Origin of the sequence: Bradyrhizobium sp. HKCCYLS20291, from assembly GCF_051167715.1 — a bacterium.
Taxonomy (GTDB): Bacteria; Pseudomonadota; Alphaproteobacteria; order Rhizobiales; family Xanthobacteraceae; genus Bradyrhizobium.
In genome coordinates, this window is sequence record NZ_JBNPTO010000002.1 from 1 (window position 1) to 112,474 (window position 112,474).

109 protein-coding genes, 1 pseudogene and 1 riboswitch (1 of these 111 cut by a window edge) are annotated in these 112,474 nt (G+C 65.8%); of the genes and pseudogenes, 40 read left to right on the forward strand and 70 right to left on the reverse strand.

Annotation, left to right across the window (positions count from 1 at the left end):
• Positions 1-259 precede the first annotated feature (259 nt).
• The 7 genes from ACQR07_RS04030 to purC all read right to left on the reverse strand — a co-directional run bounded on the left by ACQR07_RS04030 (position 260) and on the right by purC (position 5,717).
• Complete coding sequence (locus ACQR07_RS04030) at positions 260-997, reverse strand: hypothetical protein (RefSeq protein WP_434901069.1); 738 nt, start codon at positions 995-997, stop codon at positions 260-262.
• A 245-nt stretch (positions 998-1,242) separates the two neighbouring features.
• Complete coding sequence (locus ACQR07_RS04035; protein WP_434901740.1) at positions 1,243-2,538, reverse strand: DUF1236 domain-containing protein; 1,296 nt, start codon at positions 2,536-2,538, stop codon at positions 1,243-1,245.
• Between the two features lie 245 nt (positions 2,539-2,783).
• The gene (locus tag ACQR07_RS04040; protein ID WP_434901070.1) at positions 2,784-3,365 is read right to left on the reverse strand and encodes a hypothetical protein; all 582 of its coding nucleotides are present in this window, start codon (positions 3,363-3,365) and stop codon (positions 2,784-2,786) included.
• A 111-nt stretch (positions 3,366-3,476) separates the two neighbouring features.
• Complete coding sequence (purQ, locus tag ACQR07_RS04045; protein ID WP_434901071.1) at positions 3,477-4,178, reverse strand: phosphoribosylformylglycinamidine synthase subunit PurQ; 702 nt, start codon at positions 4,176-4,178, stop codon at positions 3,477-3,479.
• Positions 4,179-4,190: 12 nt separating this feature from the next.
• A complete protein-coding gene (locus ACQR07_RS04050; RefSeq protein ID WP_434901072.1) occupies positions 4,191-4,673 on the reverse strand; it encodes a hypothetical protein in 483 nt (160 codons plus the stop codon).
• A 22-nt stretch (positions 4,674-4,695) separates the two neighbouring features.
• Positions 4,696-4,938, reverse strand: a complete 243-nt coding sequence (gene purS / locus ACQR07_RS04055) for a phosphoribosylformylglycinamidine synthase subunit PurS (protein ID WP_006614499.1) — start codon at positions 4,936-4,938, stop codon at positions 4,696-4,698.
• A gap of 11 nt (positions 4,939-4,949) precedes the next feature.
• A complete protein-coding gene (gene purC, locus ACQR07_RS04060; protein ID WP_008974302.1) occupies positions 4,950-5,717 on the reverse strand; it encodes a phosphoribosylaminoimidazolesuccinocarboxamide synthase in 768 nt (255 codons plus the stop codon).
• A 312-nt stretch (positions 5,718-6,029) separates the two neighbouring features.
• Between purC and ACQR07_RS04065 the strand changes: the two genes are divergently transcribed.
• Positions 6,030-6,347 carry a DUF1476 domain-containing protein gene (locus tag ACQR07_RS04065; RefSeq protein WP_434901073.1) on the forward strand — a complete coding sequence of 106 codons (318 nt, stop codon included), beginning with the start codon at positions 6,030-6,032 and terminating at the stop codon, positions 6,345-6,347.
• 84 nt (positions 6,348-6,431) lie between these two features.
• On the opposite strand, the gene cynS is transcribed toward ACQR07_RS04065, so the two are convergent.
• From cynS to ACQR07_RS04100, 7 genes are all read right to left on the reverse strand, one after another.
• Positions 6,432-6,920: a cyanase gene (gene cynS, locus ACQR07_RS04070; RefSeq protein WP_434901074.1), complete on the reverse strand. Its 489-nt coding sequence runs from the start codon at positions 6,918-6,920 to the stop codon at positions 6,432-6,434.
• A gap of 47 nt (positions 6,921-6,967) precedes the next feature.
• Entirely contained in the window at positions 6,968-7,873 is a 906-nt protein-coding gene (locus tag ACQR07_RS04075; protein ID WP_434901075.1) for an ABC transporter ATP-binding protein, read from the reverse strand.
• Positions 7,874-8,119: 246 nt separating this feature from the next.
• On the reverse strand, positions 8,120-8,959 hold the full coding sequence (gene ntrB, locus ACQR07_RS04080; protein WP_434901076.1) for a nitrate ABC transporter permease: 840 nt from the start codon (positions 8,957-8,959) through the stop codon (positions 8,120-8,122).
• A gap of 211 nt (positions 8,960-9,170) precedes the next feature.
• On the reverse strand, positions 9,171-10,556 hold the full coding sequence (locus tag ACQR07_RS04085) for a CmpA/NrtA family ABC transporter substrate-binding protein (protein ID WP_434901077.1): 1,386 nt from the start codon (positions 10,554-10,556) through the stop codon (positions 9,171-9,173).
• A gap of 108 nt (positions 10,557-10,664) precedes the next feature.
• A complete protein-coding gene (locus ACQR07_RS04090; RefSeq protein ID WP_434901078.1) occupies positions 10,665-11,540 on the reverse strand; it encodes a sulfurtransferase in 876 nt (291 codons plus the stop codon).
• 49 nt (positions 11,541-11,589) lie between these two features.
• On the reverse strand, positions 11,590-12,711 hold the full coding sequence (locus tag ACQR07_RS04095; RefSeq protein ID WP_434901079.1) for an acyl-CoA dehydrogenase family protein: 1,122 nt from the start codon (positions 12,709-12,711) through the stop codon (positions 11,590-11,592).
• 28 nt (positions 12,712-12,739) lie between these two features.
• On the reverse strand, positions 12,740-13,282 hold the full coding sequence (locus tag ACQR07_RS04100; RefSeq protein WP_434901080.1) for an OsmC family protein: 543 nt from the start codon (positions 13,280-13,282) through the stop codon (positions 12,740-12,742).
• A 247-nt stretch (positions 13,283-13,529) separates the two neighbouring features.
• Here ACQR07_RS04100 and ACQR07_RS04105 point away from each other — a divergent pair, with 247 nt between their 5' ends.
• Entirely contained in the window at positions 13,530-14,210 is a 681-nt protein-coding gene (locus ACQR07_RS04105; protein ID WP_434901081.1) for a TetR/AcrR family transcriptional regulator, read from the forward strand.
• Between the two features lie 252 nt (positions 14,211-14,462).
• Here ACQR07_RS04105 and ACQR07_RS04110 read toward each other — a convergent pair whose 3' ends face one another.
• From ACQR07_RS04110 to ACQR07_RS04135, 6 genes are all read right to left on the reverse strand, one after another.
• Entirely contained in the window at positions 14,463-14,678 is a 216-nt protein-coding gene (locus ACQR07_RS04110) for a hypothetical protein (RefSeq protein ID WP_434901082.1), read from the reverse strand.
• A gap of 38 nt (positions 14,679-14,716) precedes the next feature.
• Positions 14,717-15,826 (reverse strand): DUF2336 domain-containing protein, encoded by a 1,110-nt coding sequence (locus tag ACQR07_RS04115; protein WP_434901083.1) that lies wholly within the window; start codon positions 15,824-15,826, stop codon positions 14,717-14,719.
• 145 nt (positions 15,827-15,971) lie between these two features.
• A complete protein-coding gene (locus tag ACQR07_RS04120) occupies positions 15,972-17,390 on the reverse strand; it encodes an HlyD family type I secretion periplasmic adaptor subunit (RefSeq protein WP_434901084.1) in 1,419 nt (472 codons plus the stop codon).
• Between the two features lie 10 nt (positions 17,391-17,400).
• A complete protein-coding gene (locus ACQR07_RS04125; RefSeq protein WP_434901085.1) occupies positions 17,401-19,518 on the reverse strand; it encodes a type I secretion system permease/ATPase in 2,118 nt (705 codons plus the stop codon).
• Positions 19,519-19,707: 189 nt separating this feature from the next.
• Positions 19,708-21,426 carry a C2 family cysteine protease gene (locus ACQR07_RS04130; RefSeq protein WP_434901086.1) on the reverse strand — a complete coding sequence of 573 codons (1,719 nt, stop codon included), beginning with the start codon at positions 21,424-21,426 and terminating at the stop codon, positions 19,708-19,710.
• A gap of 219 nt (positions 21,427-21,645) precedes the next feature.
• Positions 21,646-22,845, reverse strand: coding sequence for a TrmJ/YjtD family RNA methyltransferase (locus ACQR07_RS04135; protein WP_434901087.1), 1,200 nt, complete (start codon positions 22,843-22,845; stop codon positions 21,646-21,648).
• A gap of 302 nt (positions 22,846-23,147) precedes the next feature.
• On the opposite strand from ACQR07_RS04135, the gene ACQR07_RS04140 reads away from it, so the two are divergent.
• The 4 genes from ACQR07_RS04140 to ACQR07_RS04155 all read left to right on the forward strand — a co-directional run bounded on the left by ACQR07_RS04140 (position 23,148) and on the right by ACQR07_RS04155 (position 26,881).
• Positions 23,148-24,362, forward strand: a complete 1,215-nt coding sequence (locus tag ACQR07_RS04140; RefSeq protein ID WP_434864931.1) for an NADP-dependent isocitrate dehydrogenase — start codon at positions 23,148-23,150, stop codon at positions 24,360-24,362.
• 96 nt (positions 24,363-24,458) lie between these two features.
• Positions 24,459-24,968: a DUF3455 domain-containing protein gene (locus ACQR07_RS04145; protein WP_434901088.1), complete on the forward strand. Its 510-nt coding sequence runs from the start codon at positions 24,459-24,461 to the stop codon at positions 24,966-24,968.
• Positions 24,969-24,998: 30 nt separating this feature from the next.
• Positions 24,999-25,790, forward strand: a complete 792-nt coding sequence (locus tag ACQR07_RS04150; protein ID WP_434901089.1) for a hypothetical protein — start codon at positions 24,999-25,001, stop codon at positions 25,788-25,790.
• A 311-nt stretch (positions 25,791-26,101) separates the two neighbouring features.
• On the forward strand, positions 26,102-26,881 hold the full coding sequence (locus ACQR07_RS04155; protein ID WP_434901090.1) for a hypothetical protein: 780 nt from the start codon (positions 26,102-26,104) through the stop codon (positions 26,879-26,881).
• 46 nt (positions 26,882-26,927) lie between these two features.
• Here ACQR07_RS04155 and ACQR07_RS04160 read toward each other — a convergent pair whose 3' ends face one another.
• The 4 genes from ACQR07_RS04160 to ACQR07_RS04175 are packed head-to-tail and all read right to left on the reverse strand — an operon-like array spanning position 26,928 to position 30,384.
• On the reverse strand, positions 26,928-28,220 hold the full coding sequence (locus tag ACQR07_RS04160; RefSeq protein WP_434901091.1) for an NAD(P)/FAD-dependent oxidoreductase: 1,293 nt from the start codon (positions 28,218-28,220) through the stop codon (positions 26,928-26,930).
• 16 nt (positions 28,221-28,236) lie between these two features.
• Entirely contained in the window at positions 28,237-28,968 is a 732-nt protein-coding gene (locus tag ACQR07_RS04165; protein ID WP_434901092.1) for an amino acid ABC transporter ATP-binding protein, read from the reverse strand.
• On the reverse strand, positions 28,965-29,618 hold the full coding sequence (locus ACQR07_RS04170; RefSeq protein WP_434901093.1) for an amino acid ABC transporter permease: 654 nt from the start codon (positions 29,616-29,618) through the stop codon (positions 28,965-28,967). The genes ACQR07_RS04165 and ACQR07_RS04170 overlap by 4 nt, the downstream gene beginning before the upstream one ends.
• 7 nt (positions 29,619-29,625) lie before the next feature.
• Positions 29,626-30,384 (reverse strand): ABC transporter substrate-binding protein, encoded by a 759-nt coding sequence (locus ACQR07_RS04175; RefSeq protein ID WP_434901094.1) that lies wholly within the window; start codon positions 30,382-30,384, stop codon positions 29,626-29,628.
• 165 nt (positions 30,385-30,549) lie between these two features.
• On the opposite strand from ACQR07_RS04175, the gene ACQR07_RS04180 reads away from it, so the two are divergent.
• Positions 30,550-31,209, forward strand: coding sequence for a helix-turn-helix domain-containing protein (locus ACQR07_RS04180; RefSeq protein ID WP_434901095.1), 660 nt, complete (start codon positions 30,550-30,552; stop codon positions 31,207-31,209).
• 67 nt (positions 31,210-31,276) lie between these two features.
• On the opposite strand, the gene ACQR07_RS04185 is transcribed toward ACQR07_RS04180, so the two are convergent.
• The 4 genes from ACQR07_RS04185 to ACQR07_RS04200 form a co-directional block, all read right to left on the reverse strand.
• Positions 31,277-31,954: an ATP-dependent Clp protease proteolytic subunit gene (locus ACQR07_RS04185; protein WP_434901096.1), complete on the reverse strand. Its 678-nt coding sequence runs from the start codon at positions 31,952-31,954 to the stop codon at positions 31,277-31,279.
• A 44-nt stretch (positions 31,955-31,998) separates the two neighbouring features.
• Positions 31,999-32,544: a hypothetical protein gene (locus ACQR07_RS04190; protein ID WP_434901097.1), complete on the reverse strand. Its 546-nt coding sequence runs from the start codon at positions 32,542-32,544 to the stop codon at positions 31,999-32,001.
• Between the two features lie 160 nt (positions 32,545-32,704).
• Positions 32,705-34,363: a copper resistance D family protein gene (locus tag ACQR07_RS04195; protein ID WP_434901098.1), complete on the reverse strand. Its 1,659-nt coding sequence runs from the start codon at positions 34,361-34,363 to the stop codon at positions 32,705-32,707.
• A 6-nt stretch (positions 34,364-34,369) separates the two neighbouring features.
• Positions 34,370-34,732, reverse strand: coding sequence for a copper resistance CopC family protein (locus ACQR07_RS04200; protein WP_434901099.1), 363 nt, complete (start codon positions 34,730-34,732; stop codon positions 34,370-34,372).
• 319 nt (positions 34,733-35,051) lie between these two features.
• Here ACQR07_RS04200 and ilvD point away from each other — a divergent pair, with 319 nt between their 5' ends.
• Positions 35,052-36,890, forward strand: a complete 1,839-nt coding sequence (ilvD, locus tag ACQR07_RS04205) for a dihydroxy-acid dehydratase (RefSeq protein ID WP_434901100.1) — start codon at positions 35,052-35,054, stop codon at positions 36,888-36,890.
• A 275-nt stretch (positions 36,891-37,165) separates the two neighbouring features.
• On the opposite strand, the gene ACQR07_RS04210 is transcribed toward ilvD, so the two are convergent.
• On the reverse strand, positions 37,166-38,077 hold the full coding sequence (locus ACQR07_RS04210; protein ID WP_434901101.1) for an amino acid ABC transporter substrate-binding protein: 912 nt from the start codon (positions 38,075-38,077) through the stop codon (positions 37,166-37,168).
• A 183-nt stretch (positions 38,078-38,260) separates the two neighbouring features.
• Here ACQR07_RS04210 and ACQR07_RS04215 point away from each other — a divergent pair, with 183 nt between their 5' ends.
• Complete coding sequence (locus ACQR07_RS04215) at positions 38,261-39,964, forward strand: caspase family protein (protein ID WP_434901102.1); 1,704 nt, start codon at positions 38,261-38,263, stop codon at positions 39,962-39,964.
• Between the two features lie 42 nt (positions 39,965-40,006).
• On the opposite strand, the gene ACQR07_RS04220 is transcribed toward ACQR07_RS04215, so the two are convergent.
• Positions 40,007-40,906 (reverse strand): DUF6778 family protein, encoded by a 900-nt coding sequence (locus ACQR07_RS04220; protein WP_434901103.1) that lies wholly within the window; start codon positions 40,904-40,906, stop codon positions 40,007-40,009.
• Between the two features lie 84 nt (positions 40,907-40,990).
• Here ACQR07_RS04220 and ACQR07_RS04225 point away from each other — a divergent pair, with 84 nt between their 5' ends.
• The 3 genes from ACQR07_RS04225 (at position 40,991) to ACQR07_RS04235 (ending at position 42,782) form a co-directional block, all read left to right on the forward strand.
• Positions 40,991-41,278 carry a DUF3303 domain-containing protein gene (locus tag ACQR07_RS04225; protein ID WP_434901104.1) on the forward strand — a complete coding sequence of 96 codons (288 nt, stop codon included), beginning with the start codon at positions 40,991-40,993 and terminating at the stop codon, positions 41,276-41,278.
• Between the two features lie 14 nt (positions 41,279-41,292).
• Entirely contained in the window at positions 41,293-41,685 is a 393-nt protein-coding gene (locus ACQR07_RS04230; protein ID WP_434901105.1) for a hypothetical protein, read from the forward strand.
• 89 nt (positions 41,686-41,774) lie between these two features.
• Complete coding sequence (locus tag ACQR07_RS04235; protein ID WP_434901106.1) at positions 41,775-42,782, forward strand: hypothetical protein; 1,008 nt, start codon at positions 41,775-41,777, stop codon at positions 42,780-42,782.
• Between the two features lie 194 nt (positions 42,783-42,976).
• Here the strand turns inward: ACQR07_RS04235 and ACQR07_RS04240 are convergent, their stop codons facing one another.
• The 5 genes from ACQR07_RS04240 to alaS form a co-directional block, all read right to left on the reverse strand.
• Positions 42,977-44,176 (reverse strand): adenylate/guanylate cyclase domain-containing protein, encoded by a 1,200-nt coding sequence (locus ACQR07_RS04240; protein ID WP_434901107.1) that lies wholly within the window; start codon positions 44,174-44,176, stop codon positions 42,977-42,979.
• A 145-nt stretch (positions 44,177-44,321) separates the two neighbouring features.
• The gene (locus ACQR07_RS04245) at positions 44,322-44,618 is read right to left on the reverse strand and encodes a type II toxin-antitoxin system RelE/ParE family toxin (protein WP_434901108.1); all 297 of its coding nucleotides are present in this window, start codon (positions 44,616-44,618) and stop codon (positions 44,322-44,324) included.
• Complete coding sequence (locus ACQR07_RS04250; RefSeq protein WP_434901109.1) at positions 44,611-44,817, reverse strand: hypothetical protein; 207 nt, start codon at positions 44,815-44,817, stop codon at positions 44,611-44,613. Before ACQR07_RS04250 ends, ACQR07_RS04245 begins: the two co-directional genes overlap by 8 nt.
• A gap of 1,113 nt (positions 44,818-45,930) precedes the next feature.
• Positions 45,931-47,160: a cyclic nucleotide-gated ion channel gene (locus ACQR07_RS04255; protein ID WP_434901110.1), complete on the reverse strand. Its 1,230-nt coding sequence runs from the start codon at positions 47,158-47,160 to the stop codon at positions 45,931-45,933.
• 2 nt (positions 47,161-47,162) lie between these two features.
• Complete coding sequence (gene alaS / locus ACQR07_RS04260; protein WP_434901741.1) at positions 47,163-49,838, reverse strand: alanine--tRNA ligase; 2,676 nt, start codon at positions 49,836-49,838, stop codon at positions 47,163-47,165.
• A gap of 181 nt (positions 49,839-50,019) precedes the next feature.
• A riboswitch (glycine riboswitch) is annotated at positions 50,020-50,131 on the forward strand.
• A gap of 142 nt (positions 50,132-50,273) precedes the next feature.
• On the opposite strand from alaS, the gene gcvT reads away from it, so the two are divergent.
• From gcvT to gcvP, 3 genes are all read left to right on the forward strand, one after another.
• A complete protein-coding gene (gcvT, locus tag ACQR07_RS04265) occupies positions 50,274-51,422 on the forward strand; it encodes a glycine cleavage system aminomethyltransferase GcvT (protein WP_434901111.1) in 1,149 nt (382 codons plus the stop codon).
• A 25-nt stretch (positions 51,423-51,447) separates the two neighbouring features.
• Positions 51,448-51,813: a glycine cleavage system protein GcvH gene (gene gcvH, locus ACQR07_RS04270; protein ID WP_434901112.1), complete on the forward strand. Its 366-nt coding sequence runs from the start codon at positions 51,448-51,450 to the stop codon at positions 51,811-51,813.
• 192 nt (positions 51,814-52,005) lie between these two features.
• Positions 52,006-54,879, forward strand: a complete 2,874-nt coding sequence (gcvP, locus tag ACQR07_RS04275) for an aminomethyl-transferring glycine dehydrogenase (protein ID WP_434901113.1) — start codon at positions 52,006-52,008, stop codon at positions 54,877-54,879.
• Between the two features lie 159 nt (positions 54,880-55,038).
• Here gcvP and recA read toward each other — a convergent pair whose 3' ends face one another.
• Positions 55,039-56,127, reverse strand: a complete 1,089-nt coding sequence (gene recA, locus ACQR07_RS04280; RefSeq protein WP_434864958.1) for a recombinase RecA — start codon at positions 56,125-56,127, stop codon at positions 55,039-55,041.
• A gap of 472 nt (positions 56,128-56,599) precedes the next feature.
• Here recA and ACQR07_RS04285 point away from each other — a divergent pair, with 472 nt between their 5' ends.
• The 3 genes from ACQR07_RS04285 to ACQR07_RS04295 all read left to right on the forward strand — a co-directional run bounded on the left by ACQR07_RS04285 (position 56,600) and on the right by ACQR07_RS04295 (position 58,586).
• Complete coding sequence (locus tag ACQR07_RS04285; RefSeq protein ID WP_434901114.1) at positions 56,600-56,893, forward strand: hypothetical protein; 294 nt, start codon at positions 56,600-56,602, stop codon at positions 56,891-56,893.
• 1,132 nt (positions 56,894-58,025) lie between these two features.
• Positions 58,026-58,265, forward strand: a complete 240-nt coding sequence (locus ACQR07_RS04290; protein WP_015665825.1) for a DUF6894 family protein — start codon at positions 58,026-58,028, stop codon at positions 58,263-58,265.
• A gap of 51 nt (positions 58,266-58,316) precedes the next feature.
• A complete protein-coding gene (locus ACQR07_RS04295; RefSeq protein ID WP_434901115.1) occupies positions 58,317-58,586 on the forward strand; it encodes a hypothetical protein in 270 nt (89 codons plus the stop codon).
• A gap of 15 nt (positions 58,587-58,601) precedes the next feature.
• Here the strand turns inward: ACQR07_RS04295 and ACQR07_RS04300 are convergent, their stop codons facing one another.
• The gene (locus ACQR07_RS04300) at positions 58,602-58,832 is read right to left on the reverse strand and encodes a hypothetical protein (protein WP_434901116.1); all 231 of its coding nucleotides are present in this window, start codon (positions 58,830-58,832) and stop codon (positions 58,602-58,604) included.
• Between the two features lie 111 nt (positions 58,833-58,943).
• A complete protein-coding gene (locus tag ACQR07_RS04305; protein WP_434901117.1) occupies positions 58,944-59,240 on the reverse strand; it encodes a hypothetical protein in 297 nt (98 codons plus the stop codon).
• 288 nt (positions 59,241-59,528) lie between these two features.
• On the opposite strand from ACQR07_RS04305, the gene ACQR07_RS04310 reads away from it, so the two are divergent.
• On the forward strand, positions 59,529-59,969 hold the full coding sequence (locus ACQR07_RS04310; RefSeq protein ID WP_434901742.1) for a PaaI family thioesterase: 441 nt from the start codon (positions 59,529-59,531) through the stop codon (positions 59,967-59,969).
• Positions 59,970-60,113: 144 nt separating this feature from the next.
• On the forward strand, positions 60,114-60,365 hold the full coding sequence (locus ACQR07_RS04315) for a PilZ domain-containing protein (protein WP_434901118.1): 252 nt from the start codon (positions 60,114-60,116) through the stop codon (positions 60,363-60,365).
• Between the two features lie 15 nt (positions 60,366-60,380).
• Here ACQR07_RS04315 and ACQR07_RS04320 read toward each other — a convergent pair whose 3' ends face one another.
• Positions 60,381-62,408, reverse strand: a complete 2,028-nt coding sequence (locus ACQR07_RS04320; RefSeq protein ID WP_434901119.1) for a pyrroloquinoline quinone-dependent dehydrogenase — start codon at positions 62,406-62,408, stop codon at positions 60,381-60,383.
• Positions 62,409-62,624: 216 nt separating this feature from the next.
• On the reverse strand, positions 62,625-64,127 hold the full coding sequence (locus ACQR07_RS04325) for a caspase family protein (RefSeq protein ID WP_434901120.1): 1,503 nt from the start codon (positions 64,125-64,127) through the stop codon (positions 62,625-62,627).
• A gap of 263 nt (positions 64,128-64,390) precedes the next feature.
• On the opposite strand from ACQR07_RS04325, the gene ACQR07_RS04330 reads away from it, so the two are divergent.
• Both ACQR07_RS04330 and ACQR07_RS04335 read left to right on the forward strand, forming a co-directional pair.
• Complete coding sequence (locus ACQR07_RS04330; RefSeq protein WP_434901121.1) at positions 64,391-65,437, forward strand: HD-GYP domain-containing protein; 1,047 nt, start codon at positions 64,391-64,393, stop codon at positions 65,435-65,437.
• Between the two features lie 137 nt (positions 65,438-65,574).
• Complete coding sequence (locus ACQR07_RS04335) at positions 65,575-66,801, forward strand: GNAT family N-acetyltransferase (protein ID WP_434901743.1); 1,227 nt, start codon at positions 65,575-65,577, stop codon at positions 66,799-66,801.
• Here ACQR07_RS04335 and ACQR07_RS04340 read toward each other — a convergent pair.
• Positions 66,779-67,444, reverse strand: a complete 666-nt coding sequence (locus tag ACQR07_RS04340; RefSeq protein WP_434901122.1) for a DsbA family oxidoreductase — start codon at positions 67,442-67,444, stop codon at positions 66,779-66,781. The genes ACQR07_RS04335 and ACQR07_RS04340 overlap by 23 nt on opposite strands.
• A 68-nt stretch (positions 67,445-67,512) precedes the next feature.
• Complete coding sequence (locus tag ACQR07_RS04345; RefSeq protein WP_434901744.1) at positions 67,513-68,328, reverse strand: helix-turn-helix domain-containing protein; 816 nt, start codon at positions 68,326-68,328, stop codon at positions 67,513-67,515.
• A gap of 104 nt (positions 68,329-68,432) precedes the next feature.
• On the opposite strand from ACQR07_RS04345, the gene ACQR07_RS04350 reads away from it, so the two are divergent.
• The 3 genes from ACQR07_RS04350 (at position 68,433) to ACQR07_RS04360 (ending at position 69,829) form a co-directional block, all read left to right on the forward strand.
• Entirely contained in the window at positions 68,433-68,657 is a 225-nt protein-coding gene (locus ACQR07_RS04350) for a hypothetical protein (RefSeq protein WP_434901123.1), read from the forward strand.
• A 32-nt stretch (positions 68,658-68,689) separates the two neighbouring features.
• Complete coding sequence (locus ACQR07_RS04355; protein ID WP_434901124.1) at positions 68,690-69,088, forward strand: hypothetical protein; 399 nt, start codon at positions 68,690-68,692, stop codon at positions 69,086-69,088.
• A gap of 126 nt (positions 69,089-69,214) precedes the next feature.
• Positions 69,215-69,829, forward strand: a complete 615-nt coding sequence (locus tag ACQR07_RS04360) for a class I SAM-dependent methyltransferase (protein ID WP_434901125.1) — start codon at positions 69,215-69,217, stop codon at positions 69,827-69,829.
• Positions 69,830-69,843: 14 nt separating this feature from the next.
• Here the strand turns inward: ACQR07_RS04360 and ACQR07_RS04365 are convergent, their stop codons facing one another.
• Complete coding sequence (locus ACQR07_RS04365) at positions 69,844-70,533, reverse strand: SET domain-containing protein (RefSeq protein WP_434901126.1); 690 nt, start codon at positions 70,531-70,533, stop codon at positions 69,844-69,846.
• A gap of 142 nt (positions 70,534-70,675) precedes the next feature.
• Between ACQR07_RS04365 and ACQR07_RS04370 the strand changes: the two genes are divergently transcribed.
• Positions 70,676-71,290 carry a hypothetical protein gene (locus ACQR07_RS04370; RefSeq protein WP_434901127.1) on the forward strand — a complete coding sequence of 205 codons (615 nt, stop codon included), beginning with the start codon at positions 70,676-70,678 and terminating at the stop codon, positions 71,288-71,290.
• Here ACQR07_RS04370 and ACQR07_RS04375 read toward each other — a convergent pair.
• The gene (locus tag ACQR07_RS04375) at positions 71,287-71,973 is read right to left on the reverse strand and encodes a DUF6321 domain-containing protein (RefSeq protein WP_434901128.1); all 687 of its coding nucleotides are present in this window, start codon (positions 71,971-71,973) and stop codon (positions 71,287-71,289) included. The two genes, ACQR07_RS04370 and ACQR07_RS04375, sit on opposite strands and share 4 nt — an antisense overlap.
• Positions 71,974-72,018: 45 nt before the next feature.
• Positions 72,019-72,732, reverse strand: a complete 714-nt coding sequence (locus ACQR07_RS04380; protein WP_434901129.1) for a TetR/AcrR family transcriptional regulator — start codon at positions 72,730-72,732, stop codon at positions 72,019-72,021.
• A gap of 109 nt (positions 72,733-72,841) precedes the next feature.
• Between ACQR07_RS04380 and ACQR07_RS04385 the strand changes: the two genes are divergently transcribed.
• From ACQR07_RS04385 to ACQR07_RS04405, 5 genes are all read left to right on the forward strand, one after another.
• Complete coding sequence (locus tag ACQR07_RS04385) at positions 72,842-74,254, forward strand: carotenoid oxygenase family protein (RefSeq protein WP_434901130.1); 1,413 nt, start codon at positions 72,842-72,844, stop codon at positions 74,252-74,254.
• A 123-nt stretch (positions 74,255-74,377) separates the two neighbouring features.
• Complete coding sequence (locus ACQR07_RS04390; RefSeq protein ID WP_434901131.1) at positions 74,378-74,962, forward strand: hypothetical protein; 585 nt, start codon at positions 74,378-74,380, stop codon at positions 74,960-74,962.
• A gap of 24 nt (positions 74,963-74,986) precedes the next feature.
• The gene (locus tag ACQR07_RS04395) at positions 74,987-75,535 is read left to right on the forward strand and encodes an inner membrane-spanning protein YciB (RefSeq protein ID WP_434901132.1); all 549 of its coding nucleotides are present in this window, start codon (positions 74,987-74,989) and stop codon (positions 75,533-75,535) included.
• A gap of 103 nt (positions 75,536-75,638) precedes the next feature.
• A complete protein-coding gene (locus ACQR07_RS04400) occupies positions 75,639-75,935 on the forward strand; it encodes a hypothetical protein (RefSeq protein WP_434864980.1) in 297 nt (98 codons plus the stop codon).
• Positions 75,936-76,925: 990 nt separating this feature from the next.
• Positions 76,926-77,231, forward strand: a complete 306-nt coding sequence (locus tag ACQR07_RS04405) for a hypothetical protein (RefSeq protein ID WP_434901133.1) — start codon at positions 76,926-76,928, stop codon at positions 77,229-77,231.
• Positions 77,232-77,246: 15 nt separating this feature from the next.
• On the opposite strand, the gene ACQR07_RS04410 is transcribed toward ACQR07_RS04405, so the two are convergent.
• The 5 genes from ACQR07_RS04410 to ACQR07_RS04430 all read right to left on the reverse strand — a co-directional run bounded on the left by ACQR07_RS04410 (position 77,247) and on the right by ACQR07_RS04430 (position 82,931).
• Positions 77,247-77,927 carry a DUF429 domain-containing protein gene (locus ACQR07_RS04410; protein WP_434901134.1) on the reverse strand — a complete coding sequence of 227 codons (681 nt, stop codon included), beginning with the start codon at positions 77,925-77,927 and terminating at the stop codon, positions 77,247-77,249.
• Between the two features lie 314 nt (positions 77,928-78,241).
• Positions 78,242-79,897 (reverse strand): fumarate hydratase, encoded by a 1,656-nt coding sequence (locus ACQR07_RS04415; protein WP_434901135.1) that lies wholly within the window; start codon positions 79,895-79,897, stop codon positions 78,242-78,244.
• A gap of 157 nt (positions 79,898-80,054) precedes the next feature.
• A complete protein-coding gene (locus ACQR07_RS04420; RefSeq protein ID WP_434901136.1) occupies positions 80,055-82,295 on the reverse strand; it encodes a DNA/RNA non-specific endonuclease in 2,241 nt (746 codons plus the stop codon).
• 124 nt (positions 82,296-82,419) lie between these two features.
• Entirely contained in the window at positions 82,420-82,704 is a 285-nt protein-coding gene (locus ACQR07_RS04425) for a type II toxin-antitoxin system RelE/ParE family toxin (RefSeq protein WP_434901137.1), read from the reverse strand.
• Positions 82,701-82,931: a hypothetical protein gene (locus tag ACQR07_RS04430; RefSeq protein ID WP_434901138.1), complete on the reverse strand. Its 231-nt coding sequence runs from the start codon at positions 82,929-82,931 to the stop codon at positions 82,701-82,703. The genes ACQR07_RS04425 and ACQR07_RS04430 overlap by 4 nt, the downstream gene beginning before the upstream one ends.
• A gap of 156 nt (positions 82,932-83,087) precedes the next feature.
• On the opposite strand from ACQR07_RS04430, the gene ACQR07_RS04435 reads away from it, so the two are divergent.
• Both ACQR07_RS04435 and ACQR07_RS04440 read left to right on the forward strand, forming a co-directional pair.
• Complete coding sequence (locus ACQR07_RS04435) at positions 83,088-83,564, forward strand: hypothetical protein (protein WP_434901139.1); 477 nt, start codon at positions 83,088-83,090, stop codon at positions 83,562-83,564.
• Between the two features lie 143 nt (positions 83,565-83,707).
• Positions 83,708-83,932 (forward strand): hypothetical protein, encoded by a 225-nt coding sequence (locus tag ACQR07_RS04440; RefSeq protein WP_434901140.1) that lies wholly within the window; start codon positions 83,708-83,710, stop codon positions 83,930-83,932.
• 413 nt (positions 83,933-84,345) lie between these two features.
• On the opposite strand, the gene ACQR07_RS04445 is transcribed toward ACQR07_RS04440, so the two are convergent.
• The 10 genes from ACQR07_RS04445 to flgB form a co-directional block, all read right to left on the reverse strand.
• Positions 84,346-85,050 (reverse strand): glutathione S-transferase, encoded by a 705-nt coding sequence (locus ACQR07_RS04445; protein WP_434901141.1) that lies wholly within the window; start codon positions 85,048-85,050, stop codon positions 84,346-84,348.
• A 58-nt stretch (positions 85,051-85,108) separates the two neighbouring features.
• On the reverse strand, positions 85,109-85,795 hold the full coding sequence (locus ACQR07_RS04450) for a lectin (protein WP_434901142.1): 687 nt from the start codon (positions 85,793-85,795) through the stop codon (positions 85,109-85,111).
• 178 nt (positions 85,796-85,973) lie between these two features.
• Positions 85,974-86,936 carry a Tim44 domain-containing protein gene (locus tag ACQR07_RS04455; protein WP_434901143.1) on the reverse strand — a complete coding sequence of 321 codons (963 nt, stop codon included), beginning with the start codon at positions 86,934-86,936 and terminating at the stop codon, positions 85,974-85,976.
• A gap of 155 nt (positions 86,937-87,091) precedes the next feature.
• Positions 87,092-89,659 carry a cell cycle histidine kinase CckA gene (gene cckA, locus ACQR07_RS04460; protein ID WP_434901144.1) on the reverse strand — a complete coding sequence of 856 codons (2,568 nt, stop codon included), beginning with the start codon at positions 89,657-89,659 and terminating at the stop codon, positions 87,092-87,094.
• 155 nt (positions 89,660-89,814) lie between these two features.
• Positions 89,815-90,894 carry a flagellar biosynthesis protein FlhB gene (gene flhB, locus ACQR07_RS04465; RefSeq protein ID WP_434901145.1) on the reverse strand — a complete coding sequence of 360 codons (1,080 nt, stop codon included), beginning with the start codon at positions 90,892-90,894 and terminating at the stop codon, positions 89,815-89,817.
• Positions 90,895-90,908: 14 nt separating this feature from the next.
• Positions 90,909-91,676 (reverse strand): flagellar biosynthetic protein FliR, encoded by a 768-nt coding sequence (gene fliR, locus ACQR07_RS04470; RefSeq protein WP_434901146.1) that lies wholly within the window; start codon positions 91,674-91,676, stop codon positions 90,909-90,911.
• A 203-nt stretch (positions 91,677-91,879) separates the two neighbouring features.
• Positions 91,880-92,143: a flagellar biosynthesis protein FliQ gene (fliQ, locus tag ACQR07_RS04475; RefSeq protein ID WP_008965881.1), complete on the reverse strand. Its 264-nt coding sequence runs from the start codon at positions 92,141-92,143 to the stop codon at positions 91,880-91,882.
• A 136-nt stretch (positions 92,144-92,279) separates the two neighbouring features.
• Positions 92,280-92,636, reverse strand: coding sequence for a flagellar hook-basal body complex protein FliE (gene fliE, locus ACQR07_RS04480; protein ID WP_434864993.1), 357 nt, complete (start codon positions 92,634-92,636; stop codon positions 92,280-92,282).
• A gap of 16 nt (positions 92,637-92,652) precedes the next feature.
• Entirely contained in the window at positions 92,653-93,078 is a 426-nt protein-coding gene (gene flgC, locus ACQR07_RS04485; protein ID WP_434901147.1) for a flagellar basal body rod protein FlgC, read from the reverse strand.
• Positions 93,079-93,105: 27 nt separating this feature from the next.
• Positions 93,106-93,513: a flagellar basal body rod protein FlgB gene (flgB, locus tag ACQR07_RS04490; protein WP_434864995.1), complete on the reverse strand. Its 408-nt coding sequence runs from the start codon at positions 93,511-93,513 to the stop codon at positions 93,106-93,108.
• A 354-nt stretch (positions 93,514-93,867) separates the two neighbouring features.
• Between flgB and ACQR07_RS04495 the strand changes: the two genes are divergently transcribed.
• From ACQR07_RS04495 to ACQR07_RS04505, 3 genes are all read left to right on the forward strand, one after another.
• The gene (locus tag ACQR07_RS04495) at positions 93,868-94,953 is read left to right on the forward strand and encodes a flagellar biosynthetic protein FliO (RefSeq protein WP_434901745.1); all 1,086 of its coding nucleotides are present in this window, start codon (positions 93,868-93,870) and stop codon (positions 94,951-94,953) included.
• Positions 94,950-95,705 carry a flagellar type III secretion system pore protein FliP gene (gene fliP, locus ACQR07_RS04500; protein WP_434901148.1) on the forward strand — a complete coding sequence of 252 codons (756 nt, stop codon included), beginning with the start codon at positions 94,950-94,952 and terminating at the stop codon, positions 95,703-95,705. Before ACQR07_RS04495 ends, fliP begins: the two co-directional genes overlap by 4 nt.
• Before the next feature lie 129 nt (positions 95,706-95,834).
• The gene (locus tag ACQR07_RS04505; protein WP_434901149.1) at positions 95,835-97,979 is read left to right on the forward strand and encodes a PQQ-dependent dehydrogenase, methanol/ethanol family; all 2,145 of its coding nucleotides are present in this window, start codon (positions 95,835-95,837) and stop codon (positions 97,977-97,979) included.
• Between the two features lie 204 nt (positions 97,980-98,183).
• Here ACQR07_RS04505 and ACQR07_RS04510 read toward each other — a convergent pair whose 3' ends face one another.
• The 5 genes from ACQR07_RS04510 to fliL all read right to left on the reverse strand — a co-directional run bounded on the left by ACQR07_RS04510 (position 98,184) and on the right by fliL (position 105,203).
• Positions 98,184-102,143, reverse strand: a complete 3,960-nt coding sequence (locus ACQR07_RS04510; RefSeq protein ID WP_434901150.1) for a tetratricopeptide repeat protein — start codon at positions 102,141-102,143, stop codon at positions 98,184-98,186.
• A gap of 102 nt (positions 102,144-102,245) precedes the next feature.
• Positions 102,246-103,013 (reverse strand): MotE family protein, encoded by a 768-nt coding sequence (locus ACQR07_RS04515; protein WP_434901151.1) that lies wholly within the window; start codon positions 103,011-103,013, stop codon positions 102,246-102,248.
• Positions 103,010-103,489 carry a DUF6468 domain-containing protein gene (locus tag ACQR07_RS04520; RefSeq protein ID WP_434901152.1) on the reverse strand — a complete coding sequence of 160 codons (480 nt, stop codon included), beginning with the start codon at positions 103,487-103,489 and terminating at the stop codon, positions 103,010-103,012. Before ACQR07_RS04520 ends, ACQR07_RS04515 begins: the two co-directional genes overlap by 4 nt.
• Positions 103,486-104,688, reverse strand: a complete 1,203-nt coding sequence (fliM, locus tag ACQR07_RS04525; RefSeq protein WP_434901153.1) for a flagellar motor switch protein FliM — start codon at positions 104,686-104,688, stop codon at positions 103,486-103,488. The genes ACQR07_RS04520 and fliM overlap by 4 nt, the downstream gene beginning before the upstream one ends.
• A 20-nt stretch (positions 104,689-104,708) precedes the next feature.
• The gene (gene fliL / locus ACQR07_RS04530; RefSeq protein ID WP_434865002.1) at positions 104,709-105,203 is read right to left on the reverse strand and encodes a flagellar basal body-associated protein FliL; all 495 of its coding nucleotides are present in this window, start codon (positions 105,201-105,203) and stop codon (positions 104,709-104,711) included.
• 387 nt (positions 105,204-105,590) lie between these two features.
• On the opposite strand from fliL, the gene flgF reads away from it, so the two are divergent.
• The 4 genes from flgF to flgH are packed head-to-tail and all read left to right on the forward strand — an operon-like array spanning position 105,591 to position 109,041.
• Positions 105,591-106,355: a flagellar basal-body rod protein FlgF gene (gene flgF, locus ACQR07_RS04535; protein WP_434901154.1), complete on the forward strand. Its 765-nt coding sequence runs from the start codon at positions 105,591-105,593 to the stop codon at positions 106,353-106,355.
• Between the two features lie 25 nt (positions 106,356-106,380).
• Positions 106,381-107,169, forward strand: coding sequence for a flagellar basal-body rod protein FlgG (gene flgG / locus ACQR07_RS04540; RefSeq protein WP_434901155.1), 789 nt, complete (start codon positions 106,381-106,383; stop codon positions 107,167-107,169).
• A 19-nt stretch (positions 107,170-107,188) separates the two neighbouring features.
• Positions 107,189-108,256, forward strand: a complete 1,068-nt coding sequence (gene flgA, locus ACQR07_RS04545) for a flagellar basal body P-ring formation chaperone FlgA (RefSeq protein ID WP_434901156.1) — start codon at positions 107,189-107,191, stop codon at positions 108,254-108,256.
• Positions 108,257-108,261: 5 nt separating this feature from the next.
• Positions 108,262-109,041 (forward strand): flagellar basal body L-ring protein FlgH, encoded by a 780-nt coding sequence (gene flgH / locus ACQR07_RS04550; protein ID WP_434901157.1) that lies wholly within the window; start codon positions 108,262-108,264, stop codon positions 109,039-109,041.
• Between the two features lie 372 nt (positions 109,042-109,413).
• On the opposite strand, the gene ACQR07_RS04555 is transcribed toward flgH, so the two are convergent.
• The 5 genes and pseudogenes from ACQR07_RS04555 to ACQR07_RS04575 form a co-directional block, all read right to left on the reverse strand.
• Entirely contained in the window at positions 109,414-110,757 is a 1,344-nt protein-coding gene (locus ACQR07_RS04555; RefSeq protein WP_434901158.1) for a TadE/TadG family type IV pilus assembly protein, read from the reverse strand.
• Positions 110,758-110,767: 10 nt separating this feature from the next.
• Positions 110,768-111,319, reverse strand: coding sequence for a TadE/TadG family type IV pilus assembly protein (locus ACQR07_RS04560; protein WP_434901159.1), 552 nt, complete (start codon positions 111,317-111,319; stop codon positions 110,768-110,770).
• Positions 111,319-111,837 (reverse strand): TadE/TadG family type IV pilus assembly protein, encoded by a 519-nt coding sequence (locus ACQR07_RS04565; protein ID WP_434901160.1) that lies wholly within the window; start codon positions 111,835-111,837, stop codon positions 111,319-111,321. Before ACQR07_RS04565 ends, ACQR07_RS04560 begins: the two co-directional genes overlap by 1 nt.
• Before the next feature lie 338 nt (positions 111,838-112,175).
• Positions 112,176-112,292: pseudogene (locus tag ACQR07_RS04570) on the reverse strand (2-keto-4-pentenoate hydratase); the annotation flags it as partial.
• Between the two features lie 11 nt (positions 112,293-112,303).
• A protein-coding gene (locus ACQR07_RS04575) for a hypothetical protein (protein WP_434901161.1) crosses the window boundary here: on the reverse strand, positions 112,304-112,474 show its 3' portion. It continues 72 nt past the right edge of the window; the window shows 171 of its 243 coding nt (coding positions 73-243); the start codon falls outside the window, past its right edge; the stop codon is at positions 112,304-112,306.

Genomic DNA, 112,474 nt, shown 5'->3' on the forward strand with positions numbered 1-112,474 from the left:
GGCAGTCCCTCAAAGAGCTCGTCGTCAGCCATCATGATCTCCAGCAAATCGCTCCGCTCAGAGAATCATATTCGCACCACGGCTGGCATCAAAAGATTCACAGCCTCGTAGGGTGGGCAAAGGCGAACGCGCAACCTATCCTCGTGCGAACTCGCAGTGGCGCCGTGCCCACCGTCGCACGGCAGCGTTCGCTGTACGATGGTGGGCACGCTGCCGCCTTACGGCGGCCGCTTTGCCCACCCTACGACAGCTCAGTCTGTCACCCCGCGATCTGCTTCTCGGCGATCGATATCCACTCGGCCTGGGCCTTGCGGACGTGGCGGGGCGAGCGCTTCATCTGGATCAAGAGCTCGGTGAAGACCACCTTGGCCTCGTCGACGCGCCCGACCAGCTTGAGCAGCGTGCCGTAACGCGCCTTCGCCTCGCTGCTCGGCGCGTAGTCGAGCAAGGCCTGATACTCGTCTAGCGCCTCTCCGGTACGGCCGGCGTCCTGCAGTGCGCGCGCATAGAGCATATGCGCCTCGGCCGAATTGTAGTCCGGCCAGGTCTTCTGCAGCTCATCGAGCGTTACCAGCGCGTCGGCCGGCCGCCGGCGCGCGAATTGCGCCTTGGCCTTGCCGAGCGCGAACAGCGGTTCATGGCCGAGCGGCAGGCTGAGGATGTGGTCGTAGTGCTGCTCGGCCTCGTCGTAGCGGCCGACCGCAACGCATTCCTCGGCGAGCGCGGCACGGTTGGCGATGGTGTCCGTCACAGCGACGCGATCGGACAGCTCGCGATAGTATTTTTCGGGATCGAGCTTGTTGGCGACCCGCTTGCGTGCCTTCTGGACGTCATGGCTGCCGAGCCATTCGGGGATCAGCTCGACGACGATGTAGGCCAGCGCGCCGATCATCGGCACCATCAGGATGATGAAGGCCCATGGCTGCATGCGCCCGGTGCGCGAGGCATGATAGATCAGCGAAATGTCGAGCAGTAGAACGACAATTGCGACAGGCACGGCAGACCCCCAGTAACGCAGCCCGGACAACACACGCCGAAATTGATAGCGTGACCGGCAGGCGCCCACAATCCCATGCCGGCGCGAGGCTGAGTTGGCGTTGCCCGTTTGACGCACCGCTGCCACAGCGGGTTCAACGGCCGGCGTGGTGACGTTCGCTTGCCGTACGGCGGATGGTCGGCACGAACGGGCAAGGGCGGAAGCGCCGCGCGCTCCCGCCCCTCCGAGCCGAACCTGCAGCCGGATTACTGCTGCTGGTCGATGACTTGCACCACCTTTTGGTCGCGCGGGTCGATGAGCACGACCTGATCGCCGATCGCCAGATACTGGTAGTTGGCGAGCTCCGGATTGGCGCGGGCGAGTTCATCGGGCACGCGTCGAAGGCTGAGGCAGCTCGAGCCGGACGAGGTCGACGACGATGTCGTCGCGCCCACCGTGCCCGTCTCGGTGGCGGCGCGACGCAGGATCTGGCGCTGATCGTCCGACAGCACGATCCGCGTCGAGCTGACGCCGTAGCCGCCGCGATCGTAACCGCCGCGGTCGGCGCGCATGCCGTTCTGTGGAATGATGTCGACGATCTCGCGGCTGCGCGGATCGATGATCGCGATCTCGTCGTTCACCACCGTGTACTCGTAGCCACGATATTCCGGCACGATGGTCACGATCTCCGAGGGCAGCGTACGCGGGCGCACGCGGTCCGGCAGGCGCTCGCCGACATTGATGCGGATGTTGATGTCGGTGCGGGCGCGGTCGAAATCGTGATCGCGCTTGAGCTGATCGACCACGCGGGTCTTCTGCTGCTCGTTGACCTTGACCTGCGTGCTGGAGCGGTTGCCGTTGGGCTGAGCCTGATTGTTGGCCTGTCCGGTCTGATCACGCTGACCGGCGCCCGTTGCGCCGTTCTGCTGCGCCGTCGTGCTCTTGCTATCGGCATTATTCGGCTGGTTGGCCTGCTTGTTGCGGTCATTGTCCTGCTTGTCGCCGGCCTTGTCTGCAGCCTTGTCGGAGGTACCGCTCTTGCGCTCGTCCTGGCTCTGCCGGGTCTTGTCGTTGTTGCGCTCGTTGCGATCGGCCTCGCGATCGGACTTCCGCTCAGACGTGCCCGACTTGCTCTCGGCGGCGCGATCCTCGCTCTTGCGCGACTCGTCCGCACGACCCTGCTGCTGCTTGGACTCTGGCCTGGACTTGCTGTCCGGCTGCTTGTCGACCTGCTTGCTGTCGGCGGACGGTTTCGTCTCGGCGCTCTCCTTGGCATCGCGGCCGCGTTCGGCCGCACCCGCTCCGCGCTCGCTCTTGCTCTCGGCGCTTTGCTTGGCATCATGCCCCACGCGCTCCGAGGCGCGCTCCTGGGCTTGCTCGCGCCCGGCTGCCGTTGGCTCGGTGCGACGCTGCTCCTGCGCGCTCTGCTTCGTTTCGGACGCTCCGCGTTCCATCGACGCGGCACCGCTCTTGGCCTCTCCCTTGGCCTCTCCCTTGGCCTCGGCGGCGGGACGTGTCGCCTCACGCGCGGTCGAAGCAGCAGGACCACCCTCGCGCTTCATCTCGGATTGTGCCGATGCGACACCCGATGCGGTGCCGATCGCCAGGATGATTGCGGCCGTTCCCAGCCAGTGTTTCGTCGTCATGTGAGAACCTCCTCGGTTCCCTGCCCCATGCGCGGGCGGACAACGCGAGCAGCCGCCCGGCGTTGCGGGCCGGCGCGAGAAAAAACTGCGGAACGAATTGGATGAACGTCTCGGGCTAGAGCTCGACCCGCGTCAAGCACCGCCGAGAAGCGGCCAAGGCCTCAGCGCTGCGGGACCCCCAGCAGCACCAACACCGGGATCGCAAACTGCGCGAAATTGGTGGTGCTATTGGTCTCGCTGCTCGCCGAGCTGATCAGGCTGGCACTGCCCCTCGATCCGAACAGCATCCCGCTCACTTGATATTCCCGGGTGCCATCAGGGGCCACCTTGAGGCGCCGAACGCGAAAGACACGCGGCACGCCGGTGCCCTTGTCGCCCTCGACGCCGAGAATAGTGGTCGTCTGGCCCGGCACTCGCTCATCCAGGATCCGGATCGTCTGCTCCTGGGAGGCTCGGAACTGCTCGACCGTCATGGTCGCATCGGGCGCGTACAGCCGGTAGCTCACCTTCGAGCCCGGGCCACACTGGGCCTCCTGGCAGAGAAAAAAGGTGACGTCCGTGCCGTTCGGCCGCTGAGACTTCCAGCCGCCCACCGAGAACGGCAGAGACGGCGCAGCAGGCGACGGGTTGACCGGCGGAGCGGCCGAGGGGATCTCCGCGCGGGCAACATCAAATCCGATGCCGACACAGAGAATCAGCGCCAGCAGAAGGCGCGTCGACATCGAAACCAGGGCAGAGGTCATTTGCGGTCCGTGCGATGAAGCAAGTGCCCGACACTCCATCAGCAATCGGCCGTTTGTTGGCCCGGCCTCGATCGGACCCGGTCGAGGCATGGCACACGTGAGGAGCCGCGATCAGGCGGCGCGGTCGAGATGGGCGACGAGGCCGGCAAACAGGCCGCGGCCGTCGGTGCAGCCCATGATGTCCTCGACGTGATTCTCGGGATGCGGCATCATGCCGAGCACGTTCCCGCTCTCGTTGACGATGCCCGCGATCGAATGCGCCGCGCCGTTGATGTTGCTGAGGTCGCCGACCTCACCATCGGCCGAGCAGTAGCGATAGAGCACGCGCCCGTCGCCATTGAGCCGCTTCAGGGTCTCTTCGTCAGCGGCGTAGTTGCCCTCGCCATGGGCGACGGGCACGCGGATGACCTGGCCGGCATTGTAGCCGCGGGTAAACGGCGAATCCGAACGCTCGACGCGCAGATGCACGTCCTTGCAGATGAACTTCAGCCGGTCGTTGCGCATCAGAACGCCCGGGAGAAGTCCGGATTCGCACAGGATCTGGAAGCCGTTGCAGACGCCGAGCACGAGCCCGCCCTTGGCGGCGTGATCGCGCACCGCATCCATCACCGGCGCCCGCGCCGCGATCGCGCCACAGCGCAGATAGTCGCCATAGGAGAAGCCGCCGGGGACGACGACGAGGTCCGTGCCCTTGGGCAGCGACGTCTCGGCATGCCACACCATCGCCGGCTCATGGCCGGAGATCATGCGCAGCGCCCGCGCCATGTCGCGTTCGCGATTGATGCCGGGGAAGACGAGGACGGCGGATTTCATGGTTCTGGCCTATTACTTGGTTTTCTGCAGGGCACTCTCGAACCGATCGAGGTTTGCCCAGCTTGCGTTCCTGTCGCTGGATGAACTGGTCAAAACGAACGTTGATGTTGCATCATGGACGATGCTGGAAGTCCGATAAGTCGAGGTGCCGTCATCAGCCGTCTCGATCCAGTATGAGCGACCGATCAGGTTGAGATTGAGAGGCGGCGAGACCATTGCCGGCTTGTCACCCTCGCTGGCCACCGTCGCTGCGGTAGAGTCGTCCTTGCGCCTCGCCCAGGGAGGCACTGCCGCGTCAAGCGGTTCGGTACGGCAACTGACCCACGATCCGAACACGCAATCTGCACGCTGGCAGAGGAAAACATGGACATCGTCAGGCTCGGTCGAGTGGCGCCATCCGTCCAGCGAGATAGGCGCAGCCGCGTCAGCCATCGCCATCCCCGTCAAGAGACCAATCCCGATGAAAGCGATTCTTACTCGTTTTCGGGGGATCATGCCTCAACCTCCGTTGATCGCCCTACCCCAGCAGCTCCACCCGGTAATTCTCGATCACCGTGTTGGCGAGCAGCTTGTCGGCGGCGGCCTTGAGGGCCGCCTCCGCCTGGGCCTTGTCGGCGCCAGCGAGCTCGATGTCGAACACCTTGCCCTGGCGCACACTCGCGACGCCGTCGACGCCGAGCGATTTCAGGGCGCCCTCGATCGCCTTGCCCTGCGGATCGAGGATGCCGGTTTTCAGTGTCACCGTGACACGCGCTTTCACGTCTTTAACCCTCAGCTCTTGACCAGGACCGGGCCGGAGCCCGCCGGACGCTCGTTCTCCATCAGGATGCCGAGCCGCTTGGCGACCTCGGTATAGGCCTCCAGAAGGCCGCCAAGATCACGACGGAAGCGGTCCTTGTCGAGCTTCTCGTTCGACTTGATGTCCCACAGACGGCAGGAATCAGGGGAAATCTCGTCGGCGACGATGATCCGCATCATCTCGTTCTCGAACAGCCGGCCGCACTCCATCTTGAAGTCGACGAGGCGGATGCCGATGCCGAGGAAGAGGCCGGTCAGGAAGTCGTTGACGCGGATGGCGAGCGCCATGATGTCGTCGATCTCCTGGGGCGTGGCCCAGCCGAACGCAGTGATGTGCTCTTCCGACACCATGGGGTCGTTGAGCTGGTCGTTCTTGTAATAGAATTCGATGATCGAACGCGGCAGCTGGGTGCCTTCCTCGATGCCGAGGCGCTGCGACAGCGAGCCCGCCGCGACGTTGCGCACGACGACCTCGAGCGGCACGATCTCGACCTCGCGAATCAGCTGCTCGCGCATGTTGAGGCGGCGGATGAAGTGGGTCGGCACCCCGATGTCGTTGAGGTGCTGAAACAGGTACTCCGAGATCCGGTTGTTGAGGACGCCCTTGCCTTCGATCACCTGGTGCTTCTTGGCATTGAAGGCGGTAGCGTCGTCCTTGAAGTGCTGGATCAGGGTGCCCGGCTCCGGACCTTCGTAAAGGACCTTGGCCTTGCCTTCATAAATGCGACGCCGACGGCTCATTGGGATGTACCGTGTTTTGTTGAAATCCATGAAATGGTGGGCTCCGGATGACTTTGGACAGGACCACGACGGAGCTGCCGCGAGGGCCTGGATCTCTACGGAAACAGAACAAGAACCGGGCCTGTGGGAAACCTATCCCATTGGTGTGCCGAGCACAATCGATCCAGACCCGGGCGGCGGAGTTTTACCGCCCTTCCCTGCGGCCTCGTGCCCGTTGTATTGGCAAGATGTTCCAATTATTTAGGCGTGCGGATACCGCCCCGCAACCGCCTCCGCGGTTAACCCTCTTCGGCAACACTGGAAGTTCCGGCCATGACCACGTTCGACAAGCGCGAGGACGCGTTCGAGAAGCAATTCGCCCATGACGAGGAATTGAAGTTCAAGGCGGAAGCCCGCCGCAACAAGCTCCTCGGCCTCTGGGCGGCCGAGAAGCTCGGCAAGTCCGGCGCCGATGCCGACGCCTACGCCAAGGAAGTCGTCGCCGCCGATTTCGAGGAAGCCGGCGATGCCGACGTCGTGCGCAAGGTGCTGGGAGATCTCACCGCCAAGGGCGTCACCGAGGCCGAGATCAGAGCCAAGATGAGCGAGCTGCTCGCGACTGCGGTGGCGCAGGTCAAGGCGGGACAGTAACGATAGGCGAATAGCGAATGGCGAGTAGCGAATAGGGTCAGTTGACCCTCGTTCCCTACTCGCTACTCCCTATTCGCCCCTTCCCTACTCTTCCTTGAATCCATACTCCGGCACGTTGCCGCTGGCGCCGTAATATTTGTACGGCAGGAACTTGCCCGACATCGTGATCTTGACGCGGTCGCCCTTGGCGTTGGGCAGGCGCTCCATCACCATGTCGAAATCGATCGCCGACATGATGCCATCGCCGAACTCCTCCTGGATCAGCTCCTTCCAGGCAGGGCCATTGATCATCACCAGCTCGTAGAAGCGGTAGATCAGCGGATCGGTCGGCGGCATCTGCACGCCCTCGCCGCGCATCGGCGTCTCGTTCAGCATCGAGATCTCGCTCTTCGAGAGACCGAACAGCTCGCCGGCGTTGGCGGCCTGCGGCTTGGTCAGCTTCATCTGGCCGAGAACCGCGCCGACGATCAGCACCTCGGAATAGCCGCCGATCTTTTCGCAGATATATTTCCAGCTCCAGCCCTTCTCGCGCTTGATGTCGAGCAGCTTCTCGGTGAGGTCGGATCGCTTCATGCTTGGTCTCCCTTGATGGGTCTTCGTTGATGGGTTTCTTCTGAGCGTCAGCGTGCGACGGCCTGCGGCGCGTCGCTATCGGCCGGCTTGGACGCAACGATCGTCGGCTCGGTCCGGCCGATCTTGACCACCGGCACCTTACGCGGATCGTGATCCGGCGTCTCCGCGGTGAAGGTCTTGCTGCGGCTGACCAGGAAGTCGATGATATGGTTGCGCAGCGCGTAGTAAAGCGGGTGACGGTGCAGATCACCGCGCAGCCGGTCCTTCGGCAGCGGGTTCTCGACGATCTCGGCAAGCACGGCGCCGGAACCGTTGGTCATCAGCACGATCTTGTCGGCGAGATAGATCGCCTCGTCGACGTCATGGGTGATCATGAAGACGGTCTGGCCGGTCTCGACGCAGATGCGCCTAACCTCGTCCTGCAGGGTGCCGCGCGTCAACGCGTCGAGTGCCGAGAACGGCTCGTCCATCAGCATGATCTTGGGCGTGATCGACAGCGCGCGCGCAATGCCGACGCGCTGCTTCATTCCGCCGGAAAGCTCCGACGGACGCTTGTGCTCAGAGCCGGCGAGGCCGACGAGCTCGATGTATTTCAGCGCATGCGCCTTGACCCTGGCGCGGTCCCATTTGCGCCATTTCGACGAGACCGCATAGGCGACGTTGCCGAGCACCGTCCGCCACGGCAGCAGCGCATGGCTCTGGAAGATCACGGCACGGTCGAGGCTGGGACCCTCGATGGCTTGTCCATCGACGACCACCACACCCTCGCTCGGCTCGTCAAGGCCAGCGAGGATGTTGAGCACCGTGGTCTTGCCGCAGCCGGAATGCCCGATCACGCAAACGAACTCGCCGCGTCCCATCGCCAGCCAGAGGTTCTCGAAGATCGTGGTGCTGCGCGCGCCGTCATAGCGCTTGGCGATGCCCTCGATGGAGATGAATTTGTCGGGGGTCATCCGAGATCACTCCACGAATACGGTGCGCTCCCTCTCCCTGTTCTTACGGGGAGAGGGTCGGGGTGAGGGGCAGCCGCACGGGCGGTGCGAGCCTTTGGCGAAGATGACGGGCACGCGCGCGAGGTGCGTACGGGGTCAGACCTGTCCCCCCTCACCCGGATCGCCCGCTGACGCGCGCGATCCGACCTCTCCCCACAGGCGGGGAGAGGTAAGGACGCAGCGGCGCCTGTGATGAACATCATCACCCTACTCCGGAAATGTGACGAGCCGCGACACGCGGGCCAGGATCTGATCCAGCACCATGCCGACAAGGCCGATCAAGAGGATCGCGATGATCACGTTGGTGATCGACAGGTTGTTCCACTCGTTCCAGACGAAGTAGCCAATGCCGGTGCCGCCGACGAGCATCTCGGCGGCGACGATCACGAGCCAGGCGATGCCGATCGAGATCCGCATGCCTGTGAGGATCGTGGGTGCGGCGGCGGGAAGGATGACAGTGAAAGCGCGCCGGATGTTGCTCACTTCGAGCGTGCGGGCGACGTTGATCCACTCCTTGCGCACGCTGGCAACACCGAAGGCGGTGTTGATCAGCATCGGCCACACCGAGCAGATGAAGATCACGAAGATCGCCGACAGGCTGGAATCCTTGATGGTGTAGAGCGCTAAGGGCATCCAGGCGAGCGGCGAGATCGGCTTCATGATCTGGATGAACGGATCCAGCGCCTTGCTCATCAAGGGCGACATGCCGATCAGGAAGCCGAGCGGGATCGCGATCGCGACCGCGATCAGATAGCCGAGCATGACACGCCCGAGCGAGAAGGCGAGCTGGATGCCGAGCCCCTTGTCGTTCGGACCATTGTCGTAGAACGGCCGCCTGAGATGCTCCCACAGTTTGGCGCCGACATCGAGCGGGCCGGGCATCGCCGATTTGCCCTGGGTCGCGGTCATGCCCATCAGCTTGGCGTATTCCGGGCTCATGTTGGCCGCCGCGCCGGTGCTGCGCGTGGCGATATGCCAGGCGCCGAGGAACACGGCGAGCAGGACGATGGAGACGACGGCAGCACGAAGACGCAGTGAGGCGGTCATGCCATCGCTCCACCACCAGTGTCGTCCCTGCGAACGCAGGGACCCATAACCACAGGCGGACGTTGGTGGAAAAGATCGTCGCTACCAGCCCTGCCCCAAGCCAGGTCACGGCGTATGGGTCCCCGCGTTCGCGGGGACGACACCTTTGGTTTGGCCAGTGGCGGCGTGTTCCTCACCGGGGATGTGGCCGGCAGCGTGACCAACACTCCCATCACGACGCCTTCTTGATCTTGAAGCTCGCGACGTAATCGTCCGGCTTGGTCGGATCGAAGCTCTTGCCCATCACCGAGAACGACTTGTAGGAGTCCTTCGGCGGCGAGAGCCCCATCTCGGCCATGACCTTGCGGGTGTCGGTGGCGAGATAGATCTGCTCGGCCACCGCTTTGTAATCGACGTCGCCCTTGATCTGGCCCCAGCGCTTCATCTGGGTCAGCATCCACACCGCGAAGGACTGCCACGGGAACGGATCGAAATCGACGCGCTTCGGGTCGGTCTTCACGCCGCCGAGGCCGTCGGCATAGGTGCCGGTCAAGACCTGCTCCATGACCGTCACCGGCGCGTTGATGTAGTTCGCCGGCGCGATCGCCTCCGCGATCTGCTTGCGGTTCTCGGCCTTGGACGCGTATGCGGTAGCATCGACGATGGCGCGGGTCAGCGCGGCGAAGCTGTTCGGCGCCGTCGCAATGAACTCGCGGCTGGCGGCGAAGCTGCAGCAGGGATGGCCGTCCCAGATTTCCTTCGAGAGGATGTGCAGGAAACCGACGCCGTCGTAGATCGCACGCTGGCAGATGTTGTCGGGCGCCAGGAAGCCGTCGATGTTGTCGGCCCTGAGGTTGGCGACCATCTCCGGCGGCGGCACCGAGCGCAGCTGCACGTCGGTGTCGGGATCGATGCCGTGCTCCGCGAGGTAATAACGCAGCAGATAGTTGTGCATCGAATAGTCGAACGGGATGGCGAACTTCAGGCCCTTCCAGTCCTTCGGATCGCGCTTGTCCTTGTGCTTCATCGACAGCACGATGCCCTGCCCGTTGATGTTCTCGATCGCCGGCACGGTGAACGGGATCGGCTGCGCGCCGAGGCCCAGCGAGATCGCGATCGGCATCGGCGCCAGCATGTGCGCCGCGTCGTATTCCTTGTTGATGGTCTTGTCGCGGATCACGGCCCAGCCCGCGGTCTTGACGACTTCGACGTTCAGGCCGGCCTTGGCATAGAAGCCGAGCGGCGCGGCCATGATGATCGGCGTCGCGCAGGTGATCGGAATGAAGCCGACCTTGAGATCCTTCTTCTCGGGCGTGCCTGCCTCGGCAAATGCTTCGGTTGCGGTCTTGAGCGGGAAGAACTGCGAGACCGCGGCAAGCGCGGTGGCGGCACCGACGGATTTCAGGAACGCACGGCGCGTCGCGACTTCTGGAAAGACCGCGCGCAGCACCGCGGAGGCGACGACGTTCTCGTAACGCTTCTCGCGACTGTCAGCGACCGGCTCGCAGCGCAGCGCCAGCATGGCGTGCTCATGTTCGGCCGGGCTGCGATGCTGGCCGCAAATACAACCGGCATTCACGCTGGAATCGGCATCGAACGGATCATCGAAAATCGACATGTGCTGCGCCCCTTTGTCACACCTGTAGTCGGACTCGCGCTGTCAGCGCCTTCGAACTGCTCATCCGGCCGCGTTTTTCAGCGGCCGGATATGCTCATCATGCAGCTTTTATGCCGCTTTGCTGATCAGCGCCGGCATCGGGAGACCTTCCTCGATCGGCAGCGACGGGTCTCGCGACCACTCGTTCCACGAGCCGAAGTACATCCGCACATCCTTCACGCCGGCGTTCTTCAGCGCGAGGAAGGTGTTCGAGGCGCGCGCCCCCTTGAAGCAGTAGAGATAGACCGGTGTATCAACGGTGATGCGGACGGTGGCGCATTCGGCGAGGATCTCCTCCTTCGACTTGAAACGCGGGCCTTCGCCGGTCGGCTTCATCATGCGGTACCATTCGAGCCAGACGGCGCCGGGGATGCGGCCCTTGCGCGGGCAGAAATCCTTGCCGTAGGGCGAGGAGGAATCGCCGATCCACTCGTCGACATCGCGCACGTCGAGGATCGCGATCGCCGGATTGCCGACGGCGGCGAGCATCGCCTTGGCGTCGATCAGGATGCTCCCCGCCTCCGGCACGATCGCGAACGAAGCCTTGGTCGGCGACGGCACGTCGGTGCTGACGGGCATGCCGGCTGCGACCCAGGCGTCGTAGCCGCCGTGCAGGACCTTGACCTTGGGATAGCCGAGCATCGTCAGCAGGAAATAGCCGCGGCAGGACTGGCCGAAGCCGGAGTTCATCGACTGCTCGTAGACCACGGCGGTCTCGCTGCCCGACAGGCCGGCGGCGCCGAAGGCATCGGCGAACTTCGTCTTCAGCTCTGCGATGCCCTCCGGCGTCGATGTCGCGAGATAGGTGAAGATCTCGTGGACGTTCACGGCACCGGGCAGATGGCCCGCGCCGTAGGCATCGGGATTGCGCGTGTCGATGACGACACACGGTTCGGTCTTGATGAACTCGGCGAGTTCGCCGGCAGTAATCAGAACGTCCGTCATGGCAGGCCTCTCCTGGTCTAAACTTCGTTGTTTGCCGTTCTCGCCGGCGTCAGCCGTCGGCGAGCATCTTGCGGAGCTGCTTGGTCGCGGGGGTGACGATCGCGACGAAATACGCCTCGCGCAGGCGACGTTCGGCGCGATTGCCCTTGATGTAGCCGCGCGCTCCGCAATGGAGCATCGCGGCGTGAGCCGCGGCGACGCTGGCCTCGCCGGCCCGCAGGCGCAGCGCGACGACCTTGCGCCAATAGGTCTCGTCGGTGTTGTAGGGATCGCGGGCGAGTTCGGCGGTCTCCTTCGCGAGCTCATCGGCAAGCGCGCTGAAGTCGACCGGCTGTTGCGGCAGATAGCGGTTGACGTGGCCGAGCGGCGCCTCGACCTCCTGCATGATCTTGATGCAGTCCTTGATCAGGCCGAGCGCCATGCCGGCCTGCAGCAGGATGAATCCAGCTCGGATCTTCTTCACGAACGGACCGGCGGGATCAGCGAGGATCAGCTCGTCTGGCACGAACAGATCACGGAACTGGATGCCGTAGGTCCCGGTGCCATCCATCGCGAGGAAGGGCTGGCACGGCTGCAGCGTCACCGCCGCATCCGAGCAGTCGGCGATGAACATCACGATCTCGCCGGGCGCATCCTCGCGTTCGAAGATCGTGCCGAACATGTGCTCCGGCCCGAGATTGGAGACCCAGGGCAGCACGCCGCGCACGACATAGCCGCCCTCGACCTTCCGGCCCTTGAGCTTGAGCTTCTCGATGCCGAAGAAGCTCTTCATCGGGTTCGAGAGCCCGGTACCGCCGAGCAGCCGGCCGCTGGCGGCATCGTCGAGCAGGCGATCGACCAGCGCCTTGTTGGAAGAGTTCGCGATGTACCAGACCAGCGTGTTCTGGCACCACGCCATGAACGCCGAGGCACCGCACACCTCGCCGATCGCAGCGATCGCATCGATCGCGCAGTTGAGATCAGCAGCGCCATCCTCCGGCACGTGACTGCTCCACGCGCCGACCTCGCCGAAGCGGCGGAGCACGTCAGCCGGGTACACCGTGCCGGCGTCGATGCCAGAGGCCAGCGGCGCGAGCTCGTTGCGCGCGATCGCCGCCACCTGCTCCACGGTCGACGCCACGGGCATGACGCCCGCGCCATCGACCGCCAGATGCTGTCCGAGTGAACCCATGACGTCCTCCGCTACTCGCGACTACAGGTCAGATCCCGACCTCGAGATTGACCGGGCGGGTAAACGTGTTGGCGACCGGCGACCACTTCTTGACGTGATCGATCAGCGCCTGGATCTCGGCCTGCGGAATGCCCTCGCACTCCATGTCGACCTTGACGCGCACATCGGTGAAGCCGACCGGCTTTTCGCTGGTGTCGCCGGTGCCCCAGACCGCGGTGATGTTGAGATCACCCTCGAGCTCAAGCTCGAGCTTGTTGACGGTCCAGCCGCGATGCACCGCGTTGGCATGCAGGCCCACCGCGAGGCAGGAGCCGAGCGCGGCGAGCGAAGCCTCCGATGGATTGGGTGCGGTGTCGTCACCCAGCAGCCCCGGCGGCTCGTCGACGATGTACGGCGCGAGGTTGCGGATGTAATTGGCATGGCGGAATTTGCCCTCCGCCACGGTCTTGCACTTCAGGGTCTTGATGACCTTGGGGTTGGCCTTGCCGTTGACGATGAGCTGTTCGAGCCCACCTTTGTCGATGGGTGCGAGGCAGCCCGTGAGGGCCGTCTTCTGAACAACTGCGGTCATCTCATTTCTCTCCCTGGGATCGAGGATACCGAACGGTCTGTTTCCTGCACGAAGCGTGCCAGAGAGCCTGGATTTGAAAAGGCGGAGCGATCCTCGCGGCTTAGGGAAAGATGGCGGAATGCGGCCTGCCCCCGCCTGCTCAAGCGCGATGCAGAGTGCTGTGCGCCGCGATGAAAATGAGCGCAGCGCCGCATCATCACCATCACTGGTCTTGCTGACTCACGCGCACAGCGACTAAGCTTGCGACATGGGCAAGTCAGCTGCGCGCAAACCAACGGCCAGGAAGCAGGCGATCGCGCGAACGATCGCCGCAAGCGATGATGAATCGGCACGCGGCCGCCTGCTCGGCGCGGCGACGCGGCTGTTCTGCAAGAACGGCATCAACGCCACCGGCATCGACGCGATCATCAGCGAAGCCGGAACGGCAAAGACCACGCTCTACAAATTGTTCGGATCGAAGACCGCGCTGGTCACCGCCGTGCTCGAAAGCGAAGGCAAGCAGTGGCGGGAATGGTTCATCGCAGAGATGGAAACCGGCGGAGGCGATGCCGAGACCAAGCTCGCGCGCATCTTCCCGGCGCTGAAGAGCTGGTTCAGCGAAGAGCGCTTCTACGGCTGCCCCTTCATCAATGCTGTCGGCGAGCACGACAAGGACCAGAAGCAGTTTCGCACCATCGCGATGCGCCACAAGAAGGTGGTGCTGGCGCATATCGAGAAACTCGCCCGCGAGATGGGCGCGGCGGAGCCCGAGAGCTTCGCCCACCAGCTGGCGTTGTTGATCGACGGCGCGATCGTCGCCGCAATGGTGTCGCGCAATCCCGAGGTGGCGGATACGGCGGGGCTGGCCGCGAGCGCGTTGTTTGAGCCGGCAAAGGCGAAAGCGGGCAAGCGCGCAGGCCGGACCGACCCGCAGCTTGCGACGGTGTAAGCCAAGCCCATCTTAACCGTCACGTCACGCTTGTTGCCCGGCTACGAGCCTTTCGTTTGACGAGAGATGTTTCCGCCCGTCATTGCGAGCGCAGCGAAGCAATCCAGAGCTCCGCCCACCACCCTGGATTGCTTCGCTGCGCTCGCAATGACGAGGAGAGATTGTGCGTTGCTAGCGTGAACCGTGGGGCCCGCGCGCATGGCGAGCCAATAGCAGTCGTCCTGCCGCTGGCAGCGGATGACGGTCCGAGGCCTATCGAAAGTAGTCCGCGACAAGCTGCAGGTCGGCTGGCATTGCGGCCGCGCCATTGAGGCTGGCGTCGATGATGCGGCGGCACGCGGTGACCGTCGCCTCGTCACCGAGCTCATTGGCCGCTTCGAGCACGTGCCAAGCCGCGTCGGCGGCCGCACGATCCGCGGGCGCATCGCGCAGACCGAGCCCGGGCCCGCCATGAAGATGAAGTGCCATTCCGCTCATCCGCGATCACCTCGTCCTTTGCCACTGCATCAATGCACGAACGCCCGCGGCGCGCCGCTCCGGGCGGGCGCCTTGCGCGACTGATAGAATTCCAGCACGCTGCGTGACGCCCTCGCATCCAGCCGCGCGTAGTCGCGCTCCAGCTCCTGCAGCTCGCCCGCGGTGATGCGGTGATCGCGCGCACCGAGAAAGGCGAGCGCCATGGTCGTGTCCCAGCCGAAGTGCAGCGCCTTGGCCAGCATCAGCAGCATCTCGCGATTGCGGTCGAACAGCGCCCGCTCGACGACGTCGGCCGGCAGTCCCGACAGCAGCGCGAGGCCGATCGTCACCTCCTCGACCTTGTGGGCGACGGCATAGCCGGCGATGGTGCTCTCGTGCAGATTGCCCTCGCGGTACTGGATCGAGACGGTGCGCTTGGCGACGAAGTAGTTGCGCGTGCCGGGACCGAATTTGGACTGCAGATCGCCGGCGACATTGGCCACCGAGCTGTGGATCTCGCCCATCAGCTCCGGCCGCTCACCGGCCAGCCTCCGACCGACATCGTCGGAAGCCTTGGCGATCAGCTGCTGGAATAGATGCCTGGGAATGTCGAGCCGCCGTCCGAGATGCTCGGCGAGGATCGAGTCGTTTTCCGCCCGCTTCACCATGTGCAGGAAACCGTGGCCGGAGAACTGGGCGCCATGGTTTTGCGCCACGGCCGTTGCCACTGCGCGGTTACCACGGGTGGCCAGCACGTCGGTGATGGCCGGGCTCAACGTCTTGCGCTCGGCGATCGCCAGCAGATGCGCCTGGCTCTTGGTGCTGGCGTTCTCGACCAGCGTGGCGTCGTCGAGCCGCTCGGACTGGCGCAGGATCGGACCGGCGACGTCGATCTCGTCATCGAAGGCGAGCTTGCGAATGACGCTGGCCGGCGAATATTCGATCCTGGCCAGCCGATGGGCAAGCCTGGCCCGCGCCTCGGTTTCGATCTCGTCGGCAAGCCGGCCGATCACCTCGCCGAACGTCGCGATCTCCTCCTCGTAGTAGCGGCCCGCGATCAGCAGATCGGTCGCATGCCACAGCGCGCGTTCGCGGCTGTCGGCGGTCCCCCTCGCGATCGCCTCTTCGAGGTCCCGCAACATCGATCTGGTTTCGTCCATGATGAACAGCCGCAATGATGATCAGGCAATGCGGCAGCATACGATCCGGGACACCAGTGTTCCGTAACCCGGAGCATGCGGATTTGACCGGGCATTTTCGTTCAAATGCGCGGCCGCTCGTTAAGCATGCCGGACGGCCTTGGCCTCAGCGCTCGCGCATCGCGTCGTGGACGTGCTCGCGCAACGGCGCCAGCACGAAGTCGATGATGCGCCGCTTGCCGGTGAGAATCTCGGCCTTCACCGACATGCCCGGCACCAGCGCCGCCGCACGGCCGTCGATGTCGAGCGTGGCCCGGTCGAGCGCGATATGGACCATGTAGCGCAGCCGCTCGCTGGCCTCGACGCGGTCGGTCTGGTCGGCCTGGCGCTCGGCGCCCTGCACGCCGTTGGGGTTGACCGGCGCTGCCTCGGCGTCGCGGTCCACCGATGTCACCTTGCCGCCGAGCAGCCCGTAGCGCGTGAACGGGAAGGCATCGACCTTGAGCTCGACGCGCTGGCCGACCTCGACGAAGCCGACATCGCGGTTCTCGACCACCGCCTCGACCTCGATCCTGTCGTCGTCGGGAACGACGGACAATAGCTGCTGCGCCGGCGTCACCACGGCACCGGCGGCGGCGATGTGCATCTGCTGCACGGTGCCGTCGATCGGCGCGCGCAGGGTCTGCAGCTCGGACCGGCGCGTCGCCTTGGCGAGCGCCTCGCCGGCGGCGCGGGCCCGCTCGCGCGCGGTGGCGAGGTCGCGCATCGCCTTGTCGCGCATGTCGGCTTCGGTCGCCGCGATCTTCTGGTCCAGCCCGGCGATCGTGGCATCGAGGGCGATGATCTTGGCCTTGTTGATCTCCAGTTCGGAGCGGGTCTCGACCAGCAATTGCTGGCTCTCCAATCGCGCGATGATCGAGGCATTGCCGATCTCGCTGGCCTTGGTGCGGATGTCGGCGCGCTGCGCCACCATCGGCAAGGTCTGCTCGTATTTGGCCGCCGTCTGCTGCAGTGCCTCGCGCTCGGCGATGTGCTGAGCGCGCTCCTGCGCCAGCGCCGCCAATTGGCTGGCACGCGACGCCGCTTGCGCGGCGAGCTGGGACTGCGCGCGGGCCCGGTCCAGCGGCGCGGCACCGACGACGAGCTCGAACGGCGCCGCCGCAACACCGTCGAGAAATGCCGCGAGCCGGACCTCGTCGAGCAGCGCCGCGATCAGATCGCTGCGGGCACGATCGGCCTCCGCGGTGACCGCGGTCTTGTCGAGCTCGATCAGCGCATCGCCGGCCTGCACGCGCTGGCCGGGCTGCACCAGCACGGCCTTGACGCTCGCAGTCTCGAACGGCTGAACGACCTGCGTCCGGGTGTGCGAGATCACCTTGCCGCTGGCGACGGCGACGATATCGACCTTGCCGAGCACCGCCCAGCCGAGCGCGGCAAAGGTCACCGTGCACAGTGCCAGTGCCGTCAGACGACCAAGCGGATTGGGCGGCGTCTCCGTGATCTCCAGGGCCGCCGGCAGGAATTCGCGCTCCGAGGTCGCTTGGCCGAACGACATGCCGCGCAGAAGGCTTGCAGATTTGCTCATGACCTTCTCCTCAGCGGCCTGCGGACTGGATTCGGTGCAAGTTCGCATAGCGGCCACCGCCGGCCACCAGCTGCTCATGGGTGCCGTCCTCGACGATGACGCCGTTCTCGATCGTCAGGATCCGGTCGGCGTTGCGCACGGTCGACAGCCGGTGGGCGATGATCAGCACGGTGCGGCCGCGCACGATGTCACGCATGTTGGCCTGGATGATGCTCTCGGACTCGTAGTCGAGCGCTGAGGTGGCCTCGTCGAAAATGAGAATGCGAGGATCGCCGACCAGCGCGCGCGCGATCGCGATGCGCTGGCGCTGGCCGCCCGACAGCGATACGCCGCGCTCGCCGATCTTGCTGTCATAGCCCTGCGGCATGCGGCAGATGAACTCGTGCGCGCCGGCGAGCTTGGCGGCGTCGACGATCTTCTCCATCGGCAGCGCCGGATCCGCGAGCGCGATGTTCTCGCGCACCGAGCGGTTGAACAGCACGTTCTCCTGCAGCACCACGCCGATCTGCCGACGCAGCCAGGACGGATCGAGCACCGCGGTGTCGACGCCGTCGACCAGCACGCGGCCGGCTTCCGGCTGGTACAGCCGCTGCGCCAGCTTGGCGATCGTGCTCTTGCCGGATCCTGAGGGCCCGACGATGCCGACCACCTGACCCGCCCCGATTCTGAGCGAGACTTCGCGCAGCACCGGCTGGGTGTTGAGGCCATAGCGGAACGTCACGCGCTCGAACTCGATGGCGCCTTCGAGCGCCGGCTGGTTCTGCTCGGCGCCGCCGCTATGCGCCTCCACCGGGGTGTTGAGGATGTCGCCGAGCCGCTCGACCGACAGCCGCACCTGGTGGAAATCCTGCCAGACCTGGACGAGGCGCAGCACCGGGCCGGAGACCTGGTTGGCCAGCATGTTGAAGGCGACGAGCTCGCCGACGGTCATCCTGTTGGCGATCACGAGCCCGGCGCCGACGAACAGGGTCAGCGCGCCGACGCCCTTGTTGAGCAGGCTCGCCGACTGGCTCGCCCAGTTGCCGATCTGCGAAGCCGAGAACGAGGCACCGACATAGCTGGCGAGCTGCTCCTCCCAGCGCCGCTGCATCAGCGGCTCGACCGCCATCGCCTTGATGGTCTCGACGCCGGTGACGCTCTCGACCAGGAAGGCCTGGTTCTCGGCGCCGCGGCGGAATTTTTCATCGAGCCGAGTACGGAACGCCGGCGTCGTCGCGAGCGACAGCACCGCATAGACCGGCAGCGTCGCGCAGACGATCCAGGCGAGCGTCGAGCTGTAGAGGAACATCACGCCGATGAAGACCGCGGCGAAGGCGAGGTCGAGCACCAGGGTGATGGAGGACGAGGTGATGAACTGCCGGATGGTTTCCAGCTCGCGCACCCGCGCGACGCTGTCGCCGACGCGGCGGCTCTCGAAATAGGCCAGCGGCAGCCGCATCAGGTGCCGGAACAGCCGCGCGCCGAGCTCGACGTCGATGCGGTTCGAGGTGTGCGTGAACAGATAGGTCCGCAGGCCCGACAGCACGGCCTCGAACAGCGCGATCAGCACCAGGCCCGCGACCATCACTTCGAGCGTCGACAGGCCGCGATGCACCAGCACCTTGTCGATGACGACCTGGAAGATCATCGGCGTCGCCAGCCCGAACAGCTGGATCACGAACGACGCCAGCAGCACCTCGATCAGGATGCGCCGATACTTGCCGATCGCGGCGACGAACCAGCCAAAATTGAAGCGCCGCGCCGTGTCCGACAGCTCCGCGCGCTTGGCGATCAGGATCAGCTTGCCGGTCCAGACGGCCTGGAAGTCGGCATGAGACAGCAGCCGCGGTCCGCCATCCGCCATGCCCTGGATGAGAACACCGGTCTCCGTCACCTTGCCGATGACGACGAAGCCGCCGTCCTTCAGCAAGGCGAGTGTCGGCGTCGGCGTGGCCTTGAGCCGCGTCAGCTTCGACGTGACGAGCTTCGCCTTGACGGGAAAGCGCGCCGCGGCGCGCAGGAGATCATCGACCGACAGCGCATCGCTGCGGCCGGCCTCGTGCTGGATGCGGCCGGGATCGGCGACGATGCCGAGCAGATGCAAGGATAACCCCAGCGCCCATGCGCCCTGATCCGTACACGCCTGCATCGATTGATCCCGCCTCTTGGTCCAACGTCCCCGCCGACACCCTCCGAGGCCGGCGTTGGCATGGCGTTAAGTCGGATGCTTAACAGGTGACGCACGACCATGCGCCGCGCCGCCAACGCGCGGGCGACAGGTAAGACAAGACCGCCCAGGCAGGCCTGGGCGGTCCATTCTCGATCACCAAGCTTTCGGTCAGGCCGCCATCGGCATCGCCAGCGTCTGCTGCTGCGAGGCCAGGCTCTGCGTGAACGCGACGCTCGACGCGCCGCCGTCGGTCAGCGAGGCGATCGCCTGAACGAAGCCCGACGCCGGACCGGAGAGATCGTTGACGTCGGAGGTCAGCTTCAGGCCCGAGGACGTGGTGGTCGTCGTCGACGCCAGCTTCTTGGCATCGCCGACATTGTCGATGGTGATCGTATCGCCGGCCGCGAGCAAGGTCGCGAGGCTGACCTCGAAGGTGGTCTGCCAGTACTGGCCGGCCGCCGATCCCCAGGGGTTGCGGATCTGCAGCATGCCGTTGGTGTTGTTGTAGCCGTAGATCGACATCGCGTGGCTCGCCACCAGCGTGGTCTTGCCGGTCGCATCCTTGGCATTGGTGTAGGACGACAGGATGACGTCGTCGCCGGCCGCGAGACTGGCCGCGATCGTCGCCAGCACGCTGGACGTCGAATTCCCGGTCGTGTAGCCGGTCACGCCGAACGACGAATTGTAGACCACCTTGCCCCAGGATCCGCCCATCGCGCGATAGTCGGTGATCTGGGTGGCGCCGGTGATCGCTTCCAGCGCGATCTCGGGCGCGCCGCCGTTGCCGATCGTGGTGTACGAGTTGCCGTAGTTGATCGAGTTGCCGGTGTAGACGCCGCTGGCCTGCAGCTCGGCATAGGCCTTCTCGGCGAGGCTCGCCCAGATCGCGTTGCCGCCATTGTTGAAGATGGTGCCGCCATTGGCGAGCGAAGTGTTGACGGTGACGTAGCGCGCCGTGCCATTGACGTAGAAGCGCACGCCATAGGTGTTGTTGCCGTTGGCCGTGAACATCGACGAGATGACCGACTGCTCCTTGTAGGCGACCTCGGCCAGGCCGGCGAGCAGATAGCAGTCGCCCAGATAGCCCTGGTTGATGTCGCTCATGCTGGGGCCGGCGGCCGAGAACAGCGCCTTGGTCGAGTTCGCGTAGGACACCGAGAACTGGGTGCTGCCGAGGATGACCTTCGACGACGGCAGGTCGGTGCCGAGGAACCATTTGCCGATCAGTTCGGCGAACTGCAGCTCGGTCGAGCCGCTCGCGAGGTTGCCGAGCGCCACCGAGCTCGCGGCGCCGCCGGTCCAGGTCGCGTTCGCGGCGTTGCCGTTGACGAACGCCTGGGTGATGTAGGTCAGGTAGCTCGAGGTCGAGACGCCGTTGTTGAGGTTGGCGGCGATGGTCTTGAGGTCGGCGAACTGGCTGGCGCTCAGCTTGGTCTTGGTCGCAGCCAGCGAGGCGTCGATGTCGGTGAAGACCTTGAGCAGGCCGGCATAGGTGACGGTGCCGTTGACGATCGCGGACGTCATGTCGGCCTTGATCGCGGCGTTGCCGAGCGTGCTCACCCAGGACGGCACGGTGGTCTTGACCGTCGTGGTCGCGCCGACCGCGGCCGACGTCGTCACGGTGCTCTTCAGGGTGGTCGAGACCGTCACTGTGACCGCGACCGTCGCGCCGACGCTGCAGAAATTGCCATAGACCGCGGTGGCATCCGGCTGCGCCGGCGTCGAGGACGCCGCCCTCGCCTGTGCCGCGATCGCTGCCGCGACCTCGTTCAGCAACAAGGTCGGATTGGAGCCGGGCGTAAGCCAGCTGTCACTGCCGCCGAAGCCGGACTGGTTGCTGGCATCGTCGGTCTGCGTGTTACGTGCGCCCTGCGGCTTGATCGGCATTGGTCGAGACTCTCCGTGAACGATGTGGCGTCGTGATCGGCGTTGCGATCAGTTCCCCATCGTTCGCATCAGCCGTTGCGGCAAAGCTGCGCGATCCGTTCGAATTTTAGAAATTTGTCTCGATCAGCTGTATCCCGCGGCCGTCGGATCGGTAGGAGTTTACGGATCGGCAGCAAATGATACGGGCGCCGTATTTCTACGGACAGCCCCACGCGGCGTCTACTTCGCCTCCGCAATCAGCTCCTGCAGCCTCACAAGCTCCTGCTCCAGGTTGGCCTCGACATCCGCCGTCCTCACCTCGGTGACGCGATAATCCCTGCTTTCCAGCCAGGCCCGCCGTTGCGCGCGGTCGGCGACCACGCCCTCGCTCTCATCGTCGCCGACCAGCTCGATGGCGAGGCGGTGGATGAAGGAGACGAAGTCGGGGATGTGGCGGCCGACCGGGGTCTGGCGCTTGAACTGACCGGCGAAGCGGCGGTCGCGCGACAGCGCGTGCCACAGCGCGCGCTCGGCATCGGTCGGGTTGCGGCGGAGCAGCCGCGCCAGCCCGCGGAGCGAGCCGCGCGAATCCGGCAGGTTGGCGACCGTGCCCTGCTCGGCGATCAGGGCCCGCAGCCGGCTCGCCTGGGCGCTGTCGAGCACGCCGCCCTTGGCTGGCCCCTTGCGTCCCTCGGCGATCGCCATGACGACGCCGTGCAGGGTGTGCATGTCCTGCCTGCTCGGCTCCATGCGGAGGAAGATGTTGCGCAGATTGACCAGCATGGTCTCGCGCTTCTCGGCCGGGCGCAGGAATTCGACCCGGTCGAGCTCGCGGACCAGGTTCTCGAAGAACGCCTCCAGCTGCTCCTGGGTGGCGCGCTCGGAGCGCTCGGGCATCGTGAACGGCAGCGCGCCCGAGGTCACCAGCTTGAACCATTCATAGCCCATCAGCAGCACCGCCTGGGCGAGGTTCAGCGAGGCGAAGCCCGGATTGACCGGATAGGTGATGATGCGGTTGGCGCGCGCCACCTCCTCGTTGGTCAGCCCCGCCCGTTCGCGGCCGAACAGGATGCCGGCCCTGCCACCTGACGCGATCTGGCCCTGCATCTCCTTCGCCGCCGCCTCCGGCGCCATCACCGGCTTGGCCTGGTCGTGGGAGCGCGCCGTCGTTGCGAACACCAGATCGAGGTCGGCGATCGCCTCCGGCAGCGTCTCGAACAGCCGGACGTGATCGATGATGTGGTCGGCCCCGGCCGCCGCCCGGGTGGCTGCGATGTTCGGCCAACCGTCGCGCGGGTTGACGAGGCGCAGCTCCGACAACGCAAAATTGCCCATCGCGCGCGCGGCCATGCCGATGTTCTCGCCGAGCTGCGGCTCGACGAGGATCACCACCGGTCCCGCGATCTCCACACCCGTCTTGGTCTTGTCGGTGCCCGACACGATCGGCCCTCAACTTCCATGTCACCTGAAGGCGCGCCCGTGCACCCCTCGCCCGCTCCGTTGGCCCGGCTGGCGAGAATTCTCAAGCAAAATAATCGGCTTAAGCTCGAATTTTGCAGTTTGCGCGAAACTGCAGCCGACCGGCGGCGGGGCAATGCCCACCGCATGAGCGGGCTGCGAAAATCAGCACCGTGAGCCTACCGGGTGCGCTTCCGCACGCGGTGCAGCAGTGCTATGACGCGCTTGATTTCACAAGCGCTTTCCATTCCTGGCGCGCTGTTCCCAAGAAGGCCCCATCGATCATGGCAAAAATCAAGGTGACCAACCCGGTCGTCGAGCTCGACGGCGACGAGATGACCCGGATCATCTGGCAGTACATCAAGGACAAGCTGATCAACCCGTTCCTTGACATCGATCTGCAATATTTCGACCTGGGGATGGAGAGCCGCGACAAGACCAACGACCAGATCACGATCGATGCCGCCAACGCGATCAAGAAGGTCGGCGTCGGCGTGAAGTGCGCCACCATCACCCCCGACGAAGCCCGGGTGAAGGAGTTCGGCCTCAAGGAGATGTGGAAGTCGCCGAACGGCACCATCCGCAACATCCTCGGCGGCGTCGTGTTCCGCGAGCCGATCATCTGCAAGAACGTGCCGCGCCTTGTCCCCGGCTGGACCAAGCCGATCATCATCGGCCGCCACGCCTATGGCGACCAGTACCGCGCCACCGACTTCAAGTTCCCCGGCAAGGGCGTGCTGACGATGAAGTTCGTCGGCGACGACGGCACCGTGATCGAGAAGGAAGTCTTCAAGGCGCCCGGCCCGGGCATCGCCATGGAGATGTACAACCTCGACGAGTCGATCTACGACTTCGCCCGCGCCTCGCTCAACATGGGCCTCTCCAAGAACTATTCGGTCTATCTCTCGACCAAGAACACCATCCTCAAGGTCTATGACGGCCGCTTCAAGGACATCTTCCAGGAGGTGTACGAGAAGGAGTTCAAGGACAAGTTCGAAGCCAAGAAGATCACCTACGAGCACCGCCTGATCGACGACATGGTCGCCGCGGCGCTGAAGTGGTCGGGCGGCTACGTCTGGGCCTGTAAGAACTATGACGGCGACGTGCAGTCCGACACCGTGGCCCAGGGCTACGGCTCGCTCGGCCTGATGACCTCGGTCTTGATGACCCCGGACGGTCAGACCATGGAGGCCGAGGCCGCCCACGGCACGGTGACCCGCCACTTCCGCGAGCACCAGAAGGGCAAGGAGACCTCGACCAACTCGATCGCCTCGATCTTCGCCTGGACCCGCGGCCTGTCGCACCGCGCCAAGCTCGACAACAATGCCGAGCTGGCCAAGTTCGCCGCCGCCCTGGAGAAGGTCTGCGTCGACACCGTCGAGGCCGGCTACATGACCAAGGACCTCGCGCTCCTGGTCGGCGCCGACCAGCGCTGGCTGTCGACCACCGGCTTCCTCGACAAGATCGCCGAGAACCTGACCAAGGCGATGGCGGCGTAAGTTTCCCCACTTCCGCCTTTCGCATTCGTCACCTATCAACGGGCCACGCCACCAGCGTGGCCCGTTTTGTTTTCCGCTGTGACCGAGGACCTGACCATGCGCGTGATCTCGAGTTTGTCGCTGTTGCTGCTGCTGGGCGCCCTGACCATCCAAGCCGATGCCGCCGAAACCACTATCCCCGATGCCCTGGTGGCGGCCGGTGAGAAGCCGGTGCTGACGCTGCATGCCGAAGGTGCGCAGGTCTACGAGTGCAAGGCAGCCGCGGACGGCAAGCTCGCCTGGGCGTTCCGCGAGCCGATCGCAACCCTGTTCACGGACGGCAAGACCGTCGGCCGCCACTACGCCGGGCCGAACTGGGAGCACCAGGACGGCTCGATCGTCGGCGGCCGCGTGCAGGGCACGGCGATCGGCGCCACCGACAACGACATCCCCTGGCTGAAGCTTGCCGTCGTCTCCCACCGCGGCGGCCAGGGCGTGCTGTCCGACGTCACCACGGTGCAGCGGATCAACACCGCAGGCGGCAAGCTCGAGGGGGCATGCGAGACCGCGGGGCAGTTTCGCAGTGTGGCCTACGCGGCGGATTATGTGTTCCTGAAGAAGGAGTGACCTGGACAACCGGATACGAGGTGGCGAGGCATGGAGAACGAGCCGAACTCGCCCTTGGCAGACTGGCCGCGACCGCAATTCGCTGCCGGTGGCAACAATCCCTTCCTGTTTTATGTGCTCTTCGGCAGTGTCGATTTCGCGCAGCCGCTGTCTCGCACTGCCTACCGGACGGAAGGGATCCCCGAGGGAGTCGAGCTCATGGGCTACAGCCCGACCGTTCATCCTGAAGTCGTCAGCGGCTTTCGGAGCGGCTTCCTCTGGGACAGTTTAACAATCACAGACTCCGAGCTCGCGGCACAGATTGCGGCGCAGGATTCCTGTCTCGTCATTCGAGGCGAGGTCGACGATCCGCCGACGCTGAACTACTTCCGCGACGTCATTGGTCTGCTGACTTTCTGCCTGGATGCCGGTGGCGTCGCCATTTACGACCCACAGATGTTCAAATGGTGGCGTCCGTCGGAGTGGCGCGCGCGAGCGTTCGATGGCGGCCAGTCGGCGCTGCATGAGCACGTCGTCACGCTGGTCTCCGAGGATGCCGATGGCACCGAATGGCATCATACGCGCGGCCTGCGCAAGTTCGGACGCCCGGACATCAGCGTGCACCGGGTCCGCGCGGAGCATCGCACGTCCATTGTCGAGCTCATCAATCGCTTCATCGAGTTGCTCGCTTCTGGCGGACGGGTCCCTGACGGTCAGGAAATCCGGATGCACGCCTTGCCGGCCGGCACGACCTGCTGGCGCAAGGGCAGCAGCGACGATCCCGATTTCAACAACGAGCACATCGAGATCGTTTGGCCCGACAGCCAGGTCGGCCACCCCTGAGCCCATCCGCGCCGGTTGTGTCCGACGCCCAGATCATGCCGCAAAGCCGAAAGGCGCCGGCGGTCGTCTGAGAATCGAAATTGATCTCATTTCCGCCTTCGCTATCGCCAACGATCTGCGGGCTGCGCCATTGGCGTGGCCCGTTTTCGTTTTGCCGCCGTCGGAGAGCCAGCCGTGCGTCCGATCCCGATTCTGTCGCTGTTGTTGCCGGGCGCCCTGCCACGGGGCGGCCAGGCCGTCGCGCCCGCCAATCGAATCTGGATATTGCCAACCCGGGAGGCCGGGGCTCGGCAGGCGTCGGAGCCAGGCGGATGAACGCTCCCCTCCCCCTCATCGACTGGCCCCGCCCCTACTTCGCCGCCGGAGGCAGGAATCCCTGCCTGATGTATATCGTCTATGGCTGGGTGGACATCGATCGGCCGCTGTCCCGAAGCATCTATCGTTCGCGCGGCGTCCCTGAGGGCTTCGACCTGCTGGCCTTCGGGCCGGAAGCCAATCCCACGGTGGTCACGCGCTTCCGGACCGGCCATGCCTGGACCAGGCTCACCACCGAGGACCCCGATCTGGCGGCGGTCGTCGCGGCACAGGACTTCTGCCTCGTCATCAGAGGCGAGGTGAGCGATCCCCCGACATTGGGCTATCTTCGCGACATGGTTGGCCTGCTGACCTTCTGCCTCGATGCCGGCGGGGTCGCGATCTACGACCCGCTGATCCTGAAATGGTGGACGCCTGCGGAATGGCGCGCGCGCATTTTCAACGTCGGCCATTGCGCGCCACGGCAGCACGTCATCACCCTGATCTCACAGGACGCCGACGGCACCGAGTGGATCCATACCAGGGGTATGCGCAAGTTCGGCCGTCCGGACCTCAGCATCCACCGGGTCCGCGCCGAGCACCGGGACGCCGTCTTCGACCTCATCAACCGCTTCATCGACCTGCTTGCGTTGGGCGGATTGGTGCCGGATGGCCAGGACATCCGGATGAACACGCTGCCGGACGGCATGACCTGCTGGCGCAGAGGCGCCGACGACGATCCGAATTTCAACAACGAGCACATCGAGATCCTGTGGCCTGGCGCGCAGCCGGCCTGAGCCTGCCGCAGGCGGCCCCGCGGCATCGTCGCGGCTGGCGAAGCCGTCAGAGCCCCAGCCGGTCGCGCACCCGGCCGGCGATCACGGCGCTGGTCACGGCGACGGGCCAGAGGGCATGCAGCGGGATCGGCGTGATGCCGGTGACGGGCATGTCGATGTCAGCCTTCGTGCCGCCGATCAGACGACGCGCCAATTGCGGGCCCATTGCGGTCGACAGCGCCACACCGCGACCGTTGCAGCCGAGCGAGATCAGCACGCTTTCGGCCGGCTCATGGACATGCGGATAATGGTCCTTGGTGATGGCGAGCCGGCTGTTCCAGCCATGGGTCCAGGCCACGCCCTTGAGCTGCGGCCACAGCCGTTCGGCATAGCGCATCAGATAAGCGACATCGCCGGGTGAATTGATCCAGCGCATCGGGCCGCGGCCGCCCATCAGCAGGCGGTTGTTCTGGTCGATGCGGTAGTAGACGGTGATGTGGCTGCTCTCATAGAGCACCGAACGCGTCGGCATGATCGCGCGCGCGACCTCGTCCGGCAGCGGCGCGGTGGCTGCGATCGAGGAGAACACCGGGATCACGGTCTGGCGCAGCGCCGGCCAGAGATCGTCCGTGAAGCCGTTGGTGGCGATCAGTACCTTGTCGGCGTGGACGACGGCACGTGGTGTTTCGATGCGCCAGCGCAGCCCATCACGGCGCAGCGACAGCGCCGGGGTCTCGCCGTGAACGGCGGCGCCCGCCGAGATCGCGGCGCGCGCCAGCCCGCGCGCGTAGTTCAGCGGATGCAGGTCGCCGCCGCGTGCGTCGAACATGGCGCAGACATAGCGGTCGCTGCCGGTGACCTCGCGCAGCCTGTCGCGATCGTACAGCTCGACCGGCATGCCGCGGCGGATGCACTGCTCGGCGGTGCGCGCGATACCTGCGGCGCTGGCGGGATGATAGGCGGCGCGCAGCGTACCCTGCTGCCGCGCCTCGCACGGGATCTGGTAACGGCGGATCAGGTCGTGGGTGAAGTTCGTGGTGCCGTAGGCGAAGTCGATCATGCGGCGGCCGAGCTCGACGCCGAAATCGGCCTCGATCTGATCGGGGTCATGCTTCAGGCCGGGATTGGTGTGGCCGCCATTGTTGCCGGAGGCGCCCCAGCCCGGCTCCTGCGCCTCGAGCACCACGCAGTCGGTGCCCTGCTCCGCCAGATGCAGCGCCGTCGACAGGCCGGTGAAGCCGCCGCCGATGATCGCGACCGAGACGCTGCGGTCGGTGTCGAGCGGCGGGGTGGCCGCCGGCGCGACGGCCGTCACGGCGTAGACCGACGGCGGCAGCGGAAGGCGATCGGACGTGGTCATGGCGGTCTCGCTTGCATCACAGCGGATGCAGCACGCGGCGCAGGAAATCCTGCGTACGCGGGTGCTGCGGTTGATTGAGCACGGTCTTTGCGGGTCCCTGCTCGACGATGACGCCGCCATCGATGAACAGCACGCGGTCGGCGACCTCGCGGGCAAAGCCGATCTCGTGGGTGACGACGACCATCGTCATGCCGTCATCGGCGAGCTTGCGCATCACGCCGAGCACGTCGCCGACCAGCTCGGGATCGAGCGCCGAGGTCGGCTCGTCGAACAGGATCGCCTTGGGCTGCATCGCGAGCGCGCGCGCAATTGCGACGCGCTGCTGCTGGCCGCCCGAGAGCTGCGGCGGATGCACATCGGCCTTGTCGGAGAGCCCGACCTGGGCGAGCAGCGCGCGGCCACGCTCCAGCGCTGCCGTGCGCTGCTCCTTCTTCACGTAGAGCGGGCCTTCGACGACGTTGTCGAGCGCGGTGCGGTGCGGAAACAGGTTGAAGCGCTGGAACACCATCGAGACCTGGGTGCGGATCGACACGATCGACGGCGCATCGCGGTCGACGCGCAGGCCCTCGACGCTGATCGTGCCGCGATCGTAGCTCTCCAGCCCGTTGATACAGCGCAGGATCGTCGACTTGCCGGAGCCGGAGGGACCGATGATGCAGACCACCTCGCCCTTCTCGACCGACGCCGTGATGCCCTTGAGCACCTCGACCTTGCCAAAACTCTTGTGGACGTCCGACAGCTCGATCATCGCTTGGCCGCCCGCTTCTCGAAGTGGCGGACCAGGAGGATCAGCGGCACGCTCATGGTGAGATACATCAGCGCCACCAGCGTGAAGACGCTGGAGTTCTTGAAGGTCGACGACGCGATCAGCTTGCCCTGCAGCGCCAGCTCGGCGACCGTGATGGTCGAGGCCTGCGAGGAATCCTTCAGCATCATGATCATGACGTTGCCATAGGGCGGCAGCACGATGCGCACCGCCTGCGGCAGCACCACGCGGCGCATCGTCATCCACCAGCCCATGCCGATCGACTGCGCCGCCTCGATCTGGCCCTTGTCGATCGCCTCGATGCCGGCGCGGAAGTTCTCGGCCTGATAGGCCGAATAGGCGATGCCGAGCCCAAGAATGGCGGCCTGCAGCGCCGACAAGGTGACGCCGAGATCGGGCATCACGAAGTAGAGATAGAACAGCAGCACGATGATCGGAATGCCGCGGATCACGTTGATCAGGCCGGCGCTCGTGCTCGACAGGGCGCGGATGCCGGAGACCCGCATCATCGCCCAGACCAGCCCGAGCACGGTCGACAGCAGCAGTGATCCCAAGGTGACGACGATCGTCAGCACCACGCCGTTGAGCAGGATCGGAAAGAACTCGACGGCGTCGTTCCAGAACCTGCTCATCGCCCGGTCAGCCCTTCAGGCCCCATTTGTCGAGGATCTTGTCGACGGTGCCGTTCGTCTTCAGCTTGGCTAGCGATGCGTTGATCTTGCCGAGCAGCTCGGCCTCGCCCTTGCGCACGCCGATGCCGACCGAGCCGACGGTGACGGGCTTGTAGCTGCTGACGAGCCGTGCCTCCGGGAAGCTGCCTTGCTTGAGATTGTAGGCCAGGATCGGATAGTCGGCGAAGCCGGCCTTGAGGCGACCCGTGTTCACGTCGCGCAGGATGTCGGGAATGGTGTCGTAGGCCTTCACGTCCGAGAACAGGCCGGACTTCTTCAGCGCATCGACGAAGGCGGTGCCGACCTGGGCGCCGACCACCTCGCCCTTGAGATCCTCCTGCGAGGCATAGGCCTTGGTGTCGGTCTTGGGTACGATCAGGCCCTCACCATAGGTGTAGATCGGATCGGAGAAATCGACCACCTCCTTGCGCGGCGGAGTGATGAACATCGCCGCCGCGATGATGTCGATCTTGCTCGACGTCAAGGACGGGATCAGCGTCGAGAATTGCATCGGCTCGATCTGGACGTTGAAGCCGGCGTCCTTGCCGACCTCGGTGATGAGATCGACCATCACGCCCTGGATCTGGTTGGTCTTGGTGTCGAGGAAGGTGAAGGGAATGCCGGTCGGCGTCGAACCGACCTTGAGCACCTGCTGCGCCGACACCGGCGCGACGGCAGCCAGCGCGAGCGTCGCCACCGCGGCCTGGACAAAACGCTTCAACGACATCGCATCCCCCTGTTGGATTCGAGCTCTCGCGGCGCGTCTCGTCAGTCGCGATGGCAGCCGTTGCAGGCCGCGCCGTTTCAGCCTATTTTCACCAATATGAAATTTTGGACATACTTTGCCGGATCATGCAAGCGGTTTTCATGCACATGAAGGAAGCGGTCTGACGTGAGCGGCAGCAAGAGATTGCGCACACCCCGCGCATCCAAGCCTGCGGGGAAAGCCAAGGCGCCATCCCGCTCTGCCACCAAGGCGGCCGAGCCGCCGGTGGATGTCGCCGTCGGCCGTCGCATCCGCGATCTCAGGCGCATCAGGCGATTGTCGCTCGAAACCGTCTCGGCCAGGACGTCGCTGTCGATCGGCTTTCTCAGCCAGATCGAACGCGGCCTGTCCTCACCGTCGCTGCGCGTGGTGGCGACGCTTGCCGACGTGCTCGGCGTCGGCATCGCGGCGCTGTTCGGCTCCAGCCCGGGCGGCGATGCCGCCGCAGATTCCGTGGTGACGCGCGCGCCGCAGCGACCGGAGCTCAAGCTCTGGCGCACCGGCATCTCCAAGCAGCTGCTCAGCGCCGCCGGTGGCGACAACAAGCTGAATCTGTTCCTGGTGCATCTCGAGCCCGGCGGCTCGACCGGCGACGAGCTGTACACGCATGACGGCGAGGAAGCCGGTCTCGTGCTCGAAGGCGAGATGATGCTGACGGTAGATGCCGAGACCTGGTCGCTCAAGCAAGGCGACAGCTTCCGCTTTGCCAGCCGAAGGCCGCACCGCTTCTCCAATCCAGCCGGCGACGCCAAGGCCGTCGTGCTCTGGGTGAACTGCGTGACGTGAGTGCCCTCACGCCGCGCGATCATCCCAGCAGCATCAGCCCGACCAAGAACGCGACCGGATGCGGCGGCTATCGCCCCGATGCGCGCACGAGACCATCGACGATGCCGGAGCCCTCATCGACGAGTTGCTGAGCGCTCATCCATACATCCCGCCCCGCGATCTTCTTCCGCAAGCCGGCAAGCCAGACCACGCTGACGCCGCGAAGGCCCATGTCGTGACGGAACATCTCGTCGGTGACCTTGGTCTTGACGAGCGTCGACAACACCGCTTCCTCGGCGGCGCCGATCTCCCGGCGCTTCAGCTCATCCCGCGCATTGCTGTTCAGGCTGGCCTCGTGAAACATGAAGTTGGCTTCGGGGTCAGCCATGCGCCTGGCGCCGGCGAGGAAGATCGGCACACACATCGAGGCGCAGACCCCCGCTCTTTCGACGAGCGTGTCGACCGTTCGATCGCGTCCGCGGATCACGGCGACGACGTCGCGGCCATGCTGGATCGAGCCACCCGGCGAATTCAGCAGCAGCACCAGCCGGCGCGGGTCGGCCCGATAGCGATCCAGCGCCGCGCCGACGCGCTCGCTCATCGGCGGCTCCACCGGTCCGCTCCAGCCGAGCACGATGCGGTCAGGCTCTTCCTTGACCGACAGGATCTGCCGGGACGCGACGTCGCCCGAGCCGGACGGCAATTGGAAGGAACCCCAGAACAGCAGGACGCCGCAGATGATGCCAAGTAGTTTCAACAGGGGCACGGTGGCCTACACAATCCAAGCAGGAGCGAACCTGCACCGCGTTGTCAGGAATTGACCGTCTTCCAGAAGGTGAGCGCCGCAGCTGCAGTCATCAGGGCCAGGATGACCGTCCCGAAGACGAATGTCAGCGTCCGGTTCCAGAGCTTCGTTTCCACCGCGTAGGAGATCGAGACCGCCGCGCGATCGGCCGTCGAGCGCACCGGCACGATCGCCTCCCCGCCGCCGCCCGCGAACAGCATGAAGAAATCGACCTTAATCGGCGCTCGATCAGGCTGGGCAACGGAGACGATGGTGGCGGTGCAGTTGGTAATCACGAAGTTCGTTCGCTTGCATTTTCCCTCCGTCGCCCGCAGATCGTAGGCTGGTTGCCAGGTGCCAGCCAGGTGCCGATCGCGCCGGAGATCCGGGCCGTAGCTCGTGAGAAATCCATAGAGGAACGCGCCGCAGACCAGCGTGGCGATGGCCCAGCGGATCGGACCGCCCTTGACTGGACGGTCCTCGGTCGCGACGTCGGTTCTTGTAGTCGCCATCTCGGCACTGAAAGTCTGCGCCGAGGCGCCAACACCGGACTGGCGTTTGCCGAACGTCATTGTGGTCTCTCCTGACACCAACGCGTTCGCTACCTAAGGGTGAATCTTATAAGAACTCTCTAAAGCCCGTCGACGAATTATCTCGATATTGATACATCGCGAGCACACGCAAGAATTGCGCCCCCTGATCGGCACGCTTCGCGGCCTCGGCGCGTGCATCTCACGCCTCGCGATAGTCCAGCAGGATCATCCCGACCAGCACGAAGGCCACTGGCCACACCCAGGCCGCCGCGCGGCTGATGCGGCCGTCCATACGCAGCTCGAGCCAGCGCGCCCAGCCGGCGGTGATGCCGCACAAGGCCAGCGGCGTGTGGCTCATCTCGATCAGCAGCTGATCCTTGATGTTGGCGATCGCGTGCGAATGCGTCATCAGCAGCGCGCCGCCGGCGGCGACCGTCAGCGGAAACACCAGCGCCGCGCGCCCCGCCTGCTGGCCGCGCAGCCGCACCCGCCACTCGAACAGGCCGAACAGGATGATCAGCACCACGAACAGCCGGTGCTGCGCCACTTCGGGATCGCGCAAGGAGGCCCAGAAGCCGATCGGACCGAGCGGCCAGGCCATCTCGTCGGCGCGCAGGAACAGGAACGCCGCCATCACCAGGAACAGCAGCGGCCAGTGCCGCGCGAAGCCGCCCCAGGAGAAGCGCTCGATCAGCGCGAGCACGCCGATCAGCACGACGAAGATGCCGGCCCAATGGTGGTTGTATTCCGACCAGGCGATATCAGCGGCGCTGCGCAGCAGGATCACGCCCTCGCCCGGCACATAGGCCGGCGGCGCGGTCACGCGCTGCGCATCGGCGGCGTCGATCCTGGCCTGGAGCTGCGAGACCGTCAGCTGGTCGACGGAGGGGCTGGTCAGCCGCGGCCATTGCGGCGCGGCGCGCGCGACGATCTCGTGCCAGCTCAGCCGGTCCTGGCTGAGATCGATGCCGGGCGGCAGCGAGGTCAGCGATCCCGCTGTCAGCAGCACCGTGAGCCCGATGCCGAGCTCGACCTCGACGAAGCGCTTCATCCGCGACAGCGGCGCTGCAGGATCGCCGCGGCGCAGCCGCTCCACGGCAAAATAGTTGCCGGCGCCGAGCGCGAGCAGCATCAGCAGCATCGCCACCTTGGCCGAGGTCATCACGCCATAGGCGGTGCCATAGACGGCCTCGAACGAGCCGAGATAGACGACCGCCATCACCGTGCCGCCCGTGACGATCGCCGCGACCGAAGCCATCGACATCAGCGAATAGCGCCGGCCGATGCTGCGCTGGTCGTCGGCGGTCTTGCAGCCGTTCAGCGCGATCAGGAAATACGGCAGGCCGCCGATCCACACGCCGGCACCGAGCATGTGCAGGAAGTCGGCTGCCAGCAGCGGCCAGCGCAGCTCGAGCCGGCTCGCGGCATGCGTGAGATTGAGCTGGATCGTCAGCGCAAGGCCTGATAGCGCGACCAGTGCCGCGACGCGCCAGGTCGTCCACGTGCCCGTGCGGGCCAGCAGCGCGATGCCGAGCGCGCAAGCGGCGACGGCCAGGCCCGCGTGCGCAAAGTCGGCGCCTGCGGCCTCGCGCAGCGGCAGGTCGAGCGTACCGGTCAGCGCGGCCATGTTGACGGCGAGCGCGGCGATGATGGCCGCGCCCCAGGCGAGCGCGCTCCGGCGCAAGACCAGCTGGCTCCGCTTCCCGACCACGATGGCGTCGGCGGACAGCTCGCCCTGCAGCGGACGCAGCAGCAGCAGCTGAAACGCCAGTCCGCCGATGGTGAAGGACTGCGCGAGCAGGGTGAGCCCGCGCAGCACCACCGAGAGGTAACCGAAAATGTCGAGGAACAGCGCCATGTCCGCTCAACGCACGTTGAACGGGATGTCGCCGCGGGTGATGTGGCCGTCGACGCTGAGCACCTGCCATTGCAGGTGCCACGTCCCCGGACCGAGCACCCGGGCCTGCGCATCGAGCTCATCCGACGGCGCGCCCCCAGCCGGGCTCAGCGCCTGCTCGGCACCGTCAGGCGCGCGCAGCTTGAGGCGCGAGCGGGCATGATCGATCCGGCTGTTGAAGCGCAGCCGGATCGCGGTGGCCTGCTGGTCGATGGTGGCGCCCGCGGCAGGCTGCGACGAGACGATGACGGCATGGGCGGAGGCGACGCCGGGAACGGCGAGCAAAAGCGCGACGAACAGCGGCAGCGGGCGAAGGAAACGAGACGGCATGGGTTCGATCAGTCAGGGCTGACGGGGCACGGCATCGTGCGGGAGAGCTACGTCCGAAAAGAACGGCACGGTTCTAATCTACGGCGCGCCGGCGTTCCACACGTAGCCACAACCGCGTGAGCGGGGCTGTGGACAGCGTCCACAAGCGCTGCCGCAGCGCGCCGCCCTGCCCGCCCGGCATCCCCGTGCGGCGAAATTTAGGGTCGAAACCTCAACCACTTCGCTGTATGCCTCGCCGCGTCCATTGCCGCCCGTTCGGGGGCGCCTGCCCGCCCGGACCAACATTGCCGTTCTCTGAGGAACGCCCGAGGAACCCGTCATGCCCGCCTATCGCTCCCGCACCTCCACCCATGGCCGCAACATGGCCGGCGCCCGCGGCCTGTGGCGCGCCACCGGCATGACCAGCGAGGATTTCGGCAAGCCGATCATCGCCGTCGTCAACTCCTTCACCCAGTTCGTCCCCGGCCATGTGCACCTGAAGGACCTCGGACAGCTGGTCGCGCGCGAGATCGAGAAGGCCGGCGGCGTCGCCAAGGAGATGAACACCATCGCCGTCGACGACGGCATCGCAATGGGCCATGACGGCATGCTCTACAGCCTGCCGTCGCGCGAGCTGATCGCCGACAGCGTCGAATACATGGTCAACGCGCATTGCGCCGACGCCATGGTCTGCATCTCCAATTGCGACAAGATCACCCCGGGCATGCTGATGGCCGCGATGCGGCTCAACATCCCCGCGGTGTTCGTCTCGGGCGGCCCGATGGAGGCCGGCAAGGTCAACCTCGAGGGCAAGCTGCGCAAGGTCGACCTGATCGATGCGATGATCGTGGCCGCCGACGACAAGGTGTCGGACGCCGACGTCGAGGTGATGGAACGCTCGGCCTGTCCGACCTGCGGCTCCTGCTCCGGCATGTTCACCGCCAACTCCATGAACTGCCTGACCGAGGCGCTCGGCCTGTCGCTGCCCGGCAACGGCTCGGTGCTGGCGACGCATGCCGACCGCCGCGGCCTGTTCGTGGAGGCCGGTCACCTCGTCGTCGACATCGCCCGCCGCTACTACGAGCAGGACGATGCGTCGGTGCTTCCGCGCAACATCGCCAACTTCAAGGCGTTCGAGAACGCGATGAGCCTGGACATCGCGATGGGCGGCTCGACCAACACCGTGCTGCATCTGCTCGCCGCCGCGCATGAGGGCGAGATCCCCTTCACCATGACCGACATCGATCGTCTGTCGCGCAAGGTGCCCTGCCTGTGCAAGGTCGCGCCGGCCGTGGCCGACGTGCACATGGAGGACGTGCATCGCGCCGGCGGCGTATTCGCCATCCTCGGCGAGCTCGCCCGCGCCGGTCTCGTCCACACCGAATTGCCGAGCGTGCATTCGACGTCGCTGGCATCGGCGCTGGAGCGCTGGGACATCCGGCGCACGGCGAGCGAGAGCGTCAAGAATTTCTACATGGCCGCGCCCGGCGGCGTGCCGACGCAGGTGGCGTTCAGCCAGGATCGCCGCTACCAGGAGCTCGACCTCGACCGCGAAAAGGGCTGCATCCGCGACATCGACCACGCCTACTCCAAGGATGGTGGCCTCGCGGTGCTGACCGGCAACATCGCCGTCGACGGCTGCATCGTGAAGACCGCCGGCGTCGATGCCTCGATCCTGAAATTCGCAGGTCCCGCGCGCGTGATGGAGAGCCAGGACGCCGCGGTCGAAGCCATCCTCACCAACAAGATCAAGGCCGGCGACATCGTCGTCATCATCTATGAAGGTCCGCGTGGCGGCCCCGGCATGCAGGAGATGCTGTATCCGACCAGCTATCTGAAGTCGAAGGGCCTCGGCAAGGCCTGCGCGCTGATCACCGACGGCCGCTTCTCCGGCGGCACCTCGGGCCTCTCCATCGGCCACGTCTCGCCGGAAGCGGCCGAAGGCGGCCTGATCGGCCTGGTGCAGGAAGGCGACCGCATCGAGATCGACATCCCCAACCGCACCATTCATCTTGCGGTGTCGGATGCCGAGCTCGCCCAGCGCCGCGCCGCGATGGAGGCTAAGGGCGATCACGCCTGGAAGCCGAAGACCCGCGCCCGCAAGGTCTCGACCGCGCTGAAGGCCTACGCGGCGTTCGCGTCAAGCGCCGCCAAGGGTGCGGTGCGGATCGTGAAGTAGTTGAGTCGCGCCGCTCGCTCGGTGCACCTCGCCCCGCTTGCGGGGGAGCGACGAGCTTCGCTCGCGCTGAGAGGTCGGATTGCATCGAAGATGCAATCCGGGTGAGGAGGTACAGGTCTCACCGCGAACACTTCCCGTGCGTCTGCCCCTCACCCCGACCCTCTCCCCGTGAAGAACGGGGAGAGGGAGCGCACCGTCCGCGGAACAGCTAATCGCGTCTCGACACGTGGGCCAAGGTTTGCCGATTGGCTTGGCCGCAATAGCTCATCTCGCCCTCAATACGCCTTCGGGTCCCCGCTGTCGTTCGGCTGCGCAAACGCCTTTTTCAGCACGGGCGTCATCGGGAAGTTGAAGTTGACGCCCTTCGGCGGCACCGGGCTCATGAACCATTTCGCATAGAGCGTGGCGATCTCCGGGCTGGTGTAGAGCTTGCTGGCGGCGCGGTCGACGACGGCCTTGAAGGCGGGATCGTCCTTGCGCAGCATGATGCCGTAGGGCTCGGGCATCGAGAACTGATCGGTCGACATCGCAAAGTCGGACGGCGTCTTGGCGCTTGCGACCAGGCCGGCGAGCAGGATGTCGTCCATCACGAAGGCGTCGGCGCGGCCGTTCTCGACCATCAGGAAGCCCTCGGCATTGTCCTTGGACGTCAGGATGTTCAGGCCGAGCTGGCGCGCCGTGTTGGCCTCATAGAGCTGCTTGATGTTGCTGGTGCCCGACGTCGAGGCCACCGTCTTGCCCTTGAGATCGTCGATCGTTTTCAGCCCGCTCGCGCTCTTCGCCACGAAGCGGTTGGCGGTGAGGAAATAGGTCGGCGAGAACGACACCAGCCGCTGGCGCTCGATGTTGTTGGTGGTCGAGGCGCATTCGAGGTCGATGGTGCCGTTGGTCATCAACGGGATGCGCGTCGCCGACGACACCGGCGTCAGCTTGACCTCGAGCTTGTCGAGCTTGAGCGTCGCCTTGATCTCGTCGACGATCTTGTTGCAGATGTCGAGCGCGAAGCCGAGCGGCTTCTGGTTGTCGTCGATGTAGGAGAACGGCAGCGAGGTTTCGCGATAGCCGATGGTGACCGCGCCGGTCTCCTTGATCTTCTGCAGGGTGCCGGTCAGCTCCTCGGCGAACGCCGGCGATGCCAGCACGGTTGCGACCAGGGCGGCGTACGCGACGAGACGTGTGCTTGTCATTCGTTTCTCTTCTGAGGTGATGCGAGTGGGCTCAGCAAGGCAAGGACCGCGCCAGAGATCGGCGCCGTCCGCGATGATCAAACCATGCCTTCGGGTTCCCGTCATCCCGGCCCGCTCATCGCGCCGACCTTGCTTCGCCGTGATCGCCGGATAGTCTGAAGCTCCAGCGACTCTGGGGTTGTCATGGCGGCATTTCGTTACCTATGCATTGTCCTCGTTCTCATCGGCGCCGGCAGCACCGCCGCATGGGCCGACAAGCGCGTCGCGCTGATCATCGGCAACTCCACCTACAAGACCGTCGCCCGGCTATCGAACCCGGCCAATGATGCGAAGCTGGTCGGCGACATGTTCCGCAGCGCCGGCTTCGAGCGCGTCGACGTCAAATTGGATCTCGGCGTGCAGGAGATGCGCAGGACACTGCGCGAGTTCGGTGCGCGGGCGCGTGAGGCCGAAGTCGCGGTAATCTACTATGCCGGCCATGGCATCGAGCTCGATGGCGTCAACTATCTGATCCCGACCGACGCCTCGCTGGAGGCCGACAGCGACGTGCTCGACGAAGCGATTGCGCTGGAGCGCGTGCTGTTCGCGATCGAGCCGGCCAGGCAGCTGCGCCTCGTCGTGCTCGACGCCTGCCGCGACAACCCCTTCGCCAAGACGATGAAGCGCAGCGTCGCCTCGCGCAGCATCGGCCGCGGCCTCGCCAAGGTCGAGCCGCCGAGTCCGAACACGATGATCGCGTTCTCGGCCAAGGCCGGCTCGACCGCCGCCGACGGCGATGCCAGCAACAGCCCGTTCGCGACGGCGCTGGTGACGCATCTGCCGAAACCCGGCCTCGATCTGCGCCGCGCCTTCGGCTTCGTCCGCGACGACGTGCTGAAGGCCACCGGCTATCGCCAGGAGCCCTATGTCTACGGCTCGCTCGGCGGCAACGACGTCGCGCTGGTGCCGGCGGCGCCGGCGGCCACCGCCGCGATGGACCCGGACGCGGCGATGCGACGTGACTATGAGCTGGCCGAGCGCATCGGCAGCCAGGCCGCTTTCGACGCCTTCCTCGAGAAATATCCCACCGGCTTCTATGCCTCGCTTGCCAAGGCGCAGCGTGCCAAGCTCTCGTCCGCAGGGACGGGGGCGAAGGGAGCAGAGCCGGCGCGCGACAAGCCGGTCGAGGTGGCACGCGCCCCCGAGCCTCCGGCAACCGAGGTCACGCGCAGCCCACCCGAGCCGGCGCAGCGTGCGGACAAGCCATCGGACCCGACGGTGGTCGCGGCGTTGCCGTCTCCCGCCGAGAAGCCCGCGGCAGCCGCACCTCCGCCGGATCTGCCGCGCCTGCTCGCCGGCGAACTGCGCCGGGTCGGCTGCGGCACCGCCGACAATGCCGGCAGCTGGGACGGCCATGCGCGGCGAGCGCTGGAGCGCTTCAACCAGCAGGCGGGCACCAGGTTCGACATCAAGGTTGCCAGCGTCGATGCCCTCGACGCCGTGAAGGCCAGGACGAGCCGCGTCTGCCCGCTGGTCTGCGGCAAGGGGCAGCGCGCCGAAGGCGAGAGCTGCGTCACCGTCAGCTGTCCCGCCGGCCAGATCCGCGACGACGACGGCGACTGCGTCCGGCGCAAGGACGAGCCGGTCGCCAAGAGGCCGGAGGAGCCGACGCGGCGCGAGGAGCCGGCGCGCAAGAAGGAGCCGGCGGTGGCGATGCGCTCCGAGCCGGAGACCAAGCGCGCCAGCGGCGGCGGCCGCTGCACCAACATCAGCCAGCGCTGCGCCATCCAGATCGGCGGCCGCTGCGATGCCGCCACCGGCAAGTGGGAATACGGCCGCAACGGCGCCGGCGGCGACACGATGTCGTTCAACAACTGCCTCAGCCGGATGATGGCCGGAGGACGGTGAGCCGCGACGCGGCGAACTGCCCAACAGCGGCCCTTGCAGCGTTCAGGTGCGCATCAACCAGTTGCGGTAGGTTTGCCCGTAGCTCGTGATCAGCTTGCCCTCCGGGGTCTGGTCCGACGCTTGATCGACCGCCGCTTGGATCGCCGTCCCGAGGATGCCGTTGCCGACTGGCACGAAGGTGTTGAGCTTGGGGTTTGACAAGAGCACCCGCCCGGTCTGTGCATCGACCAGATTAGCATCCGCCTGCATGTTCGGATGGCCGCCAACGATCACGCGCTGAGCGACCGACGGGATTGCGAACTGCTTCACGACGATCTCCAGCCGCACCGGCCGCCCGCCGTTGAGCTGTCCAGCCATCGCCTTTTCGACGCCCGACTTGATCTGGGGGGCGAGCTGGGCGCGCATGAACTCCTTGCATTCCTCGCTCTTCGTATCCCCGGCGAACTGGTCGTCGGTCTGCAGCTTCGCCCGCCGATAAGCGCGCTCGCCATCGTCCCAGAGGATAACGGAATCGGGCGCGAAGCTGACGGTAACCGCGGTCAGCCGCATGGCGGCGATATCGTTCTGCGACAGCGAATTCTCGACCGTGACGCATCCCGGCAGCGTCATGAGCAGCAGTCCAACGACCGCCAGACGTCCCCAAGCCAGCAGCGCGCCGGCACCACCTCTGCAATTCGTCATCGTTACGCCCCCACTGCAACTTTTGATTGTAATTCGATGATCACGCCCCCCGTGACCCCTCCCCGGCGAACTAACATGAAACCGTACACTGCGCGAGCAGCGCAGCCGGCTCATGAGCCGAAAGCCGAGCGCCTGTGACGTGCATGCCTCATCGGCAGCATCACCACGGGCCAGGAGCGCCCCTTGCGGCGCGTAGCGAACCATGGCGCCGCGGCCGGCTGTCTGGATCAGGCGCCCCCGGGCGATCGTTCTCTCCGGCATCACCCGGCCGTGCCACGCGCCGGTCCTGGCACGCAGATCGAATCCAGCCCAGAATGCGCGCGAGCCGAGACAAGGAAGGCGCGCATGCTGTTCATGGTGATCGAACGTTTCAAGGACCGCGATCCGATCCCGGTCTACCGCCGCGTGCGCGACCCCGGCATCACATTTCCCGACGGCCTGAAATATCTCGGCAGCTGGATCGAGCCGAATTTCGACCGCTGCTTCCAGCTGATGGAATGCAACGACGCCCGGCTGCTGCAGCAATGGATTCTATCTAACGCCCGCGACACCGGCATGACCTTCGAGATCGTGCCTGTCGTCACCAGCGCCGAGACCCGCGAGGTGGTGGCGCCATTTCTGGATGAGCGCTGAGGCGCAGGCGGGAGATGTTCGACATCCTGACGCAGATGATCGCAGTGTGCCTCGTCTCCTATGCGATCGCGGTGCTGATGCCGTCGTGGCGCGCGCTGCTGGCGGCAACGCTGCTGCTCGCGCTGGCGACGATGATCGGCGGCCTGCGCGAATGGTGGACGCCTGAGCAAGGCGGCTGCAACCGCGCCTGTACGCTGAAAGATCTGCTCGACATCCCGATGCTGCCGTTCGCAAGGGCGGGCTTCATCGTCGGAGCCCTTGTTCGGGCCCTCACGTTCCTGCCGCGGGCTCGCGGCCTGTCGTCACGAGCCATCATCATGACCTGCATCGCCGGGGCCGCTGTCGCGCTCGCCATCATCTTGTTCGCGCCGGGCCTCGTCTACTGGCGGCCGCTGCGATTCCTCTAGGACGAAGACGGCGTCGTTGATTGCCGGGGTGAGCTGCGATGGCCTACACTGCGTCTCGTGTCGGCTCGCGAGGACGAAAGGCTGGCGTCGTGGACTGGTTCGAACGGCTGACGGGCTTCAAGGAGACCGACTACGCCTCGACGCGCGCCAGGCTGGCCTGCGAAGACGGACGGCTGACATCTCTGGTCAATGGCAAGAGCTACCAGGCTGGACGACTGGAGCTGCCGAAATTGTCGGAGCTCCGGACCAGGGTCCAAGGCACGGCGTGCAGAACCGGGCGGCTTCGCGTGAATCTGGTCAGCGGCGATGTCCGGACGCTCCATCTGGTGCCGGAATTCGCCGGGGCGCTGTTCCAGGTCGCCTCGCAGTTCAACCTGCTGGAGATGATGGGCCCCCACGCGACGCCGGAGGACGGCGTGACGATCTACCAGCACGATCAGACGCAGGGTCCCGCCTGCGCGATCGCCGCCGGCGCCGCGACGATCTACCGGAACTACTTTGCCCCGGTCGGCGACCAATCGGGCCAGACCCGCGACCGTCAGCTCGACGCGCTCGCGGATGTCAGGGCGGCGCTGACACCTCGCCTGCCCCACGGCGGCGAGTTGTGGGCGATGACGAACGGTTATGCGCTGTGCACGCGCACCGGACTCGACACCATCACGGCCATCCTCGACGCCAGCGATGGCGATGAAATCGACGCATTGCGCGGACAGCTTCGGATCGGCCTGCATTCCGATGTCGAGCTGACCGACGCGGAAGAGCCGAGACCGACGGTGTCGCAGGCCTTCTGCTCCGCGCTCCCCGTGGCCTACTGCTCGCCCGCGCCCCGATATTGGGAAACGTTCGCTCGCCTCATCCTGGAGGCCACCTACGAGGCAACGATCTGGGCAGCCGTGTTCAACGCCGTCAGCGGCTCGAACATCGTCCTGCTCACCAGCGTCGGCGGCGGCGCATTCGGCAATGAGGAGGCCTGGATCGAGCACGCGCTGCGCCGCGCGCTGTTGCTGGCGTCCAGCTTCGATCTCGATGTCAGGCTCGTCAGCTATGATCGCCCGACCGAGACCTTCCTGCGGCTTCAGCAGGAATTCGGCCGCTGAGCAAACTGACGGCGCGCCTGTATTTGCTCATCGCCTTCGTTCAACTGTAGGGTGGGCAAAGGCGCAGCCGTGCTCTTTCCACGATCGCGATCGTCGTGGCGCCGTGCCCACCATCTATCCGATTGCTCTGCCGCGCGACGGTGGGCACGCTGCCGCCTTGCGGCGGCCGCTTTGCCCACCCTACGACAAGCCCGCTACCCCTCGAACGAGAACAGCTCGATCGGGTCGCTGAAGCCGCGCACCGGAAATTCGCCGACGCGCTCGAGTGCGAACTCGCCTTCGAGATGCTCGGCGAAGGCGCGTGACAGCAGCACGTTGCGGCCGACCTGCTTGGTCAGTGCTTCCATGCGCGAGGCCATGTTGACCGCCGGGCCGATGACCGTGAAGTCGAGCCGGCTGAGCGAGCCGATATTGCCGTACATGACGTCGCCGAGATGCACGCCGATGCCGTAGTTGAGCGGCGCGCGGCCGGCCGCGGCGTTGCGCGCGTTCAATTCCGCCATCGCCTTGCGTGCATCGCTCACCGCATACAGCAACTTGGCGCAGGCCTGCGACTGGCTGAGCGGAAAGATCGCGAGCAGGCCATCGCCGATGAACTTAAGGATCTCGCCGCCATGCCGGGTGATCGGCTCGACCATCGCGTCGAAATAGCCGTTGAGCAGATCGATGACGTCGTCGCGCGGCCAGCTGTCGGAGATCCGGGTGAAATCCCGGAGATCGCAGATCATGATGGCGGCGCGCACGGTGGTGCCGCTGCCGCGCCGCGTGGCGCCGGCCAGGATCATCTCGCCGGCATGCGGCCCGACATAGGTTTCGAGCAATGTGCGCGCCAGACGGTTCTTGATCCGGATCTCGCTCACCAGCGCCAGCACCGGCATGAGCCGCAGCAGGGCGTCGATATGCGCCGGCTCGAACCCGCCGCGCCGGTCGGTCGCGAAGGTGACGATGTGGCGCTTGCCGAGCGTGTGGTACATCGGCCAGGCAACGTAGTCGGTGAGGCCCTGCGCCCGCATCTCGTCATAGATCGCGTGCTGGCGGCCGAGCTTGGGATCGCGGGCCAGGTTCTCGCGGATCTCGTCGGCGCCGCCATGGATTTCGCTGGCCGGGCTGCCGACGAATTCCGATCGCTCCCGCACGTCGTAGTCGACCCGGGCGATGTCGGCGCCCTCCATGCCGTCGCTCCACAGGATGCGGGCGCCGAACCATTGCGGGTGATTGATCTGCACATGCAGCGAGGCCCGCTTCACCGGAACGCCGGCCTGCCGCAGGCGAATGCACATCTGGGCAAAGATGTTGTCGATGAAGCGCTCGTCGCGGGTGCCGTTGGTGAGCCAGTCCACAACGTCGGCGGGAAGGTGCTGGCCGGGGACGGGATGGGCGTCGGCTGCGGTCATGGGGGTCTCCTGGGCATCCTGAGCTTGACAATTCCCGGAGATGTCGTGTCGCAGCGCGAAAGAGTCAATCGGCGTCATGTCTCACCTGTCCGAATGAGCAGGCCGAGAGCAGTCGGACGGATGCCGGGCCAGGTTCCCGACTGCATCAATCAAACAGGCTGGATCTGATCTGGCGCGCGTGGTGTAACACGCCGCGGATCTCCACCACGTCAACCGACACCGTGTAGTAGACGACGTGCGCCTGGAAGCGAAACCGTCGCAGCCCTCGACGGAAATCCTCGGCGGATTGGCCAATGGCAGGAAAATCTGCGAGCAATTCGAAGGTTCGGATCAGTCCGGACGCATAGGCTTCCGCCTGATAAGCTCCAAACTGGCTCTCTGTGTACTCGTAAATTTGCACGATCTGACTTCGCGCACGAATGCTGAGGCGGTAGCTACCCACGGCGCGCCGCGGCGCGCTGCCGGGCGGCCGCAATGATGTCTTCGGCGGTCTCGTCGGTGAACGTCTCGCAGTCCGGATGCGCGAAAAACTCTCTGACGCGCGCGATCTGCTCGTCTCGCGTCAACGCATTCCATTCTGCGAGTTCCGCGGCGCTGGGCGGTAACGCCGAAGGGTACGCGTCGGTCTTCGTTTCGGACATCGATTTTTCCAAGGACACGGCCCGTCAAAGCGACCGATTGAAAATATAGCATTCGTCAGCGGATTTTGCGAGGCTGGTTCTGCGACCCGTCATGCACTGTGACATCGTCGAGCAACGGTCCCGCGCCCCATTTGTCCTGATTTGTCCGACGAGCGGCAGGGCGTGCCCGGACGGGACTGGAGCGCTCCATCGGCCGATCTGCATCGGATGCGAGTGAAATCTGAATTCAACAATGCGCCCAACGACATCGCTCATTTCAAGAGCCCGGCGCAAAAATAATTCACTTCCGAAAATCAGCAATTCATGCCTAACTGTCTGCGTTCCGGTCCGGATGAGGGGCGTACGCGTCGTCACGAAACGTTGGGCCGGCAATGCGGTGGACGTGAGGGCATCAGCGCGCCGGATGGTGCGGACGAATGATGGTCTCGCGGACGTGAAGTCGCGTGGTCCTGACACCCCGAAGCTGGTGTCCCGCGCGCAATGCGCGTAAGCGCGTTGTCGCGCCACGGTGGCCAACAAGCCCGGTGCACCGAGGAGATCGCGTATAAGCGTTAAAACCGCCGCGCAGGGAATGCCGGATGAACCGGCTTTGCCTGTGGTACCTGCCGCCTGCATTTTGTTCGCAGGCGGGCCATGGGTGAGGCCCTCACCCGGCATTCCCTGCGCCCTCATCATTTGTCGAGGGCGGACGACGAGCAGACCTCGGGCACGATGTGCCGCGAGACTACGAACTCATGTCCGTGCTGTTTGAGACTGTGAAATCGACCGCCAGCGATGCTGCCGTAGGGTGGGCAAAGGCGCGCCTCCGATCTGCGTTGCGAGCCAGGCTCCATCCCGCGCCGTGCCCACCATGAAGTTCCGAGTATGCCGATGCACGGTGGGCACGCGACCGCCCTGCGGGCGTCCGCTTTGCCCACCCTACAGACTACAAACTGCGCCGTCGTCCCGGACAAGCCACGACGCGCACCAGCGCGGCGTGAGGCCGATCCGGGACCCATACGCCGCACTGCTCCTTGGAAGCACGAAAAGAATCGAAAAATTCCACATGCGATTGCCCTGCCCTGGAGGGGAGGGTGGCAGCAGGGCGAAAACCGGAGTCATGTATGCCGCCCCCTACCCGCCGGGCTGGTCGTCGTGCTCGGCCTGGGACAGTTCGGCGAGGGCGAGGTCGCCGGAGTCCGCCATGCGGGCCTTGGCGATGGTGGTGACATGCGCGGCGAGCGCGGGCATGCGGGTGATCAATGCGTGGAAATCCTGGGCGTCGAGCACCAGCAGCCGCGTCTTGCGCGTGGCCTTGACGGTGCCGGAGCGCTTGGTCCGGTGCAGCAGCGCGATCTCGCCGAAGAAGGTGCCGTCGGCGAGCCGCACGCATTGCGTCGGCAGCTCGATCTCGACCTCGCCCGCGGTGATGAAATACATCGACGAGGCGACGTCGCCGCGGCGAACAAGAATTTCGCCCGCCTCGACGGTGCGTGCGCGCAACAGACGCATGATGTCGGCGATCTCCGACGCCGAAAGATGCGAAAACAGCGGCACCCGCGCCAGCATGCCCCAGGTGACGACGAAGTCGCGCCGCTTCACCTCGTCGGCGAACGCATTGGAGATGATGGCGACCGGCAGCGCGATCATCGCAAGGCCGCCGACGATGGTGAACACCGAGATCGCCTTGCCGAGCGCCGTCACCGGCACCACGTCGCCATAGCCGACGGTGCCCAGCGTCACGATCGCCCACCACATCGCATCGGGAATGGTGCCGAACTTCTCGGGCTGCACGTCGCGCTCGACGGCGTAGAGCAGCGAGGCGAACAAGAGCACGGCGCCGGCGAGGATCACAAGGCAGCCGACCAAAGTGCGACGCTCGGCCTGGATCGCCGCGAGCAGCGAGCGCATCGCCGGCGAATAGCGCACCAGCTTGAAGAACGGCAGCACCGCGAGCATCGCCAGCATGGCATGATCGCCGAACAACAGCACCAGCGCGGCCGGCAGGAAGGCCAGGAGATCGATGACCCCGAGCGCCGAGAAGGCGTAGTCGAGCCGGTCGCGCAGCGCCGAGACGTGGCGCGGCGTGTGGCCGGCGACGCTCCAGAGCCGGGCAAAATATTCGAAGCCGAACACCAGCACGGCCATGACCTTCACCGCGGTGAAGGTCGGCCCGAAGCGGGCATCGAGATGCGGCACCGAGGCGAGGATCGTCGCCAGTACGTCGGCGAAGATCACGATGACGATCATGCGCACGAAGCGCGAGCCGACCGAGAGCGGCAGATGATCGTGCTCGAGCAGCTCGTAGAGCCGGTCCCGCAGATCGGGGTCGCGAACGCTCTCGCCGGGCCCGAGCGGCGGCACGATCAGCCTGCCTTGCTGATCGCGCTCTCGATCGCGGCCAGCGCGGCTTCCGCTTTGCTGCCATCCGGGCCGCCGGCCTGGGCCATGTCGGGACGGCCGCCGCCGCCCTTGCCGCCCAGCGCCTCGGAGGCCGCGCGCACCAGCTCGACCGCGTTGAAGCGCGACGTGAGGTCGGCAGTCACGCCGACCACGACGCCGGCCTTGCCGTCCTCGCTGCGGCCGACGATGGCGACGATCCCGGAACCGATCTGCTTCTTGGCCTCGTCGACCAGCGACTTGAGATCCTTCACCTCGACGCCCTGGACCGCGCGGGCCATCAGCTTGACGCCGTTGACCTCGCGCACGCCGGAGTCGGCGCCGCCGGCCGCAGCGCCGCCACCCATCGCGAGCTTCTTGCGCGCATCCGACAGCTCGCGCTCGAGCTTCTTGCGCTCCTCCATCAGCGCGGTGATGCGCGCCGGCACCTCGTCGACCGCGGTGCGCAGCTCGGCCGCGGCAGCCTTGGCGAGCGAGAGATTGTGGTTGGCATGGGCGCGGGCGCCACGCGCCGTCAGCGCCTCGATACGGCGGACGCCGGAGGCGACCGCGCTCTCGGAGGTGACCGCGATCAGGCCGATGTCGCCGGTGCGCTTCACATGGGTGCCGCCGCACAGCTCGACCGACCAGCCCATCGCGTTAGCGCCGTGGTCGCGGGCGACGTTGCCCATCGAGACGACGCGGACCTCGTCGCCATATTTCTCGCCGAACAGCGCCCGGGCGCCGGCCTCGCGGGCATCGTCGAGCCCCATCAGCCGGGTCGTGACCTCGGCGTTCTCCAGCACGACGTCGTTGGCGATGTCCTCGACGCGGGCGAGTTCCTCCGGAGAGATCGGCTTCGGATGGACGAAGTCGAAGCGCAGGCGGTCGGGCGAGACCAGCGAGCCGCGCTGGGCGATGTGGTCGCCGAGCACCTGGCGCAGCGCCTCGTGCAGGATGTGGGTCGCCGAGTGATTGGCGCGGATCGCCGAGCGCCTGGAATGATCGACGTCGAGCTGCAGCGCGGTGCCGAGCTTGAGCGTGCCCTGCTCCACCGTGCCGATATGCACGAACAGGTCGCCGGCCTTCTTCTGGGTGTCGGTGATGCGGACGCGGACGCCGTCGCCGGTCATCACGCCGGTGTCGCCGACCTGGCCGCCGGACTCGCCGTAGAACGGCGTCTGGTTGAGCACGATGACGCCGCTCTCGCCGGCCTTGAGGCTGTCGACTTCGGCGCCGTCCTTGACCAGCGCGGTGACCGCTCCCTCCGCCGTCTCGGTGTCGTAGCCGAGGAACTCGGTGGCGCCGAGCTTCTCGCGCAGCGGGAACCAGACCGTCTCGGTGGCCGCCTCGCCCGAACCCGCCCAGGCGGCGCGCGCCTTCGCCTTCTGACGCTCCATGGCGTCGGTGAAGGACGCCTGGTCGACGCTGATGCCGCGCGACTTCAGCGCGTCCTGCGTGAGATCGAGCGGGAAGCCGTAGGTGTCATACAGCGTGAAGGCGACGTCGCCGTCGAACATGTCGCCCTTCGTGAGCGTCGACGACTTCTCGTCGAGAATGGCAAGTCCGCGCTCCAGCGTCTTGCGGAAGCGCGTCTCTTCGAGCCGCAGCGTCTCCTTGATCAGCGACTCGGCGCGGATCAGCTCGGGATAGGCCTGACCCATCTCGCGGGAGAGCGTGCCGACCAGCTTGTGCATCAAGGGCTCTCGGGCGCCGAGCAGCTGGGCGTGGCGCATCGCGCGGCGCATGATCCGGCGCAGCACATAGCCGCGGCCTTCGTTGGACGGCAGCACGCCGTCCGAGATCAGGAACGACGAGGCGCGGAGGTGGTCGGCGATGACGCGCAAGCTCGCCTTCTGCGGGCCGTGCGGATCGGCATTGGTGAGGTCGGCGATGGCGCGGATCAGCGCGACGAACAGGTCGATGTCGTAATTGTCGTGCTTGCCCTGCAGCACCGCGGCGACGCGCTCGAGGCCCGCGCCGGTATCGATCGACGGCTTCGGCAGGGGATTGCGCACCCCGCCCTCGAGCTGCTCATACTGCATGAACACGAGGTTCCAGATCTCGATGAAGCGGTCGCCGTCCTGCTCGGGCGATCCCGGAGGGCCGCCCCAGATCTTGTCGCCATGGTCGTAGAAGATCTCCGAGCACGGACCGCACGGGCCGGTGTCGCCCATCTGCCAGAAATTGTCCGAGCCGGCGATGCGGATGATGCGCGACTCAGGCAGGCCCGCGATCTTCTTCCAGAGCCCGAACGCCTCGTCGTCGTCGATATAGACGGTCGCGGTCAGCTTGTCCTTCGGGAGGCCGAACTCCTTGGTGACGAGCTTCCAGGCGAGCTCGATGGCATTCTCCTTGAAGTAATCTCCGAACGAGAAGTTGCCGAGCATCTCGAAGAAGGTGTGGTGCCGGGCGGTATAGCCGACATTGTCGAGATCGTTGTGCTTGCCGCCGGCACGCACGCATTTCTGCGACGTCGTGGCGCGGTTGTAGGGCCGCTTCTCCACGCCGGTGAAGACGTTCTTGAACTGGACCATGCCGGCGTTCGTGAACATCAGGGTCGGATCGTTGCGCGGCACGAGCGGCGAGGACGGCACGATCTCGTGGCCGTTCGCAGCGAAGAAATTGAGGAAGGTCGACCTGATCTCGTTGACGCCGCTCATAGCAATCCAATCGAAGAAGTCCGGGAATTCGGCGGCAATGCTTTTAGACAAGGGACTATCGCGTGTCCAGAAACTGTGCAGAAACATCATGGGGTTGCTGCACGGCTCCTAAAGCTGGTTGAAAGCCATGGTGACGCGTTGACAGCTCCCGTTCCCTGGTGTTTGGTCGGCGGCACTGACGACAGTCGCGTCGGGAGAGATCGGCTCTTTGAAGTTCTGGTTGAACATCAAGGGCCGGCGCCGAAGGAGCAACCGCCCCGGAAACTCTCAGGCAAAAGGACCCTCGCGACTTCAACTGCATCTGGAAAGAGACGCTGGCCGGGCTTGATCCCGGGAGGCGTCCGCCGACGGGATAATACTCTCAGGCACAGCGACAGATGGGGCTTCGGTAGCGTTTTTCGGGACTGGTCCCGAGGAACCGCGCGAGGACCCCTGATGGCTGAACCGGCTGCCCCCCTCTCTTTGAAGCGAACACCTGTCCATGCGCTGCATGTCAGCCTCGACGGCAAAATGGTGCCGTTTGCGGGCTATGAGATGCCCGTGCAATACGCGCCCGGCGTGCTCAAGGAGCACCTCCATACCCGCAGCCACGCCGGGCTATTCGACGTCTCCCACATGGGCCAGGTCGCGCTGGTGCCGAAATCCGGCAACGTCGCCGACGCCGCGGCCGCGCTGGAGCGGCTTGTGCCGCAGGACATCATTGGCATTCCTGCCGGCCGCCAGCGCTATGCGCAGTTCACCAATGCCGACGGCGGCATTCTCGACGACCTGATGGTGGCCAATTTCGGCGAGCACCTGGTGCTGGTCGTCAACGCTGCCTGCAAGGAGGCCGATATCGCGCTGCTGCGCGACGGAGTGTCCGACGTCTGCGAGGTGCAGCCGCTGACAGACCGCGCGCTGCTGGCGCTGCAGGGGCCGAAGGCGGCGTCCGTGCTGGCGAAATTCTGTGCAGAGGCCGAGGCGATGCGGTTCATGGACGCCGGCCCGCGCACGGTCGACGGTCTCGCCTGCTACGTCTCACGCTCCGGCTACACCGGCGAGGACGGCTACGAGATCTCGGTGCCGGCCGACCAGGTCGAGCAGCTGGCCGAGGCGCTGCTGTCCGACAAGGATGTGCTGCCGATCGGGCTGGGTGCCCGCGACAGCCTGCGGCTCGAGGCCGGGCTCTGCCTGTACGGCCATGACATCGACACGACCACCACGCCGGTCGAGGCCGCGCTGGAATGGTCGGTGCAGAAGGTTCGCCGCAATGGCGGCGCGCGCGCCGGCGGTTTTCCGGGGGCAGCCAAGATCCTGGCGCAGTTCGAGGGTGGTGCGGCCCGCCGCCGCGTCGGCCTGAGGCCGGAGGGCCGCGCGCCGGTGCGCGAGGGCGCGACGCTGTTCGCGACCGCCGATTCGACCGAGCCGGTCGGCAAGGTGACCTCCGGCGGCTTCGGGCCGACGCTTAATGCGCCGGTCGCAATGGGCTACGTGCCGACCGCCCTCGCGGCTTTGGACACCCAATTGTTCGCCGACGTGCGCGGGCAGCGGCTGCCGCTGCGCGTCGCCGCCACGCCTTTCGTCCCCAACACCTACAAACGTTGACCCCTGCAAGCGCTGAAGGACGTCCATGACCACGCTTTACACGTCAGACCATGAATGGCTCAGCATCGATGGCGACGTCGCCACCATCGGGATCACCGATTATGCCCAGGCCCAGCTCGGCGACGTCGTGTTCGTCGAACTGCCGCAGGTCGGCCGCGCGCTGAAGAAGACCGAAGCCGCCGCGGTGGTCGAATCGGTCAAGGCCGCCTCCGACGTCTACGCGCCAATCACCGGCGAGGTGGTCGAGGTCAACCAGGCGATCGTCGACGAACCCGCGTTGGTCAACACCGACGCCAATGGCAAGGCCTGGTTCTTCAAGCTGAAGATCGCCGACAAGGCCGAGCTCGGCGGCCTGATGGATGAGGCTGCCTACAAGGCGCACACGGCGTGATGAGTTCGCGGGTCACCACACCCGCCGTCATGCCCCGCGCAGGCGGGGCATCCAGTACTCACCAGCGTCAGCGGTCGACCACAGGCGCCTCGGCGTACCGGATCGTCCGCTGGAGCCTGTCCTCGGGCTCGCCGCAGGCGAGAACCGGGGACGGACGATGACACCAACTTTGGATCTTCCAGCGAGGCCCTCATGACCACGCCGCTCAAGCCGCTCGATGATGCCGCCACCAGCTTCGCCCGCCGCCATATCGGTCCCTCGCCCCGTGACGTCGCGGCGCTGCTGGAGACCGTCGGCGCGAAGAGCGTCGCGGAGCTGATGGCGCAGACTCTGCCTTCCAGCATTCGTCAGACCGCTCCGCTCACGCTCGAACCGGCGCTGAGCGAGGTCGAGGCGATCGGCCACATGCGCGCGCTGGCGGCGCAGAACGAGGTCTTCACCTCGTTGATCGGCCAGGGCTATTCCGGCACGCTCATGCCAGCGGTGATCCAGCGCAACATCCTCGAGAACCCGGCCTGGTACACTGCCTACACGCCCTATCAGCCCGAGATCAGCCAGGGCCGGCTGGAGGCGCTGTTCAACTTCCAGACCATGATCTGCGACCTCACCGGGCTCGACGTCGCCAACGCCTCGCTGCTCGACGAGGGCACTGCGGCTGCGGAGGCGATGGCGCTGGCCGAGCGATCGGCGCGGGCGAAGACCAAGGCGTTCTTCGTCGACCACAACGTTCACCCGCAGACCTTGGCCGTGCTGCGCACCCGCGCCGAGCCGCTGGGCTGGCAGCTGATCGTCGGTGATCCCGCCAAGGATCTGGACAGCGCCGAGGTGTTCGGCGGGCTGCTGCAATATCCCGACACGACCGGCGCGTTGCGCGATCCGCGCGCCGCCATTGCACGGCTGCACGACAAGGGCGCGCTGGCAATCCTGGCCGCCGACCTGCTGGCGCTGACCTTGATCGCCTCGCCGGGCGAACTCGGCGCCGACATCGCGATCGGCTCGGCGCAGCGCTTCGGCGTGCCGATGGGCTATGGCGGACCCCACGCCGCCTACATGGCGGTGCGCGACGCACTGAAGCGCTCGCTGCCCGGCCGCATCGTCGGCCTGTCCGTCGATTCGCGCGGGGCGCCCGCTTACCGCCTGGCGCTGCAGACCCGCGAGCAGCACATCCGGCGCGAGAAGGCGACCTCGAACATCTGCACCGCGCAGGTGCTGCTGGCGGTGATCGCGGCAATGTACGCGGTCTATCACGGACCCGAGGGGCTGAAGGCGATCGCCCGCACGGTGCATCGCCGGACCGCGGTGCTGGCAGCCGGGCTGCGCAAGCTGGGCTTGGCGCCGGCCAGCGAGAGCTTCTTCGATACAGTCACCGTCGAAGCCGGCGCCAAGGCCGATTCGATCATCGCGCGTGCGGAAGGCGAGCGCATCAATCTCGGCCGCCACGGCAACAAGTTGCGCATCGCGCTCGACGAGACCACGACATCCGATGTCGTCGAAGCCGTCTGGCGCGCGTTCGGTGGCGAGCTGTCCTACGCAGACATCGAAGCTGGGGCGCGCGACGCTGTCCCGGCCGAGTTGAAGCGGCAGCGGCCGTACCTCACCCACCCCGTGTTCCACGCGCACCGCTCCGAGACGGAGATGCTGCGCTATTTGCGCAAGCTCGCCGACCGCGATCTCGCGCTCGACCGCGCGATGATTCCGCTCGGCTCCTGCACGATGAAGCTGAATGCGACCACCGAAATGATTCCGCTGACCTGGCCGGAATTCTCCAGCCTGCATCCGTTCGTGCCGCGCGCGCAGGCGGCCGGCTATCACACGATGTTCGCCGATCTCGAGGACTGGCTGTGCCGGATCTCCGGCTACGACGCGGTGTCGCTGCAGCCGAACTCGGGCGCACAGGGCGAGTATGCCGGCTTGCTGGCGATCCGCGGCTATCATGCCGCGCGCGGCGAGAGCCACCGCAGGATCTGCCTGATCCCCTCCTCCGCGCATGGCACCAACCCAGCGTCGGCGCACATGGTCGGCATGGAGGTCGTCGTGGTCGGCTGCGACACGGGCGGCAATGTCGACCTCGCCGATCTCAAGGCCAAGGCGGAGGCCCACAGCAAGACGCTCGCGGCCATCATGATCACCTATCCCTCGACCCACGGCGTGTTCGAGGAGCACATCCGGGACATCTGCGACATCGTCCATGCCCGTGGCGGCCAGGTCTATCTCGACGGCGCCAACCTGAATGCCCAGGTCGGCCTCTCCAGGCCCGGCGACTACGGCGCCGACGTCAGCCATTTCAACCTGCACAAGACGTTCTGCATCCCGCATGGCGGCGGCGGTCCGGGCATGGGCCCGATCGGCGTCAAGGCGCACCTCGCCCCGTTCCTGCCGGGACACCCCAGCACGGACGGCGCGAGCGCGCATCCGGTCGGGCCGGTCTCGGCCGCGCCTTACGGCTCGGCCTCGATCCTGACGATCTCCTACATCTACATGCTCTTGATGGGCGGCGACGGCCTGACGCGCGCGACAGAGATTGCGATCCTCAACGCCAACTACGTTGCGGCGCGGCTCGATCAGCATTTCCCGGTGCTCTACCGCAACGAGCGCGGCCGCGTCGCGCATGAATGCATCATCGATCCCAGGCCGCTGAAGCAGAGCAGCGGCGTCACCGTCGACGACATCGCCAAGCGGCTGATCGACTACGGCTTCCACGCGCCGACGATGAGCTTTCCGGTCGCCGGCACCTTGATGATTGAGCCGACCGAATCGGAATCGAAAGCCGAGCTCGATCGTTTCTGCGACGCCATGATCGCGATCCGCAAGGAGATCGCCGAGGTCGAACAGGGCCGCTTCAAGATCGAGGCCTCGCCGCTCCGCCACGCGCCGCACACGGTGCACGACATTGCGGACGACGACTGGAACAGGGCCTATCGCCGCAGCGAGGGCTGCTTCCCCGCGGGGACCTCGCGCACCGACAAATACTGGTGCCCGGTGGGCCGCGTCGACAACGTCTACGGCGACCGCAACCTGGTATGCTCGTGCCCGCCGGTCGGCGACTACGCGCAGGCGGCGGAGTAAGATCAGCATGTTGATCTGACGAACCCCGAGCAACCGGACGCGCCGCGTTCGGTTGCTCGGGCCTCAAAGATCCGGCCGAGCTTTCACACGATCCAAACGACAACGGGCGCCAAGGTCAAATGACCGGCGCCCGTTGCATTTCATCTCATTCGCTCGGCCCTACTCCTCCGCCGGCTCCTCGCCGTCGGCGTCGCGCTCGGCACTGCCGGCCAGGATCTGCTCGGCGATCAGGCCGGAGTTCTGGCGGATCGCGGCCTCGATCTTGGCGGTCATGTCAGGGTTGGCCTTGAGGAACGTCTTCGAGTTCTCGCGGCCCTGACCAAGGCGCTGGCTGTCATACGAGAACCAGGCGCCGGACTTCTCGACGATGCCGGCCTTGACGCCGAGATCGAGGATCTCGCCCATCTTGGACACGCCCTCGCCGTACATGATGTCGAATTCGACCTGCTTGAACGGCGGCGCCAGCTTGTTCTTCACCACCTTCACGCGGGTGGAGTTGCCGATCACCTCGTCACGCTCCTTGATCGCACCGATGCGGCGGATGTCGAGGCGCACCGAGGCGTAGAACTTCAGCGCGTTGCCGCCCGTTGTGGTCTCCGGCGAGCCGTACATCACACCGATCTTCATGCGGATCTGGTTGATGAAGATGACCATCGTGTTGGACTTGTTGATCGAGGCCGTCAGCTTGCGCAGCGCCTGGCTCATCAGGCGGGCCTGCAGACCGGGCAGCGACTCGCCCATCTCGCCTTCGAGCTCGGCCTTCGGCACCAGGGCCGCCACGGAATCGACCACCAGAACGTCGACAGCCCCTGAGCGCACCAGGGTATCGCAGATTTCCAGCGCCTGCTCACCCGTATCCGGCTGCGAGATCAGGAGCTCGTCGATGTTGACGCCCAGCTTGCGCGCATAGACCGGGTCGAGCGCATGCTCGGCATCGATGAAGGCGCAGATGCCGCCCTTCTTCTGCGCTTCCGCCACCGTGTGCAGGGCCAGCGTGGTCTTGCCCGAGGATTCCGGCCCGTAGATCTCGACGATGCGTCCCTTGGGCAGGCCGCCGATGCCGAGCGCGATATCGAGCCCGAGCGAGCCGGACGACACCGTCTCGACATCCATCGAGCGGTCGTTCTTGCCCAGCTTCATCACCGAGCCCTTGCCGAACTGACGTTCGATCTGGGACAGCGCCGCGGAGAGCGCCTTACTCTTATCCATGGAGGAACCTTCGACGATACGCAGGGCAGTGGCGGACATTGGCGCTCCTTATGGCGGGGATTCGCGGGATCGACAAACGGTTAACGAGGTGGCCAGCAATCTTGAGGTGAATGTACCCCATCTGTTCTTTGTTCGCAATATGTTCTTCTCGCCATCTGAAGCTTTTCAGATCGGACCGTTCGGCGGGCAACCGTGCGTGAGCCGAAACGGCCGCTGAAGCCAGCGCGCCCGCCCCGACCTGCCGTCGGGCTCGATGCGCCATTGCGGAGGTGCCGAAGAGACAGGATGCTAAGCACCAGAGTGGATGCCGCCATCCCCGCATCGCCGTGGTCGGACCGGACAAACCAAACCACAACCAGAAGATGCACCCCTCAAGCAGCCTTGCAGGATCTTTCGATCTGCGTTCTGTTCGATCCCGACGAATTGCGGCCAACTCTGCGAACCCATGCCAGATTCAGATATCGAACAAACAGTGACGCTCTGGCGCCCGGTCGGTCCGAAGGAACTCGCCTTGATCGAGGCGTCCGGCATGCGCGCATTTCCGCCTCGGTTGCCCGAGCAGCCGATCTTCTACCCTGTGCTCAGCGAAGACTATGCGGTGAAGATCGCGCGCGACTGGAACGTGCCGGCAAGCGGCCACGGCTATGTGGTGCGCTTCGCGATCGCGCGCAGCTTCATCTCTCGTTACCAAATCCAGGAGGCCGGCGGCCGTGATCATCTCGAATATTGGATACCGGGCGAACAGCTCGCCGAACTCAATGCTGCCATCGTCGGACTAATCGAGCTTGTCAGAACGTTTCCCTGACATGGCGTGCGTTGATCGGACGCTCCCGTGGTTCTCCTGAGTAGAACGAAGTTCCTAAGTATCTTCTGCTTTTGTTCGGCTCATTTCGTATGCACGCGTAAGCGTCGTGCACGACTGGCCTGTGGTCCCAGCGGTCCCGAGGGCGCAGCAACAGCCTGCTATCGCAGATCGTTGGATACGGCCCTAAGCACCCACCTCCAGCAAACGTAAAAATCAGCAGTTCAATTGCGCCGACATGATGGTCGGCAGATCAAGCGCTGTTCCCGTGCTGTGAGCAGCTCCGCTGATCAGACCTGCTTCGCGTGAGGTCGCGATAGCATGCCGCAGCGTTTGCGCCTACGTGAGACAGATCACTCGCCGTCGATTTCGGCTCAGGCGTTTCGGATAAGAGCCATTGTCATAAACTTTTGGTTGCGGTATAAGAATTCGGTTGTCGAACGCGAAACAAATTTTTGATCAGCCCCGAGTTTGTTTGTTCGTTGCGACGATGGCAGGCTCATATCAGCAAGCATGTGTAGCCGCCCCTGTCATGTGTAGGCGCTCGGCCCTGAAACCATCCGCGCCGAAAGAAAGCCCCGGACACTGTCCGGGGCTTTCGACGTTTGCGGTGTCCGCGATTAGTGGCCAACAGTGTCATCTCGTCGAACGATCTCGGCGGAACTGATTGGCCTCATGAACCAAGAGAGGACGAAGCGCGCGACGATGTGACTTGCCCCCTTCTGTCACGCTGGCCTCAGGCACCGTCAACTGCGCTTGCAGCGAAGCCCGGCCGACGGAAATCGGCTGTCCCGTGTGCGACACCTCAGGCACCGGCCATTGCGGCGGCCCCCGGTGATGCAACCTTGATTTGTCGCAAGGCGCGCACGCCAGTCTTGCACTACGCTTTTGTTTGTCACTGCCGAACTGCCCCGAGGGGGGAAGCTACGACGTTGATGCGGAGCCTCGGATCGCGGCGGTCCGGGGCTCACTTGCTCGACGAACATTGCAATCACCGCGTGTTCGGGCGCTGAGCGGACTATCAATAGTCGACCGTATTTTACCGGAATTGATCCCATCGGGTTTTCCGCCTCCATTTACGTTGCGTAAATCAAACCCAGCGGCCTGGGGCGGTCAGGGCTCACCGGTTTTGGCAATGCCGCTCTATTTCTTTCGTATCCGTAATGGCCACTTTTCAGGCGCGTCCGAGTATGGGACCGAGTGCGCCGATCGCAACGCAGCCTGGAAAGAGATGACGACGGTCTGCGCCGACATGGCCAGCAGCATCTCGCGGAAGCTCGCTGAAAATTCAGAATGGCAGATGGAGCTGCTCGACGAAACGAGACAGCCCGTGTTCCGCATCCGCATCGTCGCGGAGTCGCTGGATCAGGCCTGACGGGCCGCCGACCGCTCATCCAGAGTAGAATACAGAACGGCGATTCAATCGTTGACTGAAACCTTGACGCGGCTGATCGACTTTTCGGCACACGACATTGATCGAGATCAAAATGTCTGTTTCCATCATGGCAGACATTGGAACTATATGGGTAACTTGATCTTCAAATGTCCGCGGACCGGGATGAACGTTCAGCATTGGCTCGAAGAGCCGAGGGCGGGCGATCCCACATGTGCTTATGAAACCGTGGTCTGCAAGGCCTGTACCCGGCTTCACTTCATCAATCGGGACACCCGCAAGCTGCTCGGCGAGAAGGAATGAGCCGCTCGTACCGGATCAGTCTGCGCTCGGCAGCCGCCGCATCGTGAACTCGATGGCCCCGTCGGGCAGCTCGCGCCAGCTTTCGACGGCGCTCATATAGCCCGCCTTCGGATATCGGCTCAGATAGTCACGGGCTTTGGCGCGCGCTTCCTCGCGCGGCAGGGTGAACGTGTCGCGCACATACCCGTCGCCCCTTTGGCGCCGGGCCGCCATTCGGCTGGCAATGTCCCGCGGGCGCAACCCCATCGATGAGCTCCAACACGCTGCAACCCCGTCAATATAGACCAAGCTGCAGCGAATCCGAGTCTGAACGCTCGCGGGGCGCGCCGCCCCGAGCTTCACATCAATGGCAATGCATCAGTTCGTGCTGGCGCCGGTCTTCGGCTTCTTGGCCGCAGTGGTCTTCACGGGAGGCGTCGCCTTCGGCTGTTCGACGGTGCGCACATTGCCCCACGGATCGGAGTTCGCCTTGGCGTCGGGGATCTTGCGCATCGTGTCCTTGTAGGCCTTGTCTCGGGCCGCCTCAGCCTCCTTCTCCTCGGGGGTCTTGGAGGGGCCGTCAGCAAGGAGATTGATATTGGGCGTCTGCGCCAGTGCTGGAACGGCGCTGCCGGTCAGCAACGCAACCGACATCATCACGATCAGCTTCTTCATTGGTCACTCCCCGGTCTTCCGCCGCCTTATAGCACCGCTGGCCCGCGCGCCAAGCCCGTGCGAAGACTCAGGAACGGGCAGGCCTCAGGCGGGCTGGGCCTGGCCCGTCTCGTCAACGCGCGGACTGCAGAACAGCGCCACGGGGTCGCATTCCACCTGTCCCGTTGCGGGCATCCATCATAGGATTCCAACTCCGGCCATTTCAAGCCGCCCCGTCCGCGACAAACCATGCATTGACTCCACCTGCCGGAGCAAGCCGCGGAGGTGATCATGGGAGGATCTCCGTTCGTGCCGAATGACCCAGCCGACTTCACCATCACGCAAGCGCGCAACATTCTGAATGAGGTGTTTGCCCCCTGGATCCAGGACCTCGAACTGGCTGTCGAGGACATCAGCCCGTCGGCACAGGGGGAGCCCGGCTCAGTCCTGCGAATGCCGTTCTCGTCTCGTCTCTGCCGGGACAATGGCGTCGTCTGTGGTCAGGCGCTCATGGCGTTCGCCGACACCGCCATGGTGATAGCAATGGTGACTGCGAGCGGCGGCTACAGGCCGATGACCACCGTCGATCAGACCACACATTTCATGCGCGCCGTCGCCTCCTCCGACGTTCTCGCCGACGCGCGCGTGATCCGGATGGGGCGGACCATGAGCTTCGGCCGCGTCACACTGACGAGCGCGAACGACGGCAAACCGGTCGCCATGGTCTCGAGCGCCTTCGCGATGCTCTGACCGGATGGGCCGGAGACTTAATGAAAGGTGAAGACGACGGCGCGGCCTTTGCGCACGGCATTTATCTCAATGAAACGCGAGCCTGTTTTATTTTATGCGCTTTTGAGGCGAAGGTGACGGCAAATCGGCATCGGGTCGCGAGCGATGAGCGAGACAGCAAACAAACGGATTGCACCCCGGCATCGGGTGCTCAAGCAAGGCAGGCTGGCATTCGACGGCGGCGGGGCTGTCGATTGCACGGTCCGTAACATCTCGGACACCGGCGCCCGCGTCGAGGTGGTGAGCCCTGTCGGCCTGCCGGAAGCCTTCACGCTGGTGATCCCGGCCGACAAGTTCACGCGGCGCTGCCACGCGGTGTGGAGCCAGGACAAACGGATCGGCGTCGCCTTCGATTGAAAGAATGCAGGCCGGCTACGCCCGACGTTTGCGCCGCCGCCACACTGCGAGCCCCAGCAGCCCGACCAAAAATACCGCAGCCAGGAACGCGCCGCCGTCGAAGCGGCCGCCGGGCCGGTCGATCGTCCGTGACCACCACGACGGCGCCTCCCCGTCCCGCGCCAGCCGAAACGCCACGACGCTGTCGCCCAGCGTCGTGCCAGCCTCGGAATGCCCGCCCGCCGCGATCACCAGATATTGCTGTCCGTCCCATTCGTAGGTCATCGGGTTGGCGACGCCGGGAACCGGCAGCCGCCCCTGCCACAACTCTTGGCCCGAACCGGCATCATAGGCGCGCAGATAGGCGTCCATCGCCCCGGTAAAGACGAGCCCGCCAGCTGTGACGAGGACGCCGTTGACGAGCGGCGTGCCCCATTTGAACGCGAGCCCGAGCGGCGCGCGGTCCTCGGTGGTGCCGACGGTCGACCGCCATACGATCTTGCCGGCCCTGAGGTCGACGGCAACCATTTCACCCCAGGGCGGCCGATTGCACAGCAGGCCGAGCCGGGACATCGCCACGGTCCGCGTCACTGCGAACGGAGCGCCGCGCTGCGGTCCGAAGTCGACGCCGCGCGGCGGCGTCATCCGGTCGGCCTGATCGCGCGGGATCAGCCTGACGATGTGAACGGCCCGGCTGACATTGGCGTAGAGGATCTGACGGACGGGATCGAACGCAGCCCCACCCCAGTTCACGCCGCCGCCGGTCATTGGATACAGCAGTGTGCCCTGGGTCGTCGGCGGCGTGTACAGCCCGTCATTGCGCAAGCCCGCCAGTTGTTCGTCACAGGACGAGTCGATGAAGCCCGGCACGGGCCTGAAGATGTCATCCGGGGTGAAGCGTTGCTCCAGCAGGGCCGGCACGTGGGTCGGGAATGGCTGCGTCGGCGACAGGCGTTCGCCCTCGACTGCACCTTGCGGTACGGCGCGCTCCTCGACCGGCCAGACCGGCAGGCCAGTATCTCGGTCGAGCACGAACACGAAGCCCTGCTTGGTCGGCTGGATCACCACATCACGGCTGCCCTGCCCGTTGTCGAGCCGGGCCAGAGTCGGCTGTGCCGGCAGGTCGTAGTCCCAGACATCGTGGTGCGTGGTCTGGAAGGACCAGGCGATCGTGCCGTTCTCGACGCGCAGCGCGACCACGGAATCGGCGTGGCGGTTGTCGCCGGGGCGCAGGCCGCCGAAGAAGTCGGGACTGGGAGAGGACGTCGGCAGGAACACCAGCCCGCGCGCTTCGTCGACCGACATCGGCGCCCATACGTTGGCATGGCCCGCGGTGATGCCGTCATGGACCAGCGGATCGAAATTCCATCTGAGTTCGCCACTGCGCGCATCGAAGCCGCGCACGATGCCGGCGGGCGCGTCCACGCGCGCATTGTCGCCGATCGACGAACCCACGACCACGACGTCCCGGCCGACGACGGGGGCGGAGGTGATCTGAAATTCGCCCGCCCACAGCAAGTCCTTGGCAATGTCGATCCGCACCTCGCCGTCGCGGCCAAAGCCGGCGCAGGGTCGTCCGGTGCGGGCGTCGAGCGCGATCAGGCGGGCGTCGACCGTTCCCATGAACAGACGGCTGCGGCAGGCGGCATCGACGGCGGCGCTCTGGTCGACCCAGTAAGCGACGCCGCGGCACGCGTAACGATTGGCGGGCCGAAGACCATCGCCGACCTTGGGATCGAAGCGCCATTTTTCCGCGCCCGTGCCGGGATCGAGCGCGATCACCGCGTTGAACGGCGTGCAGAATACGAGACTGTCCTCGACCAGCAGCGGTGTCGCCTCGAACTTGGTACGACGCGCGGCGGCCGGTGATCGGCTCGCCATGTCACCGGTGTGATACGCCCAGGCCTGCACGAGCTTGTCGACATTCCCCGGCGTGATCTGGGCCAACGGAGAGAACCGCGTTCCGCCGGCATCTCCTCCCCAGTGCTGCCAGGCCCAAGCGGGCGAAAGCACCACCTGTGTCCAGATCACGGCGAGCGCGGCCAAACCTCGACAGAACGACATCGACGACCTTTCCATCAAACCGCGCCGCAGATGACGCGCCAGTTGAGGAAAACGCCAGTGAGCGCGCGGTCCAAGCCCGGTGGGACGGACGGCGGAGCCGCGGGACGAGTGGATCGTGCCAGCGCGGATCGCTGGTTCGAACGGCGATTCAGCTCGCCCCAAACGCAGGCGGCCGCCTCTTCAGACGGCCGCGCGCGATATCGATGTGATGCAGGTTCAGTATCCGTAGCCCCGCCGCGTCGGATAGTTCGAAGGTCCGCGCCCGTAGCCGCCCCCGCCGATCCCGATGCCGATGCTGACCGGGGGAACGACCCGCACCGGAGGCGGATAATATTCACGCGGCGGAGGCGGCGGCGGCGCATAGACCACCACGTCGTCGCCGGGGTCGCGGCGCGTCGGGCGGCTGGCGCGCTTCGGCGGATCGTCGTCGCGCTTTCTGGCCGGCTTTTCCTCCACCCGCTTGGGCGTCTCGGACTTGCGCGCCGGCGGCGTCTGGGTGCACGGACAGGTCGGACCGACCGCGACATTGGTCGGTGCGACAGCCGGAATGGCCGGCGCCACCGCCGGGATGGCTGCATTGGCCGCGGCGACCACAGGCGTGATGACGGGACGGTTGCGCAGCCGCTCGATCAACTTGCGCGCGGTCGGCGTGAGGTCACTGTCGGGATAGCGATCGAGAAAGCTCTGGTATGACGCCACCGTGTTGATCAGCACGGCATCGTTCCAGGCCGCCATCCGGTTATGCAGATCCAGCCATTGCCGCGCCTGCGGGCCGTAAGGCGCCGCCGTGTACAGCGTGACGAAGGCCTCATAGGCCTCGACGCTGCCGTCGCCGACGATGAGCTCGTTGGCAACCTCGATCGGCTTGCCTTGCAGGCTGCGCTTCCATTCGTCGACGCTGCGCTTCGCGACCTCAGGCCGCGGCCCGGCATTGGCGGAACTGGCATCGGTCGCGCCAACGAAACGGAAATCCTCGATCAAAGACGACGAGTCCCAGGGCGTCTGGCGTCCCTCGGTGGCCTTGTTCACGGCGACACGAACGCGCTTGAAGGCCTCCTCGATCGGCAGCCCAGGCTCGCGCGCCGCTTGCAGCAGCGCCGTGGTGTAAGGGCTGTTGGCCCCAGTACCGTCCTCGGCTTCGGCGCCGGGCGATGTCGAGTAGGACAGGAACGTGCCGGGCGCGCCGCTCTTGGTGTCGAGCAGCGCCAGACCGCGGCCGGCGCTCTGGCTGATCGCGGGGAACGGATTGTTGCGGCAGGCATCGAGCAGCAGGATGCGCATCCGGCTCGGCACCGAGTTGAGCGTATTCAGAAGATCGTTGAGACGCACCGCCTGCAGCGGAATGTCAGCCTCGCGGCGAGGATCGACGTCGACGGGGACGAGATAGTTCTCGCCATCGATTTGCAGACCGTGGCCGGCATAGAACACCAGCGCCACCGAATCCGGACCCTTGCTCGCGATCTTGGCGGCGAAGTCGCCGACCTCGCGGTTCAAATCCTTCTGCGACAGGTCGGCCGCCGTGGTCACGTCGAAGCCGGCCTCTCCCAGCATCTTCGCCATCGCGCTGGCGTCGTTGGCAGGGTTGGGGAGCGGCGTGACCGATCGATATGCCGACTGCCCGATTACCAGCGCCAGCCGGCTGCTTTCGGCCATGGCAGGCGCCAGACCGGCAAGCAGGCCGCCGGCGAGCAATGCGGCCCTGAGAGCGTGGCGAAACATGGGAACTCCAATTGGCTCATGATGTGCCGATTGGTCGAGCCGGCGCTCGACCCGGTTCATGCGGGGCCGAAATGCCGCAGTATTGGTCGAACGGTCGCGGTGGAACACGCCCCCCGCAGAACCAGCTACCGTCCCTCAGACAAGGTTAGCTCCTTGCTAACGCGACAGGCAAGCCGATGAACGAACGAATGGCGCAAATTTAAGGATTGTTGCGGAACATTCAGCCTCATTGGGTGCAGAATGACTGCTGGATCAGGCTCTTCATGAAGGTTCACCTCGTCGGCGATGACACAGCCAAGCTGACGCTGTTGCGCGGCATGTTGGCCGAGCGTTGCTCGCTTACATCTGAGCTGATCGGTGACGCCGGCATCAAGGGCCGTGACATCGACGCGATCGTGGTCGCCGCTGATCTGCGCGTCGTCGACAACATCGCCGCATTGAAGGAGATTGCCGACCGTATCGCGCGCATCCCGCGGCGGATCTTCCTCACCAATCACAAATCGCGCCTGTCCACGGTGCAGGCCTATGCGCTCGGCGCCACCAGCGTGCTGCCGAATGCGCCGAGCCGCAATCAGCTGCTGGGAAAGCTGCTCGGCGCACCGCCGAGCCCGGCCGCCATCAGCGTCGCAGTCGACGATCGCCAGGCCGCATCGGCGGGAGCAGCCAGCATCGCCGCGATGTTTGCAGCCGTGCTCAGCGGAGCCGAGATCGACATCGACGAGACCCGCCGCGCCGGAAAACGCATTGCGGACTGCGTCGCCGAGCACGGCCTGTCCGACTGGCTCACGACCGTTCGGCGCCACCATGAAGGCACCTATCAGCATTGCCTGCTGGTGACCGGCATCACCGTCGATTTCGGCCTGAGCCTCGGCGTGCACAGCACGGACCTCGAGCGGCTGTACATGGCGGCAATGTTCCACGACATCGGCAAGGCCAAGATCCCGCTTGCGATACTCGACAAGCCCGGCCGGCTCGATGCGACGGAGCGCGCGCTGGTCGAGACTCATCCGGCGGCCGGGTACGAGGTGCTGAAGGAGAATCCCTCGATCACGGCCGAAGTGCTCAGCGCCGTTCGTCATCACCACGAGTTCCTCGACGGCAGCGGCTATCCCGACGGGCTGATGGCCAACAACATTCCCGATCTGACACGCATCCTCACCATCTCCGACATCTTCTCGGCGCTGATCGAATATCGCAGCTACAAGCCGGTGATGGCGCGCGAGAAGGCTTATGAGATCCTCCAGGGCATGGAGGGCAAGCTCGAAAAGCCGCTGATCGGCGCATTCCGCGACGTGGCGCTGATCCGCTGAGCACAGGCCGCATTCCTGGTGAATGCACAGTTAAGGCGATGCGGCAAATCCGAGCTGATCGGCAAGGCCAATCTTGTCAGCTTTGCACTACCATTCGACCGAGCTGCAATTGCGTGCAGCGAGGGGATCAGCGGGACGTGGCCGAGATCATCGATCATAGCATTGCACGCGCGCCATCCGTTGCGGATGGACGCCGCAGCGAGCTGTCGCAGCCGGCGCGCACCGGTCTGCTCGACGGCGTGGCCTCTCAGGCCTGGCAGGATCTGGCGCGCCGCGCGCTGGAGCCGAACGGGTACTATCTGCCCGGCTGGGAGCTCGCGGTGAACGCGTCGGCTCGCGGCCGCACCGGAACGGCGGCGCTGAGCGTATGGGATGACGGTCGGCCCGCGCAGCTGATCGGCCTGATGCCGGTCACCTCGCTGTGGCGCGCCTATCGGCTGCCGCTGCCGGTGCTGGCGAGCGGCCATCCCTACGGCACGTTGTGCACACCGCTGATCGACAGCGACCGCGCGGAAACGGCCATCACTCGACTGCTCGAGGCCGCGCGACGCACCGGCGCACGCGCCGTGCTGTTGCGCGACATGTCCACCGCCGGCCCCGCGATGCGCGCGTTCGAGGACGTACTGCGGCGGGACGGTTTGCGGCCACGCATCGTGCAATCCCACGAGCGCGCGCTGCTCGATGCGACCGGCGATGGCGACGCAGTGTTGCAGGATGCGCTTGGCGCCAAGAAGCTGAAGGAGCTCGGCCGCCAGCGTCGCCGGCTGGCCGAACACGGCGCCGTTCGTTTCGAGGTGGCGCGCTCGCCGGGCGAGGTGACGGATGCGCTGGAAACCTTCCTCACCCTCGAGGCGAGCGGATGGAAGGGCCGGCGCGGCACCGCGCTGGTTCAGCACAACGGCGATGCGGCGTTCATCCGCCGCGCGCCGCCGGCGCTGGCGCAGGACCATGCCTGCGAGATCGTCACGCTTCACGCGGGCGACGCGGCGGTGGCGTCGGGCCTCGTGCTGCGGCATCAGGACCGCGCCTTCTTCTTCAAGCTCGGCGTCGACGAGCGCTTCGCAAAGTATTCGCCGGGCGTGCAGCTGACGCTCGACCTGACGCGTCATCTCTGCAGCGATCCGGCGATTCGGACTGCCGATTCCACCGCCGGCCCCGACCACCCGATGATCAATCCGATCTGGCGCGGGCGGCTTGCGATCGGCGACGTGCTGATCCCGCTGCATGCGCGCGATCCGGCCGTCGAGATCATCCACGCCGCACTGATCGCCAGGCGCGAGGGCCTCGGCTTCGCCCGGCGCGCGGTGCATGCGATCCGCGACTGGCGGAAAAACCGCAACCCTACTCCGCAGCCTCGGCATTGACCTCGGCCGACACCTGCCGGATTGCGCGCGCCAGCATCTGCGGATCCTGCGCGCCTGATACGGCGTATTTCTGCGCGAAGACGTAGGTCGGCACGCCGGAGATACCCTTCTCCGCGGCCTCCTGCGCCTGCCCCGAGACCAGCGCGACGTCCTCGTCAGTCGCCAGCATCCGGCGCACGACGTCGCCATCAAGCCCGCAATCCGCTGCGGCCTGCACCATCACCTCGACATCGGTGAGGTCGCCGCCGTCGCGGAAATACAACTCCATCAGCCGCTGCTTCATCTCCGGCGCCTTGCCGATCTGGCCGGCCCAGTGGATCAGGCGATGGCAATCGGTGGTGTTGGGCTGGCGCGCGACCTTGTCAGGCCGGTAGCTCAGCCCCTCCTGCTCGGCCGCCGCGACCACGCGGCCGGCGATGCCCTTGTAGGCCTCGACAGAGCCGAACTTCGTCACCAAGTACTGCTCGCGGCTGATGCCCTCGCGCGGCACCCAGGGATTGAGGAAGAACGGCCGGTAGTTCAACGTCACCGGCACGTCCGGCGCGAGCTTCAGCGCCTCCTCGATGCGATGCTTGCCGATGTAGCACCAGGGACAGACGACGTCCGAGACGACGTCGATGGTCAGCGGCTTCAAGGTGCTCATGCGCGTCGCTCCGGGTTGGCTTGCCGTCCGCTCAAGATAAGCCCCTCATCGGTCAACACAAGCGTGGGTCAAGGCGAGGTCACCATCTGCTTCAGCCTGCTGGCGGTGAGCTCATCGGCCGGGAAGAAGGTTTCCAGCGCCAGCTCGGACAGCGTGACGTCGACCGGGGTGCCGAACACCATCGTGGTCGAGAAGAAGCTCAGCACATCGTCGCCGGCCCGCAGCCGCAACGGAATGGCGACGCTGTCGGCCGCAAGCGGCGCCGAGCGTGCGGGGACCGGATAGGATTTCAGCTCCTCGTAGAGCTTCAGCAGCCCGGCATCCGCTGTCGCCTCGCACTGCCGGTGCAACCGCTCGAGCAGATGCCCCGACCATTCGGCGAGGTTCACCGTCCGCGCCGCGAGCCCCTCGGGATGCAGCGCCACACGCAGCACGTTGAGCGGCGGCGTCAGCAGTCGCTCGGGTATCCCGACCAGCAGCGGCGCGATCATCCGGTTCGCGGCGACCAGGTTCCAATGCCGCTCGACCGCGAGCGCCGGGTTGGGCTCGTGCGCCTTGAGCACGAGATTCATCGCCTCGCGCGCAGGCTTGAGCGCGGGATCGTCGAGCGGGCGTTGCTGGAATGCCGGCGCGTAGCCGGCGGCGACCAGCAGCACGTTGCGTTCACGCAGGGGCACGTCCAGTCGCTCCGCCAGTTTGAGGACCATGTCGCGCGACGGCGCGGCGCGGCCGGTTTCCACGAAGCTGAGATGCCGCGCCGAGATCTCGGCATCGAGCGCGAGATCGAGTTGCGACAGATGCCGGCGCTGCCGCCATTCCCGCAGATGCGCGCCGACATGAACCGGTTTGGCGCGGTCGGCGCGCGCCGAAGCAAGCTGGGTCATCATGGGCCAAAGACCTATCACGCAGACGTCAGCGCCTCCATGACCTGCCAGGTAATCGAAACGCCTCGCGCTGCAAGTCATCGTCCTCGGCACAGGAGATGACCATGAGCAGGCAGCGCAATCCCGAGACGTTTCCTTTCACCGCCGTCAGCCGCTGGCTGGCGGGTCTCGCGACATCGCTGCTGGCGCGCTCGCTCAACATGCCGGAGCCGCTGCTGCACGTCACGGGCAGCCTCGTCGTCGCGCAGGTGAACGAGATCGAGACCCGGGCCGCCCGCTCGCTGTGCCCGGCGCGCCTGCGCCGTCGTCTCCTCGCCTGGTTCCGTTGAACCGCCTGCAACCCAACCGAAGGAGACCCGACATGATCACCTCGTCCACCCTGCTCCGCCGCGCCCTGATCGCCGATGCCGTGTTCAGCGGCGTCGCGGGTCTCGCGCTCACCTTCGACGCCGCGCCGCTGGCGAGCCTGCTGCAGCTGCCCGAGGCGCTGCTGCGCGAGACCGGACTGTTCCTGATCGTCTATGCCAGCTTCGTCGGCTGGCTGGGCTCGCGGCAACTGGCGCCGAAGCCGCTGGTGCTGCTGGTCATCGCCGGCAATGCGGCGTGGACGGTCGGCAGCATCGCATTGCTGTTCTCGGGCCTCGTCACACCGAACCTGCTCGGCGAGATCTTCGTCGCCGCCCAGGCGGTGGGCACGGGCGTGTTCGCCGAGCTGCAATACATGGGCCTGCGCCGGAGCGCGGACGCCGTCGCGGCGTGAGATCAACAGGTGATGAGCGCCGGCCGCCGTCATCGCGCGGTCCGGCGCTCGCGCCCGCTGCCAAATTTCGACATGCACGACCAGCAACTCTTCTGCATAGTCCAGACCCGGCAGGAGAGTGCAGCGATGCCGCATGTGAGCGGAACGGAAGGATACGCCGCCGAGGCCGACAGCCTGTTGGTGCGCTACGAAAGCGCCCCCTCCGAGCAGGTCCATGCGGCGGTGCTTCATCTGCTGCCGACACGATCGGCTTTGGTCCTCGACATCGGTGCGGGCACCGGGCGTGACGCCGCCTGGTTTGCCAGCCTCGGGCATCGGGTGGTTGCCGTCGAGCCGACGGAAGCCCTGCGCAGCCGCGCCATGCGGCTGCATCCCTCGCCCGCCATCACATGGATCGACGACAGCCTGCCGGAGCTCGCGGTGCTGGCGGCGCGTGACGAGCAGTTCGAGCTCGTGATGCTGACCGCCGTGCTGATGCATCTCGATGAGGAACAGCGGCAGCGCGCGCTTCCCAACATCGCGGCGCGGGTCGCTCCCGGCGGCATGCTGATCATCACGCTGCGGCATGGGCCGGTGCCGCCAGGACGCCGGATGTTCGAGACCGACGCCGAGACGATCATCGCTCCTGCGCGGCAGCTCGGGTTGAGCCCCGTGCTCAATCGGGATGGAGACTCGATTGGTGCCGAGAACCGGGCTGCCGGCGTGACCTGGACGACGCTGGCCTTTACGAAGCAGCCCTGAGCGGCTCGATCCGATCAGGCCGCCTTGGCGCGGCTGGTCAGCGTCTTGACTGGTAACGTCTTGGCCGGTGAGGACTTGGTCTTGACGCGCTTGCCGGCAACCGGCCGGCGGCTCTTGGCCCGCGCTGCGTCGCCACGGGTCTTGACCTTCGTCTTCGCGCGCGGCTTGGCCTTGTCCTTGGCGAGCTTCTCTGACGTCCGCTTTGCCTTTTTCTCGGCCTTCTTCTCGATCTTGCGCTCGTCCTTCGCCTTCTGCTTGGCCCGCTCGGCGCGCGCCTCGATCTTCTTCTTCGCGCGCTTCTTCTCGCACGAATCGCATTTGCAGCCGATCGGCTTCAGATAGGCTTTGAAGTAATCGGTGCCGTAGTCGTAGTTGATCTCGTCGCCGGGCGCGATGTTCTTGATGGCGCGGATGAAGATCTTCTTCTTGCGCGGCTTGACGTCGGACTCGGCGTTCGGCTTGCAGGAATGATTGATGTAGCGGGCGACGTTCTCGCGCACCGAGCCGTCGATGGTCCAACGCTTGTCGAGCTCGAACAGATATTTGTTCTCGATCGCGTCCTCCTCCGCCTTCTTCGAATCCAGGAGTGGCCCGAAATAGCGGATGATCTTGGTGCCCTTCTTGATCGGCTGGGTGGCGAACAAGCCAAGCCCCGTCTTGGAGCGGCCGATGCGATAGGGTTTGGACTGGGAGATGACGGGCATGAGCTGTGAGAGATGGACCTCGCGAGGCCGCCGTTCTAGGATAATTTTGCGGCGCTGTCAGGTCTTTCCCGCCACAGTATCGCGCCGTCCCCAGTTTGCAGCGCCCTGCGCAGCGCCAGTTCCGGTCATCAGGGGCCTCACCATGTCGAAATCCTTCACGCTTGGGGCGTTGGCGCGAATCAGCGGCGTGCTCGCGCTCTGTGCGGCATGGAGCGGTCAGGCTGCCGCAGAGACCATCGCGAGCGTCTACACCTCCGCCGCCGCCAAGGATTGCCGAACCATCGGCAAGCCGGACGGCGACAGCTCCACGCAGACATGCCCGGGCAAGGACGGGCTGATCCTGCTCGTCAACGAAGGCGACCTTCGCCAGACCGTGTCGGTGGGCCGCAGCATCAGTGCTGCCGCGAAGGAGCCGGCCGCTCAGACCTGGTTCGGTCCGTTCAACTCCGCGGGTCCCACCGTCGAATGGAGGATGGCCGACGGCAAGCCGTTCGCGATCATTCAGCGCTGGCTGATCGCCGACAATGACGACCAGGGCAAGAAGGGGCCGAAGGACAAGCCGATGCTGGTGGTGACGCGGCTGCCGCCGGGGGCGGTGTGCCATGTCGCCTATGTCGATGCCGCCGCCACCAATGCCAACGAGCTGGCGCGGCAGGCGGCCGACGAGGCGGCGCGGAGCTTCGCCTGCGGCAAGGACAAGGTGAAGGTCATGGGCCCGCGCGGCCGCGTCATCGATCTCGCGCTGCCGCAGCCCTAATGGCCGGAACGTCTGGCAGACTTGTCCTTGATGCGATGATAGCGCGCGAGCAGCCGCTCGCCCTTGGCGGCAATCCGCCGTGCTGCTGCGACGGTGCGCGGCACCGGCTCGCCCCACGCATGCGCTGACAGCGCGAGCCGTGTCGGCCGCCCCTTCGCGTCGACCAAAGGCGGCAATGGCTCGCGCCCGTAGAAGCGCACCGCCCAGCTGCCCTTGCGGCGCATCTCCAGTGGCGTCATGTCGGTCATCTTTTTGGTGACACCCGGCTTCAAATGCGCGCCGTCGCGTTCGGCAAATGCCCTGCGTCCCGCGGCGGTCAGTCCGCCGCGCGGATCCTTTTCCGGCGCGTGGCGTGTTGTCTTGCGCTTGCGCGAGGACGGCGCGCCGCGCTTGGCGGTGCGCTTCTTCGCCGAGGATGCGGTGCGCGCCCTGCTCTTCGATTTTGCCGACTTGGTCGACTTTGCCGAGTTCGTCGACTTGGCCGAACGTTTGCGACCGCCCGTCTTTGGCGTCTTCTTCGCCGCAACCTGCATGTTGTCGACCAGGTTGGGGTAATGCCGCCCGGCGCGGCGGGCGCGGGCCTTGGCGGTTGCCTTCTCGGCCGGCGTCAAATGGGTGGAGGCCTTGCCGGCGCGCTTGCGCGGATTGGCCTTGTCCCAGGGAGCGCGTTGTTTTCGTGCCATGCGTCACCAACGCATGATCCCGCGCCGGGTTTCCGGTGCGTCGAACTACGCTCCCGGCGGCAGCTTCGGCACCGTGGCCCGCAGCATGGCTTCGAGCAGCGATTCGGCGGTGGTGCCCGGCGGCGAGCGGCGCAGGATATCGGCGAGACGCCCCTCGAGCAGCAGCATCGTATATCCGTGCACCAGCGACCACGCGCGTGCGATCGCCGCCGACTGGTCCAACGACAGCTCCTCGTTGCCAACCTGGCCTTCGCGCGCGGCCACCGAGCCCGCCAGCCCCGCGAAAGACGCCTCGGCGGCCTCGTTCAGCGAGGGCCGCGAATAGTCGAGCCGCTCGGTGCGGAACATCAGCCCGTACATGCCGGGATTGGCCTGGGCGTAGGCGACATAGGCGCGCGCCCGCGCCATCGCGCGATCGAGCGGCGTCCCCGCCTGCTCGCCCGCCGCCTTCATCGCCGCATTGAAGCGGCGGAAGCCGATCGCGGCGAGCTCGCTGACGAGGCCGGTCAGATCCTTGAAGTGATGCGTCGGCGCCGCATGCGACACACCCGCCTCGCGCGCCACCGCGCGCAAGGTGAGACCGGCAAGCCCGTCGCGCTCCAACACGCGCTCGGCCGCTTCCAGCAGCGCATCGCGCAGCGCGCCGTGATGATACGGCGTGGCCGCCTCTGCAGCCCCCGCACGACGGCGCGCGGGTCGTGGCGTCGCCGTGGCTGTGCGTCGGCTGCGGGCGCGAACCGGTTCGGTCTTGTTCGTCATGAGCCCCCTTATACAGGCAATTTTGACAGCGTAAAGATTGGACTTGACCATTCGTGCCGCGCTCGTTACGGTTATCTTTACATCGTAAAGATAATGTGGAGGAACGGCCGTGGACGACACTCAGCCGAGCACGAAGACCAGGCGCAGCAACCTCGCCCCGATTCCGTTCGAATGCGATGCGCCGTTCCTCGAGGTCACCGGCGAACTTCCGCGTGAGCTGAACGGCACGCTGTATCGCAACGGCCCCAATCCGCAGTTCGCCTCGCCAGGGGCGCACTGGTTCGTCGGCGACGGCATGCTGCACGCCTTCCATCTCGAGAACGGCCGCGCCTCCTACCGCAACCGCTGGATCCGCACGCCGAAATTCGAAGCCGAGCGCCGCGCGGGCCGCGCGCTGTTCGGCGGCTTCGGCCGCAAGCTGCCCGATGCGCCGGGCGACGTCACCGATGGCGGCGTCGCCAACACCAACATCATCGCCCATGCCGGCCGCCTGCTCGCGCTCGAGGAGGCGCATCTGCCGACCGAGATCGAGCCCGGCACGCTTGCCACGCGCGGCTACCATGATTTCGGCGGCCGCCTGCGCGGCGCCTTCACCGCGCATCCCAAGACCGATCCGGTCACCGGCGAACTGCTGTTCTTCGGCTACAATGCCGCCGGCCCGCTGACGCCGGCGCTGACCTACGGCACCGTCGACGCCGCGGGGAAGCTGACGCGCCTCAATCGCTTCGAGGCGCCCTATGCCAGCATGGTGCACGACTTCATCGTCACTGAAAACCACGTGCTGTTTCCGATCCTGCCGCTGACCGGCAGCATCGAGCGCGCGATGTCCGGCCGGCCGCCTTATGCGTGGGAGCCGGACAAGGGCGCCTATGTCGGCGTGATGAAGCGCAGCGGCGACGTCTCCGACATCGTCTGGTTTCGGGGCGAGGCCTGCTACGTCTTCCACATCATGAATGCGTGGGAGGACGGCAGCCGCATCATCGCCGACGTGATGCAGTTCGAGGAGGCACCGCTGTTTCCGCATCCGGACGGGCGGCCGACCGATCCGGCGAAATCCGTCGCGCGGCTGTGCCGCTGGAGCTTCGATCTCGCCGGCAATACCGACCGCTTCACGCAGACCTACCTGGACGATCTCACCGGCGAATTCCCGCGCATCGACGACCGCCGTGCCGGGCTCGCGAGCCGTGATGGCTGGTACGCCTGCGCCAATCCGGATGGACCGCTGTTCGGCGCCCTCTCCGGCCTTGCGCATGTCGATGGCACGGGCGCGCGCCGCGCGACCCATGTGCTGCCGGACGGCGACAGCCTGTCCGAGCCGGTGTTCGTGCCGCGCAGCCCCGAGGCCGCCGAGGGCGACGGCTGGTTGCTGACGGTGGTGTGGCGCGCGGCGACGAACACCTCCGACCTCGCCGTGTTCAACGCCACCGACATCGGCAGCGGTCCGGTCGCGCTGGTCCATCTCGGCCACCGCGTTCCCGACGGGTTTCACGGCAATTGGGTTGGCGCCGACCCAACCCATTGAAGTCACGACAGTAAAATGGCACTCCTCACAATATTTTGACACTGTCAAGATTCGGCTTGACCTGACGAGGTCCGCGCCATACTGATCTTGGCAGTGTAAAGATTGACTTCGGAGCAGCCGTCGATGACGCTCTTTCTGATCCTCGCGCCCTATGGCGTCTACGCTGCGCTGATGATGGTGGTCTCCGCCACGCTCAGCCTCGCCGTGGCCGCCGCGCTGTGCCTCGCCGTCGTCGCCTACGACGTCATCCAGAGGCGCTCGATCAAGATCCTGGCGCTCGGCTCGGCCATCGTGTTCCTCGGCGTAGCCGCCTACCTCGAGCTCGTCGATTTCACTCTCAGCGCGTCGACGGTGCGGCTTGCAGTCGACTGCGGCATTTTCGCGCTGTCGCTCGGCTCGATGCTGCTGCGCACACCGTTCACGCTGCAATATGCGCTGGAGATGGTGCCGCCGGAAACCGCCGCCATTCCCGGCTTTCTGCGCGCAAATTACGTCATTACCGGCGCCTGGACGGTCTCTGCGCTGCTGATGGTCGTCGGCAACCTGATGACGCTCTACGTTCCCGGCCTGCCCTATTGGACCGGCCTCGCCGTCGCCTTTGCTGCACGCAACAGTGCACTTTATTTCACGCGTTGGTATCCTGAGTATCGTAAGACGAAAGACATCGCCGCACAGACTGCCGCCGCAATGTCCGGCCAGGATTCGTGACGGGACTGCTCGAGGGAGACCTGCGTGAAAGACGTGTTTGGGAAGCTGGCTGTCGATTTCCTCTCCGCTGCCGTCTTCTTCATCTTGTATGTGGCGACCGATGACGTCGTGCTGGCCACCACCGCCGCGATCGCGGTCGGGGTCGTTCAGTTGATCTGGGCTCGCATCAAGGGACAGAGCCTGGGCTTCATGGCCTATGCCAGCATCGCCCTCGTCATCGTGCTCGGCAGCGTGACCCTGCTGACCAACGACCCCCGCTTCATGTTCGCCAAGCCGGCGATCGGCCACTTCGCCATCGGCGCGATCATGCTCAAGCGCGGCTGGATGCTGCGCTACGTTCCGGCCATCGTGTCGGAGACCATTCCCGAATACGTCACCGTCGCCGGTTATGCCTGGGCGGTGCTGATGTTCGCGCTCGGCCTCGGCACCATCGGCGTGGCGATGACCGGCGACCTCAAGCTCTGGGCGATCTACATGACGCTCGCCGCCGGCGCCAAGGTCGCGGCCTTCGGCCTGCAATTCATCGCCTTCCGCTTTGCCATCGCGAGCCGCCTGCGCGCGGCTCGGGCCTGATCGCCGCAATGGGCTTGTGCGCCAAGATGCGCTATAGGGGCGCCCGAAGGACCTGACGCACGATGCGTCGGGGTCCGGGATGGCAACGCCAGGAGAACGATCGATGGCTGTGGACGGCAACTGGAATCTGACCTTGAACACGCCGATGGGCGAGCGCAGCGCGACGTTGAGCGTGACCAGCTCCGGCTCGACGCTGACCGGAACCCAGGCCGCCGAGGGCGATTCCGCCGAGATCTTCGACGGCACCGTCAACGGCGACAACGTCGCCTGGAAGGTCTCCATCACCAACCCGATGCCACTGACGCTCGACTTCACGGGCAAGGTCTCCGGCGACACCATCTCCGGCGAAATGGGCATCGGCTTCATGGGCAGCTTCCCCTTCACCGGCGCCCGCGGTTGATCGCCATTCAGTAGGGTGGGCAAAGGCGCGCCCTGCTGCCTGATACAACGCGAGATGGTGCGTGCGCCGTGCCCACCATTTTCTCCGGATGTGCCGACAGACGGTGGGCACACGACCGCCCTTGCGGGCGACCGCTTTGCCCACCCTACGCAGCCTCGCTGCATCGACTTGCACCCCCGTCGTCCCCGCGAACGCGGGGACCCATACCCCCAGGGAGCGGTTCGAGGCACGCTGGCAATTGGCTTTTTGCCCGTCACATCCGCCGCGGCGTATGGGTCCCGGGTCGGCGCCAAGATCGCGCTGGCGCGCGCTCATGGCTTGCCCGGGACGACATCGCGTTTGATCACGACGGTCCACCACTTCACATCTCAAACAGCCCGGACATGCGTCCACGATCTCGCGGCTGATAACGCCCGAGGGATGCACCGGCATGCCCTTGAAAGTGCAAGGGCGCAGGGAAGGCCAGGCGTCGGCTGACGCCTGCGGCCCGCCTGCGAAAAGAATGCAGGCGGCAGAACCACAGGTGCAGCCGGAAACGCCCGGCCTTACCTGCGCGATGGTCTTCACGCTTATACGCGATCTCCCCGGGGACCGGCTTGATTGCCCCCGTCATCGACGCAACGCACGCGCTGGCGTCAACTTGACCTCGGCACCGGGAGGTCAGGACCACGCGATTTCACGTCCACGCATCGCCGTTCGTCCGCACACCCGAAAGCATGCTGCGGCAATCCGCGGCCATCGCCTCCCCGCCTCGCGTGTCGTGACGATCGCGCGCAACGCCCCTTGCTTGAGGCGGGATGGCGGAAGGAAAGCATAATTTCTGAAAATACGCAATATAATTATTTTTTACGGAAGCCGCGAACGGCCAGTTTCACCTGCCTGCCTGAAAAGCGTATATTCCAGTCGTACTCACCCGGGCACAATCCCGGGGGAGACGATCATGGGTCGTTACGGCTGCCACCGTCGGGCTCGCACCGGTTTGACGACAAGATGCTTCCCATTCACCCGGAAGTGTCGCTCATCGAACGCTTGAGGCCTATTGTCGAATCCGTCACTCGGGAGACCATCAATTTGCCTTTGCCCCTCTTGGTCATTACTCTCGCTGTAATCGGCTTAATCGGCTGGCAGTTGTTTCGATCTATCATCACGATGAAAATCAAGTTGCGCGGTGGCGAAATCATACGCCGAGACGAGCAGCCGGTCAGATTTTGGCTGATGATCGGTGGCCAACTTCCGGTTCTTACCGTCTTCATCTGGATTGCCATGACTGGGGTGCAACGGGGCCTGGTCAATTAGGACCTCTCCAGAAATTCAAAACCAGATCTGCATCGGCACGCCATGCGCATCACGCGGCGCCTCGCCTTGGGGCACGCTGCTGGCGCAGTCGCGGGCGGCGAGCGCGACGGCGCAGGCGTCGAGCACGTCGTCGGCCTTGGCGCCGGTGCCGATCCGGGCGCGGGTCACCCAGTCGTCGATGGCGGTGAAGCCGGCGGCAACTAACAAGTCGCGCCGCTGCTTCGCACCCTCGTCCGTCTTCTTCGACGGCAGCGGCGCGCCGTTCAGGCGCAGGAACACAAGCTCGGGATGGGCCTCGCGAATGTCGAGCGCGCGATGCGCCCGGACGAAGGCATCGACCTCGATGATCTTGCGGCCGAGATGCCAGAGCTGCCGCGAGGCGCGCGCCTGCCCGCGGCGCGTGGCCTGGCCATTGGCGAGATCGGGATCGGTGTAGTCCTCCCAAAGCCAGCGCCGCGCGCCGGTGAACACGCGCGCGCGGTGCGGCGCGAGTTTGTCGCGCGCGAGTCTGTCGCAGGCGCGATTGCCGTCGTCGGTCATGCCGATCGGAATGTCGATGGCGGCGCGGGTGAAGGGGGCCGCGAGCGCGCTGGAAATATCGGCCGGGAAGCTGATGTCGCGGCGATCCCCCTCGATCGCCACAACGACCCAACCGCGTGAAAAGCCGTCGAGGCCGATGAAGCGTTGCGCGTGCATGGCGCTTCTTTCTGGCTATGCAGTGCCAGTGAATGCGCCTCTCCCCTTGTGGGAGAGGGCTACACCGCTGCCGGCGTCAAACTCACTCGGTGAGGGGTTTCTCTCCACAAAGACCGTTTTCGCGGAGGCAGACCCCTCACCCGGTACGATCGCGCTCCGCGCGATCATACCACCCTCTCCCACAAGGGGAGAGGGTGCACCGCCGTCGCGGCGAGCACTGGGATTCATCAGCAACACAATTAGCTACCGTTCTCCTGAGACAAAACGGCCGGGATCGCTCCCGGCCGTTGCAACAAACACCGCTCCCGCCGCGCTCAGCCGAGGTTCAGCTCCTTGAAGAAGTCGTTGCCCTTGTCGTCGATGATGATGAAGGCTGGGAAGTCGACGACCTCGATGCGCCAGATCGCTTCCATGCCAAGCTCGGGATATTCGAGCACCTCGACCTTCTTGATGCAGTGCTCGGCGAGGTTTGCGGCGGCGCCGCCGACTGAGCCGAGGTAGAAGCCGCCGTGCTTCTTGCAGGCTTCGCGCACGGCCGGCGCGCGGTTGCCCTTGGCGACCATCACCATGGAGCCGCCGGCCGCCTGGAACTGGTCGACGAAGGAATCCATGCGGCCCGCGGTGGTCGGACCGAACGCGCCGGAGGCGTAGCCTTCGGGGGTCTTCGCAGGACCGGCGTAGTAGACCGGATGGTTCTTGAAGTAGTCCGGCAGCGGCTCGCCGCGGTCGAGGCGCTCGCGCAACTTGGCATGCGCGGCGTCGCGGGCGACAATCATGGTGCCGGTCAGCGACAGCCGGGTCTTGATTGGGTTCTTCGACAGCGTCGCGAGGATGTCCTTCATCGGCTGGTTCAGGTCGATCTTCACGACCTCGCCGTCGAGCGCCTGCTCGACCTCCGGCAGATACTGCGCCGGATGATGCTCGAGCTCCTCGAGATAGACGCCGTCCTTGGTGATCTTGCCGAGCACCTGGCGGTCCGCCGAGCACGACACACCCAGGCCGATCGGCAGTGACGCGCCATGGCGCGGCATGCGAATGACGCGGACGTCGTGGCAGAAATACTTGCCGCCGAACTGGGCTCCTACTCCCAGGCTCTGCGTCATCTTGTGGATTTCCTGCTCCATCTCGACGTCGCGGAAGGCATTGCCGTCAGCGGAGCCCTGCGTCGGCAGCGCATCGAGATAGCGCGCGGACGCCAGCTTCACCGTCTTCATGCACAGCTCGGCCGAGGTGCCGCCGATCACGATGGCGAGGTGATAAGGCGGGCATGCCGCCGTGCCGAGCGTCAGGATCTTCTCCTTCAGGAAGGCCAGCAGCCGGTCCTTGGTGAGGACGGACGGAGTCGCCTGGAACAGAAAACTCTTGTTGGCCGAGCCGCCGCCCTTCGCCATGAACATGAACTTGTAGGCGTCCTCGCCTTCCGCGTAGATCTCGGTCTGCGCCGGCATGTTGTTGGCGGTGTTCTTCTCTTCGTACATCGAGAGCGGCGCGACCTGCGAGTAGCGCAGGTTACGGCGCAGATAAGCGTCGCGCGCGCCTTCGGAGAGCGCCGCCTCGTCGTCACCGTCGGTGATGACGTTGCAGCCCTTCTTGCCCATGATGATCGCGGTGCCGGTATCCTGGCACATCGGCAGCACGCCGCCGGCGGAGATGTTGGCGTTCTTCAGGAAGTCGAGCGCGACGAACTTGTCGTTCGGGCTGGCCTCGGGATCCTCCAGAATGCCGCGCAGCTGCTTCAGATGGCCGGGGCGCAGGAAGTGGTTGATCTCGCCGAACGCGGCCTCGGACAACGTCCGCAGCGCCTCGCGCGACACCACCAGCATGTCGCGGCCCAAGACCTTCTCGACGCGGACGCCCTCGGCCGTGATCTTCTTGTAGGGCGTGGTGTCCGGTCCCAGCGGAAACAGCGGCGTGTGCTTGTAGGGCGGGACGGGCTTGGACTGGTCGGGAAAAGCGGTGGGCGCGTTCATGGCGAGCTCGTGGGGTTCTCGAAATGGCCGCCGAAAGCGGTCTTGACAGGTCTGATATCGACCATCCGGCAGGGCTGCAACATATGTATGGGCATGGCGGCACCGGGGCCGCACCATGCCTACTTTCGTCTGAATTGCGGGGCGTCCGGCCCTGCCCTCAGATCACGATGTCGGCCAGACTGCCGATCGACACGACGGCACCGCGGGCGCTTTCCATCAGGCTCTCCTGGCGGGCGTCGCCCATGCGGTCGTAGCCCTGGACCTTGCCGAAATCGAGCTGGGTGCGCGCGGCGAGATCGGCGATGCGCACCTGGAACGGCCGGTACGGCCCGACGACGAACTCCTCGGCCGGCAGATTGCGGATCAGGCTCTCCTGGCTCAGCACGAAGGCGACCGCGCCGGGCCGGCCGTCGGCGCGCGTGAACACGATCAGCTTCCAGAACTCGCGCGGCAGCAGGATGCCGCGATAGGGTTGGTCGGTGGTGCGGAACACCGGGCCGTTGAAGATCGACAGCCGCGGCGTATCCTTCTTGGCCTGCGCCGTCACATACATTTCGAGGTTGCCCCACAGCATCACGCCGTTGTGGCTGGCGAGGCTGCTCTGGTTGAACACCGAATGCTGCGGCGAGCAGTTGGTCAGATGGAAGGTGTCGTTGTTGGCGGCGTTGGCCTCGTCCTCGTCGCCGCCCCAGGCGGCATCCTGGCGCCGCGTCAGATGGCCGAAGTCGAGCGGGTTGTCGGCGTAGAGCTCGGGCCCGGCCTGCGCCTCGCGCGGGATGCGGCTGTCATAGTACCATTTGTCCTTGCCGTCGCGCTTGACCTGGAATTTCGCCGCGGTGTCGAGATTGACGGCGGAGACGAAGGCGAGCTTGCGCTGCGCGTTCATGATGACGCTATAATGGAAATAGGTCAGCTCGATGCCGCCATCGGCGAGCTTGGCCACCGCCGCTGCGGCCGCCGGCGTCAGCTTCGGCAGCGGCGCGTCGAAACCGAGGAATTTGGGGTCGAAGCCCGGGCGCGGCGTCGAGAACGGCTCGGGCTTGGCCTGCTCCAGCAGATCGGCCGCCGCTGCGCTGGGCTGCGCCGCCGCGATCGCCGGCGCGGCGACGCCGGCGCTCACCATGGCGCCGAGGCTGAGCGTGATGTTCAGCGGCACCGAGATCGAGACCACGCCGGCCTGCGAGGTCGTCGCGACGTGCGGCGCTGGGTTGTCGGCCGGGCTCGGCGGCGGCACGGGCGGCGGCACGACCGTCGTCTCCGTCGTTGGCGGCTGAACGATCAAAGGCTGGATCTGGCCGGCGCTGATGCTGACGAACTCGTCCTTGAGATCCTTGCCGCGCGCGACCATCGCGCCGGCAATGAACTTCACCAGGCGCGAGGTGCGGATGCCTTCGTTGGCGACCCAGGCGACACGGGTCTGGTCACCATCGGGCGGCACCACCTTGTCGTTGGCGTCGAGCGCCTCGCCGCGCCGGTTGGTCCTGGGCACGCCGGAATGATGCAGGGCGATCACCTCCCACTGGTCGTTGAAGACCGGCGAGCCCGATGAGCCCGGCTCGGTGTCGGCCTCGTAGTAGGCATATTGATCGACCGCGGAGCCGTTCTCCGGCAGATCGATCAGCTTGTTGTCGCGCACGACCACCTGCTTCAGCCCGCCGCTCGGATGCTGCACGATGTTGACGGGCTGGCCGGTGATGATCTTGCCCTCGGATCCGATCAGCGGGCAGAAGCCGAAATGATCGAGCGGGGTGCCGTTCGTCGAGGTCGCGGCCATCGCGACCAGTGCGAAATCGAGCCCTGGGTCGGTCAGGAAAAACATGTCCGGCGCGAACGCGAAGGTCTCGACGGCGAGCGTCTGATCACCGCCGAGCTGATAGTTGAACTCGGCGCGGCTGCGCCTGGCCGCATCGGCGTCGGCGAACACGTGATGATTGGTGATCAAGAGCCGCGGCGAGACCAGGAAGCCGGTACCGAACGCGTCGCCGTCCGCAGAATTCGTGACGATCCGGCACACCGCCCGGCTCGCACGCGCGCCGCGGTCGAAGAACTGCACCGCGAGGAAATCGCGCGTCTTGCCGATGACGCGTTCCACGAAGCGGTCGTTGATGTCGCTGGCCGTGACCTGGCCGGGCGACGGCAGGCCCTGCAGCGCCGGAGCCTCGCGCCGCAGCGTCTCCTGGGCGCTCGCCGCATCCGGCGCGGCGGTCGAGCTGGCGAGCTCGCTCAGCAGCCGGTTGACGTGATTGACCAGCCGCTCCTTGGATTCGACCTTGGTGTACTCGCCCTTGCTCGCAGCACTCATGCGCTTGCGGCGCGATTGCGTGCGCGACTTGAAGCGCTTCGCCGCGTCGGCCGCGATCTCGGGGCTGTAATGAAGCTTGACGGGAGGAGCGGCCATGTCGCGACCTCGCTGAATGAAATCTATGGATGCAATGAATGACGAGAATACGTCATAGTAGAGCACATTGGATGCTGGTGTGACAAGACGGATGCGGTCGGCGGTACACAGTGGCGCGCGGCGTTCAGAATCGCCGGTCTCTCGCGCCATGGACCACGGCGAGCACCGTGATTGTCTTGGCCTTCGTATCGACCTCATAGACGATGATATAGGGCCCCTCGATCAGCTCTCGGGTCCCAGCGACCAGACCGGGCCGTCCAATGAACGCAAGGCCGGGCCGAGCCAAATGATTGATGCGTGCACGTACACGGCTGAGAAGCGAGGCGGCAGCTTTGGGACTATCCTGAGAGATCCACGCGAATATCGCTTCGAGATCGGCAGCGGCAGCCGCGTGGATTGCGATCTTCATCGGCCGAGCAGACGGTCGACCCGTGCGTTGAACTCATCCAGCGTCAGATGCTTGGCGCTCCCATCTCGCCTGCGCCGCTCGACCTCCTGCACCTGCTCGTCAGTCAGATGGAAGCCGGCCTGATCCTGCGCTTCCATGAGCGTCAGGATCTCCGCAGCATCGTCCTGCCGGTCGCTGGACCAGGTCAGGACACGATCGAGAATATCTTTCATCTGCTGCTTGTTCATGATCCAAACATAGCACATCGCATCGAGAACAACCACTGCGGCGCAGGAACCCGAGCTTCATTGCCACATCGGCAGACGCCAAGCCGTCCCACAGCCGCCGATCGCGCTTGCATGCTCCGCGCGCGCACGCTTCAATGGTGCCCGGGGGTATCTGCAATGAACTCGTTTGACTGCTCGTTTGGCCGCGCGGCCTTTGCCATCGCCGTCGCGCTGGGCACGTTGCTCTCGGCGCAGCCGGCGCGCGCCGATCGCTGCGACGACCTCGCCAAGGAATTGAAGAACGGAATAGAGGGCGTCAGGATCGGCCAGACCGCAGCCGGGACGGTGTATCTCGCCCATCCCAAGGCGCGCGAGATCACATTGGGCTGCTCGTCCAAGAACTTCAGCAACCAGCTGTTCGGCAAGTCCGACCGCAAGCCGACACCGGCCTTCATCGACCTAATGGCGAGCGCCGCGGCGATCGTGTTCACCTTGCCGAAGGACGACATGCAGCGTGGCGTCACACGCTGTTACCGCCGGCTCGGGATCTTCCGTGGCGACGACGTGCCCAGCCGCTACCGCCGGCTCGACATGCGCTGTGCCAGGACCAAGACCGAGTCGTCGATCACCATCACCCGCAGCAAGGACCAGTGAAGCGGCGTTTTCGCATCGGGATCAGCCACCCGTTCACTATTCGGCCTGCCACCGGCAGTTGCAGACAATTCGACCGATCCGGTTGACGACTCTTTCGTTTGAGATGGCCACGCTTCTGGCAACACCAAGCGAGGAGCTGGACCATGTCCGTTTCGAGCGTTTCGTCGTCATCACCGCCGCCCTCACCGCCGCCGGTCTCGACCGAGACGAACAGGCTGCAGACGCAGCAGACGCAGAGCCAGAATCAGACGCAGCAGAGCCAGTCTTTCAAGCCGGACAAGACCGGCGACGAGGCTGCGGCCGATAAGCAGGCTTCACGTCCGCCGCTGCCGCCCGGCCAGGGCACGCGCGTCGACATCATTGCCTGATCTCCCACCTCAGGCCAACTTCGTATGGCGGCGGCGCCCGAGGCGTCTGCCGCCATACGTGTAGGCCGATCCCCCAAGTAGCTATCGATGCCAGCCGTTTGCGCAAAGCGCGCGGCTTGCTCCGTGTACCTCGCCCCGCTTGCGGGGGCGCGACGAGCTTCGCTCGCGCTGAGAGGTCGGTTTGCATCGAAGATGCAATCCGGGTGAGGGGGTACAGGTCTCACCACGCTCACTCCCGGTGCGCGGGTCCCGCTGATACCACCCGTGTAGCTGCCCCTCACCCCAACCCTCTCCCCGTAAGAACGGGGAGAGGGAGCACACCGCCGCAAGAGGCAAGAGCGCAACTCCGAAGTATCACCTCCGAAGTATCCGCTCATGAACTCGCTTGCTTCGCTCCTCACCCGGACGTCTTCTTACGCATCCAGCACCTCGTAGTGGCGGAAGATGCCGTCCTCGTTGAATGGGATGCGGCGTTCGCTGGCCAGATAGACTGAGATGTTCGGCCTGGATGCAACGCGGTCGTGCAGCGCGACGAGGCCGGGGATGCTGCGCTCGAACGCCTCCATACGATTGGGGAATGCGTAGCGCAGGCCGGCGATGATCTGGAACAGCGACAGGTCGACGTAAGTGAGCCGGCGTCCGGTGACGTAGGCGCTGCCGCCGCGCGCCAGGATCTGCTCGAAATAGCCGAGATATTTCGGCACGCGCTCGTTCCAGAACTCGGCGGTGCGCTTCTTCGCCGGCGCGCGCTGGTCCTCGTAGTACAGCGTCGGCCCGAGCGGGTGATGGGTATCGTGGATCTCGACGACGAAGTCGGTGATGGTCAGCTGCAGCTGGTGCACCCAGAGCCGCCCTGCTTCGGCCTTCGGCGCAAGGCCGTGGCGGCTGCCGAGAAACAGCAGGATGTTGGCGGTCTGGCCGACGATGCGGCGGCCTGCCTTCAGGAACGGCGGCGCAAACGGCGGCGTGGCGCTGTCGGCCTGCATCATCGCGGTCATCGCCGCGATCCCCTCCTCGCGCGCGACATCGCGATAGGCGGCCCCCGCCTCCTCCAGCGCGAGCCGCACATACTCGCCGCGGCCCTGGATCATCGGCCAGTAGTACAGGTCGTAGCGCATGGGCGATCCTCGATGTGATGCGCCCACACGCTGATGCGACGAAGACGGACGCGGGCGATCAGTTCGCCGCGAAGCAGTATAGCAGCCCGTCGCCGCCGGTGCTCTTCAGATCGGCCTGGGAACAGCCGCCGTCGGGACCGCGCGACGGATGTGACATGTTCCACGATTTCGACGGCTCGTCGTCGCGAAGGCCGATGCGGTCGGAATGGCCGACCATCGCCGCGCCCTGCGTCGCGCTGGTCCAGTTGCGGCAGGTGCGGTCCTCGCCGGCAGCGAAGGCGGTTCCATCGGCCTGCGAGCCGGTCAGCACGTCGTGGCGGTTCGGCGTATCGCCGCGGCCGTTGATCACCTCGCCCTTCTCGCTCAGGACGGTCTGCTTGGAGAGGTTGTTGGACGCGCCGTGCAGGTCCGCCACGTCCTTGGCGACGACGACACCCTTGGCGTTCTGCCACGGACCCTTGCCAATGCGGTCGCGGGCATTGACGGCCGGCTGTCCGTCGGCGGCCTGCGTCGAGAGATAGGCACGCCAGGTCTTGGCGCCCGCGCCGGCGCCCTGCGCCAGCGTCTGGCAATGCTTGTCGGCGCCGGCGAGGCCGCCGAGATTGCCGCCATTGCCGGGACCGTTGCTGGTCAGGAAGAAACTCATATCGGCGCTGTCGGCCGCGGCCGGCGCGATCAGGCCGGGAGCGGCGACAACGGCGGCGAGCAGCGCGCTCGCGGTCAGGATGGTGCGGATCGGTGTCATGGGTGTCCTCCCTTATGGACGTGATGCCGGCGCATCGCTTGGCACGATGTCGTTTGGGCGCGATGTCGTTCGAGCTTATGGAACCCGTTCGGCGCGGGATTATTCCGCACGGTTCAGGACAAAGCAAAGGCGCCGCGAAGGATTCCGCGGCGCCTGATGATCGTCGTGCCGTTCGGCTTCAGCTGACCTGCTGGATCGCCGACAGCTGCCAGTCGGCGCCGGGGTGGCGCAGGAAGGTCCAGATCTCGGTGACCTCCTGCGGCTGGTCGGAGCCTTCGACCACGCGGCCGGAGCTGCGCTCGATGGTCTTGTCGGCGAGCGCGAACCGCATCGCCACCGTGGCGTAGTCGGCACCGTTCTCGCGCCAGGCTTCGGCGAGGTCGCCCTGCAGCAGCTTCACGGCCGAGACCTTGTTGACCACGCCGCGGGCCTGGTTCTGCTCGAGATCGCGCTCGAAATACGAGGCCATCTCGGGCGTGGTCAGGAGGCGCAGGCTGCCGACATCCTCGTTCGACCAGGCCTGCTGGATGTCGCCGAGCAGGCGCTCGAACGCCTCATAGTCGGCCGGCTGGATCTGCAGCGGCGGCGTGTTGCTGCCGCCGCCGAAACCAGCGAAGCCGCCGCCGAGGCCGCCAAGGCCGGAACGGAAGCTCTGCTGGCCATCGCTCGGGCCGGTGGCGTAGGCCGGCTGGTTGCGGCGCTGCCACCAGGCCATCGCGAAGCGGACCACGACCACCACCAGCAGGACCTGGAGAATCAGGCCGATGATCGAGGCGAAGCCGCCGAGGCCGGAGAACAGCCCACCGCCGAACAGCATGCCGAACAGGCCCGCACCGAGGAAGCCGGCGGCAAGGCCGCCGAGCAGGCCACCGGCGCGGCCACCGAACAGGCCACCACGTGCGGGCGCCGCCGCGGTGTTCATGCCCGGCTGACCCGGCTGGGTCATGGTGCGGTTGAACTGCGACGCCGAACCCGGCGCGGTCGTGGTCGGGGGCGGCGCGGAGAACGTGCGTGTGCCGCGGGAGCCCGAGCTGGAGCCGCCGCCGATCCGGGCGTCGGCCGCCGAGACGGCGAGCACCGTCGGCAGCGCCAATGAAAGGGCCACGGCCAACGCCTTGAGGAGGCCGCTTTTGCGCTGCATGAAACTCATCTCTGTTTCCCATATCTCCCCGGAATGGGGATGCCCGTAAGATGGGCACATTCCCGAAAAAGGGAAGGCGGCAGGAGGCCGCGCGGCTGCGGCGCTGGGTCGCGGCTTGAACGCGCTTGGCCAGCTTGCGAGGGTCTGCCGGTAACTTATTGCGGTGCCATGGTTTCCTTCACTGCCGCGACCAGCTGGCTGAGCGTGAAGGGTTTTGGCAGGAAGGCGAATTGCTGGTTCTCCGGCAGGCTCTTCTCGAACGCATCCTCAGCGTAGCCTGACACGAAGATGATCTTGATGTCCGGATTCTTCTCGCGCATCACCTTCAGCAGCGTCGGGCCGTCCATCTCCGGCATCACGACGTCCGAGACGACGAGGTCGAGCACGCCATTGCACTCCTCGAGTGCCTCCATGGCCTCGATGCCGTTCGAGGCCTCGATGACGCTGTAGCCGCGTGACCGCAGGCCGCGCGCATTGAGCGCCCGCAAGCCCTCCTCGTCCTCGACCAGCAGGATCGTCCCCTGCCCGGTCAGGTCGGCGCGCGGCTTCTGCGCCTCGGCGGCAGGCGCCTCCTTGGCTGCGCCGTTGGTGGCCTGCGGTTCGGGTTGCGCCTCCGGCACGACGATGTGGCGCGGCAGGAAGATCTGGAACGAGGTCCCCTTGCCGAGCTCGCTGTCGACATAGATGAAGCCGCCGGTCTGCTTGATGATGCCGTAGACGGTCGACAGGCCGAGGCCGGTGCCCTTGCCGACCTCCTTGGTCGAGAAGAACGGCTCGAAGATCTTCTCGCGGATCTCGGCCGGAATGCCGGTACCGGTGTCGCTGATCTCGATCTTGACGTAGTCGGCGACCGGCATGCCCTTGTAGGCGCCCTGCGCAGCTTCTTCCGCCGAGACGTTGGCGGTGCGCACCGACAGCTTGCCGCCGTCGGGCATCGCGTCGCGGGCGTTGACCGCGAGGTTCACGATCACCTGCTCGAACTGCGAGACGTCGACCTTGACCGGCCACAGGTCGCGGCCATGGGCGAGATCGAGCTTGACCTTCTCGCCGATCAGCCGGCGCAGCAGCATTGTCAGATCCGACAGCGCGTCGCCGAGATCCAGCACCTGCGGCCGCAGGGTCTGGCGGCGCGAGAACGCCAGCAGCTGCCGCACCAAGGTCGCGGCGCGCGTTGCGTTCTGCTTGATCTGCATGATGTCCTGGAACGACGGGTCTGTCGGCTTGTGCGCGTTCAGCAGGAAGTCGTTGGCCATCATGATGGCCGAGAGCACGTTGTTGAAGTCGTGGGCGATGCCGCCGGCGAGCTGGCCGACCATCTCCATCTTCTGCGACTGGTTGATCTGGTTCTCCAGCGCCCGCCGCTCGGTGGTCTCGAGCATGTAGACGATGGCGGCCTCGGTCTCGCGCTCGTCCTCGTCGACGGCGGTGACGAAGAACTGGCCGAAGCGGTCCTTGGTCCCCTCCAGCATCACCTCGACCGGCGGAATGTCCGCCTGGCCTTCGGAGGCCTGGTTGATCGCGGCGATCAGGAGATGCCGGTCGCGCTGGCTGACGGTGCGGAAGATCGATTTCGCAGCTGCCGGATCGCCGCTGACGCTCTGCGCCAGCTTGGCGTAGCGCGCGTTGGCACGCACAACGGCGCCGCCGCTGTCGACGGTGGCGATCGCCATCGGCGTGTGGTCGAAGAAGCGCATGAAGCGCACCTCGGCGGCGCGCTCCGGATCGGCGCGCTCGTCGCGGGCGCGGCTGATCACCAGGGTGCGCGAGGCGCCCGGCTTGCCATCAGCGCCGAAGGCGAGCTTGTGATAGAGCCGCGCCGGCATGGTCTTGCCGCCGCGCATCTTCAGGTCGATGTCGAACACCTCGGTGCGGACCTCGCCGGGCACCGCGACGATCGAGGTGAGCAGCGACGCGCCGTCACCCGAGACGACGTCGGCGAGCTTCAGCCCGCCGGAACCGATCTCGGCGAGATCATAGTCGAGCCAGCTGGCGAGCGTCGCGTTGACATAGACCAGGCTGCCTTCGGGATTGACCGAGAAGAAGCCGCAGGGCGCGTGGTCGAGATATTCGATCGCGTGCTGCAGCTCCTGGAACACGTCCTCCTGGCGCTCGCGATCCCGGGTGATGTCGGCGATCGACCACACCGCGTAGCGCGCATGGCGCTTGGTCTGGCCGAGCGGACGCACGCGCATGCGCAGCCAGCGGCCCTGGCCGCCTTCGGAGGCGGTGATGCGCACCTCCTCCTGCTGCCGCTTGCCCTCGCGCGCCGCCTTGAGCAGGCGGAACACGGCTTCGGACACATCGGGATTGCCGATGAAGACGCGCTCGACGGGGCGCGCCTCCTGCGCGCTCGCGGCTCCGGTCATGCTGAGATAGGCGGCGTTGGCGTAGACCACATGGCCGCGCGGATCGGTCACCGCGAGCCCGTCGAAGGCGTGGTCGGCGATCGCGCCCATCACCGGATCATCGGTCGCCTTGTCGGCGAAGCGGACGATGCCGGCGGCAAAGGCGAACAGATTGAACAGGCCGACGGTGGCGAGCAGCGACAACAGGCCGAGAATGTAAGGCTGCGCCTGCGCGCGCCCGATCGTCATCAGCGCGATCGCCACGGCGACGAGGCCGAACGCGACCAGCAGGATGAGCAGAATGCTGCCGCTGCGGCGCGACCGCTCCGGCAGGTTCACCTGGTCCGGTGAAGCTTCGTTGTCTGATTCGGAGCTCATGGCGTGGGGACGCGACCTGTCGGCTGGGAGCCCCAGCCCGTTCGCGCGGCTCCCGCTTCCAACTGCCTGAATCGACGGGTCGAGCGCAAGCCCGTCAAGCCGATATTCCATGATTTATCCGTATTTTGCGGCCGGATCCCGGACCGATTCGATTGTCATCGCGGGCGCCCCGAAAGGTTGCGCCGCAGCCCCATCACGTAGCCGATGATCTCCGCGACCGCGTGATAATGTTCCACCGGAATTTCCTCGTCGATCTCGACGGTCGCATAGAGCGCGCGCGCCAGGGGCACGTTCTCGACGATCGGGATGTCGTGCGCCTTGGCGATCTCGCGGATCTTGAAGGCGATGTTGTCGACGCCCTTGGCGACGCAGACCGGCGCCGACATGCCGCGCTCGTAGGACAGCGCGACCGAGTAGTGGGTCGGGTTGGTGATGATCACGGAGGCCTTGGGAACGGCGGCCATCATGCGCTTCTTCATGCGCTGCTGGCGGAGCTGCCGGATGCGGCCCTTGATGTGCGGATCGCCTTCCGACTGCTTGAACTCCTCCTTGATCTCCTGCAGCGACATCTTCTGCCGCTCGTACCATTGCCGGTACTGGAACAGGTAGTCGCCGATCGCCACCAAGGCGAGCAGCGCGACCACCGAGCCCATCAGGTGCTTGGTCAGCGACATGGTGACGCCGAGCAGCTCGGCGACGTCCATGTGCAACAGCGATTCCAGCCGCAGCCGCTCCGGCCACAGGATCATCACCATGACCGTGCCGAGCAGCACCAGCTTGAAGATGCCCTTGGCGAAGTTGACCGCCGCCTGCTTGCCGAACAGCCGCTTGGCGCCGGCCATCGGCGAGATCTTGCTCAAGGTCGGCTTCAGCGGCTCGCCCGACCACACCAGGCGGTGCTGCATCATGTTGCCGGCGATCGCCGCCAGCATGACCATCAGGATCGGCACGCCGATCGCCGCGATCACGGCGAACGAGAGACTGCGCGCGAGCGCCAGGAGGCCCGCGCCGTCGGTGTGGATCATCCAGGAATTGGCGATCAGATTGCGCAGCGGCACCAGCACGGCGGTGCCGATCGAGCCCGAGAAGGTCGACATCACCAGCGTCGCGGCGGCGATCACGAACCAGGTGTTGAGCTCCTGGCTCTTGACGACGTCGCCGCGCTCGAGCGCCTGGTCGAGGCGTTTTTGCGTCGGGTCTTCTGTTTTGTCCTCGCTATCGCCCTCGTCCGCCATCGGTCAGGCTCCCCTCACCGCGGCGTCATCTCGTGCAGGACGCCTTCGAAATAGCCGAGAAACGTTCCCATCATCGCGGTCAGCACCAGCGCGAAGATGAGGAAGCCGATCAGGATCGAGAGCGGCGCGCCGACGAAATAGACCTGCATCTGCGGCATCAGCCGTGCCAGCACGCCGAGCCCGATGTTGAAGACCAGGCCGAACACCAGGAACGGCGCCGACAATTGCAGGCCGATCTTGAAGGCGGCGGCGAACGCCTTGGTCGCCAGCGAGGCGACGTCGCCGCTCGGCACCAGCTCGCCGGGCGCGAAGATCTTGTAGCTGTCGCTCAGGGCAGCGATCACCAGATGATGGCTGTCGGTCGAGAACAGCAGCGTCACGCCGAGCATGGTGAGGAAGTTGCCGATCAGCACCCCCTGCTGCCCCTGCGTCGGATCGACCGCCGTGACGAATCCAAGACCCATCTGCTGCGCGATCACCGAGCCCGCGACCTGCAGCGCCGACAGCGTCACCCGCGCGGTCGTGCCGAGCACGATCCCGATGATGATCTCGTGCACCATCATCACCACCAGCGGCGACAGCGCCTGCAGATCGACCTGATAGGCCTGGCGGTTGAGCGGCAGCACGATCATCGTCAGCAGCAGCGCGGTGGCGAGCTTGATGCGAACGGGAATATTGACCTCGCCGAGCCCCGGCAGCAGCATCACCATCGCAGCGACGCGCGCGAAGGCCAGCATGAACACCGCCGCCAGCGTCGGAAGAAACGAGATGTCGATGCGCATCGTCGGCGGCCCCGGCCCCGCCGGCCGCAGGCTGTTGCGGCACGCCGGTCTGCGAACAGATGGCCTGGAGCGAACAGGCCAGCAGAGCGCTGCGCCGAAACGTCGTCGGCGCTCGATCGAAAGCAGCGGTGCCCCCCGGACCGCCCCTTACGATCGACCGCCGCACCCCGATTCGGGATCGCTCTGTCGCCCGGAACATTGCCTCATCCGCCGATGATTCGCGACGAGATCCGCATCATGTGGGAATGCAGCGCGTCGGCCATGAACGGCAGCGCCAGCAGCAGCGTCACGAAGATCGCGATGATCTTCGGCACGAACACCAGCGTCTGCTCCTGGATCTGCGTCAGCGCCTGGAACAGCGACACGACCACACCGACCACGAGCCCGACCACCATCAGCGGCGAGGACACCAGCACGATCGTCCAGATCGCATCGCGCGCCACGTCGAGCGTTTCAGCTCCGGTCATGTCCTGTCGCCCCTCATTGTCGGTCGGCTCCTGATCGGGCGACCTTGGCTTGCACGCGGCTCCGGCACATCCGGCCCCGCAGATCATGCGACGTGACGCGCTCCCCGCGTCACGTCCAACGCGCTCGCAAGCGAGCTCAGATCGTCATCTTCATCACGTCTTCATAGGCCTGGATAACGCGGTCGCGCACCGAGACCAGCGTCGACACCGCGACGTCGGTTTCGGCGACCGCGGTCACCACGTCCATCACGTTCGCCTTGCCCGAGGCCATCGCGACCGCCTGGCTGTCGGACTTGCGCCCGGTCTCCATCACGCTGCCGATCGCATCCTTGAGCACCGAGCTGAACGACGGACCACCCTTGTCGGCGCCGGCACCATTGCCCAGCACGTCGCGCACGCGGGCAAGACCACCGAAGGCGCTGCCCGAACCACTGGTATCGAGCACGCGGGCGGAATTCGCATAGGCATTCGCTGCGGAAATTGGGGAGGCCATGACTTTCGTTCCTGTCCTAGGTCTTCAGAATGTCGAGTGTGCGTTGAATCATGCGGCGCGTGGCGCCGATGATGTTCAAATTCGCCTCGTAGGACCGCTGTGCATCACGCATGTCGGTCATCTCGATGAGCGGATTGACGTTGGGGTACTTGACATTGCCGGACGCGTCCGCGGCCGGATTACTGGGGTCGTATTTGACGCGGAACGAAGATTGGTCGGGCACGACCCTGCCCAAGGTAACGACCCTGGCATCGAGCGCCCGGTCGAGCGCCGTCGTGAAGGTCGGGACCTTGCGCCGGTACGGATCGCCGCCGGCCTTGGCGGCGGTCGAATCGGCGTTGGCGACGTTTTCCGAAATGACGCGCATCCGCCCGGCCTGCGCGCGCAGGCCCGACGTCGCGATGCTCATCGAGCGAAGGAAGTCGCTGGAGTCATTTGCCATGCTAGTCGATCTCCATCCTCATCGGGCCTAGCCCTTGCCGATCGCCGTCTTCAACAGATGCAGGCTCTTGCCGTACAGCGAGGTCGCGGCGGCATAGTCCATCTGGTTGGCGGAGACCTTGAGCATTTCCTCTTCGAGGCTGACCGCGTTGCCGGCCGGCCGCGTCTGAAATCCCACCTTGCGATTCTGATCGAAGCTCGCGCCATCGCCCGCGCCCGGCGCGATATGCGCGGCGCTGGTGCGCGCCAGCGGCAGCGGCGCGGAGCCGCCGACGGCCTGGCCGGTCGGCGTGAACTTCGGCTCGACCAGATCCCTCGGCTTGAACTTCGGCGTATCCGAGTTGGACACGTTCTCGGCCAGGACGCGCTGCCGCTCCTGGTGCCATTGCATCTTGGTGCGCAACGCCGACAGCACGGGGAGATCGTTGATGGACATGGCGTTGCTCGGTTGTGCCCGACTGCCGGACGGTTGTGGTAGGTAGAAATTGCCGTCCATATGGTTAATGAACGGTTAAGAAACCGTGCGCCGCACCCCGGGACTATCCCGGGGTTTTGACGATTTCTTAGGAATTTGGCCGGCTTCGAGCGGAGCCATGCATCAAATCGGGACGGCTGACCTCGCCAAGAAGTCGTTTTGGCCCGGCCGATTCATGGGCTATTAAGACGTCGAGCGGCATTTCCTGCCGTTATGCGTTAACAGGTGGTTCCGGTTCTGAAGCTCCGTTCGCGCCGGCGATGCGTTGGACAGACGAGAGACTTCGAGAGGACGCGGTATTTGCCGGGGACAGAGATGCAGGCGCTGACGGCGTTTTTTACATTTGTAGCGGTGCTGGCGCTGATGGCCCTTGCCGCTTGGCTCGTTCGTCGATTCGCAGGGAATCGGCTCGGAACCAATCCGAATCGCGGTCGGATGCCCCGCCTCGCCGTGATCGATGCCGCCGCCGTCGACGGCCGCCGCCGCCTGGTCTTGGTGCGCCGTGACAACATGGAGCATCTTCTGATGATCGGTGGCCCGACCGACATCGTGGTCGAGTCGAACATCGTCCGCGCTGTCCCGGCGCGCGAGCAGTTGCCGCAGCGCCCCGGCATCACCGCCGAGCCGCCGGCTTCGCGCCTCGCGCCGCAGTCCGAGACGACGGGCTGGGACACCGAGCCGAAGAGCGAGCCGGTCGAACTGCCCGAGCCGCAGGTCCCGGAGCTGCCGCAGCGCCCGGCGCGGCCGTCGTTCATCGATGAGGTCCGCCGTGGCGCCGCCGCCGAGCGCCGCGAGCCGCCGCCACAGTTTCCGCCTGAGCCGCCACCGCTCGCCCGCCGTGGCGAGGGGCGCCAGGACCCGCGCGTTGAGCCGCGTGCCGAGCAGCGCAGCGAGGCCCGCCCGGACGACACGCGCGGCGAGCCCCGCCCCGAGCGCCTGCCGCGCAGCGAGCCCGCCCGTGAGCCGATGATGCCGCGCCAACTCCGGCCCGCTGAGCCGCAGCGCCAGGCCGAGGTCGCACGGAGCAGCCAGGCACCGAAGATGCCGCCGGTGCGCCGGCCCGAGCGCCCCGCCCCCGAGCGCCCTGCTCCCGAACGCGTCGAACGCGCCGAGCCGGTAGCGGCGCCGCCGCCACCGCCGGTCGCCGAGATGGCTCCGCCCCCGCCGCCGCCGGTCCAGCAGAGCGCCGAGGCCAATCTGGCCGAGATGGCACAGCGTCTCGAGGCGGCGCTGCGGCGTCCCTCGGCCGAGCCGCCGGTGATCCCTGCTGCGGAGGCCCCGCCGCTCCGCCAGGCGGTACGCAACGAGCCGGCGCCGCCCCCGCAGCCGGTCAAGACCAGCTTCGAGAATCTGGAAGACGAGATGGCCTCGCTCTTGGGCCGTCCGAAGTCCTCTCAGTGAGAGCCGGTTTCGTCCCGCGTAGAGTCGTTTTCACCACTGTCTTGATTGCCGCCGCTGCACTGGCGGGGAGTGCGGCTGCACAGGACATCAGCATCAATCTCGGCGGCGCCGGCGGTGGCGGCGTCACCGAGCGTGCGGTCCAGCTGATCGCCCTGCTCACGGTGCTGTCGATCGCGCCGTCGATCCTGATCATGATGACGTCGTTCACGCGCATCGTGGTGGTGCTGTCGCTGCTGCGCACCGCGATGGGCACGGCGACGGCGCCGCCGAACTCGGTGATCATCGCGCTGGCGATGTTCCTGACCGCGTTCGTGATGGGCCCGGTGCTGCAGAAATCCTATGACGACGGCGTGCGGCCACTGATCGAGAACCAGATCGGCGTCGAGGACGCGCTGCAGCGCGCCTCGGTGCCGCTGCGCGGCTTCATGCAGAAGAACGTCCGCGAGAAGGACCTCAAGCTGTTCATGGACCTCTCCGGCGAGGCACCGCCGGCAACGCCGGACGAGCTGTCGCTGCGCATCCTGGTGCCGGCCTTCATGATCTCCGAGCTCAAGCGCGCCTTCGAGATCGGCTTCCTGCTGTTCCTGCCGTTCCTGATCATCGACCTCGTGGTCGCCTCGGTGCTGATGTCGATGGGCATGATGATGCTGCCGCCCGTCGTCGTCTCGCTGCCGTTCAAGCTGATCTTCTTCGTGCTGGTCGACGGCTGGTCGCTGGTGGCCGGCAGCCTGGTGCAGAGCTACGGCGGATAAGAAGAACCATGAGGTCCCAATGGGGCCTCGCTCTTCGAGACGCCCGCCTATAGCGGGCTCCTCAGGGCGAGGAGAAGTAGCTGCTTTCATCGGAGGCTGCGATGATCGCAGGATCCAGGGAGGAACGACGTGAAAGTGAGAGAGTATCCGCGTCTCCTGAGCGTTCGTTCTGCTCTCGGAGCAGCAGCCGTGCTGTGCGCGGCCCTCGTCATCACCGCTAACGGAACGGCAGCGCAGGACCTGACGCCCGATCGCATCAAGGCGACGATGTCCGCGGTCGACACCGCGATGATCGAGGCCAATGCCGCGACGTCGAAGGACTGGCCGACGATCGGTCTCGACTATGGCGAGACGCGCTTCAGCAGGCTCGACAACATCAACACCGGCAACGTCGGGGATCTCGGGCTTGCCTGGAGCTACAATCTCGACTCCGAGCGCGGCATCGAGGCGACCCCGGTGGTCGTCGACGGCATCATGTATCAGACCGCGCCATGGAGCGTGGTGCATGCGATCGATGCGCGCACGGGCAGGAAGATCTGGACCTTCGATCCCGGCGTGGCGCGCGAGCTCGGCTACGAGCGTTGCTGCAACGTCGTCAATCGCGGCGTCGCCGTCTACAAGGGCAAGGTGTTTGTCGGCGCCTATGATGGGCGGCTGATCGCGCTGGATGCGGCGACGGGTCGGAAGGTCTGGGAAAGGGACACGCGCAACGATCAGGAGCATTGGTCCAAGGACTACACCATCACCGGCGCGCCGCGTGCGTTCAACGGCAAGGTGGTGATCGGCCAAGACAGCGGCGCGGACAGTGGCGCGCGCGGCTACATCACCGCCTACGACACCGAGACCGGCAACCAGCTGTGGCGCTGGTTCACGGTCCCCGGCGATCCGGAGAAGCCGTTCGATGACAAAGCGATGGAAGCCGCGTCCAAGACGTGGGACCCGTCGCTCGAACACTGGATCATGGGCGGCGGCGGCAGGCCCTGGGACACGATCACCTATGATCCCGATCTCAACATGGTCTATCTCGGCACCGGCAACGGCGCGCCGTGGAACCACAGCTTCATTGGTCCCTCGAGCGGCGACAGTCTCTATCTCGCCTCGATCGTGGCGCTCGACGCCGACACCGGCAAATATATCTGGCACTATCAGGAGACGCCCGGCGATCGCTGGAACTACGATTCGACCCAGCCGATGATTCTCGCCGACATCGCCATCGACGGTGCCCCGCGCAAGGTGATCCTGCACGCGCCGAGCAACGGCTTCTTCTTCGTGATCGACCGTACCAATGGTAAGTTCATCTCGGCCAGGAACTTCGTCGATGTGAGCTGGGCAACCGGCTACGATGCCAGCGGCCGTCCGATCGAGGTGCCCCCCGTGGACGGCCTCGACGACGCCGTTCCCGGCCCCTACGGTGCGCACAACTCCCACCCGATGTCGTTCAATCCGCAGACCGGCCTCGTCTATCTTCCGGCGCAGAACATCCCGGTGTATCTCAGGCCGACGGACACCCTCGTCAACGAGGCCCCGACGCCCGGCGAGCTCGGCGGCGTGACGGCATGGGATCTCGGCTGGGTGCCCAGCAACGCGAGGCCGAAGCAGCCGGCGTTCGGGCGCCTGCTGGCCTGGGATCCGGTGCAGCAGAAGGAGGCCTGGCGTGTCGAGCACGCCGCGCCGTGGAATGGCGGCACGCTCACGACAGCCGGCAACCTCGTGTTCCAGGGCACCGCGGACGGCCGCTTCGTCGCCTATGACGCCCGCAACGGCACGAAGCTGTGGGAGACGCCGACCGGCACCGGCGTGATCGCGGCGCCCGCCACCTACATGATCGACGGCGTGCAATATGTCTCGATCGCAGTCGGCTGGGGCGGCGTCTACGGCCTCACGACACGCGCCACCGAGCTGCGCACGCCCGGCACCGTCTATACCTTCACCATCGGCGCCAAGGCGAAGTTGCCGGAGTTCGTCAAGTACCCAACCGAAGGCCTGCTGCAGGGCGTCAAGTACGACCCGAAGGACGTGCCGGAGGGAACCTCGCGGTATGTCGGCGCCTGCGTCTCCTGCCATGGCGTGCCCGGCGTCGACCGCGGCGGCGCCATCCGCAATCTCGGCTACGTCCCGGCCGAGACGATCATCAGGCTGAAGGACTTCGTCTTCAACGGACCATTCCGCGACCGCGGCATGCCCGACTTCACCGGCCTGCTCACCGACGAGGACGTCGTCAAGATCCAGGCCTTCATCCAGGCGGCGGCGGATGCCGGCCGGCCGAAGCAGTAGCAACAGGCCTAATTCTGTTCGGTGATCGGGGCCAGGTTGGGCTCCCCGTGTCGACTGGCTTCTCATACCATGAGGCCCCAGTGGGGCCTCGCCCTTCGAGACGCGCGCTAAGTGGCGCGCTCCTCAGGGTGAGGGGAAACGGCGGGGAAGTAGCTCGCTTTCGTCGGCTTGGTCATCTGATTAAGTCTGCCGCTCCGCACGAGATCAATGGCCGGCGATCGCCTGCTTGACGCCCTGGATGCGCGGCAGGGTGGCGGTCGCCTCCGACGGCGCCTTCGCGGCATCCTTGCCTTCCGGCTTGCCGGTCGCATCGGGGAAGCGGGCCCGCATGTCGCGCAGGAAGCCGTCGAGCGTATCGACGCCGGCCGCCATCTTGGCGATCTGGGCGAACTCCGCGCTCGACCCGCTCGCCGGCTTGCTGGCCACGTCGAAGGCGATCTTGTCGGCCTCGCCGGTCATCAGCGGCGCGTATTTCTCGCGGAAACGCGCCAGCCCGATGGCGTCGTCCGCCAGCGCATAGCCGACGACGGCGCGCAGGATGTCGCCGCGCTCGGCCGGATTGAGCGGCCGGAAATCGCGCCAGCGGTCGCCGTAGTACAGCTCGATCTGCTCGGACGCCTCGCGCCAGCGCCGCGATGCCCAGTAGATGTCGGAGCGCAGCCGGATCGCCTCGCGGCCCGCGACATTGGTGATGATGTCGAGCGCGAGATCATGGCGGCCGATGTCGCTGTCGGCGCGCGCCTCCAGCAGCAGCCGCTGCTGGCGCAGCTCGCCCGAGAGATCGGCGATGCGGCTGGTGCGCAGCGCCTCGATCGCGCGGTCCGGCTTGCGGTTGGTGAGATAGACCATGGCCAGGCGCGCGGCCACCTGGGCGCGTGCGGCGCCTTCGAGACGGTGATCGACCTGGTATTGCAGGAGCTCGGCCGCCTGATCGAGCAGATCGATTCCGGCCAGACGATCGGCCAGCTTGCGGATCATCTCGTCGCCGCGCCGGCCGATCGGGGTCAGCTCGCGGAAGCCGTAGAAGATGCTGAGCGCGTCGACCGGCGGCAGTTCGTCCGCCTTGCCGCCGAGGAACAGCTGCGAGAACAGCCGCTGCGCGGCGTCCTGGGCCTGGCGCGCCATGTCGGAATTCGGCGCCAAGCGGGTCGCCATGCGCGCGGCTTCGAGCGAATCCGCGTAGCGCCCGGCCTCCTCGTACATCTGCGCCATCATCTGCAACGTCTGCACCTCGACGGCATCGCCGCGCCAGGTCGCCTGCAACGTCTCCAGATCCTTGAGCGCGTCGGGCGGCTTGATCTCACCGCGCTTCTGCAGGAGCTTGATCTCGTACAGCTTGGCCTCGGCCGCTGCCATGCGGTCGTTGGAGTTGATGGCGGAGCGGTACTCGTCGAGCGCGTCCTTCTCCTGCGCCATCGCTTCCGCCAGCCGGCCGCGCAGCACGGCGACGTCCGCCTTCATGTCCGCGGGCACGCCGATCACGTCGAGCTCGGCACGCCGCTTGGCGGCGCCGGCGAAATCCTTGATCTCGAGCGCCGACTTCATCGCGTCCGCGATCACGATACGCTGCAGGTCGAGCGGCAGCGAAGCGATGGCGAACTCGACGTTCTTAAGCTTCTCGCGGGCGTCGGCGAACTTGCCCTGCCGCGCGTAGGCCAGGCCCTTCCACATCTGCGAGTCGAAATTGTTGCCGATCGAGGACGTGGCGAGATCCTTCAGGCCCTGATCCGGCCGGCCCATCAGGATGCTGGCAACAGCGTGAATCATCAGCATCGCGGTCTCGTCGGTGCGCGGGTCGGCGTCCGAGATCATCAGGTTGGTGATGCCCCGGGCCTCCGGATACATCGCGCGCGCCATGTAGAAGCGCGCCAACGCCAGCCGCGCCTGCGCACGGCGCTCCGGCTCCGCCGCGGCAGCCGCCTTGATCAGCATGTCCTCGCGCGGCACGAACGGTTGGGTCTGGTTCTTCTGCCACTCGTCGATGTCGAACATCGGCCTGACCGCCGTCGGCGCCCGCTCCGGCGAGAAGCCGATCGACGACAGCGTCAGCCCGCCCGGCCGTCCCAGGATCACCTTGTCGGGCGCGATCTCGACGGCGACGTCGTCGGAGTTCGGGCGCACCGCGATGCCGTGGACGGAATCGAGCAATGACAGATCGACGAAGTCCTGGCGCTTGATGAAGCCGCGGATCGGCGGCGGCGCCGTCACCACCAGTAGCGTGTCGCCGGCATCGGGATCGGTCAGCCGGTGCAGCATCCCGGCCCCGGGGTTGGCGAGCGGCACCATCACGTTGGCGAGCGCCGGATCGGTGACGTTGCGCATCACCATCAGCGGCTGCTGATTGGTCTGGCCCTTGTCGGCAAAGGACAGCGTCCAGCTGCGTCCGCCATCGTCGCTGCCAAGCGAATGCATCTGCGGCCGGTTGAGGCGGATGCGGATCGCCTGGCCCTTGTCGAGCGGCATCCGGTTGACCTCGCCGATGATGGCGCCGCCCTTGGCCTTGATCGGCTCGACGTCAACGGGCTTGGTCGAATCGAACACCATCCACACCGTGTCGCCGCGGCGGAATAGCGCCGCAGGCGTGACCTGGCCGAAGCCGAAGCTGAGCCGCAGGCCCTCGCTGTCGCGCACCGCCTCCAGCGACGCCGCGCCGGTCGCGGCCTTCTCAACGGGCTTCTCTGCCGGCTTGGCCGCCTCGGCCTTCGCGGCTTCGACCTTCGGGGACTCGACCTTCGGGGACTCGGGCTTCGCAGCCTCGGCATGGGACGCATCAGGCTTGGCCGCTTCCATCTTCGGCGCTTCGACCTTCTCCGGCGCGGAGTGGTCAGCATCCGCCTTCGCCACTTCAGGCTTGGCAGTCTCAGGCTTGGCAGTCTCAGGCTTCGCAGCTTCAGGCTTGGCAGCTTCAGGCTTGGCAGCCTCAAGCTTGGCATCTTCAGGCCTGGTGATTTCAGACTCGGCGATTTCGAACTTGGTGGCTTCAGGCTTGGCCACTTCAGGCTTGGCAGCCTCGTGCGTTCCCGCTTCGGGCGCGGCTTCCGTCTTCGTCGCAGCGGCTGCGGCATGGGCCGGCTCGGCGGCGGGTTCGGTCGCCGGAGCCGCGATGGCGGGCTTGGCTTCCGCTTTCATCTCCTGCGCAATGGTCTCCGAGGTCGGCGGCACGATGTCGCGCTGAGCCGCGGGCTTCGGCTTGTCGCCATTCGACTTCTCGCCGCCGGCCTTGTCGCCATGGCCCTTGTCCGCGGCGGCCTTGTCGCCATGCCCCTTCTCCGCGGCGGCGGCCTTGGCGCCCGGCAGCGTATCCGAGGACACCGCGGCCACCTTCTTGTCCGGCTGCACATAGGCGACGTCGATGTTGTAGTTCTTCTCGTCACGGAAGGCGTGGACGTCGACCTCGCCGATCATGCCGATCTCGACCACGGTCTTGTTGCCGTCGATGCGCTGGTTGATTCCGGCGACGTTCGGCGGCGACACGATCTTGGCATCGGCGAGATCAAAGTTGAGTGGCGCAGAGAAGTACAGCGACATCTTCTGATCGTTCATCACCGAGGAGATGCCGACGCCGTCGGGAATCTCGAACACGAAGCGCACGAAGGTCGGCTGCACCAGCGCACGCACGCGGATCGGCGGCCGCTTCTTCGATTCCGCTTCGGCGCGCTGCAGCCGCAGCGCGCGCTCGGCGGCGCGGGCGCGCTCGGCGAGCTCGCGCACGACCTCGGCCGGCAGCGGCGGCGGCGGACCGGTCCAGCTGTCCGGCAGCAGGTCGATGAACACGCGCTCGCCGGCGGTCATGGTGTTGACGCGTACCTTGCGCGACAGCGACAGCCGCAGCGCCGATCCGTCGGGATCGCCGCGCGCCGAGGAGATGTAGTCGGGCGCTGCATCGACCCAGCGGTCGATCGGAACGTTGGCGGGACGATCGAACCTGACGAGCAGGATCGAGCCGGCGGTGGTGACGTCGGCCCCGACGTCCTCGGCGAATTTCAGCACCAGCCGCGCATAGCCGTTCTGGGCCGACAGGTTCGCCTCGCCCGGCACCGGCGCCGCGCCGGCCGCGACCGTCGACAGCATCAAGCCGATGGCGATCGCCGACAACAAAGCCAGCACGGCGCGCACGCGCGCACGGGCCTGCGACCGCAATCCGATGGGAGACGTGCGCACCATGGTCACAGCTTCCAGTTCGATATCCGTAACTTGACGGATACGCCTGCCCCGCCATGCCGGAAGTCTAGGAGCCGGCGTTTAAGGGCGCATTAAACATGCGGTTCAATTGGTCCTCACCGGCACGATCTTGCCCTCGATCTTCGGCAGCTCGGCGCTGGTGTCGGGCCTTTCGGCGCCGGCTCGGCGGGCGAGCTCGACGGTGAGCCGCTCGGCCGCTTCCGGCGTCATCAGCCCGAGAATGTCGGACATCTTGCGCGGAGCGATCTGCGAAGCGATCTCGATCAGGACGGACATGTCGAGCCGGTCGAACACCTTGGCGGCGTCCTTGGGCTTCATGCCTTCGTACATCGTGACGATGCTCTTGAAGCGGGCGTTGTCGGACTCGCTCTTCGCAGCCTGGGCGCCGGAGATGCGGGTCTCGATCGCCTTCATCTCCTCGGTCTTCGACTGGATGCGCTGCTCGGCCGCGCGCAGCAGGCTCTCGCGGATGTCGATCTCGCGCTGGCGGGCTTCGAGCTCCTGGCGGCGCGACTGCAGCCGCTCGAGGATCGCCTTCTCCGCCGGCGACACCTGCTGCTGGTTCTCCTCCGGCTTGATCACGATGCCGTCGGGCTTGGTGTCGGGAGCGGCGGGCTTGGGCGCCTCCTCCTTCTTCTCCTTCGGCTCCCCATGGGTGGAGCCAGTGACGATGTCGTCCTCGCGGCCTGGATAGCCGAGATTGATCTGGGCCCAGGACCGCTTGGTGGATTGCGGATCATAGTCGAACACGTAGCCGCCATCGATCACGAGGCCGGCCACCTTCAGGACCGCGAGGCTGGCCACCGCGATCAGGACGACGGGAATGACGCGGATGTTACGGAACGCATTCATGCGGCGAGGCCACCGGTCCTTCGACGTTCAGAGAATGCCTGGGCCGCGGCGGCAACCGCCTTGGCACCGGAGACGCGAACCTGCTCGGTCGTGATCGCCGGCACCGGCGCAGGCGCCGGCTCGGACGCGGCTTCAGGCGAGGTGATCGGACGCGCGGCGCTCGCGATCCGCGACAGACGGCGCACCACGCCGTCGCTCTCGGCGAGCTGCTTGCGCAGCTGCTCCGACATCTGCGTCGCCGCGGCGAGCTGATTGCCGAGATTGTCGTTGACGTCGCGCACCGCGAGCTTGAGGCCGCCGATCGCGCGCTCGGCGATCTCGGTCGCGGTGATCAGCTCGGCAATGACGGCCTTCAGCGAATGCTCGTCCGCCTTGAGTCGCTTCAGCCTGGCGTTCAGCAGCATGCAATAGCCGATGGTCAGCACCAGAAGGACTGCGACCAGGCTTTCGATGATCAATCCGAGGGAGTGGTTCATTGGGCCTCCATCAACTTGTTCTGGCCTTCGGCGCCTTCAAACATCGCAAGCGTGGTATTGGGCTTGCGCAGATTCTTGGTGACGCGGATCGCGACGCGGTCGCCGACCCGGCCCATCCGTCCCTCGGTCAGCATGGTGCTGCCGCAGCGGACCGCGACCAGCGCATCGGGGCGGATGTCGAGCGGCAGGGTGTCGCCGACCTTTAGCTTCATCAGCTGCTTCAGCGGCACGTCAGCCTCGTAGAGCACGGCGTCGACGGCGATCTCGGCCTGCGCGATCTCGGTGGCGAAGTGGCCTTCCCAGACCGGATCGCGGCCGAACTTCTCGCCCATGAACATCTGCAACAGCACCGGCCGGATCGGCTCGATGGTCGCATAGGGCAGCAGCAGCTCGACGTTGCCGCCGCGGTCTTCCATGTCGATGCGCAGCTTCACCAGGATCGCCGCATTGGCCGGGCGGCTGATCGCGGCGAAACGCGGATTGGTCTCGAGCCGGTCGATGGTGAAGGTGACCGGCGACAGCGGACGGAACGCCTGCTCGGCATCCGCCAGCACCACCTCGATCAGCCGCTTCACCAGATTGGTCTCGATCGTCGTGTAGGGCCGTCCCTCGACGCGCATCTGGCTGGTGCCGCGCCGGCCGCCCAGCAGGACGTCGATGATCGAATAGATCAAGGTGGAATCGACGGTAGCGAGGCCGAAATTCTCCCACTCCTCGGCCTTGAAGACCGAGAGCACCGCCGGCAGCGGAATCGAATTCATGTAGTCGCCGAACCGCACCGAGGTGATGCGGTCGAGCGTGACCTCGACGTTGTCGGAGGTGAAGTTGCGCAGGCTGGTCGTCATCAGCCGCACCAGGCGGTCGAAGACGATTTCGAGCATCGGCAGACGCTCGTAGGAGACCATCGCCGAATCGATGATCGCGCGAATGCCGGAATGGTCGTCGAGGCTGACCTCGCCTGCGGTGAAACCGAGGAGATTGTCGATCTCCTCCTGCGACAGCACGCGCTCGCCGCCGTTCTTGGTGGCGCCGAAATCGCGGCTGCCGTCCTCGACCATCGCGGCCCATTGCAGGGCCATCGATTCGGTGAGTTCATTGGCAGCTGCGGCTTCCGCGGCCTCCGCGGGATCCTCGGAATCGAGCGAGGCTTCCCATTGCGCGGCTATCGCATCTTGGTCGACTGGATCGTTGCCCGCCATGATCGTTGAGCTTCTTTGCCTTACTGGACCACGATTTCCTTGAACAACACCGCGTTGACCTGGTTGGGCGCCAGCGCGACGTTGACCCGCTTGGTGAGCTCCTCCTTGAGCCGGAACAGGCCGGCGGAGCCGTTGAGGTCGCTCGGACGAAGCTCGCGCAGGTAGGTCTGGAAGATGTCGGTGACACGCGGCAGCGTCGGCTTGATGTGCTCGACCTGCTTCTCCTCCTTCACCTCCAGCACGATCTTCACCTTCAGATACTGGACGCGGTCACCGGGATTGCCGACCAGATTGACGAGCAGATCCGGCACCTCGACGAAGGCCGGCGGCTTCGGCGCCGGCGCCGCCTCGGCATGATGCTCGTCCTTCTTCTGGCCGAAGAAGAAGAAATAGGACGCGCCGCCGACGCCGAGCAGCGCCAGCGCACCGACGATCATGATGATCAGCTTGAGCTTGCTCTTGGGCGCGCCTGCTTGCTCTTCGCCCTCGCCTGCTCCGCCTTCGTTCTCAGCCATGGCCTTCGGTGTCCCCAGACAAAATCACGGGAAGCCGACCGATGCCGCCAGAAAGCTCGATGACGCGAAACCAATGCTCCCAGCGCATCCGCGCTTCGTTGATGGGAACGCTACGGTAACAATGGTTAACGGAAGCTTTCTTTTGTTAAGGAGGTGGGAAAATCTTGCCGGGCAAATATGGTTAGCGCGCCGTTATTGCCGGGTGCGCACGGCCCCGCCAAAAACTCAAACCATTGATCTATATCATATATTCAGGTTGGCACGGCTTTCGCTCTACCTCCCTCGAACCCGCCGGCTTGGGAGAGCTGAACGGTTCACAGAAGACCTGCTCAGGCCGCCTTGGGAGAGGCACCGCAAGCGGGATTCGTTAAGAGGGGAGATCGACCGGTGGAGAATGCGCTTCTCATCGGATTGTCGCGGCAGATGGTGCTGGAGCGGCAACTCGACGTCGTTGCCAACAACGTCGCCAACGTCAACACCAACGGCTTCAAGGCCGATCAGCAGCTGTTCGAGGAGTACCTCTCCTCCGGCGCGCATGAAGACAATTTTCCCGGCGCCGCCCGCAAGGTGGCCTACGTGCAGGACCGCGGCACCTATCGCGACTTCTCGCAGGGCTCGATGCAGCGCACCGGCAACGCGCTCGACGTCGCCATCGCGGGAGACGGCTTCCTGGCGGTGCAGACCGCGGCCGGCGAGCGCTACACCCGCGACGGCAATCTGCACATGAACAATACCGGCCAGCTCGTCACCGCGGCCGGCGATGCGGTGCTCGGCACCGGCGGCCCGATCGTGTTCCAGCCGACCGACCACGACATCAACATCTCGCCCGACGGCACCGTGACCGTGGTCGAAGGCGTCAACCGTACCGATTCGATCCGCGGCAAATTGCGCCTGGTCAGCTTCGCCGATCCGCAGGCCGCGCAGAAGCAGGGCAACAACCTGTATTCCGCCCCGGGCGGCGCCGCGCCGCAGCAGGACATCAAGTCCACCGTGCAGCAGGGCTACATCGAGAAGTCGAACGTCAGCGCGGTCGGCGAGATGAGCAAGATGGTCGAAGTGATGCGTTCCTACACCCAGGTCGCCAACATGCTGCAGGTCCAGAGCGACCTGCGCAAGAACGCGATCGAGAAACTCGCCGACGTTCCGGCCTGACCGCAGACCTTGAAGGAGACGTAAGATGCAGGCGCTTCACACCGCTGCGACCGGAATGGCGGCCCAGGAACTCAACGTCCAGGTGATCTCCAACAACATCGCCAACCTCCGCACCACCGGCTTCAAGAAGCAGACGGCGGCGTTCCAGGACCTGATCTACGAGCACATGCGCCGGGTTGGCGCGCAGTCCTCGGACCAGGGCACGATCCTCCCCGTGGGCATCGACATCGGCGGCGGAGTCAAGACCGTCGGCACGCCGCGCTCGATGACGCAGGGCACGCTGTCGCAGACCGGCAACGACCTCGACCTGGCGATCACCGGCGAAGGCTTCTTCAAGGTCCTGATGCCGGACGGCACCTATCAGTATACCCGCGACGGCACCTTCCAGATGGACAACCAGGGCCGCATCGTCACCGCGCAGGGCAACCCGGTGCAGCCGACGATCTCGATCCCGCAGAACGCCTCGGGCATCACGGTCAACGCGCAAGGCCAGGTCTCGGTGACGGTGCCGGGCTCCACCACCTCGAACATCGTCGGCCAGATCCAGGTCACACGCTTCATCAACAAGGCCGGCCTGCAGCCGGTCGGCAACAACCAGTTCACCGACACGCCGTCCTCCGGCGCGCCGCAGGACGGCGTCGCCAACCAGGAAGGCTATGGCGCCATCACCCAGGGCAGCCTGGAGCAGGCCAATGTCGACGTCGTCAGCGAGATGAGCGAGCTGATCGCCGCCCAGCGCGCCTATGAGATGAACGCCAAGGTCATCTCCGCCGCCGACCAGATGATGCAGTCGACCACTGCGCTGTTCCGCTGAGGCCTGAAGGGAGATCACGATGATGACCCGGACCGCCCGCCCTTTCCTCTTCGCCGCCACCCTGCTGGCGTCCACCGCCCTGCCGGCGCTGGCCGGCGAGGCCGACGACCAGATCCGCGCTCCCGTGCTGCGCGCCACCGTCAACGTCACCGGCGACATCGTGCGCGTCGGCGACCTGATCGAGAATGCCGGCGTGGCCGCGAACGTCGCCGTCTACCGCGCGCCCGATCTCGGCACCACCGGCGTGCTGCCGGCGGCGCAGGTGATCGCGACGCTGCGCAGTCACCAGGTCATTGGCGTCGACATCCGCGACGTCAAGGAGGTCGCGGTGACGCGGCTCGCCCGCGCCATCGATGCCAAGGAGATCGGCAACGCCGTCGCGCTGGCGCTCGAGCATCGCAACGGACTCGGCGATGCCGCCGGCCTCAACGTCAGCTTCGATCAGCCGGTGCAGGACCTGAAGTTCGACGCGTCCACCAGCGGCGCCCTGGCGCCCACCAATGTCCGCTTCGACCCGCGCAGCGGCAGGTTCGAGGTCAGCTTCGAGCTCGGCCATGCCAATGGCGCTGCGACCACCAAGCTGCGCTACACCGGCACCGCAATCGACACCGTCGAGGCCGTGGTGCTGATTCGCAACCTCGACCGCAACGAGATGATCCGCGCCGGCGACCTGCAGGTCGAGCGGCGGCCGCGCGCCGAGCTCGGCGGCGCCGAGCCGGCTTCGCGCGAACTCGCGGTCGGCATGCAGATGCGCCGCCCGGTTCGCGCCGGCCAGCCGCTGAAGGCCACCGACCTCGCCAAGCCCGACCTCGTGCAGCGCGACCAGGCGGTGACACTGATCTACCAGACCGCCGGCATCTATCTCACCACGCGCGGCAAGGCGCTGGAATCCGGCACCGAGGGCGACGTCGTCAGCGTCCTCAATCTGCAGTCCAAGCGCACCATCGCCGGCCGCGTCAGCGGGCGTGGACAGGTCTCCGTCGACATCGCCGTCGCCAAGCCGGCGCAGAGCTCCGAAGCCGACATTGCCGCTCCCGTGTCCGTCGCCAGCCGCCTTCCCTCCTCCGCCACCCCGAAAGCCGAGTAAGTTTCATGTCGACGTTCAAGTTTGATGGTCAGGGTACTGCGCGCCTGCGGCGGGTCGCACTGGTCTCGGTGTCGTTCGCGGTGCTGTCGGTGGCCGGCGGATGCTCCTCGATCGACCGCCTGACGCAGATCGGCGAGCGGCCGAGGCTGACGGAAATCGACAACCCGACGACACAGCCCGGTTACAAGCCGGTGCAGATGCCGATGCCGAAGCCGGAAGCGGTGTCCTACGCGCCGAACTCGCTGTGGCGCAACGGCTCACGCGCCTTCTTCAAGGACCAGCGCGCGCATCAGGTCGGCGACATCCTCACGGTGATGGTCAGCATCTCCGACCAGGCCAATTTTGCCAACGAGACCCAGCGCAGCCGCAAGAACTCGGAAGACTCCGGGATCACCGACTTCATTGGCGCCAAGACGCTCGGGACCCAGGCGCTTAAGGTGCTGCCGGGACGCATCCTGACCGCCGACGGCACCGCGTCGTCCGACGGCAAGGGCTCGATCCAGCGTCAGGAAACGTTGCAGACCAACGTCGCCGCCGTGGTGACGCAGGTGCTGCCGAACGGCAACCTGGTGGTCGAGGGCAAGCAGGAGATCCGCGTCAACTACGAGATCCGCGAGCTGATCGTCGCCGGTATCGTGCGGCCCGAGGACATCCAGAGCGACAACACCATCGAGAGCTCGAAGATCGCCCAGGCCCGCATCTCCTACGGCGGCCGCGGCCAGATCAGCGACGTGCAGCAGCCGCGCTATGGCCAGCAGGTGATGGACATCCTGCTGCCGTTCTGAGGCGAAGACCAAGATCGAACGTGATCGGGCGGTCCATCCGGCCGCCCGGTCCCGGAGCAAGGCGCCGCCGACGCGATCGGCAATCAGGAACGAAGGATCGAACACCAGGATGAAAATCCCTCCTCGCTGGCGAGGAGGGTCAGGCGACGGATCGGCCGAGCGCGATAAGGTCATGATGACCCCGCAGCCACCGCCCGTCTCCAGCAACGAGCTCCCACATTGCCCAACGCGAACCTAGGCGCAACGGGTGATGTATACGCGGCCTCCGGTAGCTCCCCTGCCGGAGGCCGTGTTCGTTTCAGCGACGTCGTGTTGGCGACGAAGGCGCAACCCGGCAGGCATCGAGGCCGCATCGGACCGGTGCGCCGCGCCTCAGTTGGACAGATGGGATTCGATCGACTGGATGGCGGTCTTGAACAGCGTGGTCATGGCCGCGGTGATGTCGTCATCCGTGCTGACCGAAAAATACAGGCCCGAGCTGGCGCAGCTCTGCAGATTGGGGCCGATATTGGCCTGAAACTTCGCAACGTAGTTGTTGTAGAAGTTGTCGGTCGGCAGCGGATAGTACTGGGTATAGAGCACCGCGATCTTGATGCCGCGGCTCTTGATGGTGCTGCACAGCGAAATGTCGAACGGCTGAACGCAGCGCGTGATGCCGTGGTGTACGAGGACCGTCTGGCTGCACGTGCTGGTCTGCTTGCTCTCGACGCCGTCGGTCGCAATGAACAGCAGAGCCTGCGGCGTACTGCCGGAGGCGCCGGAGCCTGGCGTGCCCATGACGCTGTTCATCGCCGAGAGCGCCGAGGCGAAGTCCGTATCGGCGTCATAGTTGTACAAGGATGTCGTGATCTTGTTCTGCGAATAGACCTCCAGCACGTCGACGCTCGCCGCCGCCGTTCCCGCCAGCGACAGGTTGCTCGTCAGCGACTGAACGGTCGTCAGCGGCGTTCCCAGATCGCTGCTGTTGAACGTGTAGACGCCCATCCGGAACGAGGAATTGTACTGCGCGGCCAGCGACGTCGCCGTGCTGGTCAGGGATTTCGTCGCCGAGGCCATGTTCTGGATGCGCGTCACCACATTGAGCGACTGCGCGAGCTTGTAATTGTCCCAGCCCGTCGGGTTGCCCGGCGTATCGGTGCTGTTGGGATTCGACTGATGACAGGCGAAGGCGCAGCCGGCGCCGCCTTCCTGCTGCGGCGTGTTCTTCAGCATCGTGTTGATGCCGGCCGTGGTGGCGGCGATCGCCATCGAGGGCGAGTTGTCCAGCAGCATGTAGATGTCGATGTTGGGCGCAGAAGAGGACGAGGCTGTCGCGGTGCCGTTGAACGGCCATGCGTTCTGCCCCAGCACGTTGGGAAAGATGTTGGTGGACGTTGCGCTGTAGGTGACGGTGGCGGTGCGCGCCAGGCCATTCTGCGTCACCGAGACCTGCGGCGCCGGATAGGTCACACCGGAGATCGCCGATGCCTGCGCCGAGAACACGTTGGTCGCGACCGTCGCGGCCTGTGTCGCGGTCTGCGACATCAACGACGGCGACACCGCTGCGAGCGCCGCCGAGTCCGCCGCGGCATTCAGCCGCTCGCGCTTGTAGATGACGGACGCATAGTCCAGCGTCATGCCACACAGGAACACGGCAGGCACCATGGCCAGCGCAAAGATGACCGCGACGTTACCCCGGCGGTCACGTAGGAAGCCGCTGAGATGATTGCGACGCATGACGAAGGCCTCAGGAATTGACGCGGCTGACCGATGTCGAGAGCCGCGGATAAAAATAGCTGGTCTGGTAGACGTTGATGGTCTTGGTGAAGACGAAACCGAGCCAGGGCTTGTAGGGATAGGTCACCTCGCTCCAGATCAGCGACGTGTTCGCGATCTGCAGCGCCTTGGGCAGGGTGACCGCATTGCCGACTGTCTGGGGGGTCCCGTTGAGCAAGTCGCTCCAGATGATCTTGCCCTGCCCCTTGGAATCCGTCGTGACCTGGGTGACGGTCACGATCATGTCCGACGTCGTATAGGGCGCGACCACCAGCGACGCGGCACCGAGGATGCCGCTCATCGTGCTGTTGTCGATGCTGGTGTATTGAGAGGTGAGATCCGCGACCCGGCTGGCCGCGAGCGAGGCCTTGAACTGGACCGCGAAGCCGTTGCCGGCCTCGATACTGCCGAGATAGAGCGCCAGCATGAAGGGGAGAACGATGGCGAACTCCATCGCAGCGACGGCCCTGTTGTCGCCAATGAAGCCCTGTAGCGACGGGCGAAGACGAGGAAGCAGCGCCATCACGACGGCTCCCGCTTGAAGACGTTGGTCGAGACCAGAAGCCGGTTGCCGTTCGACAGATTGGCCAGGTTGAAGCCGAGCGGTCCCAGCATGACGGGCCATTGGTACAGCACCTGCACGACGACCACGTCGCCGGGATTGCCCAGCGAGTAGCTCCAGGTGTTGGTCACGTTGCCCTTCGAATCGAATGTGAGCGTCGGCGTCGTCGTGCTGACGCCGGAAAACGAGCTGTAGCTCTGCACGTTCACCATCAAATTATTGCAGGTGAAGAAGATCACCGTCTTCTGGCAGGCCCAATCGGCGAATTGCGACTGCGTCAGCCCCGAGGTCTGGGCCTGCCCCGTCAGGATCACGCGGCTGGCCTGGCTCACCACCTCATCGAGCAGACGCTGCGCGAGAAACACGATCATCGTCTGGATGATGGCCACCAGCAGCGCGATGAACGGTGCGGCGACCAGACCGAATTCGACGGCTGCCGAGCCATGCTCGGCGCGCACGAAGCGCCGCCAACGGAACACGCGACGCGCGACGTCGCCGAAGCGAGCGACTGATCCAATTCGCCGAGCACGTTGAGGTGCCAATCTGATCATTCCAGCACGCCACTGTGCGATTCAATCCGAGCAGGAACTCAGACATGACGGATCCGCGTAAACCCGGAGTTAGTTCTAAAGCACCCCGTATTCATACGGGGTCGGCCGCCCGGCCAGACGAAGCGCGGCGTTCTGAGATCAGCTCGCACGGAAGGCAGGTCGCAGCGACCGGCGCACCCGACGTTCCATCGGGGCCTTCAGCCTTTCGGTCCAGGCAAGCGAGGATGGCGGATGGACGGCCGCTCTCTTATGGATCGTCGCTCGCGTCAGACGAAGGCGGCCTCGACCACGCCCAGCCCATCCAGCTCCATCCGCACCCGGTCGCCCGGCTTGAGCCACACCGTCTTCACCAGGCTGCCAGTCAGCACCAGCTGACCGGCCTCGCCGATGGACATCAGCTCGAATTCATCGACGTCAGATCGACGGGGACGACGTCGAACCCATCTGCAATGAGTTCACGGATACGCGCCGCAATGGTCGCCACGATCGCCGGATCCCGCCCGAAGCTCGGGACGGCATCGTCGAGCAGCCCTGGAAAATAATCGACGGTAATCGGTAGCCGAGC

Excerpts from the sequence above, each read along its gene's own strand:
- ACQR07_RS04035 (WP_434901740.1), bottom strand. The coding sequence starts at position 2,538 with ATGAAGCGCGAGGGTGGTCCTGCTGCTTCGACCGCGCGTGAGGCGACA.
- ACQR07_RS04040 (WP_434901070.1), bottom strand. The coding sequence starts at position 3,365 with ATGACCTCTGCCCTGGTTTCGATGTCGACGCGCCTTCTGCTGGCGCTG.
- purQ (WP_434901071.1), bottom strand. The coding sequence starts at position 4,178 with ATGAAATCCGCCGTCCTCGTCTTCCCCGGCATCAATCGCGAACGCGAC.
- ACQR07_RS04050 (WP_434901072.1), bottom strand. The coding sequence starts at position 4,673 with ATGATCCCCCGAAAACGAGTAAGAATCGCTTTCATCGGGATTGGTCTC.
- purC (WP_008974302.1), bottom strand. The coding sequence starts at position 5,717 with ATGAGCCGTCGGCGTCGCATTTATGAAGGCAAGGCCAAGGTCCTTTAC.
- ACQR07_RS04065 (WP_434901073.1), top strand. The coding sequence starts at position 6,030 with ATGACCACGTTCGACAAGCGCGAGGACGCGTTCGAGAAGCAATTCGCC.
- cynS (WP_434901074.1), bottom strand. The coding sequence starts at position 6,920 with ATGAAGCGATCCGACCTCACCGAGAAGCTGCTCGACATCAAGCGCGAG.
- ACQR07_RS04075 (WP_434901075.1), bottom strand. The coding sequence starts at position 7,873 with ATGACCCCCGACAAATTCATCTCCATCGAGGGCATCGCCAAGCGCTAT.
- ntrB (WP_434901076.1), bottom strand. The coding sequence starts at position 8,959 with ATGACCGCCTCACTGCGTCTTCGTGCTGCCGTCGTCTCCATCGTCCTG.
- ACQR07_RS04085 (WP_434901077.1), bottom strand. The coding sequence starts at position 10,556 with ATGTCGATTTTCGATGATCCGTTCGATGCCGATTCCAGCGTGAATGCC.
- ACQR07_RS04090 (WP_434901078.1), bottom strand. The coding sequence starts at position 11,540 with ATGACGGACGTTCTGATTACTGCCGGCGAACTCGCCGAGTTCATCAAG.
- ACQR07_RS04095 (WP_434901079.1), bottom strand. The coding sequence starts at position 12,711 with ATGGGTTCACTCGGACAGCATCTGGCGGTCGATGGCGCGGGCGTCATG.
- ACQR07_RS04100 (WP_434901080.1), bottom strand. The coding sequence starts at position 13,282 with ATGACCGCAGTTGTTCAGAAGACGGCCCTCACGGGCTGCCTCGCACCC.
- ACQR07_RS04105 (WP_434901081.1), top strand. The coding sequence starts at position 13,530 with ATGGGCAAGTCAGCTGCGCGCAAACCAACGGCCAGGAAGCAGGCGATC.
- ACQR07_RS04110 (WP_434901082.1), bottom strand. The coding sequence starts at position 14,678 with ATGGCACTTCATCTTCATGGCGGGCCCGGGCTCGGTCTGCGCGATGCG.
- ACQR07_RS04115 (WP_434901083.1), bottom strand. The coding sequence starts at position 15,826 with ATGGACGAAACCAGATCGATGTTGCGGGACCTCGAAGAGGCGATCGCG.
- ACQR07_RS04120 (WP_434901084.1), bottom strand. The coding sequence starts at position 17,390 with ATGAGCAAATCTGCAAGCCTTCTGCGCGGCATGTCGTTCGGCCAAGCG.
- ACQR07_RS04125 (WP_434901085.1), bottom strand. The coding sequence starts at position 19,518 with ATGCAGGCGTGTACGGATCAGGGCGCATGGGCGCTGGGGTTATCCTTG.
- ACQR07_RS04130 (WP_434901086.1), bottom strand. The coding sequence starts at position 21,426 with ATGCCGATCAAGCCGCAGGGCGCACGTAACACGCAGACCGACGATGCC.
- ACQR07_RS04140 (WP_434864931.1), top strand. The coding sequence starts at position 23,148 with ATGGCAAAAATCAAGGTGACCAACCCGGTCGTCGAGCTCGACGGCGAC.
- ACQR07_RS04145 (WP_434901088.1), top strand. The coding sequence starts at position 24,459 with ATGCGCGTGATCTCGAGTTTGTCGCTGTTGCTGCTGCTGGGCGCCCTG.
- ACQR07_RS04150 (WP_434901089.1), top strand. The coding sequence starts at position 24,999 with ATGGAGAACGAGCCGAACTCGCCCTTGGCAGACTGGCCGCGACCGCAA.
- ACQR07_RS04155 (WP_434901090.1), top strand. The coding sequence starts at position 26,102 with ATGAACGCTCCCCTCCCCCTCATCGACTGGCCCCGCCCCTACTTCGCC.
- ACQR07_RS04160 (WP_434901091.1), bottom strand. The coding sequence starts at position 28,220 with ATGACCACGTCCGATCGCCTTCCGCTGCCGCCGTCGGTCTACGCCGTG.
- ACQR07_RS04165 (WP_434901092.1), bottom strand. The coding sequence starts at position 28,968 with ATGATCGAGCTGTCGGACGTCCACAAGAGTTTTGGCAAGGTCGAGGTG.
- ACQR07_RS04170 (WP_434901093.1), bottom strand. The coding sequence starts at position 29,618 with ATGAGCAGGTTCTGGAACGACGCCGTCGAGTTCTTTCCGATCCTGCTC.
- ACQR07_RS04175 (WP_434901094.1), bottom strand. The coding sequence starts at position 30,384 with ATGTCGTTGAAGCGTTTTGTCCAGGCCGCGGTGGCGACGCTCGCGCTG.
- ACQR07_RS04190 (WP_434901097.1), bottom strand. The coding sequence starts at position 32,544 with ATGACGTTCGGCAAACGCCAGTCCGGTGTTGGCGCCTCGGCGCAGACT.
- ACQR07_RS04195 (WP_434901098.1), bottom strand. The coding sequence starts at position 34,363 with ATGGCGCTGTTCCTCGACATTTTCGGTTACCTCTCGGTGGTGCTGCGC.
- ACQR07_RS04200 (WP_434901099.1), bottom strand. The coding sequence starts at position 34,732 with ATGCCGTCTCGTTTCCTTCGCCCGCTGCCGCTGTTCGTCGCGCTTTTG.
- ilvD (WP_434901100.1), top strand. The coding sequence starts at position 35,052 with ATGCCCGCCTATCGCTCCCGCACCTCCACCCATGGCCGCAACATGGCC.
- ACQR07_RS04210 (WP_434901101.1), bottom strand. The coding sequence starts at position 38,077 with ATGACAAGCACACGTCTCGTCGCGTACGCCGCCCTGGTCGCAACCGTG.
- ACQR07_RS04215 (WP_434901102.1), top strand. The coding sequence starts at position 38,261 with ATGGCGGCATTTCGTTACCTATGCATTGTCCTCGTTCTCATCGGCGCC.
- ACQR07_RS04220 (WP_434901103.1), bottom strand. The coding sequence starts at position 40,906 with ATGCCGGAGAGAACGATCGCCCGGGGGCGCCTGATCCAGACAGCCGGC.
- ACQR07_RS04225 (WP_434901104.1), top strand. The coding sequence starts at position 40,991 with ATGCTGTTCATGGTGATCGAACGTTTCAAGGACCGCGATCCGATCCCG.
- ACQR07_RS04230 (WP_434901105.1), top strand. The coding sequence starts at position 41,293 with ATGTTCGACATCCTGACGCAGATGATCGCAGTGTGCCTCGTCTCCTAT.
- ACQR07_RS04240 (WP_434901107.1), bottom strand. The coding sequence starts at position 44,176 with ATGACCGCAGCCGACGCCCATCCCGTCCCCGGCCAGCACCTTCCCGCC.
- ACQR07_RS04250 (WP_434901109.1), bottom strand. The coding sequence starts at position 44,817 with ATGTCCGAAACGAAGACCGACGCGTACCCTTCGGCGTTACCGCCCAGC.
- alaS (WP_434901741.1), bottom strand. The coding sequence starts at position 49,838 with ATGAGCGGCGTCAACGAGATCAGGTCGACCTTCCTCAATTTCTTCGCT.
- gcvT (WP_434901111.1), top strand. The coding sequence starts at position 50,274 with ATGGCTGAACCGGCTGCCCCCCTCTCTTTGAAGCGAACACCTGTCCAT.
- gcvH (WP_434901112.1), top strand. The coding sequence starts at position 51,448 with ATGACCACGCTTTACACGTCAGACCATGAATGGCTCAGCATCGATGGC.
- gcvP (WP_434901113.1), top strand. The coding sequence starts at position 52,006 with ATGACCACGCCGCTCAAGCCGCTCGATGATGCCGCCACCAGCTTCGCC.
- recA (WP_434864958.1), bottom strand. The coding sequence starts at position 56,127 with ATGTCCGCCACTGCCCTGCGTATCGTCGAAGGTTCCTCCATGGATAAG.
- ACQR07_RS04290 (WP_015665825.1), top strand. The coding sequence starts at position 58,026 with ATGCCGCTCTATTTCTTTCGTATCCGTAATGGCCACTTTTCAGGCGCG.
- ACQR07_RS04300 (WP_434901116.1), bottom strand. The coding sequence starts at position 58,832 with ATGGGGTTGCGCCCGCGGGACATTGCCAGCCGAATGGCGGCCCGGCGC.
- ACQR07_RS04305 (WP_434901117.1), bottom strand. The coding sequence starts at position 59,240 with ATGAAGAAGCTGATCGTGATGATGTCGGTTGCGTTGCTGACCGGCAGC.
- ACQR07_RS04315 (WP_434901118.1), top strand. The coding sequence starts at position 60,114 with ATGAGCGAGACAGCAAACAAACGGATTGCACCCCGGCATCGGGTGCTC.
- ACQR07_RS04320 (WP_434901119.1), bottom strand. The coding sequence starts at position 62,408 with ATGTCGTTCTGTCGAGGTTTGGCCGCGCTCGCCGTGATCTGGACACAG.
- ACQR07_RS04325 (WP_434901120.1), bottom strand. The coding sequence starts at position 64,127 with ATGTTTCGCCACGCTCTCAGGGCCGCATTGCTCGCCGGCGGCCTGCTT.
- ACQR07_RS04330 (WP_434901121.1), top strand. The coding sequence starts at position 64,391 with ATGAAGGTTCACCTCGTCGGCGATGACACAGCCAAGCTGACGCTGTTG.
- ACQR07_RS04340 (WP_434901122.1), bottom strand. The coding sequence starts at position 67,444 with ATGAGCACCTTGAAGCCGCTGACCATCGACGTCGTCTCGGACGTCGTC.
- ACQR07_RS04345 (WP_434901744.1), bottom strand. The coding sequence starts at position 68,328 with ATGACCCAGCTTGCTTCGGCGCGCGCCGACCGCGCCAAACCGGTTCAT.
- ACQR07_RS04350 (WP_434901123.1), top strand. The coding sequence starts at position 68,433 with ATGAGCAGGCAGCGCAATCCCGAGACGTTTCCTTTCACCGCCGTCAGC.
- ACQR07_RS04355 (WP_434901124.1), top strand. The coding sequence starts at position 68,690 with ATGATCACCTCGTCCACCCTGCTCCGCCGCGCCCTGATCGCCGATGCC.
- ACQR07_RS04360 (WP_434901125.1), top strand. The coding sequence starts at position 69,215 with ATGCCGCATGTGAGCGGAACGGAAGGATACGCCGCCGAGGCCGACAGC.
- ACQR07_RS04365 (WP_434901126.1), bottom strand. The coding sequence starts at position 70,533 with ATGCCCGTCATCTCCCAGTCCAAACCCTATCGCATCGGCCGCTCCAAG.
- ACQR07_RS04370 (WP_434901127.1), top strand. The coding sequence starts at position 70,676 with ATGTCGAAATCCTTCACGCTTGGGGCGTTGGCGCGAATCAGCGGCGTG.
- ACQR07_RS04375 (WP_434901128.1), bottom strand. The coding sequence starts at position 71,973 with ATGGCACGAAAACAACGCGCTCCCTGGGACAAGGCCAATCCGCGCAAG.
- ACQR07_RS04380 (WP_434901129.1), bottom strand. The coding sequence starts at position 72,732 with ATGACGAACAAGACCGAACCGGTTCGCGCCCGCAGCCGACGCACAGCC.
- ACQR07_RS04390 (WP_434901131.1), top strand. The coding sequence starts at position 74,378 with ATGACGCTCTTTCTGATCCTCGCGCCCTATGGCGTCTACGCTGCGCTG.
- ACQR07_RS04400 (WP_434864980.1), top strand. The coding sequence starts at position 75,639 with ATGGCTGTGGACGGCAACTGGAATCTGACCTTGAACACGCCGATGGGC.
- ACQR07_RS04405 (WP_434901133.1), top strand. The coding sequence starts at position 76,926 with ATGCTTCCCATTCACCCGGAAGTGTCGCTCATCGAACGCTTGAGGCCT.
- ACQR07_RS04410 (WP_434901134.1), bottom strand. The coding sequence starts at position 77,927 with ATGCACGCGCAACGCTTCATCGGCCTCGACGGCTTTTCACGCGGTTGG.
- ACQR07_RS04415 (WP_434901135.1), bottom strand. The coding sequence starts at position 79,897 with ATGAACGCGCCCACCGCTTTTCCCGACCAGTCCAAGCCCGTCCCGCCC.
- ACQR07_RS04420 (WP_434901136.1), bottom strand. The coding sequence starts at position 82,295 with ATGGCCGCTCCTCCCGTCAAGCTTCATTACAGCCCCGAGATCGCGGCC.
- ACQR07_RS04425 (WP_434901137.1), bottom strand. The coding sequence starts at position 82,704 with ATGAAGATCGCAATCCACGCGGCTGCCGCTGCCGATCTCGAAGCGATA.
- ACQR07_RS04430 (WP_434901138.1), bottom strand. The coding sequence starts at position 82,931 with ATGAACAAGCAGCAGATGAAAGATATTCTCGATCGTGTCCTGACCTGG.
- ACQR07_RS04435 (WP_434901139.1), top strand. The coding sequence starts at position 83,088 with ATGAACTCGTTTGACTGCTCGTTTGGCCGCGCGGCCTTTGCCATCGCC.
- ACQR07_RS04440 (WP_434901140.1), top strand. The coding sequence starts at position 83,708 with ATGTCCGTTTCGAGCGTTTCGTCGTCATCACCGCCGCCCTCACCGCCG.
- ACQR07_RS04445 (WP_434901141.1), bottom strand. The coding sequence starts at position 85,050 with ATGCGCTACGACCTGTACTACTGGCCGATGATCCAGGGCCGCGGCGAG.
- ACQR07_RS04450 (WP_434901142.1), bottom strand. The coding sequence starts at position 85,795 with ATGACACCGATCCGCACCATCCTGACCGCGAGCGCGCTGCTCGCCGCC.
- ACQR07_RS04455 (WP_434901143.1), bottom strand. The coding sequence starts at position 86,936 with ATGCAGCGCAAAAGCGGCCTCCTCAAGGCGTTGGCCGTGGCCCTTTCA.
- cckA (WP_434901144.1), bottom strand. The coding sequence starts at position 89,659 with ATGAGCTCCGAATCAGACAACGAAGCTTCACCGGACCAGGTGAACCTG.
- flhB (WP_434901145.1), bottom strand. The coding sequence starts at position 90,894 with ATGGCGGACGAGGGCGATAGCGAGGACAAAACAGAAGACCCGACGCAA.
- fliR (WP_434901146.1), bottom strand. The coding sequence starts at position 91,676 with ATGCGCATCGACATCTCGTTTCTTCCGACGCTGGCGGCGGTGTTCATG.
- fliQ (WP_008965881.1), bottom strand. The coding sequence starts at position 92,143 with ATGACCGGAGCTGAAACGCTCGACGTGGCGCGCGATGCGATCTGGACG.
- fliE (WP_434864993.1), bottom strand. The coding sequence starts at position 92,636 with ATGGCCTCCCCAATTTCCGCAGCGAATGCCTATGCGAATTCCGCCCGC.
- flgC (WP_434901147.1), bottom strand. The coding sequence starts at position 93,078 with ATGGCAAATGACTCCAGCGACTTCCTTCGCTCGATGAGCATCGCGACG.
- flgB (WP_434864995.1), bottom strand. The coding sequence starts at position 93,513 with ATGTCCATCAACGATCTCCCCGTGCTGTCGGCGTTGCGCACCAAGATG.
- ACQR07_RS04495 (WP_434901745.1), top strand. The coding sequence starts at position 93,868 with ATGCAGGCGCTGACGGCGTTTTTTACATTTGTAGCGGTGCTGGCGCTG.
- ACQR07_RS04510 (WP_434901150.1), bottom strand. The coding sequence starts at position 102,143 with ATGGTGCGCACGTCTCCCATCGGATTGCGGTCGCAGGCCCGTGCGCGC.
- ACQR07_RS04515 (WP_434901151.1), bottom strand. The coding sequence starts at position 103,013 with ATGAATGCGTTCCGTAACATCCGCGTCATTCCCGTCGTCCTGATCGCG.
- ACQR07_RS04520 (WP_434901152.1), bottom strand. The coding sequence starts at position 103,489 with ATGAACCACTCCCTCGGATTGATCATCGAAAGCCTGGTCGCAGTCCTT.
- fliM (WP_434901153.1), bottom strand. The coding sequence starts at position 104,688 with ATGGCGGGCAACGATCCAGTCGACCAAGATGCGATAGCCGCGCAATGG.
- fliL (WP_434865002.1), bottom strand. The coding sequence starts at position 105,203 with ATGGCTGAGAACGAAGGCGGAGCAGGCGAGGGCGAAGAGCAAGCAGGC.
- flgG (WP_434901155.1), top strand. The coding sequence starts at position 106,381 with ATGCAGGCGCTTCACACCGCTGCGACCGGAATGGCGGCCCAGGAACTC.
- flgA (WP_434901156.1), top strand. The coding sequence starts at position 107,189 with ATGATGACCCGGACCGCCCGCCCTTTCCTCTTCGCCGCCACCCTGCTG.
- flgH (WP_434901157.1), top strand. The coding sequence starts at position 108,262 with ATGTCGACGTTCAAGTTTGATGGTCAGGGTACTGCGCGCCTGCGGCGG.
- ACQR07_RS04555 (WP_434901158.1), bottom strand. The coding sequence starts at position 110,757 with ATGCGTCGCAATCATCTCAGCGGCTTCCTACGTGACCGCCGGGGTAAC.
- ACQR07_RS04560 (WP_434901159.1), bottom strand. The coding sequence starts at position 111,319 with ATGGCGCTGCTTCCTCGTCTTCGCCCGTCGCTACAGGGCTTCATTGGC.